Raw genomic sequence first — 115,343 nt, 5'->3', positions numbered from 1 at the left:
GGCCTGCTGATCTGGATGCCGATCGACCCGTCGCCCGTCGTGCGGATGCTCTGGAACCTCGCCTCCCGCAACGTGCCGTCGTAGAGGTTGAAGCCCCGGGCGCCCCTCCCCGTCGTGACGATCGGCGCGCGCACGTCGAGGGTGTCGATATCGCCGAAGTTCACGACCCCGATACCGCTCGGCCCGTGCGACGCAACCTCTCCCGTGGCGATCCAGGTGCCCACCGATCCCCAGTTGTCGAGCACCATGTCGTTCGGGCCGTACGTCGTGACGGCCCCCGCGGTGCGCACCGCGTCGACCGTCGCCCCGCTGAGCACGAACACCCCGGCCGAGATCAGGTCCGGCGTCCCCGCCGGGATCGCCCCGTCCGTGTGCACCTCTCCGGTGCGCAATCGGGTGACGTGCACGGTTCCGCCCGCACCGCGCCCGTCCCGACCTCCGTGTCCCCCGACGAAGATCCCGCTTCCGTACACCGGCTCGGCCTCCGTCCCCGCAGAGATCTCGAGCAGTTCGGCTGTCAGCTCCACCTCGGGATCCGCCTGCCGGTTCCACAGCGTGAAGCCTCCTTGCAAGACGTCCACGCCGAACCCGTGCGGACGGTGGAACCGTCCACGCAGGTCGGCGGTGATCACCCGCACGTTCTCGGCCTGCACGTGCCCGGCACGCACACGGTCCTCCGCCAGGATGACGATCTGCCCCCGCGTGGTGACGTTGCGCAGCGTGAGGGTGCCGAGATCGGTCACCCCCGTGTCGTTGAGGATCGCCGCCTCCTCATCGGCCGTCAGGATCGAGATGTCCTCGAGCGTGTTGTCCGAGGTGAGGCGCACACCCCTGGCCCCGAACTGCAGGGTCCCTCCGCGAAGACTCACACCGGGCGCGAGGGTGAACCCCGGCGCCCCGACGATCACCCCGCGCACCTCGATGTCCTCGACACCTGCGCTGACGGCGGCCAGCAGCTCCCGAGCCGTCGAGACGGTCACCGCGTGTTCGCTCATCGTTCTACTCGGCCGTCAGCAGCGCGACGTTCTCCTGAGCCCACGTGCGGAAGTCCTTGAGCCCGGGAACGAGTTTCCGCAGTGACGTCAGGTCACGCGCCCCGGTGAACTCGGCGTCGAAATCGCCGTAGTACTGGAACATGTTGCCGAACTCGTCACTGCCGGGAGCGCCCGAGCTGCGCGCATCGTCGTACGCGATCGACCGGAATCGCACGGGTTCCCCGAGCACGTCGCTCAAGACGGACGCGTACTCGGCTCCCGTCAGGTGGTCCCCCGCCAACCCGACCGTCCGGCCGATGTACTCGTCGCCCGCGGCCAGGATCGCGAACGCGGTCCGTCCGATGTCCGAGACGTCGACCGCCGACATGCGCTTCCCGTCCTCGAGCGGAAGCGTCAGCGTCAGCACACCGTCGTCCTCTCGACGCGCGCCCATCGCGGAGGCCGCGAGGTTCTGGAAGAAGAATGCCGTGTTCAGGTAGGTGGTCGGCACTCCTGCCGCGGCGAAGAAGGCGTTGCCCTCGCCCTTCGCGTCGAAGTGCGGCACGTTGTAGTGATCCTGCAGCACAGGCATTCGCGGGTCTTCCAGGGGGAGCAGATCGCGCGTGTCCTCCAGCGTCGACCACACCACGTGGCCGACGCCGCTCGCGGCGGCGGCGCGGGCGAGCGTCGCGATCTCCGCGAGCTCCCTGGCAGCGGATCCGTGCGCCCAGAAGTTCGTCACCAGGAACGCGCCATCGACGCCGGTGAGTGCGGCGACCACGCTCGGCTCGTCGGCGAAGTCGGCCTGCACCACCTCCACTCCGCGTGCGGCGAGCGCGCGTGCGGCCGGGGACGCCGGGTCGCGCGTGAGCGCGCGGACGGCGAATCGCTGCTCGGGGTCGGCGAGGATGGCGTCCACGACGCCACCGCCCTGGGAACCGGTCGCACCGGCGACCGCGATCTTCTTCTGTTCGTTCATCGGCTTTCCTTCTGTTGCTCTTCGTGCGGTTGCAGTTCGTGCGGTTGCGGGTTCGGGAAGATCCATCACAGGGCGGCGCGGGCCTCCTCCGCGGTGACGGTCCGGCCGAGCCCACCGATCTCGTGCAGTTCGCCGTACACCTCGATGCGCACGGACTGGTCGAGTCCGCCGACGTTCACGGGTGCGAAACCGGCGGAGCGGATCAGCGAGGCGACGGCCTCCCCTGCCGCACCGTCGTCGGTCGCATAGAGGAGTGCGATCGCAGGATCCTGCCGAGCGCTCACCTTCATCGACTCCGCGCCCAGCGTTCCGAAGGCCTTCACGAGGGATGCTCCGGCGGGGAGCTTCTGGGCCAGGATCTGCCCCGAGGACTCCTCGGGCGCGAGGATCTTCACGTATCCGCCGTTCCCGTCCGGGCCGAGCGGATTGGAGGGATCGACGACGATCTTGCCGTCGAGAGCGTCGCGGTTCTCGTCGATCAGCTTCTTCGACACGTCGAACCAGACGGCGAGGATGACGATGTCGGCAGCGGCGATCGCGGCGGGCACCTCGGCCGCACGCGCACTTCCGCCGACCGCGGCGGCGAGCGACGCCGCCTTCTCCAGGTCGCTGCCGGCGATGATCAGGTCCTCTCCTCCGTCCGCGAGGTCCTGGGCGATGATGCTGCCGATCTTTCCGGTTCCGATGATGGCGGTGGTCATGGTGATCTCCTGTAGGTCTTGTGCGGTCGGTGCTATGCGGACTTGTTGAACATGTAGCGGCTGATCTTCCATCGGCCGTCTTCGACGGCGAAGGTGAACAGCTCGCGATTCGACTCCGGCGTGGTGGTCGACGTGGCGCGGACGGTCTGGGTTCCGTTGCTGCGGGTCAGCGCGGCGGCTGCGGTGTCGCTGAACACGGTCACCTCGTCGATCGTGAACACCACCGCGAGGTGGATCGCCGCGAACACGGCGTCGTAGGCCTGTGTGAGCTCCGGGCCCACGGCCGTGGGCAGCATCGTCGGCATGAACACGCCGTCTTGCGTGTAACATGACACCGCAAGCGCGGTGTCATCGGTATTGAGTGCCCGCTCGTAGGTGGCGAGCAGCTCGCGGATATCTTCTTCGGCTGACATGGTGTCCCTCTCGGTTCCTGCGATGCCTAGATTACTTTCCGTGGAAAGTATATGGTCGGAGTACGGTAACCGATCCCACGCAGGAGGTATTCCCATGACCACGAAACCGACGATCATCCTCGTTCACGGATTCTGGGGCGGCGCCGCCCACTGGGCGAAAGTCATCGTCGAACTGCGGCGGCGCGGGTACGAATCGATCCAGGCGGTCGAGAACCCGCTCACCTCGCTCGCCGACGACGCGGAGCGCACGCGCACGATGATCCGGCAGGTCGACGGCCCTGTCCTCCTGGTCGGGCACTCCTACGGCGGGGCGGTCATCACCGAGGCAGGAGACCTGCCCAACGTCGTCGGACTCGTCTATGTCGCGGCCTTCGCTCCGGATGCGGGCGAGAACCCCGGGCAGATCAGCGCGGAGCACCCGCCCGCAGCGTTCGAGAACATCGCGCCGGACAGCGACGGCTACCTCTGGGTCACCCAGGACAAGTTCCAGGAGAGCTTCTGCCAGGATCTGACGGACGATGAGGCGCTCGTGATGGCCGTCACCCAGAAGGCGCCGCTCGCCTCCACGTTCGGCGACGACGTCACCGCACCAGCCTGGAAGGTCAAGCCCACCTGGTACCAGGTGTCGACCCAGGACCGCATGATCCACCCCGACAACGAGCGGCGCATGGCGGCGCGGATGTCACCGCGCAAGATCGTGGAACTGGATGCCAGCCATGCCTCGCTGGCCTCGCACCCCGCCGCGATCTGCGATCTGATCGACGACGCGACAACCGCCATCGCCGGCGCCTGACCCCCGATCGACCGTCGGATGCCACGGGCCCACGCCGCGGCGTCCGACGGTCACTTCTCGTCGGGGCCGCTGATGTGGTCGAGCAGCTCGTCGAGCGTCTCGAAATCGATGCTCTCGGAACCGTCGAGCTCTCGCACCTCGACCCCGTCGACGTCGAGCTGGTCGTCGAGCTGCACGAGGATGCGCGACTCGGGGAACTGCTTCGGCGCGACGAAGGCGAGCAGCACGGCGTCGGCGAACACCACGACCGAGGTCGCCTCGAGGTCGTCTCGCAGATCGATCTGCTCGACCACGGACTCGTCATCCACCGCATCATCGATGTCGGTCGCCACCTCGTCGATCACCGCGCGCCAACGGGATTCCCCGACGGAGAGGATGCGCGAAACGGCCGCGATCAGCACATCGAGATCGACGTCGTCGCCGTGTTCGTCATCGTCGTCGAGCTCCGGGTCGATGTTGACGTTGACCACGGTTCCCGCCGCGTCGATGCTCGCCCGTCCGTAGACGAGGCCGTTCTCGGCGATGGGATCTTCGAGCAGCCCGCTCTCGACGATGCGGGCCAGGAGGGAATCGAGCGCAGGCGAGGTCATGCCTCCAGTCTTTCGCATCGCCCGGGTTCCCGGGCGGTCATCGCGCGCGAAGGAGGGGAGCGAGGAGCACACCGACGGCCGCCAGACCGGCAGCCGCGACGAGCACCCCGGGCGCTCCGGCCTGCGCGTAGGCGAAGCCGGCAGCCACGGGACCGACGAACGCCCCCAGGTTCAGCGCTGCCGTGGCATAGGCGCCGCCGAGGACCGGGGCACCCGACGCCTGCCCGACGATGCGGGCGATCAGGGCCGAGCCCACGGCGAACGACAGCATGCCCCCGGCCGCGGCGCCGAAGAACACCCCCGGCACGGAATCGACGGACAGGGCGAACACGCTCCAGGCCATGGCCGTCACCGCGGCACCCACCACGATCCAGCCCCGCTCGAAGCGGGCCGCCCATCGGCCGGTCGCGGAGACACCCACGAAGGCTCCCACCCCGAAGGCGGCGAGCAGCAGGGGGATCCCGGTCTCCTCCACCCCGGCATCGGCACCGATCACAGCGAGGAATGTGAAGACGCCGAAGGTCGCGGCGTTCACGATCACCGCGAGCACCACGGCGACGACCACCGGGCGACGCCTCAGTTCCCCGAGCTCTGCACGCACGGCGATCCTCGGCGAACGCGGCACCGCGACGAGAGTGCGGTCCCGCAGCAGGGCGACCACAGCGGGCAGGCACAGCAGCGCGACGGCCCAGAAGGTCGAGCGCCAGCCGTACGCATTCGCGAGCGCCGCACCGGCGGGGACGCCGACGATCGTGGCCAGGGTCGTGCCCGAGAGGAGGACGGCGACGGCGCGCGTCACCGTCGCCGGATCGACGACGGCCCGGACCGTCGCCAGAGCGATCGCGAGGAATCCCGCGTTCGCCAGGGCAGCGAGCACGCGCGTCGCGAGCAGCAGCCAGAAGGAGGACGCGAGCGCGCCGACGAGGTGCGCGGCGATGAAGACCACCAGCAGCAGCACGAGAGCGCGCCGCGGAGCCCAACGGCTGGCGAAGACCGCCATGGTCGGGGCGCCGATCACCATGCCGACCGCGAAGGCCGAGGTCAGCAGGGCCGCCGTCGACGGATCGACATCGAGATCGACGGAGAGGGGGAGGAGGAGGCCGGCGAGCATGAACTCGCTGGTGCCCTGGGCGAAGATCGCCAGAGCCAGGACGGGGACGAGCAGGGGCATGGAGCATCCAGACACGAAGACGCCGCTCGAATCGCACAGCGCGATGAACAGCGGGTGAGAAGGGTCGACAGCGGATGCGGGGAGCGCGCGGAAGGCGCTCGACCCGCGATCTACGGTCTGTCGGACTCAGGGCTCACGGTCCCAACCTAGCCGATGCCGAAGGGGCCGCCCATCGGGACGACCCCTTCGGTGTTGCGGTCACGCGCTCAGCGCGCGCTGCCGTAGTAGGTGATTCCGGGGAATGCGAACCCGTCCCCGTTGCCGCTCCAGACGCCGGTGAACGTCAGCACGACCTTCTGCCCCGAGGCCAGCGGCCCCTTCCAGTCGATGCTGCTGCCGTTAACGGTGACGGCGCCGCTGGTCGCGGTGAGGCTGGCCTGGTTCCACGACGAGTCGTCCAGAATCCCGGCGATGTCGAACGCGAGCTCCGCGTTCGCCGAGTCGACGTTGCCGTTGTTCCCGTACTCCATCCGATACGTCACGGCCTGGCCGGGAATCGGGTCGGTCGGGGTCGAGTTGAACGTGTACTGGAAGAACTCGCGCTTGACCATGTCGGTGTCGTCGTCGCATGCCTTCGCCGCGTTCGCGCCGGCCACGCAAGCCGTGTTCGTCAGAGCACCGGGTGCTGCCGACTGGTTGACCTTCGCCTTGACCGTGAGGACGATCGACTGCCCAGGGGCCACTGACCCGAGGCTGGCCGTGACGGTGCGCCCTGTCGCGGTCACGGTGGTTCCGGCCGGGCCGCTGCCCGAGACGAAATCGAGGCCGGCGGGGAGCTGGTCGCTCACGACGACGCCCTGAGCCTGTCCATCACCCGTGTTCTTCACGACGATGTCATAGGTCAGTGCCTGTCCCAGTGAGACGTCGCCCTGGTGATCGTCCTTGACGATCGTCAGAACGGGCGTCGTGGGCTTGTCGATCCTCGTGTCATCCCAATCGCATGCCTGGTTCGAGGAGGTGGCGACGGCGCAGGCGTTGTTGCGCAGCGTTCCGATCGGTGCCGTCGTGGCGATCGTGGCCTTGACGGTGAGCGTCGACGAGGCGCCGGGGGCGAGTGACGGGATGGTTCCTTGGACGTTCTGCCCGGCGATCGTCGCCTGCCCCGTGGTGCCGGCCGTGTAGGTCGCCGAGACCGGGGCGAGGCCCGCGGGCAGCGCATCGCTGATGGCCACGTTGTTGGCGGCCGCGTTGCCGGTGTTCTTCACGACGATGTCGTAGGAGAGCTGGTCTCCGATCACAGCGACGTCGCGGTGGTCGTTCTTGTCGAGGGTCAGGACCGGCTTGAGAGGAGCGTCCACATCGACGTCGATGCTGTGGAGGTCACTGGGGACCTTGGTCCACAGGGGGACAAGGCCGACGAACGCGCCCTTCGAACGCATCTTGATCTGGAAGTCGACCTTCGACACGACCCCGTTGATCTGCACGGTGCCCGACTTGGCACCGAGGTCGTTCGACGTGATGGTGGTGGCGGTCACATCGAGGTTTCCGGCGACACGGGAGAGGCTCACCCCCGGTGTCTGCAGGGTGTACTTGGCGGAACTGGTGACGACACCACCCAGCGCATAAATATCACCGCCCAGGTTGGCGAGCGAGATCTTGGGGTTCGTCACGCGCTGACCGAAATCGACGGTGACGACACCGCGGACGCACTCCGCGCCGTTCGCGCACGGGAAGAGCTCCGGCGCACCAATGATGTTCAGACCGAACTCGCCGCCATTCCGCACGGTGGCGAGGTCGACGACGTCGCCGGACCCCTTCACCTGGACCTTGTCGCTGGTGCTGATGGTGACGGTGGCGCCGGCCGCGGATGCGGTACGGGTGTCGCCGGATCCGGCCCACCCGTTCACATCAGCAGCGCTGGCCGCCGGAGCGGCGGCGAGGGCACCGACCGCGAGGGCCGCGAGCAGCCCTCCGGCCAGCGCGCCCCGGAGGAGTGATGTTCTTTTCACGATGTTGTCCTTTGATTGCTCGAGTGGGAGTGCTCTGGTGAGAAGGGTCGAAGGTCAGCTGTCCGCTGAGGCACGACGACGCAGGACGATGGCACCCGCGGCTCCGGCCGCGAGCACACCGGCACCGACGAGACCGATGGTCGGATCGATCAACGGCACGGCGGGGCGCTCGGCGAACGTGTGGGCGTAGGAGTAGGTGAATCGCGGATCGTCGGTGAACACGCCACCGGAGTACAGGACCTGAGCACTGTTCGTGATCGTCGGCCCCCAGTAGCCCCCGTCCACCTGGAAGGTCGCCACGGGCTTCACGATCCGTGTGGAACCGTCGTGAGCGACGTTGAACGTCCACACCACGTTGCCGTCGACGAGCACGCCGCCCTCGGTCGCCGAGACGAAGCTCGTGTGCGCGGGAACCGGGAGGACGACTCTGTACACGCCGTCGATCTGTTCGTCGTTGACGAGCTGCACGACGGCCCCCTCGCTGATCATCGATTCCGGGGTCACCCCCTGGGCGGCCGTCTGGGTGGCCTGTCCGAGATAACCGCGAACCTGCGGTGGTGCGACCGGATCCGTGTTGGTCGTGGTGGCGGTGGTCGCGGACGTGGCGTCCGGCGGGACCGGCTGCTCGGCGGCGAAAGCCGCCTGGCCGCCGAATACAGCCCCTCCTGCGATCAGCAGGCCGAGACCGGTTGAGCATGCGGACGTGAGGATCTTGTTCATCCTGTGCCCCTTTCATCATCTGGTGGAGGCGAGCAGGACTGCTGCGCCTCCCACTAGACGGAAGGAGTGCTGTTCGGTTACGCCCGCCGGCCCCGCGATCTACGGCGGTTCGGATCCCGACGGAACAGGTGGAGGTCGGCGATCACCACGACGAAGACCAGATAGGCGGCGCTGAAGCCGATGATGCTGAGCACCGAACCGATCAGTCGGTGCGTCAGCTCGTAGCCCACCTCGAACCCCAGCGCCTGCGATCCGAGGGCGATCACCCCGAGACGGAGCTGGTTCGTGACGAAGATGAGCACGACGGAGAGGAGCAGAGACTTCACGACCTGCCTCCAGCGCACTCGCGTCGTGGCGAGAATCACGCCGCTGAGCGCCAAGAGGGGCGCGGTGAGGAAGGCGACGGTGCACTCGATCGTCACCATGAATGCGACGGTCCGGCCCGGCTCGACTTCGAGGATGTAGTAGTTCAGGTAGTGGCGCACACCGCCGGGGACGAACGGTGTGAGCCACGAACCGGCCACACCCGCCTCGAAGATGCGAAACCGTTCTTCGAGGAGCACGAGGAGCACGGCGGCGACGATCAGCAACACTCCGACGGTGTATCGAGCCGCGATGTCGGCCGGGGCACGGCGTGATTCCTCGCGATCGCTGCGGCTGCTGCCTCGTGCGTCCGGATTCAGAGCGAGCGTGTGCATCATGTGTCCTTCGCGATCGGTCCGGCGACATCGGTCTCTCCGTTGCGCCGAGTCTTCGCCCATCCGTTTCGACCGCGGAGGATCCGGTAGATGGCGCGAGCACCCGTCAGGTAGACGTAGTAGTCGTAGAGCCACATCCCGAATCCCCAGAGCACTCCGGTCCAGAATCCGGCCTGCGGTTCGCTGTAGCGACGGTAGAGCGGCCCCCAGATGAAGAAGGGGCCGATGCCGAACAGGAGGTAGAAGATCGCGAGGAGGAGCACGGAGCTCGGGGGCAGGGTCACCGCACCGGACAGGAGGCCGACGGCTGCTCCGATCACCAGCAGGACGGCCGCGGCGCTGGCGACGACCTGGAACAACGGCAGCATCAGGTAGTAGCAGACCTCCAGGACACCGGCGTTGGAGAGTTTCGTCGAACGCGCGATCTCGGGGATGTAGCGGATGCACTGCATGTTGCCCTGCGCCCAACGGGTGCGCTGGACGGTGAAGCGCCGGAAGTCGTGCAGAGCCTCCTGAGCGACGAAGGTGTCGTGGAGGTGCCTGTTCTTATGTCCCGCGAGGAGCACGTGGATCCCCAGCTCGTAGTCTTCGAGGAGCGACCCGTGCCAGGGCCGATCGGACCGCTCGGCGATGTCGTCCAGCACGGAGAGCCGAGTGAACTGCCCGTTTCCGCCGAGGCCGACGGTCTGGGTCCAGCCGCGAAGCGACTGGACCGCCGCGATCGGGCCTCGGAATTCGAGGTCCTGCATCCTGATCAGGAATCGTCCGAAGGTGTTGCGGGCCCACCCCGCTCCCTCGACCGGATGCCGGTCATCCCGATTCTTCATGAAGACCGTGACCTGGGCGGCGCCCACCTCTGGATCACCGAAAGCATACGGAGAGGCGGCCTGGCGGAGGATGTTCTCCGCCACTTCACCATCGGCGTCCACGACGCAGACGACGACGCGGGTTCGATCCGTGTCGCCGGGAAGGAACGCGTTGAGCTCGAAATAGGCGGCATTGAGAGCATCGCCCTTTCCGGTGCGGGCCTCGGGACGCCGCCGCTGGACGAGGTGCACGTAGGGATCCGCATCGGCGGCGGCCTGCACGAGCGCCGCCGTCCGATCATCGCTGTCGTCGTCGATCACCCAGACGTGCGCTTCGGGAACCGTGGTGCGAAGCATCTCGATGGTGCGTCCGATCACGACCTCCTCGTCCCGACAGGGGACGAACATGTGCCAGTCGAACAGATCCACCCTCCCTTCCGGGTCGGGTGTGCGACGCAGGAAGGGCACGACGATCATGAAGACATAGACGAGGAATGTCAGGGTGACGAGGAAGGAGATGGCGTTAGCGGCAGCGATCATGTGGCTCTCGCGACTCAGGAGCGACGACACGCAGGAGATGCCGACGCCAGACCAGAAACGCCCCGGCTCCCACAGCGACTGCGCCGAGGACCGCCCAGACGATCACGGAGTCGGGCCCGGTCATCGCGAGCACCCCGACCACGGCCACGGGCGCGGAGACTTCGCTGCTGTACATCACGCCTCCTCGGTGAACAGATCGGCCACGACCGAGTGGATGTGCGCGGCGATGCGTTCGGTCGCCCTGCCGTCGCCGAACGGCGAGGGCAGGGAACCCAGCGCGAGAAGAGTGTTCTTGACATCGGCGAGCAGGGTCGCGGTCTCCGCCGCGAGCGTCTGGGGCGTCACCAGCTTCGTGAAGGTACCGAGCGCCTCCGGGCGCTCGGTCGAGTCCCGGACGACGAGCACTGGACGCGCGAGGACGGTGGCCTCCTCCTGGATACCGCCGGAATCGGAGACCAGCACCGCGGCATGCGCGGCCAGAGCGAGGAACCGCTCGTACGGGAAGGGCTCCTCGGCGATCAGCGCGTCGAGAAGGTGCTCCGCGTCGAGGTCAGCAAGCATCGCGCGTGTCCGCGGATGCACCGGGAAGACGACCGGCCACCCCGATGACGCGATGTCGTTGAACGCGTGCAACGTCGCGAGCAGGTTCTCGGGCGAGTCGACGTTCTCCTGCCGATGCAGGGTCGCCAGCACGTATCGGTCGGGATAGACCCCGAGGTGGACGAGTTCCTCCACATCGGATTCGACCGAAGCCCTCTGCCGGAGCACGGCTTCGACCACGGGGTTGCCCGTGACCAGGATGCGCTCGTCGGGGATTCCCTCGTCGAGCAGATTCGATCTGTTCGCCTCGGTCGCGGCGAAGAGATCGTCGGAGATGTGATCGACCATCACCCGGTTGTGTTCCTCCGGCATGCGGCGATCGTTGGCGCGCAATCCCGCCTCGACGTGCCCCAGACGCACTCCGGCGGCGTTCGCAGCCAGGGCGGCGGCGAATGTCGCGTTGGTGTCGCCCTGGACCACGACGTACTTCGGTCCGATCTGGCTGATCGCCTCGGCGATCTGCTCGGCACCGCGCCCGATCTGCGCCGCACGCGGCAGCCCGCCGACGTGGAGCTGACGGTGGACGCGGGCGATCCCGCACGACTGGAGGAAGACCGCCGACATCCCCCGGTCGTAGTGCTGACCGGTGTGGACGACGTACGCGGCATCACCGAGCCGACGGATGAGCGGCGCGAGTTTGACGATCTCGGGGCGAGTGCCGAACACGATCATGACCGAGGACGTCGGCAGTTCAGACGTTGGGGACGGGAAGGAGAGCTTCATTTTGGGTACCTCGAACAGCCCCCGGGGGAAGAATCCCCCGGGGCCGACACGGTGAGTGGTTAGTGGTTGGACTTGCGGCGAACGCCGGCGACGGTGAGGAATGCCCCAGCCGCGAGGAGGACGACCGCGGGGATCGCCAGAGCGAACGTCGCCCCGGTCTGGGCCAGCCCCGCCGGTGCGGGGGTGATGGCGGTCTCTGCGCACGACCAGGATTCGTCTCCGCCGCACGCGTGCGCCGCGGTGTGCGGAGGGAGCGCGGGCAGATCGGCCAGGTCGTCGGGGTAGGGCACCCCGGCCTGCTTCGCCGCGGTGCGCAGGGCATCACTCATGCTCTGGTCATAGGAGATGGTCGCGCGATTGACGACCTTGGCGGTCGTGCCCAGTGGCACCTGCGCCCGCATCGTCATGGTCGCCGTCTGACCAGGGAGGATCTGCTCCACCATCCAGCCGACCCGGTCCCTGACAGCGATGCCCCCCGTCGATGCGGAGATGAACCGTGCCCCATCGGGCAGGTCGTCGACGACCGGGATCTGCACGGCGGTACCGGGACCGGTGTTGGTCACGGTGATCGTGTAGTCGAGGATGGCCCCGGCCTGTGCAGTGGGCTGCTTCACGGTCTTGCTGATCTCCAGCGACGCACTCGCGGGGACGACCGTCAGCGCGCATGCCTGCTGGACGTCATCGGGACACGGGGTGATCACCGTCGGTGCCGGCGTGCCCGCGGGGGCATCGGCCGGATTCTGGACCGCGGCGCGATTCACGATGTTCGCCTCGTCGAGCCCACCCGGAGTCGTTCCGGTCACGTGCAGCTCCACCACGCCGCCGGCGGGCACCTCGGGGACGGTCCAACGGACCACGCCTTCGGCGACCACACCCCCTCGATCCGCGGATACCTGGGTGAGTGCGGCAGGAAGCAGGTCCCTGACCGGCACCCCGACAGCAGCGGTGGTGCCGGAGTTGGCGACGGTCAGGGTGTAGGTGAGCACCTCACCGTGTCCCGCGACCTGCTTGTCGACGGTCTTGGACACCGACAGCGCAGGCAGCGCGGCGATGACGGTGGAGGCGCACGCAGCGGCCGAGTCGTCGGCGCACGGCGTCGTGTACGCGGGAGCGGGGGTCTCGGCGGGTGCGTCGGCGGAGTTCTTCACGACGGCCCGGTTCACGAGGGTCGTGCCCGCGCCGGAGCGGTCCACGGTGCCACGCACATGCAACTGGCTCTGACCGCCGGCGGGGATCTCGTCGACGGTCCAGGACACGCTCGCGTCGCCGATGTCTCCCCCCTGCCCTGCGGTGACACCGGTCAGCCCGCGTGGGAGGGCGTCGGTGACGGGAACCCGGCGCGCAGCGGCGTCGCCCGTGTTCTTGACCGTGATGGTGTAGTCCAGCTCATCTCCGGGCACCGCAGCCGCCTTGTCCACGGTCTTCGAGACGGAGAGGCCGGGAAGGGTCGGAACGGGGGTCGCCGTCGCGGTCACCCCGAACGCGTAGCCGTCGAGGCCGGCCGCCTGGTCTGCGCTCAGCGCGAAGCGCGCCACGTCGAACACGATCCGGGTGATCTTGGTCCCCGGCACGGTGAAGCTTCCGCAACCCCCGGGCCGAGTCGGTGCGGAGCAGTTGATCTTCACGTCACCGCGATGAAAGCCGTCGCCACCGTCGGTGAATGTCGCGCCGGCCGACACGACGGCGGCCGTCGCACCGCCGTCAGCCGAGGAGAAGCGGATTCCGTCGGCGGCGGACCACCCGGTCGCGGCGCCCCCGTTGCCGGCACCGAACTCCGCGATGTGGATCGCAGGGTTGTCGACCGGACGATCGAATTCGACGGTGATCTGCCCGTCGGCGCATCGTGCGGCGCTCCCGCAGTCGCGACTGGAATGGATGTTGAGGACCGGAAGGTCCTTCGCCGATACGCCGTCGGCATACATGGCGTCGACTCCGCTCCATGCGCCGAGCGACTGCCCCTGGCCTCCGAAGACACGGGCGCCGTCGCCGGAGATCGTCGCGGTCGCGACGGTGCCGTCGGCGAGGGTGAAGACCCCGGTCTTGGGGTTCACGATGGTCGCGGCTCCTATCGCGGCAGACGCAGGAGCCGCGGACGCGACAGCTCCCATCGCGAGCAGGGTTCCGAGCAGGAGTGCGCTCGATCTCTTCCACATGGTGAGGTTGGTTCCAATCTCATGTTCCTGGCGGTTCGGGGAGGCGCCACAGGGGTGCCGCATGCGTACTGGACGCGGATTCCCGCGATCGATTACGCGAGGATCGAGATCAATCCACGACGACCACCTCCGCCCATGCGCTGCCCGAGACTCCGGCGATGTTGGACTGAGCGAAAGCGAAACCGATCGCTGTCCCCGACGGCACCGGGTAGGAGCTGACATCGATGCTCGCCTGCCACGTCTCGTCGGTGGTGCATGTTCCGGCGGCGACGGTGACCCCGTAGGCGGAGACGGAGACCTCGGCGCCGACCTCGCAACGCACCGAGGCGCTGATCCACTGGGTCCGCGTGACCTGGGAAGGGATCGAGAGGATCACCGGCGGGCCGGGGACCTGCGCAGGAGCGGGAGGAGGTGGGGGCGCAGCGGGGGGTGAGGAGGCCTGCGGGAGCGGGGTGGTCTCTGTAAGCGGCACGGCAGAGGGCTCGGCCGTCGGTGCCGCACTGGGGACGAGGGTGGGGAGATCGGTCGGGAGGGAACCGAAGCCGGGCCCCGCATCCGAGGAGTCGGTGTGCGCGAACGCCGTGGCAGCGACCGCACTGTCGTTGTTGTTCACGACGCTGCCGGTGACCCCGACGGCGAGCGCCGCAACCGTCACGATGGCCATTCCGACGAGGCCCGCTTTCGCCGCGGCGAGACCGGCGAAGGGCACCGTGACCGTGACGGGCATCGGGGCGGCTGTGGCGGAGGCTCCCTCGAGGGACAGCGATTGCCACACCTGAGCGCCCCCGCCGAGTGCGAGGCCTGCGGGGAACAGGATGGACAGCATCCGCGAGCTCGCCCGTCGGGCTTCCTCGGCCCCCGCGCGGCAGTCATCGCAGTGCTCGAGATGTGCACGGACCCGCTGATCGTCCCGGACGGTGAGGCGGCGGCGAGCGTGGGCCCCGATCTTGCCCAACGTCCACCGGCACTCCTTCGAGGTCGGGGGTCGCTCCTTCAGATGCGCGGCGATCCACGCCTGTCGGAGCCCTTCCCTGGCCCGGAACGCGAGCACGGCCGCGGCGCGTTCAGTGATCTCGAGGCGCTTTCCGATCTCCTGCATGGAGAGGTTCTCGACCTCACCGAACCAGAGGACCTCCTGCCAGCGCTCCGGGAGGGCGAGGATCGCCTTCGAGACCAGAGAAGCGTCGAAGTCGGCGTCTGCGGCGGCTTCGGTGGAGGCCGGGTCTTCGACCGTCTCGATGTGTTCGATGGGGACCTCGCGGCGGGCTCGACCCCAGCTGATCGCCAGGTTCCTCATCGTCGCGAAGAGATAGGGCTTGAACGCACTCTGGGGCCCTTTGCCGGCCTGCATCGCCTGATAGATACGGGTGAAGGACTCGGCGACGAGGTCGTCGGGGTCGGCCGACCACCAGTAGGTGCGGGCGACGGCTCTGGCCACGTGCTCATAGCGTCGCCAGAGTTCGGCATACGCACGCTGATCGCCCGTGCGTGCGCAGGCGAGGAGTTCGGCGTCCGCCTCCCGGCTCAGCTCCGCGTAGCGATGGTCTGTATAGCGATGGCTCATGTCGTCCCTTTCCCCCAAGGGCCTTGCCGGGATGCGCGGAAAGCAGCGATCCCGTGTGTTTCGCACCCCGAGGGTCCGCCAGCCGCATCGACTCGCGGACCCTGCCGGGGCCGTCGAACTAGTCGTGCGATCGGCGCAGTCGCCTCCTCACGACGAGGCTTGCGCCTCCCCCGAGCAGCAATGCTGCGAGCAGCAGGCTCGACACCGCCCCCTCGGTTCCGGTGGATGCCAGCGTCGAACCGGAAACGCCCGGATCCTTCGGCGTCACCGGCGGAGGCACGACCACGTCGACCGGGTTCTTCACGGCGACGGTGACGTTCTGATCGCCGACCGTGAAGCGCTCGGGACTGATCTGCGGCGCACCCCAGCTGATCCCCTCGATGGGCTTCGGAGCGCGCTCGCGGATCGTGACGTCGGCGCCGACGGGAAGCGCCGGCGCGGAGACGGATTCTCCCGCCGTCAGGGTGAGCTCTCCGGAACCTGCGGCGAAGCCGGGCCCTGCCGGGTACGAGTACTCGATGACGTAGACCGTGTCCGCTGGCACCCGGGTCGTCGCAGCAGAGGGACCCGAGACGGTCTTCACCGCGGAGAAGGGCTGACGCCGCAGCGTCGCGGTGTTGTTCAACGAGACGTCCACGGCGTTCCCGGCCTCGATCGCGAACGTCTTCGAGGAGAAGTCGGGCGCGGCCCAATCGAGATTCCCCGGGAGGCCGGCCAACGACTCGGAGAGCTCCACGATGCTGCCCACGGGGAACGCCGGGCTGGTCCAGGTCTCTCCCGCCTGGACGGCGAAGTCGCCGGTGACGGGAGTGCTACCGGGAATCGCGACCGAGTAGGCACCGCGGAAAGTGAGGTCGTCGAGGTTCGCGTCGTCTCCGCGAAGGTGCTTGGCGATCGTGAACGTGCCGACCTGGGTGCCCCCACCGGTTCCCGAGCCGCCGTGCCGCGTGACCTCCGACGTCGTCGTGGCCGTCGTCTGGGTTCCGACCTTGATGTCTGCGGCGTTCCGGTAGGTTCCGGCTGCTCCCCCATCGGTGACCTCGGAGAGGTAGTGGACGTTGTAGAAGTAGCCCTCCTCCGCCGTGAAGCTGACGGTGGCACCGTCCGCCGAGACGACGTAGTCGCTGAGGGGACGCTCGACGAAGGGTCCAGGGACGACGAGGCCGCCGGGGAGCGTCATGAGGGTGTTGGTCGCCCAGAGGCTCGGGAACCGCTCTCCGCTCGCCGAAACCGGGAGGAGGGCCTGGTTCGGTCCGAGGATGTCGTGGACCACCACTTCCTGGCCGCCCGTCATGCCCGTTGCGCCCGCGCCGACGGCGACATCCCAGAAGATCGTGTCGGTGCCGTTCTGATACTCACCGCTCTTGAAGTTCGAGCGACCGACGAAGTCGCAGTCGTCTGTGCACGCGAGTGCGGCCGGAGTCACCTCCACCGTGGCCGACGCGTCGCCGAAGTCGTACTCGACCGTGGTCTGCTCGGTCACCTCGGTGGTCACGGTCGCCCAGAACGAGAAGCCTCCGGAGAGGCCGACCGGATGGCTCTTCACGTACTCGCTGTCGAGATCGCACACGAGCTGATCCGCCGTGGTCACACAACTTCCCATCAGCGCTCCCCCCGCATCGAGCAGGGGGAACGCATCCTGCAGCCCCCGAAGACCCCCGGGGAGGTCGACGACGAACCCCGCAGGGGTGGCGGGGTTATCGGGCAGCGACCAGGAACCGGTCAGTTCGGCTTTCGTGCCGCTCTGGACGACGCCCTCGGTGAATTGCACGGCGTCGATCGACGCCTCCGTGGCGTACGGCGGCGCAGCCGAAGCCGGCGACGGCGCGATCACGAGTCCGATGAGTCCCGCGAGCAGGGCGAGGAAGGCGACGCCTCGGCGGGCGAGCCGCTGCGGCTGGGATTTCCGTGTTCGGGCAGGTGGCGGATCGGTCAACATGGTTCCTCCGGTGGCGGTCTTCGCGCATGAGCTTGCGTGCGCTGTGTCAGACAGGACTCGGCAGCCGCGGGGTCACTACGGCACCCGCGAGCTTTTTCGGAATCCGACAACGCCCCTTGGAGCTGACCTCTAACGTCCTCTGCGGTGCGGCCGATCGCTCGGGGCTCCGGTGCGATCGTGAGCGGTGCGCTCGGCACCGGCTGCGATGACGGCTCGGACCCGCACCGACAGTACGCGTCGACGCCCTCCTCGACCGCCCCTGCGCACGTGCGTATATCGGCGTTCTGGCATACGTGGTCGATCGCGGTACTGGTCCGCGTCCGCGTCGACGAATGCGGGGAATGTGCGGCGGGCGAGGGGAGCCCGCCGCACGAGGGTGGCCGTCTGGGGAAGCAGGGGTGAGCGGGGACCCACCACCCGGGCGCCATGGACGGTGTCCGTGGCGCCCGACCGAACCCTCGCGAGCATGACGACGATCGACGCGGACCATTACGCGTGCGGCGGACGATTTTTGTCCGCCCCTCGGAACACAGCCGCGAAACCCGGCCGATAGGCTCGGTGCCGTGTCGAACGCCGAATCCTCCGTCTCCGCATCCGCCGCCTCCGACCTCCGCCGCATCGCCGCGGCCCTCGCGGATCCGGAGCCGCTGAACTGGGTCATCACGGGCGACTCGATCACCCACGGGCTGGTGCACACACAGGGCGGGCGCAGCTACCCGGAGCACCTGCACGAGCTGATCCGCGGCGAACTGGAGCGCGTGCGCGACGTCGTGCTTAACACCGCGATCAGCGGCAACCGCATCGTCGACCTCCTCGGTGACTGGGACCGTCGCGTCGCGTCGTGGCACCCCGACGTCGTCACGCTCATGATCGGAACGAACGACGCCTCCGACGGTGGACCGCGCGAGGTCATCACGGCGGACGACTACGCCGCGTCGCTGCGGGAGTTCGTCGAGCGAGTGCGCGGGCTCGGGGCGATCCCGGTGCTGCAGACCCCGCCCGCGATCGACACCCGCAACGCCCCGGAGCGGGCGCGCATCGGCGAGTTCGCCGATGCCGTGCGGCACGTCGCCGCGAGCGAGGACGTGATCCTGGTCGACCAGTACGCCCGCTTCGCCGATATCGGCGCCGGTGGCGTCCCGTGGGGGCTCATGAACGATCCGTTCCACCCGAACACCGAAGGGCATGCGGCCCTCGCGCTCGAACTCGCGCACGTGATCGGCATCCGCCCCGACGGGCCCCGCGCGCGCACCTTCGCTCTGCTCGAAGGAATGGTCGCGACCGCCCGGCTGAACGGCTAGACCGCTCGGACGCCCTCACCCTCGGTGGACGAAAGGCCTCTGGACGCCGCCGCAGGCCCCCGCTAGGTTGAGCGCATTCGCAGTCGTCGGAGAGGTGGGGGCATGTCTCACGTGGTGGCAACAGGGGCCGGGAAGGCCATGATGGAGCGTCGGAACGACCCGACGCACGATTACATCCTCGAGCTCACCGGCAAGGAGCGACCCCGCGTCCTCTTCGTCGGCACGGCCACGGGTGACGACAGCGCGTACATCGTGAGCTTCTACTCCACCTACGACTCCGACAGGTGCGCGCCACACCACCTGCCGCTCTTCCACCGCGCGGTCGACGACCTCGCCGGCTTCGTCAAGGGCTTCGACGTGATCCACGTCGGCGGCGGGAACACCGCGAACATGCTCGACGTGTGGAAGCGGCAGGGCCTCGACGAGATCATGCGCGAGATGTGGGAGGACCCCGACTCGAATGTGGTGTTCACCGGAGGCAGCGCCGGGGGCATCTGCTGGTTCGAAGGCGGCACCACCGACAGCTACGGTCCCACCCTGCAGGTCCTTCCCGAGGGACTCGGGTTCCTGCACGGCAGCTTCTGCCCGCACTACGACGCCGAGGACCAGCGCCGTCCGCTGTTCCACGCCTCTCTGCTGAGCGGCGAGCTCTCCACCGGGTACGCGGTCGGCAACCTCCAGTCCCTGCACTTCGCGAACTCCACCTTCGTGACCGCGGTCAGCCCCGTGGAGGACGCCCTCGCCCTGCGCGTCGAAGCCATCGACGGCAAGATCGTCGAGACCGAACTCCCCACGACGGTGCTCGCCGGGAACGCCCCGATCGTGAAGGGACCGTCGTCATGAACGACAACGTGTGGATCCTCGTCGCCGAGCTGATCGTCGTCATCGGCGCCATCTACATGGGCACCCGCACGAGCGGGATCGGGCTCGGCGTGTGGGGGCTGGTCGGCGTGGCCGTCCTCATCTTCTTCTTCGGCGAGGCGCCCGGCAATGCGCCGGTCGATGCGGTCTTCATCGTCATCACCGTCATCACCGCCGCATCGACCATGCAAGCCGCCGGCGGCATCGACTGGATGGTGTCGGTCGCGGCGAAGGTGATCAGACGCAGGCCGAGATCCGTGGTCTTCCTCGCCCCGGCGATGTCGTTCCTCTTCACGGTGGGCGCCGGAACGGGGAACATCTTCTACCCGTTGCTGCCCGTCATCTACGACGTCTCGTATCAGCAGAAGATCCGTCCGGAGCGGGCGCTCTCGGTCTCCGCCGTCGCCTCGCAGGTCGGCATCCTGTGCTCCCCCGTCTCCGCAGCCACCGCCTCGATGGTGGTGCTGCTCGCCCCTCAGGGAGTCGACCTCGGCGGGCTGCTGCTCATCATGTGGCCGGCCTCGATCGTCGGGCTCTTCGTCGCCGCACTCGTCATGATGCGTCACGGCAAGGACCTGGAGGACGACCCCGAGTTCCAGAGGCGCCTGGCCGACCACCAGATCAAGCCGCCGGAGACCGACGCCCACGAGAAGAAGCTGCCGTCGACCGCCGTCCTCTCCGCCTCGCTGTTCCTGGCCGGCGTCGGCGTGATCGTGCTCTTCGGCCTGTTCGAGAATCTGCGTCCGGTCATCGGCACCGACGACGCCGGCGACCCGGTTCGACTCAGCGTCACCGTGATCATCGAGGTCGTGATGGGCATCATCGCCGCCCTGATCTTCGTCTTCTGCAAGGTGAAGGCAGCCGACGTGCCCAAGCAGCCCACGTTCCCCGCCGGCATCGTCGGCGCCATCGCGCTCTTCGGCATCGCCTGGCTGGCGAACACGTTCGTCGCCGCGAACCAGACCCTCATCGTCGACGGACTCGGCTCGGTGGTCTCCGGGTCTTCGGCTTTCCTCGGCGCGCTGCTGTTCGCGCTGGCGCTGTTCGCGGTCGCGATGCTCACGACCAGCCAGTCGAGCGCCACGAACGCGATCGTGCCGATCGGCATCACGATCGGCCTGCCCGCCTCGCTCCTGGTGGGGCTCTGGCCGGCGGCGATGGGCATCTACACGCTGCCGGCCAACGGCAGCCAGGTCGCGACCGTGGCGTTCGACCAGACGGGAACCACCAAGATGGGCAAGTTCGTCTTCGACCACTCGTTCCAACTGCCGAACCTCATCTACGTGGCCGTGGCGATCATCGTGGGCGTGCCGCTCTCGTTCCTGTTCACGTGAGCTGAGCGGTCGTCCACGACATGACCGACGGCGTCGACCGGACCGCACTGCGACAGTTCCTGCTCGGGTTGGCGCAGGGCATGAACGCCTCGGCCGAATCGGTCGACCGCATCCGCGACACGATGACCGACGTCGCGAAGGCCTACGGCGGCGGTGACGCCGACTTCGTCGTCCTGCCGACGATCATCCTCGTCGAGACCGGGGAGTCGGAGGAAGCCCGCGTCGCGATCCGCTCCGCCACGAACGCCTCTTTCCGCTTCGATCAGATCGCCGCGCTGTACGAACTGATCGGCCAGGCGCGGACGGGGGCGATCCCGCCACTCGACGGCATCAGACGGCTGAACGAGATCGGAGCCATGCGCCCGCGGCTCGACTGGTTCACGCGCACCCTGGGTCACGCCATCCTCACCACCGGGCTCGCCCTGCTGCTCGCGCCGACCTGGCAGGGCGTGATCGTCGCGTTCGTGCTCGGCTTCGGTATCGGGCTGCTCAAGCTGGTGCGGTCGCCGACGCTCCAGCTGATCCTGCCCATCGCCGCCGCGTTCGTGTGTGCGGCGGCGGTCTTCCTCCTGGCCGAGGTGATCGAGATCGGCGATCCGATCCGTCTTCTCATCGCGCCGCTGGTGACGTTCCTCCCCGGCGGCGTGCTGACCACGGCGACGGTCGAGCTGGCGGCCGGACAGATGATCTCCGGCGCCTCCCGCCTGGTCTACGGCTTCGTGCAGCTGGCCCTCCTGGCTTTCGGCATCCTCGCCGCCGGCACCGTGGTGGGAGTGGAGTCGCGATCGTACGAACCGTTGGAGGCCACCTCCCCCCTGCCGTGGTGGGTGGCGATCATCGGCATCCTCGTCTTCGCGCTCGGCAACTATCTGCATTTCTCGGCGCCGCCCTCGACCTTCGGCTGGGTGCTGATCGCCCTGGTCGTCGCGTATTCGGGGCAGTGGGCAGGCAACGAGTTCGTCGGCCCCACGGTCGGAGGTTTCGTCGGCGCGCTCGTGATGACCCCCGTCGTCTTCTGGATCGCGGGGCTCCGGCACGGGGCGCCGTCGCAGCTCACGTTCCTGCCGGCGTTCTGGCTGCTCGTCCCCGGAGCGGCCGGTCTGGTCGGACTCACCGAGGCGGTCGCCACCGACGGCGGACTCACCGACTTCGTCGCGGCCCTCGTCTCGGTCATGTCGATCGCCCTCGGTGTGCTCATCGGCACCGCGCTGTACCGCGTCGTGCATCATGGTGCGGAAGAGATCGTGCAGTTCGCCGTGGCCCTGCCTGCGCCCGACGAGACCACGTCGACTCCGAGATTCTGGTCACGGCTCACGGCTCCGTGGCGTCGGTCGGCCGACCGCTGACGCGACCGGACGGCGCAGAGTCCGGCATCCCTCCCCCGGGTATCACCGGCACTCCCTCCCCCTGGCTTGCCCCTCTGGCTTGCCCCTCTGGCTTGCCCCTCTGAGATTTCGGAATATCGTAGGGGTGGGGACCTGGGGAGGTACGGTGTCGGCATTTGTCGCGCAGGGGGACGGACACATACCGCGAGTATCGGCGCACGCCATCAGTCGTCCACGACTGATCGCCGCGCTCGAGACCGAGACGCCGTTGACGCTGGTCCGGTCGGCATCGGGGTCGGGCAAGACCACCGCCCTCGTCGATTGGGCGGCCGCGACCACCTCACGTGTCGTGTGGATCACCGTGACGCCTTCCATCGCGACCGGCGATGCCCTCGCCCGCGCGCTGCTGCGGGTACTGCCAGGCACGGCTCCCGCGCACTCCGCCGCCGCGGAAGACGGCTGGGCCGCCGTGACCTCGCGTCTGTGCGACGTGGACGGTCCACTGGTCGTGGTGCTCGATGATGCGGCCGCCGTCGACCGCGAGGGCGTGTTCGCACTGTGTCGAGCCGTCGCCACCACCCCGCTGACCCGCTTGATCGTCGCCACGAACCGCCCCAGCCCCTTCGACAGCGAGGGCCTCGACCTCGTGATCGACACGACGCTCCTGGCCCCCGAAGAGCTCATGTTCGACGCCGAGGAGATCCGCCGGGCGCTCGACGTCGACGAAGACACGGCCATCGCCACGCGCGAAGCGACGGGAGGGTTCCCCGCTCTCATCCGTGCGCTGGCCCTCCGCGGCGCCGGAACGGACGCGGTGTCGTTGCGCGCCGCCACCACCGTGATCGAGGACTACCTGCAGGATCGGCTCGCCGAATGCGCCTTCGATCGGCAGACCCTGCAGGGCCTGTTGCGGATCAGCGTCACGGAGTCGGTCGACGTTCCGCTCGCGGTGGCGCTGACGGGTGACGCCGAGATCACCAGAGCCCTGGACCAGGCCGAGACGTTCGGCTTCGGTCGCTGGGCCGCCGACGGGCGCAGCGCCTTCGCCCTGACGCCGCTCACGCGAGGCATGCTGCGCCGCGAGCTCCGCCGGGTCGCTCCGCACGAGATCCCCCAGCTGCGGCGCGTCGCGGCAGAAGGTGCGGTGCGCCGCGACCTCCCGCTCGAGGGACTCCGCCTCGCCCTGGAGGACGACGACCTGCGCCTCGCGACGCACGTCACGATGTCGGGATGGAACCGGCTGCTCCACCGTGATCGGAATGCGGTGGTCGAGCTGCTCGGGGATGCGCCCGTGGCGCGGCTCAAGCGGGAGCCCCTCGTGGCCATGCTGCTCGGGATGTGCCTCAAACCCAACCGGCTCCGACGCCAGCGCGGGCTCCAGCTGCTGCGCATGGCGGTGGCGGCGGCGAACGCCCGCCGCACGACGCTCTCGGCCACGGAGCGGATCTTCATCTGGGCGGCCGAGAGCGCGTCGCTGCGAGCCATCGGTCGACCGGAGCGGGCGGCCCAGGTGGCGGCGCGCGCACTGGCGCTGTTCCACGAGACCCCCGAATCGCAGTGGCAGCAGTACGCCCGCGACATGCCGCTGCTGTGCACCCATCTGGGCATCTCGCTCTATTACGGCGGAGAGCAGGATGAGGCCATCCGGCTGTGGGAGGAGGCCACCGCCCTGGCCGCGGCGCACGGGAGCACCAACGCCTTCCACGGGATATGCCTCCTCGCCGGGGTCCACGCCCTGAACGGGGATCTGCCGGAGGCGCGTCATTATGTCGGTCTCATCCGCGACGGCGAATGGGACCCGGTGCTCCTCGACAGCTATCGGGGCACCTACTACCGGGTGGCCGAGGCGATGCTCGCGGTCGAGGACGGCGACATCGCCGCGGCGAAGCGGCACATCCGCTTCTTCGAGCCGTACCGGGCGACGAGCGAGCACTGGACGACGATGGCCTCCGTGGAGGCATGGATCGCTCTGCACGAGGGTGAGGCCGCTGCCGGACTGGAGCGCCTGGAGTCGTTCGTCCGTCTCCGGGGAAAAGAGGCGAGTGCACCTCACGTGCGCCACGCCCTGTCGCGCCCGAGGACGCTCCTGCACCTCGCCCTCGGTGATGTGAGCACCGCCAGGAACATCGTGCAGCGGGATACGCTTCCCGACCGTTTCGGCACGGTCCTCAAACGGGCGCGCCTGGCACTCGTCGACGGCAGGACCGCCGACGTGGTCCGGCTTCTGGGGCAGACCCGCCTGCGCCCCTCCACCGCCCGAGAGCGCGCCGAAGCAGCGGCCGTGCACAGCGCCGCGCTGCACCGGGTGTCCGCTGCGGCCGCGCAGCCGTCGAGCGAGGCCCTGAATGCCCAGCTCACCGACCGGGGACTCACCACCCCGCTCGTGCTCCTGGGCGCCGAGGACTTCGGCGCCGTGCGATCCGATCTCGACCCCACCGGTCGGGCGACCTTCCCGCTGCGATCGGCGCTGCCGTCGTTCGCGACCCGGCCACGACTGTCATCCCGCGAGCAGATCGTGCTGCGCGCCCTGACGTCGGGAGCGCCGCTGCCGGCGATCGCCGACGAGCTCCGCGTCTCGCAGAACACGCTCAAGACCCAGCTCCGCAGCATCTATCGCAAGCTCGGCGCCCACAACCGCGCCGAGGCGATGGAGCAGGCGGCGCGCCACGGCCTGCTCGCGGAGTGACCCGCGGTCCCGCGGGAACGCGGAAGGCCTCGCCCGTCGCATGCGACGGACGAGGCCTTTCCCGTGTCCGCTAGACCTGCGCCCGGCGACGACGCACGATCAGCAGCACGGCACCGCCGAGCAGCAGCGCGATCGCGAGAGCCAGCACCCACGGGGCCAGCAGGCCGCCGGTGAGAGCGAGCGGCGTGAGCACCGGGTTCTCGGTCACGCTCGTCGGCGGAGTGATCGTCTCGCCACCGGGAGGCGTGGCCGTCCCCACGGCCACGTTGCGCAGATTCGCTCCGGCGGCGTCGGCGTGCACGGTCACGGAGTACGTGATCGTGACGCTCTCGCCCTCGGCGAGGCTGCCGGACCAGCGCAACTGCGTGCCTTCCACCGTGGGAGCGGCCACCGTGCGTGCGGATGCCGTGCCGTCGCCCACGACGGCGGTCGCGCCGGCGCGGAGGTCGGCGTGCCGCAGCACTCCGGAGAGATCATCCGTGATGACGACCTCGTCGAGGCCCGTCTCGCCGGTGTTCGTGCCGACGAGCGTGTACGTGACGACGCTTCCCGTGGCGACGGCCGTACCGGCTCCGGGATCGGCGGTCTTGACGAACGCGAAGCCGGGGGTGCCGACAGGGTTCTCCGTCGTGACGGGCGGAGGCGTGATCACCGCACCACCCGGCGGGGTGGCGGTACCGGAGACCGTGTTCGCGATCGTCGCACCGCCCGCGTCGCCGTTCACGGTGACCGAGTACGTGATCGTGACGCGCTGGCCCACGGCGAGAGCGCCCGTCCAGGTGAGCTCGTCGCCGTCCACGACAGGAGCCGGGGCTGACCCGTCGACCACAGTCGCGGTGGCGTCGCCGTTGTAGGCGGCGTGGGCGAGCACGACCGACAGGTCGTCGCTGATGCTCACAGGCGCCAGTGCGGTCTCACCGGTGTTCACGCCGGTCACCGTGTAGGTGATGACGCTGCCGGGGTCGACCCGGGTTCCCGAGGAGGGGTCGGCCGACTTGCGCACCTCGAAGCCGGGCGCGTTCACCGGATGCTCCGTCGTCGCGGGAGGCGTCTCGATCGGCGGCACACCTCCCGGCGGCGTCGCCGAGCCCGAGACCGAGTTCGCGATGACCGTTCCCCCGGCGTCGGCCTGCACGGTCACGGAGTACGTGATCGTGACGGTCGCACCGACGGGGAGGACACCATCCCACGACAGCCGGTCACCGGTCACCACAGGGGCGATCGCCGCGGTGGTGCCGATCCTGGCGGTCGCGTCGCCGTTGTAGTCGGCGTGCGAGACCACTCCCGAGAGGTCGTCGACGATCGTGACCGGGTCGAGGATCGTCTCGCCGGTGTTCACGCCGGTCACCGTGTAGGTGATGACACTGCCGGGGTCGACCGCGGTGCCCGCCGCCGGATCGGCGCTCTTCGACACCGAGAATCCGGGCACGTTGACGACGTTCGTCGTGATGCCGGGCGGCGGGGTGATGACCGAGCCACCCGGCGGAGTGGCGGTCGCGCTCGCACTGTTCTCGAGCACGGATCCCACGCCGTCCGCCCCGACCGTGACGGAGTACGTGACGGTGACGGTCTGGCCGACCGCGAGCGCGCCCGACCAGCGGAGCTTCACTCCGGCGACGGACACCGCACCGGCGGGCTGTCCGCCGATCACGGCCACGGCATCGGAGTTGTACGACGCGTACGGCAGCACCTTCGACAGGTCATCCGTGATCTCGACCGGGTCGAGGGCGGTCTGACCGGTGTTGACGGCCGTCAGCGTATAGGTGAGCACGTCACCGGGGTCCACGGCGGTGCCCGGTGCCGGATCGGCCGTCTTGGCGAACGTGAAGCCGGGTGCGTTGACCGGGTGCTCCGTGGTCGAGGGCGGCGGGGTGATCGGCGTGCCCGGGGTCGTCGGGCTGTCGGGGTCGCTCGGGTCCGTCGGGATCAGCGGAGTCGCCGTGCCCGTCGCCGTGTTGGCGACCGTCTCGCCACCGGCGGTCGGATCGACCGTCACCGAGTAGACGATGACGACGTCCTGACCCGGGCGCAGCATTCCGCTCCAGGACAGGGCCCCGCGAGCCACGCTCACGTCCCCGCGGGTGGCGGTCACGTCGTCGTTGTACGACGCGTGGGCCAGCGCACCGCGCAGGTCGTCGGCGATCGAAGCCGGGTCGAGCACGGTGTCACCCGTGTTGGTGCCGGTGACCGTGTAGGTGATGACGCTGCCGGGATCGACGCGCGTCCCGGTGACGGGATCGGCCGACTTGGTCACCGTGAATCCGGGGGTGGCGACCGGGTGCTCCGTCGTCGACGGGGGCGTCGTCACCGGGGTTCCCGGTGTGGTCGGGCTGCCCGGGTCCGTCGGGTCGACCGGAATGAGGGGTGTGCCCTCACCCGTGACGGTGTTGCGCAGCAGCACACCGGTGGCATCCTCGTCGACCGTGACCGTATAGGTGATCTCGACCCGAGCGCCGGGAGCGAGCGTCCCCTTCCAGGTCAGGGTGGTGCCGTCGAGGGCGATCGCGCCGGTCGAAGCGGTCGCGTCGTCACCGTACCGGGCGTGCGCGAGCACGGCCGACAAGTCGTCGACGATCGTCGCCGGATCGAGCGTCGTGTTGCCCGTGTTGACCCCCGAGATCGTGTAGGTGATCGTGTCACCCGCGCGCACGGCGGTACCGGTGGCCGGGTCAGCGGACTTCACGACCTCGAAGCCGGTGTCCACGACCGGGTGGTTCGTCTCCACCGCCGGCGGGACGATCGGCGTTCCCGGGGTCGAGGGACCGGCAGGGTCGGTCGGGTCGACGGGGATCTGCGGCGTGGCGGTGCCGGTGGCGACGTTGTGCAGCAGCGCCTTCTGGACACCCGCGTCGACGGTCACCGAGTAGCGGATCGTGACGGAGGCTCCGCGGGGCACCTCACCCGACCAGGTCAGCGTGCTGCCGGTGACGGTGACGGAGCCGCGGTCGGCGGTGACGTCGTCGTTGTAGCCGGCGTCGTCGAGCACACCCGAGAGGTCGTCGACGATGCGGGCCGGGTCGAGGTCGGTGTCACCGGTGTTGGTGCCGGTGATCGTGTACGTGACCGTGTCGCCGGCCGAGACCGCCGTGCCCGACACGGGATCGGCGGACTTGCTGATCGTGAAGCCCGACCCGATGACCGGGTGCTCGGTGGTGACGGTCGGCGGGACGATCGGCTCGCCCGGCACCTCCGGCCCCTCGGGATCACCGGGCTTCGGCGTGGTCGGCGTCGCGGTGCCGGTGACGGAGTTCTTCAGGATCTCTCCCGAAGCGTCCGCATCCACGGTCACGGAGTACGTGATGGTCACAGCCTGCCCGGGGGCGAGCGCGCCGGTCCAGGCGAGGTCGTCACCGGTGATGGCGGCGGCGCCCGTGGTGAGGGGCGTGCCGGCGACCGAGGTCGCGATGTCGGAGTTGTAGGCGGCGTGCGCGAGCACACCGGACAGGTCGTCGGCGATCGACGCGGGGTTCAGCGTGGTCGCCCCCGTGTTGGTCCCGGTCACCGTGTACTCGATGACCTGCCCCGGCTCCACGACCGTTCCCGCTGCGGGGGTGGAGGTCTTGGCGACGGTGAAGCCCGCGACGGGGTGCTCGGTGGTCACGGGCGGGGTGACGGGCGGAGGGAGCGTGCCGGGCGGGGTGCCCGAGGCGGTGACGCTGTTGGCGATCCGCTCACCCTCGACGCCGGCGTCGACGATGACCGAGTAGGTCACGGTGAGCACCTGACCGGGCTCGAGCGCACCGGTCCAGGCGAGGTCGTCACCCGTGACGGTGGCGGCCCCAGACGCGACGGGCGTGCCGTCGATCTTGGTGACGACATCACCCTGGTACTCGGCGAACGCGAGCACGCCGGAGAGGTCGTCGTTCACCTGCACGGGGTCGAGGACCGTGTTCCCGGTGTTCTCGGCCTCGACCGTGTATGTGAGGCGCTGGCCGGCCTGCACGGCGAGGCCGTCGGCGGGGTCGGACGTCTTGCGCAGAGCGAGGCCGGGCACGAGTCGCACGTTCGTGAACGTGCACGTGACGTCGGTGCCGCGCGAGCCCGACGGCTGCGTCACCTCGCCCGAGGCAGTCACCGCCACCGGGGTCGTGGTCCCGTTGGGGTTCACCTGCACGCAGTCCAGCGACTCGGCGTACCGGGTGCGATCCGTCGTGCCGGATGCCGCCTCGGACAGGCGGAAGGTGTCGCCCTGGTTGGTGAAGATCGGGCCCGCGTAATCGGGCTGCAGGCCCGTGCGCTCTCCGCGCGTGGTGGCGTCGGTCTGCGCGACCTGGTAGCCGGCGGGCGACTGCACGCGCAGCGCGAACTGGTCGGTGGCCGAGTGGCGCCCCGCGGGGAGGTCCTTCTTCAGCGTGAGGGTGTTCGGGAAGGTGCAGCTGGACATGTCGGTGGGAGCGAAGGACCCGAGCGACGTGGTGTTGACGGTCTGCCCGCGGGGCAGGTCGACCTCGATGATGCGGTTTCCGCCACCGGACGCGGAGACGAAGATGTGCCCGAGGTTTCCGAACGCGATGCCGTTGCCCTGCACACCGGCACCCATGTCGTGCACCTGCTTGGCCTCGATGGTGGCCGTGCTCGGCGTGACCGTGGCGGGCAGGTCGGCGGAGTAGATGAAGTTGTCCGCGACCAGGACGAGCTGACCCGAGGCACTGAAGGCCATGTCGCCGTTGGCGCCGAACGCGCTGCTGCCGGCGGTCGGGCGGAGGGTTCCGACCTGCACGTAGGTCTGCGGCGTGAGGTTCTCCTCCCACGCGTAGATGTTGATCGCGCCGTTGATCGTGCCGCTGGCGAAGTAGTAGACGCCCGTGTCGGGGTGCACGGCGCCACGCAGCACCGACGAGTTGAGGGTGAACGACGTGCGCGTGGTGACGTCGGTCACACGGTCGTGCTTGGCCAGCACCTTGCTTCCGGCGGCGTTGGTGACCGTGTAGGCGTACTGGCCGCTGGACGAGATGCCCAGGGCGTTGTTGGAGTGGTCGACGCCGAGGGTCGTGGCACCGAGCGTTCCCCCTTCGCCGGGGGCACCGCCCTGCTCGTTCACGACGAACTCGCGCACCTCGGTCGCGCTCTGCACGTACACCGCTCCGGGGGTGCAGAGGAACGGATCAGCCGCAGCTGCCGGCGCTGCCGTCAGCGTCCCGCCGATGAAGACCATCGACGAGGCGACGAGCGCCGTGCTCACGGCGCCGCCGATCAGCTTTCTCGCGCGGCCCCGCCAACGGCTGCGCCGCTCGGACGGAAGGCCATCGGATGTGCGGTCCTTGCGGGCAACACGAAACGCCATGACTGTCTCCCCATTCATCGCTTCCCCGGCGCGCACTCGCGCACGGAAGCCCCCGCCCCCTCAGGCGACCGCCGAGCACCATTCGGGCATGGTGAACTCGGTCCGGGCCACCGCCAGCCTGCCCGTCGGCCGAGACGCGATCCTGCCGATCCCGGAGAATTCACCCCGTCTTTTCACCCCGTACGACGGCTTCCCCCGATCCCGCGAAGAGGGGCGCACCGACGACTCCGGCGCGCCCCTCCGCAGCGTGGCTACTGCCGGGACCCGATCTCTTCGATGGGACGGGTGCGCATGGTCGCCGTGGTCCCGACCCACATCGCCACGAGCGCCAGCGCGCCCATCGCCCCGACGATCAGGAACGACCCCAGCACGGGCAACGCGGGGATCGGCTGCCCCGAGATGCCCATGCTCACGCCGATGAGCGGAGGGATCGCGACGACCACGCCGAACACCATCGCGATCGCCGCCACGAGCACGGCCTCGATCCGCATCATCGAGCGCACCTGCCCGCGGGACGATCCGATCAGCTGCAGCAGAGCCAGCTCCCGTGAGCGCTCACCCGTCGCCATGACGAGCGTGTTCACCACGGCGATCGCGATGTAGCCGAGGATCACCAGCAGGGCGACGAGGTTCACCCACCCGTTCTGGGCGTGCGCTCCGGCCCCCGCGGCCCCCTGCCCCGATCCGTCGGTCACGAGCAGACCGCGCGCCTCCAGCGCGGCCCGGACCTCGCCGGTCGCCGCCTCGTCGACCGCCACGAGCGCGAAGGCATCGAGACCCGTCGTGGTGTGGGCTCTGACCTCTTCGGCGGCCATGGTGAGGTCGCCGAAGCCCAGACCCCGCTCGTACACCGCGACGACCGTGGCCTTCAGCGGCGAACCGTCTCCGAGTTGTCCGACGACCGTGCCGCCGATACCCAGCCCGAGCGTCTGCGCGGCATCCGTGCTCACCGCGACCGTCGCGATGCCGTCGAGGTCGGCGAGCGATCCTTCGCGCACGCGGAGATCGAGACTGTGCGCGATGTTCTCCGGGTCGACGCCCTGCAGCACATGCTCGGCACGCTCCAGCTTGCCCTCGAAATCGAACGAGTCCACCACCGCCGCGCTGAGTGCGACCCCCGACGCCTCGGTCACCCCCGGCATCTCGCGGATCACGTCGACCGCCTCCGGCGAGAGTCCCGACGGCGCGGCCACCCGCAGGTCGGCGATCACCCCGGCGCTGGCCTGGGTCGCCGCCTCCGCGGCGATGATCGACGGCGCCCCGATCTGCACGAGGCCCAGCCCGATGCCGAGAGCGACCGGCAGGATGGCCGACGCCAGCCGCCTGCTGTGCGCCGCGGCGTTCGCCGACGCGAGGAAGCCCGCACACGACGAGCGACGCAGCACGGTGCCGACCAGCCGGACGCTCAACGACACCAGCCACGGGCCGAGCACCGCGAGCGCGACGATCAGCAGCATGGCCGCACCGGCAGCCGCGCCGGCGGCGACCTGCCCGCGCACGACGAGTGGCACCGTCGAGACCGAGATCCCCGCGGCGGCGAGCACGATTCCGGTGATGATGCGCGGCAGACCGATGGCCGGAGCGCCCGTCGCCGATTCCCGCAGCGCTTCGACCGGATCGAGCTTCGCGACCCGGGCCGCCGCGATGCGCGCCGCACCCCAGGCCGAGGCCAGCACGAGCAGCACCGCGCCGACGGCGGGGAGAGGACCTGTGGCCAGGGCGAAGTCGCCGGGGATCACGCCACCGGATACGAAAGCCGCCTGCAGCACGGTCGACAGCAGGTATCCCGGCGCGATGCCGAGCAGCACCGCGACGGCCGAGACCCACAGCACCTCGCGGGCGACGAGCGCGTGCACCTGGGACGGACTCGCCCCGACGGCCCGCAGCAGCGCGTAATCACGGCGGCGCGACTGCACCGACAGCGACAGGGTGCCCGCCACGATGAACATCGCCACGAGGATGCAAGTGCCGACGAACGCGCTGCCGATGGCCACGAGCGTCGAACGCGCGGCGCCCGAGTCGAGGAACTCGACGTCGCCGCGGGCGTCTCCCGTGCGGGCGATCAGGTCGGGGAAGGCCTCGCGGATCGCACCGGCCGTCTGCTCGGGGTCGACGCCCGAGACGAACACGCCGAGTGCCTGCGCGGCCCCCTCGTGCGGGTCGAGCTGGTCGATGCGACGCTCGCTGAGGAACACGTGCGCTCCTCGCTCCGGCATCACCGGTGCCGCGACCTCGCCGACCACGCGGTACTCCGACGGGACGCCGCCGTGCGCGAGGACGACCGCGTCGCCCACGGCAAGACCGCTGCCCGCGGTGACGACGACCTCGTCGGCTGCCGCGGGCTCCCCACCCTCGCGCAGCTCGAAGCCGGTCAGCGCGGTGGAGGGCCACGGGTGCGCCTCGACCAGGACGGAACCGCCGGCATCGGCATCCGCACCGGCATCCGCACCGGCATCCTGCAGTGAGAGCGGAATCGTGACGTCGGCCACGACGCGGTCGACTCCGGGAAGAGCGGCGATGTCGCGCGCTGCGTCGGCGGGCAGCGGCACGCGTTCCCGCAGGGGAACCGGCAGGTCTTCCGGCACATCGACCTGCTGCGGCGCACCGACCACCACGTCGACCGCGGAATAGCGTTCCGGCGCCAGGCCTCCGCGCATGCCGGATTCGACGAGGACTCCGAGGCCCGTCACCAGTGCACTCGCCACGAACACCGCGACCGCCACTCCCACGAAGCTCCCGCGGTGATGGCGAAGATCGGCACCGACGAGTCGGCTCAAGCCCAGCGTGCCCGACATCACCACTCCCCCAATGCGCTCATGCGGGCGTTGATCTGCGCGGGGTCGGCACCGTCGAGGTATCCCGCGAAGGCTCCATCGGCGAGGAAGATGGTGCGATCCGCGTGCGCGGCCACCACCGGGTCGTGCGTGACGACCACGACCGTCTGATCGAGCTCGCGCGCCGTGTGCGCGAGCAGGTCGAGAACCTGCTCGCCGGAGCGGGAATCGAGCGCGCCGGTCGGCTCGTCGCCGAACACCACATGCGGCCGGGTGATGAGCGCGCGGGCGATCGCCACCCGCTGCTGCTGGCCCCCGGAGAGCTCGGAGGGGCGACGATGACGGTACTCGGTGAGCCCCACGGCGTCGAGCAGGAAGTCGAGCCACCGCGCCTCGAGTCGACGGCCGCCGAGTCGCAGCGGCAGAGTGATGTTGTCTTCGACGTTCAGTGCGGGGAGCAGGTTGTACGCCTGGAACACGAAGCCCACGTGATCGCGGCGGAAGGCGGTGAGCTGGCGTGCCTTCAGCCCCGAGATCTCGGTTCCGCCGAGGTGCACGGTGCCACTGCTCGGCCGGTCGAGTCCTGCGGCGCTGTGCAGCAGGGTGCTCTTGCCCGAGCCCGAAGGGCCCATGATCGCGGTGAACGTGCCCTTCGCGATGGCGAGGTCCACGCCACGGAGGGCCGTGACGCGGCTGGCACCTGTGCCGTAGGTCTTGACGACGGACTGCAGCCGCAGTGCTTCGGAGGGCCGCGCGTCGACGGCCCGGGAGAGGGGGGTGAAGGTCATGATCCGACGCTAGGGACGGGGCGGACGGCATCCCATCCCGCCCGCTGCCGCTTCGATGGTGGTGCTGGCTATACCGTGCCGCTCCGACCGCTCGGGCAGACTGTGAGAGTGAAGGACGGACGGATGCGGCGATGGCTGCGCGCGTGGGGATACCTGGCCGTCGAGGCCGGAGTCTCGATCGCCTCCGTGGTGTTCCTCTGCCTGGGCATCGTCCTGCTTCCCTTCATGATCCTCACCGGCGGCGTGCTGCTGATGCCCGAGACCGTGCAGAGCCTGCACCGCTGGACGGACCTGAACCGCCGTCGTGTCGGCGCCTACCGGGGCGAGGAGCTGACGCCGATCGGCCACGTGCTCCCGCGGGCCTCGACCATCGACGATCGTCTGCGCTTCGCTTTCTCGCGCGCCACCGGCCGCGACGTGCTGTGGCTCGCCGTGCAGGGGCTCCCCGTGCTGTTCGTCTCACTGCTGACGATCTCGCTGCCGGTCGCGGCGGTCAACACCCTCGCGATCACCTACTACTGGCAGTTCGCTCCCGCCGACGACCCCGTGGGTTCGGTGTACCCCGTCACGTCCTGGGAGCTCGCGGCCACGATGCCGCTGCTCGCGGCGGCGTACGCGATCCTGTCGATCCTCCTGATCCCCGCGGTCGCACGGCTGGTGTCGTACGTGTCGGCGACGCTGCTCGCGACGCCGGAGAAGTCGCGCCTCGCCGCACGGGTCGACGCCCTGACCCTCAGCCGCGCCGCCGCGCTCGATGCCCACGCGGCCGAACTGCGGCGCATCGAGCGCGACCTGCACGACGGTGCGCAGAACCGCCTGGTCAACGTGGTGATGATGCTCGGGATCGCCGAGCGCGCGCAGGAGACCGGCGGCGACGTGCTCGAACCGCTGCGGCGAGCGCAGGATGCGGCGACCGACGCGCTCGCCGGACTCCGCCGCACGGTGCACGACATCTACCCGCCGATCCTCGACGAGCTCGGGCTGGAGGGGGCGCTGGCGTCGCTGGCCGGGCGCAGCGTCGTGCCCTGCACGATCGAGACGTCGCAGGTCGGACGCGTCCCGGCCGCCGTCGAGTCGGCCAGCTACTTCGTGGTGGCCGAGGCTCTGACCAACGTCAGCAAGTACAGCGATGCCACGCGGGCCGCGGTGCGGGTCGAACGGGAGGGGGAGGTGCTGCTGATCACGGTCGAGGACGACGGCGTGGGCGGAGCAGCCGAACGCCCGGGCGGCGGCGTGGCCGGCATCCGTCGTCGCCTCGAGGCCTTCGAGGGTGGGCTGGAGCTGTCGAGCCCGGTCGGCGGCCCCACCATCCTGAGAGCGGAGTTGCCATGCGGATCGTGATCGCCGAAGACGACACCCTGCTCCGCGAGGGGCTGGCGCTGCTGCTGCGCAGCGAGGGGTTCGAGGTCGTGGCGGCCGTCGACAACGCCGAGGCATTCCTCACCCGGCTCGACGAGGCCGATGCCGCCGTGGTCGATGTGCGGATGCCGCCCACCTTCACCAGCGAGGGGCTGAAGGCCGCGGCCGAAGCCCGCGCTCGCCGCCCCGGTTTCCCCGTGCTGGTGCTGTCGGCCTACGTCGAGGATCGGTACGCCGGTGAGCTGCTGGCTGCCGGAGCCGACGGCCTCGGCTATCTGCTCAAGGAGCGTGTCGGCAAGGTCGCGGCCTTCATCGATGCCCTGCACCGCGTGGCCGCCGGCGGCACGGTGATGGATCCCGAGGTCATCTCGCAGCTGATGAGCCGCCGTCGCGCCGACGATCCGGTGCAGACCCTCACGCCCCGCGAGCGCGAGGTGCTGGGCCTCATGGCCGAGGGGCTCGACAACGGCACCATCGCCGAACGGCTCTTCGTGACCGAGACCGCGGTGAGCAAGCACATCGGCAACATCTTCGCCAAGCTCGGCCTCGCCTCCAGTGACAGCGGCCACCGGCGTGTGCTCGCCGTGCTCGCATACCTGCGCAGCTGACCCGGCACCCGCTCTACCGCCGCGGTGCCGAGCGATGCCATGCTGTCGGGGATGAAGCGCAACACCAGGATCACCACTGCCGTCGTCGTCGTGGCCGTCGCCGGGCTGGTCGCCGTTGCCGCTCCCGCCGTGATCAGCGCCGCACCCGCCGTCGTCGATGCGGCTTCGTGGGCGTCGGAACGCTTCGCCGCCGAACCCTCCACGGCCCCGACGAGTGCCGCCGACGCCTCTGATCCGGTCGGATACGTCGATCTGGGCGATGGCATCAGCGTTCCCGCCCGCGGACCGGGTGATTGCACCACCAACGCGTTCATCAACATCGGGAGCGACGACGGCTCCCCGGCCCACGGGAAGCTCCTGGGCGAGCTCGTCGACCTGGGCGCGTCGGAGCTGGCACGCGGGCCGGTCACCCTCGATGCCGACGGCCAGATCTTCTCTTACGAGGTGCAGGCCGGCGACAGCCTCATCGCGATCGGCGAGCGCTTCTGCGTCGACTACGTCACCGTCGGCAGCTTCAACCACGTGCGCGGCAATGAGCCGATCGCTCCCGGGGACGTGCTATACCTGCGACCGGACCCGACGCTTCCGTTCGTCGACATCTACTCGCCGTACAACGCCGAACCCGGGTCTTCGACCATCCCCTACTACGACGGAGTGGCAGCGTTCTCCACCGCTGTCGCCACCGCAGACCTGGGTGCCGCGCGGTGGCTGTGGCAGCGGCTGGAGAAGGACATGCCCCCGGAGACGGCGGCCGTGATCTCACAGGCCCTGAGCACCGACGACCTGGCGCTGCTGCGCCGCATGTTCCCGTAGCAGCGCTTCCCCCTCTCCGCGCTTCCCCTCTCCACGCCTTCCTCTCCACTCCTCGCGTCTCCACCCTCGCCGTCGACGGTCGTTCTCGCGCGCCCGGAACCGCTTCGGGATCTCGTCCGAAAAAGTTTGGTATTCGGTGTTGCTAAGTACCGGTACTCAGTGTTACTTTGTACCGGTACCCAGCAACACTGAGTACCAACCGAAACGAAAGGAGGACCTGATGGGCAAGCAGATGACCGAGATGCTCAAGGGCACTCTGGAGGGCATCGTTCTGGCCCTCCTCGCCGAGCAGCCGGCATACGGGTACGAGATCACCACACGCATCCGCGACCACGGATTCACCGACATCGCCGAGGGCACGATCTACGCACTCCTCGTGCGCATCGAGCAGAAGAACCTCGTCGACGTCGAGAAGGTCCCGAGCGAGAAGGGTCCGCCGCGCAAGGTGTACACCCTGAACGCACAGGGCCGCCAGGAGCTCGAGGAGTTCTGGAAGACCTGGGACTTCCTCGCGCAGCACATCGCACAGCTGAACAAGACCGACACCGACAATACGAGCACCACCCCGAACAAGGAGAACTGATCATGGCCGCAAAGTGGATCGAAGCGCTCACCGGATCGCTCGAGCAGAAGAAGCAGTACAAGCAGGCCAAGGCCCGCATCGACGCCCTCCCCTCGCCGTACCGCGAGGTGGCGAACGCCCAGTACCGGTACTACCTGTACTACGGCGGCATCACCGACGGCGACACGATCGTCACGATGTTCCTCGACCTCGCCGACCTGTGGGAGCGCGCCGCAGTCGACGGCACGCCGGTCAGCGCCATCGTGGGCGATGACCCCGTGGAGTACGCCGAGGACTACGCCCGTGCCTACGGCGGCACGCAGTGGATCGACAAGGAGCGCGCACGCCTCATCAAGGCGTTCGACGACGCGAAGAAGAAGGAGAACGAGTCATGACGAACCCCGCCATCTCGGTGCGCGGCATCGAGAAGTCGTACAAGGATCTGCACGTGCTGCGCGGCGTCGACTTCGAGGTCGAGAAGGGCAGCATCTTCGCCCTCCTCGGCTCGAACGGCGCCGGCAAGACCACCATGGTGCGCATCCTCTCCACCCTGCTGAAGGCAGACGCCGGCACGGCGACCGTGCAGGGCGTGGATGTCGCCTCCGACCCGGTCGGCGTCCGTGAGCGCATCAGCCTCACCGGGCAGTTCGCCGCCGTCGACGAGATCCTCACCGGACGCGAGAACCTCGTGCTGGTCGCGAAGCTGCGGCACCTGCCCGACGCCGGGAAGGTCGCCGACGACCTGCTGGCGACGTTCCGTCTGACCGATGCCGGCGGCCGCAAGGTCGGCACCTACTCCGGCGGCATGCGTCGCCGGCTCGACATCGCGATGAGCCTGGTCGGCGACCCCGAGGTCATCTACCTCGACGAACCGACCACGGGCCTCGACCCCGAAGCCCGCATCGAGGTGTGGGACGTGGTCAAACAGCTCGCGAACAGCGGCACCACCGTGCTGCTCACCACACAGTACCTCGACGAGGCGGAGCAGCTGGCCGACCGCATCGCGATCCTGCACGAGGGTCGCATCATCGCCGACGACACCCTCGCCGGCCTCAAGCGGCTGCTCCCCGCCGCCAAGGTCGAGTACGTCGAGAAGCAGCCCACCCTCGAGGAGATCTTCCTCACCCTCATCGGCCCCAAGGCCTCCGGAAAGGAGAACGCAGCATGAGCACGCACTTCGCCGCCGATACGGCGACACTCACCGGCCGCTCCATGCGGCACATCTTCCGCAGTCCCGACACGATCATCACCACGGCGGTCACCCCGATCGCGCTGATGCTCCTGTTCGTCTACGTCTTCGGCGGTGCACTCCAGCAGAGCACCGGCACCGACAACTACGTGAACTACCTGCTGCCCGGCATCCTGCTCATCGCGATCGCATCCGGCATCGCCTACACGGCGTTCCGACTGTTCACCGACATGCAGAGCGGCATCTTCGAGCGGTTCCACTCCATGCCGATCGCGCGATCGAGCGTGCTGTGGGCGCACGTGCTCACGTCTCTGACGGCGAACGCCATCACCCTGGCGATCATCTTCGGCGTCGGATTCCTGATGGGCTTCCGCACCGGGGCGAGCTTCTGGGCCTGGCTCGGAGTCATCGGCATCCTGATGCTGTTCACCCTGGCCCTCACGTGGCTGGCGATCATCGCGGGTCTGAACGCCAAGACGGTCGACGGCGCGAGCGCGTTCTCGTACCCGCTGATCTTCCTGCCGTTCATCAGCTCGGCGTTCGTGCCGACCGACACCATGCCGGCTCCGGTGCAGTGGTTCGCCGACAACCAGCCGGTCACCTCGATCGTCAACACCATCCAGGCACTCTTCGCCGAGAAGCCCGTCGGCAACGACATCTGGGTCGCCCTCGCCTGGTGCGTCGGCATCCTCGTGGTCGCCTACGTGTTCGCGATCATCTCGTACCGGAAGAAGGTCAGCTGATCTTCGCCCAGCGAGACGGGACGCTCCGACCGGGTCACTCGACCCGGCCGGGGCGTTTCGCCGCGCTCGGCGAGGTGTCGGACCTCGGCGTAGCTTCGGACCTCGGCGTAGCTTCGGACCTCGGCGTAGGGAGGAGTTCCCCCTCTCGGGAGGATCCTTCCGCCCGGATGCTCCTCCCGACGCGGAGAACTCCGCCCGGGAGGAGGCGCGGGATCACGCCTGGCGCAGAGCCGCGACCACGTCGATCTCGACGAGGATGTTCGCCAGTTGCGAGCCCACGGTTGTGCGCACGGGGTACGGCGCGGTGAAGAACTCCTCGTAGGCCTCGTTGAACTCGGCGAAATCGGCGAGGTCCTGCAGATGCACAGTCGACTTCACGACGTCGTCCGTGGTCAGCCCGTGCACCGCGAGCACCTTCTGGATGTTCCGGAGCACCTGGCGGGTCTGGTCGCCCACGCTCGCGGGAACCGCGTGGTCGTTCGCCGCATCCTGCGGTCCGAACCCCGCAGTGTAGAGGAATCCGTTCGCGACCACTCCGTGGCTGTAGGGGCCGGCGGGCGTGGGTGCCCCGTCTGCGTAGAATCCGGTCTTCGGCATCTTTCTTTTCCTTTCGTTGACGATTCAGGTCTGAGGTGAACGGCGGAGCCCGCGGCCCGGCTGGGCACCGGTCAGGCACCCGTCAGCGAGAACACGGATACCGGCGACGAACACGTCGTCGATACCCGCACCGCGACCCCGAGGGTTCTCGTAGGTGGCGGTATCGGTGACCGTCTCCGGGTCGACAACCACGAGGTCGGCGATCGCCCCGGCCACGACGGCGCCCCGACGCCCGAGACCGAAGCGTCGCGCAGGCAGCGCCGACAGGTGGTGCACCGCATCCGACCACGTCCAGCTCGCCCGCTCCCGCACGTATTCGCGCAGGAAAAGCGAGAACGAGCCGGCCGCTCGCGGATGGGGATGGGCGCCGATGAAGATCCCGTCGGAGCCGCCCATCTGCCCGGGATGCCGGAAGATGCGAGCGAGTTCCGCTCCCGAGCGAGGGCTGCGTACTGCCATCACCGCGCTGCACTCCAGACGGCAGGCGGCAAGCGCATCGAGGGCGAGGTCGACCGGTGCGACGCCGGCACGGGCGGCCGCCTCGCGCAGCGTGAGCCCGTGCGCCCACGCCCACTCGGGCGCGGCGAGGTGAGCGAGTGTGATCATGTCCGCCCATTCCGGGCCGAGGCTGGCGCTGCGTTCCGCCCGCAGCGTGCACAGCTCGCGCAGCTCGGCACGGCGAGAAGGATCCGCGATCACCGCAACCGCCGCCGCCACCGGCAGTGCCGACACCGCAGGTGGGAGCAGCGGCATGCCCAGCAGCGTGCAGCCGCGGGTGTAGGGGTAGGCGTCGAAAGTCGCGTCCACACCGGCGGCACCCAGCGCATCGAGCTGATCCAGCACGATGTCGGCGTCGGCGTGGAAGTGCGAGATGTGCACGGACAAAGGAGATCCCGCATGCGCAGCGGCCATCCGGGCGATCTCCGCGATCTCATCCATACCGGCAGCCGTGTTCGCCTCATATCCTCCGCGCATGTGCGTCACGTACACTCCGCCGGCACGCGCGACCGGTTCACAGAGGGCGGCTATCTCCGCCGCGTCCTGGAAGAGACCGGGCGTGTAGTCCAGACCGGTCGAGAGCCCGAGGGCGCCGTCGGACATGCCTTGCGCGACCAGAGCACGCATGCGTCGGCGCTCGTCCTCGCTCGCTGAACCAGCCTTGCGCCCACACACCTCGAAGCGCACGGTGCCCGCCGGTACGAGATAGCCGGCATTCACTGCTGAGATCCCGTCGACGGAGGCGAGGTAGGCATCTACGCCCCCGCCCCGAAAGGTGGGGTGCGTCCCGTTGATGGCGGCGAAGTACTCCGACGCGTACTCACCGCTGCCCGGCGCGTACGACACTCCGTCCTGGCCGGCGATCACGGTCGTGATCCCCTGTCGCAGCAGAGCGAGAGTGACGTCCGGATCGTTCAACAGGCCATCGGCATGCGAGTGCACGTCGATGAATCCGGGAATCACCAGGCGATCAGAGACGTCGATCATTTCGTCGCCGTCATGCGCATCGACCCGACCGACCTTCGTGACGAGCCCGTTCTCGATCGCGACATCAGCGCGCATCGGGCCTGTCGCGTCGACGACTGAACCGCCGCGGAGAACTGATCGAATCATCATCGCTCCCCTCAGAAGTAGGTGCGGACGAGGCCGGTCACGACGTCGGATCCGGCGGACTCGACGACCGGCAGCACGCGCCACTTGTCGAAGGCGGTGCAGGGGTGCGACAGCCCGAGACGAACGACCGAGCCGATCGCGAGAGACTGCTCCGAGCGGACGTACGAGTGCTGATCGTTCATCGCCGAGACCTCGCCGTGCAGCGGCTGCCAGGGCCCGGCGACACCTCTGGACCAGGAGCGCGGGATCGGCAGACCTTCGTCGTAGGGCAGGTCTCGCTTCCCGGCGTCGACGAGAGCCAGTCCCGGTTCCGGCGCCGACACGACGCGCGCGATCGCGTGCATCGCGTTCAGGAATCGAGGAGAGTCTTCCGCCTGCACTGCCCCCTCATCGAACGGCGAGATGCCTCGATAGAAACCATCGTCATGCACGATGTAGGCGCCGGAGCGAAGGGTGAAATGCGTACGGTCATCGCGCGCGGTCGTCCCCCAGACGTCAGCGACGACATCGAAGTAGGCACTGCCGCCGGCGGTCACGAAGAGCTCGCCGGCGTCGTAGAGAGGCGTGATCGCGGAGTGCAGTTCGAGCTGGGACTGCAGGTACGCGCGGACGGCCGCGAGAGCCGCGGGGGAGCGATCGTGCGCGAGGCTCCCCTCGTATCCGGCCACTCCGGCGAGGCGCAGCACGGAGGATGCGGCGATGCGCTCAGCCACACGCACGGCCTCCGCGATCGACCGCGCACCCGTCCGACCCCCTTCGCCGCCGAGCTCGACGCAGACGTCGACCGGGCGCGGTGTCGCGGTGGAGAGCAGAGCCGCCTCCATCGTCTCGACCGTCGCAACCGAATCGGCCCAGCTCACGAACCGGAAACCCGGATCCGCCAGCTCCTGCGCCAGCCACGCCAGCGCCGGCCGATCGACGGCGGCGTTCGCGAGCATCACCGAATCGACGCCCAGATCGCGGGCGGTACGAACCTGCCCCATGGTCGCGAAGGTGATGCCGAGCGCGCCCGCATCCCTCTGCCGCTTCCACAGCGCAGGCGCCATGGTGGTCTTGCCGTGGGGCATGAGGGCGAGGCCGCGCTCCGCGCACCACTGCGCCATCGTGGCGACGTTCGCCGTCATCGCTGCGTCGTCGAGCACGATCAGCGGAGTCCAGAACTCCTCGAGTCGTGGGGCTGTCGCGAGGAATTCCGTCACCGTCAGTCCGGCCGCACGCCCAGGTAGGCCCTTGTCGCGCGCGGAGAGCACTCCTGCGTCATCCATCGTCATCGCGTCTTCACCGGCGTGCTCGTCTTCAGCTCGTGCAGGCGCCCCGCACCCTCGACATCGGGCTGGACCGAGGCGACCAGTGTGGCGATCACACCGACCACCGCGATCACCGCCGCGTACACGACGACCGGCCAGAAGGCGCCTCCGGCAGCCGCCACCAGTGCCGTGCAGATCAGCGGGGCGAGGCCGCCGCCGAGGGTGTTGGAGATCTGGTAGCCGATGTTCACGCCTGTCGTCCGAGCCTCCGGATCGAACATCTCCACGAGCATCGTCGAGAGGGTCGCCTGCATCGCAACGCCGAAGATGACGAACCCGAGGATCTGTCCGAGCCAGATCAGCCACATGTTCCCCGTGCTGAACATCATGAAGGCCGGATAGACCATGGCCGCGAAGCCGAGACAGCCGATGATGTAGACCGTCCGCCTGCCGATGCGATCGGAGATCGCACCCCACAGCGGAGCGACGACGATCTGCAGCAGACCCACGAGCATGGTGCCGGCGAACCCCATCCAGGCCGGCAGCTGCTGGTTCGACACGATGAACGCCAGACCGTACGTGAGGATGACGTAGCCGGCGATCGACTGCGGCAACCCGATGAGGATGCCCATGATCGCGTTCTTCGGGTGACGGAAGACCTCGATGAGCGGGTTGGGCTTCTTGCCCGTGGTGGCGAGGAGAAGCGTCTGCGTGTCGGTGAACGCCTCAGACTCCTCGAGCTGGCGACGAAGCAGCACTGCCGCGATCGCGAGCACGATCGAGAAGACGAACGGGATGCGCCACCCCCACTGCAGGAACCACGATTCCGGCGTGAGCCCGAGACCTGCCATCAGACCGCCCGAGACCACGTTGGCGACACCCGCACCGCTGATGAGGAAGGCTCCGTAGAGCCCCCGCTTGCCGGTCGGCGCGGCTTCGACGACCATCGTGGCCGCACCGCCCATCTCGCCGCCGACGAAGAAGCCCTGGCAGAGCCGGAAGAACAACAGCAGCAGCGGTGCAGCGATGCCGATCATCTGGTCGGAAGGGATCAGGCCGATGCCCGTGGTCGCTACCCCCATGCCGATGACCGTGCTCATGAGAACGACCTTGCGGCCCCGGCGGTCGCCGACGATACCCCAGATGATGCCGCCGACCGGACGGAGGAAGAATCCGACGGCGAAGGTCGCGAACGACGACAGCTGGGCGATGACGGGGTCGTTCGAGGAGAAGAACACCGCGGGGAACACTGCCGCAGCCGCGAGGCCGTAGAGGTAGTAGTCGTAGTACTCGATCAGCGTTCCGATCGCCCCACCGGCGATCGTCTTGCGCTGCTTCGGGGTCAGGCCAGATGAGGCGACAGTGGCCATCCGGGGCTCCTTCTTCGGGGAATGCAGGGCCGCATACGTTGCGGTCCGGCCTCGACGGATCGTCTGGGCGTGGATAAACTAACAGCGGAATAGACAATCTGTCTATCACTCGTATTTTTTGTACGCCTGTATCGTTGCTCCGGATTGGAGTCACAGAATGTCGACATCGACGACAGCAGAGAACGCGGTTGCAGCCCTGGCCGATGATCTCGCACGGGAGACGTACGAGAGTGCAGAAGAGGTCCTCCGCCTCTATCGACCCGTGCTCCGTGCCCTCGCCACTGCGGCCGGACCGACCGTCGAAGTCGTGCTCCACAATCTCGACGGCACCGACGTCGACCTGGGTCACACGATCATGGCCATCGAGAACGGGCACGTCACCGGGCGCGCTGTCGGGGGCCCCTCGACCTCTCTCGGTCTGGACGTGCTCAAGGACCGCCGGGGGAACCACGACGCCTTCGGCTACACCGGCTACACCAGCGACGGGCGGGAGCTGCGCTGTTCCTCGGTCTACTTCCACAATGGCGCCGGCGACATCATCGCGTCGCTGTGCGTGAATGTCGACCTCAGCCCGCTGCTCCTCGCCCGCAAGACGCTCGACGCGCTCCTCCCGGCGCCCGTACCCGCGAACGCTCCGAAGGAGCACTTCGGCGCCGACCTCGTGTCGGTGATGGATTCGATGATCACCGAAGCCATCCGCGAGATCGGGCGACCCCTCGAGAGCATGTCGCGCGATGACAAGATCACCGTGCTGGAGCGGCTGGATCAGCGTGGTGCCACACAGATGCGCAAGTCGGTGGAGGCCATCGCCAAGCGCCTGGGCATCTCCCGGGTGACCGCATACTCCTACCTCGAAGAGGCCAGAACGCGATGACGGGACCGACAGGGAACATGATGGACAACTCCGGCTTTGATGCGATCTTCGGTGGCACGCGCCTGATGGCGATCCTGCGTGGCATGGGGGCGGAGCGCAGCCTCGCCCTGTCGACCACCGCGTGGAACCTCGGGATCGACGTCGTAGAACTCCCCATCCAGACCCCCGACGACGTCGAGGCGCTGCGCGTGGTCGCCGCCGCCGGACGCACGCGTGGCAAGGCCGTCGGCGCCGGCACTGTGGTCTCGGCCGAGCATGTCGCGCAGGCGCTCTCCGCCGGCGCCACGTTCACCGTCAGCCCCGGGCTCGATCTCGACGTCGTGCGCGCCTCGCACGAGGCCGGAATGCTCAGCCTTCCCGGTGTCGCCACGGCCAGCGAGGTGCAATCCGCCACTTCCGCGGGACTCACCTGGCTCAAGGCCTTCCCCGCGTCGGTACTCGGTCCGCAGTGGCTCACGGCGATGAACGGCCCCTTCCCCCAGGCACGATTCGTGACCACGGGTGGCATGAACGCGGTCAACGCCGCCGAGTACCTCGACGCCGGCGCCCATGTCGTCGCCGTCGGCTCGGCGCTGGAAGACCCCGCGCAGCTGCCGCAGCTCGCCGCGCTGCTCGGTGCGGGCGCGCGGCGATGAGCTCTCTCGACGCGAGGCTCGCCTACGTCGACGCGCGTCTCGCGTACGAGATCGATGTGGTCGCCGCCCGCGAAGCCGTGGCCGCCGGAGAGGCGGTGCTGGTCGATACGCGGCGCCTCGAGTCGTGGGATCACGGCCACATCGCCGGGGCGGTGCATCTGCCCACGAGCGACGTCGACGCACGGCTCACAACGCTTCCCCGCGATCGCACGCTCATCGTCTACGGCTGGGGCCCCGGGTGCAACGGCGCCACCTCGACCGCCCGAGTACTGCTCGCCACCGGGTTCGATGTCCGCGAGCTGCTCGGCGGCTACGAGTACTGGGTGCGCAACGGCTTCGAGGTCGAGTCGTCCGGGGTCGTCTCCCGGCGTCGTCCCGACCCTCTGGTCACGGCCGAGCCCTGACGGCGTCCCGGCCCGTCCGCCCTCCGTTCCGGTCGCACTTACTGTCGCCAAAAGGCCGCCGGCGCGACAGAAAGTGCGACCGGAACGAGGGTGCGGGAGCGCCGGAGGGGACGGAGCTGGAGGGAAGGGACCGAGGACTGGGGGAGGCGTCACCGGAGCCCGAAGGGCGCGAGCACCACACGGCGGCCCGTGCGCACCCAGACCGCACCGTCGGCCTTCTTTTCGGCGCGGGTGGCGAAGCGGTAGCGGTACGACACCGCACGCACCCACCGCGGTCTTTCGCCCTCGAACGGGTCGATGCGCAGCAGCGCGAGGGTCGGAGCATCCGCTTCCAGCAACCGCACCAGGAACGCGGTGAACCAGTCGTCGAGCGAATGCCCGAGCGGAAGGAACCACATCAGCCAGTCGAGCCGCAGATGGTAGGGAGCGAACTGTCGCGGCATCCTGCGCACATCACCGGGCTTGCCCCGGAACTCGTACTCGCGCCACTCCATCCCCTCTTCGTCGGCTGAGCCCTCGACGATGATCTCGATGCGCTCCTTCGTGACCGTGCCGAATGCGCCGTAGGCGTTGGCGAGCTGCCAGCGGTTGAAGCTCGCGTTCATCAGCTGCCGCCGCGCGAAGAGGTTGCGCAGCGCCGGCACGCTCAGCACGACATACAGCAGCCCGACCGCCGAGGTGACCACGACCCAGGCCAGCGGCATCCCGTCGATGATCCAGGGAGGATCGGTCCGCGGCGCGGCCACAGGCATCCCGACTCCCGGCAGCCCGATCACGGAGAACGCGATGACCATCGTCGCCGCGTTCAACCACGCGAAGTTTCCGGTGACGACGAGCCACAGCTGCGTCAGGATCACGATGGATGCCGCCACCGCACCGACGACCTGCGGCACCGGGCCGCGCACCCACAGCGACAGGACCGGCGCGAACAGGAAGATCGGCACGACCAGCTGCGCGAAGTGGTTGCCCAGCACCTCGCCGCGATGGAACCAGCGCGGCAGCAGATGCGCCTGCCTGCTGAGCGGACCCGGCATGGGCTGCGTCTCATGGTGGTACATGAGTGCCGTCAGGTCGCGCCATTCGCGTCCGCCGCGGATCTTGATCATCCCGGCACCGAACTCGAGCCGGAAGACCAGCCACCAGAACAGGACGATCACGACGGTGGGCGGCGGCTGATCGCCCGAGCCGAGGAACGCCGCGAGGAACCCCGCCTCCAGCAGCAGCATCTCCCACCCGAACGAGTAGAACGTCTGCCCGATACTGACGATCGACATGTACCCGAGCCACAGCGCGAGGAAGCACAGCATCGGAACCCACGGCGGCCCCCACTGCGGGATGCCGACCACGAGAAGTGCCGCGACCACGATGCCGGCCGCGCACAGCAGCACGAGGCGGCGGTCGGTATAGCGGATGCGCGAGAACAGGGTCGGATGCAGCATCCGTCGTCTCGCCTTGTCGCGGCCGACCCATTCGAGCAGCGCCGGCGCGGGAAGCAGTCCGTGTTCGCCCAGCAGCGGCCGGAACTGGTTCAGGCTGGAGACGAACGCGACGAGGTACATCGCCGCGATGCCGCGCTGCAGCACCTCACGCGCGAATCCGAAGTCGACCGCCGCGAACCCGTCCACGGCCACAGGCTACGCCCGGGCTCGTGAACGGGTCAGGGGGTTGCACCGCGTCGGGAGGAGGTCTCCGCGTCGGGAGGAGGTCTCCGCGTCGGGAGGAGCCTCGAGGTCGAGATCTCCGCCCGAACGCGAGATCTCCTCCCACCGCGCGCTCACACCGTGCGCAGCGCCGACGTGGGCGAGAGGCGGGCGGCGCTGATCGCCGGATACAGCCCCGCGATCACACCGACCACCAGCGCCACGGCCGGGCCCCCGACGAGCACCACGAGGGGTATCGTCGCCGCCTGCCCCTGGATGCCGGCGTAGACGAACACCCCCGCGGCCCCCAGCAGCAGACCGGCGACGCCCCCCAGGCCGCCGAGCACGATCGCCTCCGCCACGAACTGACCCGCGATCTGACCCGAACGCGCGCCGAGCGCCCGCCGGAGTCCGATCTCGCCACGCCGCTCCAGCACCGCCACCACCATGGTGTTCGCGATGCCGATCCCTCCGACCAGCAGCGCGATCGCCGCGAGACCGACCGCGAGGCCGGACAGCGAGTCATCCGCGGTGTCCCGCGCCCCGGCGAGGTCGCCGAGTCCGGTCACCTGCACATACGGGGACGACGGATTCGCGGCGCGGGCGATCGCGTCTCGGACCTTCTCGCCCGTGCCGCCGTCGGCCATGCGCACGTAGATCGAGGCGATCGTGTCATCGCCCTTCGCCGACACGTGCTCGGCCGCCCAATGATCGCCGAGGAAGGCACTCGCGTCGATGTCCTCCGCGAGCCCAGCCGAGTCGAGGATCCCGATCACGGTGTACCACTGCTCGCCGATCCACACCCGCACGCCCGGCTCCGTGATGCCCATGCGCGCAGCTGCCGCTGACCCGAGCACGGTCACCGGCAGGGAGCGGTCGGTCTCGTCGAACCACGACCCCTTCGCGACCGATCCCTCCACGGACGAGAGGAAGTCGGGACTCGCCGCATACGCGGTCAGCCCGTTGCCCTGGCTCTTCGGCATGAGGTCGTTGCGATACACGCCGGTACCGTCCGGCACCTTCTCGAGCACCCCGACCTGCTCCACCCCCGTCACCCGCTCGATCATCCCGCCGGCCGTCTCGGGCAGTGCGACCGGTTTGTTGTCCGGCCCGTACCCCGGCTGCACCACGATCATGTTGGCGCCGAGCGCGTCGAGCTTGGCCAACAGCTCCGCCTGGTTCGATGCGGCGATGCCCGTGATGGCGGTGAGTGCCGCGATGCCCACGGCGACGCCGAGCGCCGACAGGGCCGTGCGCATCTTGCGGCTGCGCGGTCCGATGAGCGCCGTGCGGATGCTGTCCGCGACGCTCAGCCGCGGCATCCGCTCCCCTCGGCGCCTCATGCCGCGACCTCTTCCCGATCCGGTGAGCCCGTATCGCTCACGATGCGTCCGTCGTGGATGCCGACCTGCCGCTGCGTGCGCTCCGCGATGTGCGGGTCATGAGTGATGATCACGACCGCAGTGCCGGAGTCGGCGATCGAGGTGAGGAGTTCGAGGATGCGTTCGCCCGTGGTGGAGTCGAGCGCCCCCGTGGGCTCGTCGGCGAAGAGCACCGACGGATTCCCGACGATCGCGCGGGCGATGGCCACCCGCTGCTGCTCCCCGCCGGAGAGCTGCCCGGGCCGGTGCTTCATGCGGGCGCCGAGACCGACCCGTTCCAGGGCGGCCGCGGCACGCACCGAGCGCTCCGCCGCGGGCACTCCCGAGTAGAGGAGCCCGAGCGCCACGTTGTCGACCGCGCTGAGCGCCGGCAACAGGAAGAACTGCTGGAACACGAACCCGATGCGGCGAGCGCGCAGCACCGCCCGCTCGCGCTCGGCGAGGGCTGCGGCATCCGTCCCGTCGATCAGCACGGTGCCGCTGGTGGGATCGTCGAGCGTACCCATGATCGAGAGCATCGTGCTCTTGCCGGATCCGGATGCCCCGACCACTGCGACCAGTTCTCCGCTCTCGATCGCGAGACTCATGCCGTGCAGCACGCGCAGCGGCGGACTTCCCGGATACTCCTTGATCACGTCGACGAGCTCGACCACGGTGTCCGGTGTCATTGCGCCACCACCACGGCGTCGCCGGCAGCGAGGTCTCCGCCCGTGACCTGCACCTTGGTGTCGGCGATCAGTCCGACCTCCACGGCGACCCGTTCGACCTTGCCGCCCTTGCGCAGCACGTCGACCGCATAGCCTCCGTCGGTCGTCGCCACCAGGGCGGTGACCGGCACGACCAGCGCGTCCTTCACCTCCGAGGTCGCGAACACGACCTTGACCGCACGCAGTCCGATGCCCTCGGCGACGGCCGGATCGTCGAACTCCACGTTCGCCGTGGCGGGCGTGGTCTCGCCCTCCTTCTCGGTCGGCTGACCACCGGGGTCGACGGCGGTCACCGTCGCGGGCACCTCCGTCCCGTCCGGCAGCACCACGGTCACCCGGGTCCCCGGCAGGATCTCGCGGGCCTGCGCGTCGGTGAGCTTGGCGACCACACGCAGGGTGGTGCTGGTGTAGGTCAGCGGACTCGTCCCGGCGGGGTCTCCCAGCTTTCCTTTCACCGACTCGATGCGCACCGATGCGGCGGTGATCGCGACCACGTCTCCCAGCTTCACGATGCCGTCCTGCGGCACCCCGAGCGACTTCTGCCAGGCCTTGACGTTGGTCTCCGTGACCGCGGTGAACTCGTCGTCCACCGTCATGTTCCTGCCGAAGCCGAGGTCGGCGAGCGCCTGCTCCAGCTGGCGCACATCCGGGCCCTTCTCGACGCCGACGCCGAGGTCGCGCCAGAACGGACGGTCGCCGCGCATCGCGATCACCGGCTTCCCGTCGACCTCGTAGATCGCCTGGCCGACGCCGATCACCTCACCCGCGGTGGGCAGGCGTGTGATGGTCCCCCCGCGCCCCGGCAGCGCGATGGACGCTCCGTAGCTGAGGGTGCCGTTCAGCCGCAGGTCGGAGGTCAGCGTGGTGAGCTCGGCCGTGGCGGTGACCGGCTTCTCGGCGTCGTCCGGAGACTCGGCCACCGAGCTCCACGGCTGCAGCACTGCGAGTGCCACCGCCGCGGCCACGAGCAGCACCCCGACCGGCAGCAGCACCTTCGTCACCCGGCGGCTCATTCCTCGCCTCCGGAGGGCATGACGGTCGCCGCAGTGAAGGCGCCTTCGAAGTATTCGCTCATCAGGGCGAACCAGTCGAAGTCGACGGCTTCGATGCTCTCCTGCGTGAACATGGGCGGCATGTCGCCCGCCTTCTCCGCACACGCCTCGAGGAGGGTGCGCGCCTCGTCTTCGGTGATGCCCGTCGGCAGCGTCAGCATGCCGTCGGAGTCGGGGTCGGCGAAGTCCGTGAAGCCGTTGTCCCGTGCGCACGACGCGAAGGCGAGCCCGGCCTCCGTGAGCTCCTCGGGGGAGATCATCTGCGTCTCGGCGCCCGCCTTCATCGAGATGTCCGGCTCCGGCTGCGTGAACTCGGGGACCTTCTCCTCGCACGCCTCCCACGCCGCGCGCTGGCCGCCGTCCTCGGGGTAGCCGGATGCAGCTGTCGAAGCCATCCACGTGCCGTCGTCGTCCGTGAAGATCATCGTCATCGCCATCTCCTCTCCGGCGCCGGCAGAGGCGGTACTGTCGCTCAGCGTGCCCATCGCCCCGTCTCCGGGAGCATCCGGCATCAGCAGCCCGACCTGACCGCCTTCGACGATCTTCGCCGTCTGGCCCTCGTCGGTCAGGCAGCTCACGAACCGCGCAGCGGCCGCATCGTTCGCTCCGTCCTTCGCCTTGTCGTCCCCGGACGGGGCGGTGCACGCAGAGAGCGCGAAGAGCGCCACGACAGCGGGCATCACCACCATGGACCGGCGTGCTTTCGAGTCGAACATGACTTTCCCTTTCTCGCGGTCGCAGCTCGTCCGCGACGTGCAGTCAGTTCTACGGATGCGCTGGTTTGCTGGGGGTATGACGGCGCCTAACCGGAAACTAACCGCGCACCGCGCACCCTCGGAGACGGGAGGTGCCATGCGACTGCTGCTGGTGGAAGACGAGGCCGACCTGGCCGACACCCTCGCCGACGGCCTGCGCCGGGAGGGATACCTCGTCGACGTGGCGCGCGATGGGGCGAGCGCCCTGACCGCCGCCGCATCGAACGATGTGGACGTGATCGTGCTCGACCGTGACCTGCCCGTGCTGAGCGGCGATGCCGTGTGCCGCACCCTCGTGGCGCAGGAGTACCCGGCGCGCATCCTGATGCTCACCGCCGCCGGTACCCTCAACGACCGCGTCGAGGGCCTCGACCTCGGTGCCGACGACTACCTCGCCAAGCCGTTCGCGTACGTCGAGCTGCTCGCGCGCCTGCGTGCTCTCGGCCGCCGCGGACACTCCGCGCGCGCGAGTGCGGTGCTCGAATTCGCCGGGGTGCGCCTCGACGTCGTGCGGCGCATCGTGGAGCGCGACGGCACGCCGATCCGCCTCACGCTCAAGGAGTTCGGGGTGCTCGAGACGCTTCTCGCGGCGGAGGGCGGCTACGTCAGCGCCGACGATCTGCTCGACGAGGTGTGGGACGAGCCGCAGGAACGCACCCGAGGCGTGGTGAAGATCGTGGTGCACACGCTGCGCCGCAAGCTCGGGGCTCCCGAGGTCGTCCAGTCCGCGGCGGGGCACGGGTATCGAGTGGGGACGGCATGAGACGCATGAGCTTCCGCACCCGGCTGGTCGTCACCATCGCGGCCGTGTTCATCGCCGCGGGTGCCGCACTGCTCTCGGTGCAGTACCTGGTGGTGCAGTCGCTGTTCGCCTCGGCCATCGACACGACGGCCGCGACCTGCGTGCCCGCACTCTCGGTCACACAGGTCGCACCGGGGACGCCGGCCGCGGACAGCACCGACATGAGCGGCGTCTCCCCGCTCACCGAGAGCGGCGATCTCCTCTACGGCACGACCGGCACCGGATGCGCCTACTTCGCCGATGTCACCGGCTTCGCGGTGGCCACGCCGATGCAGACCGTCGCACTCGACGCCGTGGAAGGGGCGGTGCTGCAGCAGTCGACGTTCCTCGCGGACGAGGTCGGCAGCGGGCTCCTCCTGTGGTCGATCGTGGTGCTCGTCGCCTTCACCGGTGTCGCCGCCGCGATCGCGTTCTGGCTCGCACGGCGCTCACTTGACCGCATCGGCGAAGTCACCGCCGCAGCCCGCGACATCTCGGAGCGCGACCTCGGGCGCCGCCTCGATCTGCCGGGCCCCGACGACGAGATCAAGGAGCTGGGCGACACGATCGACGGGATGCTCGACCGGCTGCAGTCGGCGTTCACCGCGCAGGATCGCTTCGTGGCCAACGCCTCGCACGAGCTGCGCACCCCGCTGACCACGACCAGGACCGCCCTGGAGATCCCGCTCGAACAGGGGGCGGTGCCGGCGGACCTGCAGGCCAACATGCAGCGCGCGCTGCGGGCCACCGAGCAGAGCGAGCGTCTCATCACGGCCCTGCTCGCCCTCGCCCGCGCCCGCACCGGGCTGGACGAGGTCGAACCGGTGCAGCTGCGCACGCTCATCGAGGACCAGGTCGACGACCTCGACGCCCAGGAGATCGAGGTGCACGCGAACCTGCGCGACCTCACGGTCGAGGGCGATGCGGTGCTGCTGGCCAGGGCCGTGCGCAACCTGCTCGAGAACGGCATCCGCCACAACGTGCCCGGCGGTGAGCTGTGGGTGCGATGCCGGCGGGAACGCGGACGAGCCGTCATCGAGGTCGAGAACACCGGGACGCCGATCACCCCTGCCACCGTGCAGCTGCTCACCGAGCCGTTCTACCGTGGCGATGCGAGTCGCACCTCGGCCGGCCCGGACGGCACCGGCCTGGGACTCGCGATCGTGCAGAGCATCGCCAAGACCCATGGCGGCGAGGTGCGTCTGCGCGCCCGCAAGGGCGGCGGCCTGATCGCCGCGATCGTCCTCCCGCTCTGACCCGACCTACCTCCGGTCGCCCCGACCGACGACCTCCATGCGTTGCGTGAAGGTCATCCGGTCCTGCACGACCCGCTCCGGGTCCCACCCCGGGCCGGGCGTCGAGGCGATGAGGAGCTGCGAGTACGGGTGTTGCGGGCTTCGCAGCACCTGGCCGGTCTCTCCCTGTTCGACCACCGTGCCGCGGAACAGCACGAGCACGCGGGAGCAGAGCTCGCGGATGACGGCGAGGTCGTGACTGACGAACAGATAGCTCACCCCCGACTCGCGCTGGATCTCGGCGAGGAGTTCGAGCACCTGCGCCTGCACGGAGACATCGAGTGCGGACACGGCCTCGTCGAGCACGACGAGGCGCGGAGACACCGCCAGTGCGCGCGCGATCGCGACGCGCTGCCGCTGACCGCCGGACAGCTCATGCGGCTTCGCGTCGGCGTGCCGCTCGGTCAGCCGCACGCGATCCAGCAGCTCTCCGATCGTGCGGTCGATGTGCGCGCCCGCCCCCTGTTCCCGCAGACGCAGGGTGCGCCGCAACGCCTCGCGCACGGTCAGCCGTCGATCGAGCGAACCGTTCGGGTCCTGGAACACCATCTGCACCGCACGAGCCCTCGCACGGCGCTCGGCTCCGCCGCGCGGCCTGCTCAGGCGGTCGACACCGTCGATCACCGCCGACCCCGCGTCGGCGCGTTCCAGACCGACGAGGATCCGAGCGATCGTCGACTTGCCCGAACCCGATTCACCGACGAGGCCGAGCGCCTCACCCGATTCGATGGCGAAGCTCACGTTGTTCACCGCGACGACGCGCTCGGCTCCCGGACCCATCCGAAAGGCCCGATACAGCTCGGAGACCTCCACCAGACTCATGACGCCTCCTTCGTGTCGAGCACCGGGGCCGCGGCGATCAGCGAGAGCGTGTACGGATGGACGGCGTCCGCGAACAGGCCCGGTGTCGTCAGCGTCTCGACGATCTCGCCCTGCCGGAGCACATGGATCCGATCGCAGATCGCTCCGGCGAGCGCCAGGTCGTGGGTGATGAAGAGCATGCCGAGACCACGGTCGCGGATCTGCCGTTGGAAGATCGCGATGATCTCGGCCTGCGTCGTCACGTCGAGCGCACTCGTCGCCTCATCGGCGAGCAGGAGCGCGGGATCGGTGCTCAGTGCGCAAGCGATGACCACGCGCTGGAGCATGCCGCCCGAGAGCTCATGCGGGTACTGTCGCATTCTCCGCTCCGGGTGGGTGAGTCCCACCGCGGCGAGGAGCTGGACGATATGCGCCTCGGCGCGACCTCGTCGCCAGCCGTGCACGCGGACGAGTCGTTCGGTGAGCGAGTCCCCGATGCGCCGCACCGGATTGAGCGCGGCGCGCGGATCCTGCTGCACCAGCGAGACGGAATCGGAGCGCACTCGGCGCCGGGTGCTCCCATCGGCGGCGACCATCTGGGTGCCGTCGACGCGGATGCTCCCCTCGATCGACGCCTCATCGCCGTAGAGCGCGAGGACGGCGCGAGCCGTCGTGGACTTGCCCGAGCCCGACTCTCCCACGAGTCCGACGAGCTCACCGCGGTCCACCGTGAGGCTGACACCGGCGAGGATCCGAACCGCGTCGTCTCCTTCGCCGAAGGCCAGGTCAAGGTCCTGGATGTCGAGGAGCATCTTTCATCCCTTCGCAAGCAGTCGGTCGGCCACGCGCACCCCGGCGACGTTCACCGCGATGACGACGATGGCGATGGCGGCACCGGGGACGAGCGTGGGAAGGAACTCCCCCTGGATGATTCCGGGTTGCCCCTCCTGGACCATCAGGCCCCACTCCGAGCTCGGAGGCTGCGCCCCGAACCCGAGAAAGCTGAGCGTCGCGAGACTCATGAGGGCTTCGCCGAAGAGGACGACGAGATACCCGACGAGCGGAGGGAGCAGGTTCGGGATGACTCCGCGCACGCAGATCGTCAGGCCGCCGAGCCCCTGAACCCGGTACGCGTCGATGTAGGGCCGCGTCATCTCGCTCAGGGCCAGGCTGCGCGTGTACTTCGCGATGACCGGCGCGTATGCGAGCGCGAGCGCCACGATCGCCGTGGCCGGCCCCTTGCCGAACACGGCGATGACCAGCACGACGAAGAGCAGCCCGGGGAACGCGAACATCACGTCGGTCGCGCGGGCCAGGACCGTATCGATCCATCCGCCCCGCCACGCCGCCAGGACACCGATCGCCACTCCGAGCACGGTGGCGAGCGCGAGCAGCACCACCGGCCCGACGAGCGTTTCACCCGCTCCGATGAGGAGCCGGGAGAAGAGGTCGCGTCCGAGCTGGTCCGTGCCGAGCAGGTGCTGTGCGCTCGGCCCTTCCCAGATAGCGGCGAAGTCGACGCTGTCGGCCTGGTAGGGGGCGAGGAGCGGGGCGAACGCGGCCGCCGCCGCGATGAGTGCGAGGAGGCCGCAGGAGATCCAGAAACCGAGGTCGGATCCGGACCGCCGACGGCGGCGCACCCGCGGGAGGATCACGGAGGTCATGCGGACACCGTCCTTCGTCGGATACGGGGGTCGAGCACGGGAAGGAGCAGATCGACGATCGTCGTGACGATCATGTAGGCCACGACCATGAACAGGAGCACCGCCTGCACCACCGGGAAGTCGTGCGTGTTGATCGCGTCGACGAGGAGCGAGCCGACGCCGGAGATCCCGAACACCGTCTCGACCGCGACCGTTCCGGCGATCATGCTCGCGATGACGAGTGCGACCATGGTGATGATGGGTCCCCAGGCCCCGCGCAGGACGTGATCGCGCACGATGTACCGCTCGCGGAGACCCGAGGCACGGGCGGCCTCGACGTGCTCCGAGGAGAACTGCTCGATCATGGACTGTCGTGTCACTCGGCTCACGATGGCGAGCGCGGTGATGGCGAGGGTGAGTGCCGGGAGCGTGAGCGCATACAGACGATCGAGTCCAGCGGAACCCGCACCTGCCACGGGGAACCATCGCAGTTCCACGGCGAAGAACGCGACGAAGGCGATTCCCAGCACGAAGGAGGGGATGCTCGCGGCGAGAGTCGTGAATCCGATGATGGCGGTATCGGCCGCCTTTCCTCGGCGCACGGCCGCGACGATGCCGAGGCCGATGCCGACGACGGTGAGCACGACGGCCGCGTAGGCGACGAGCGACAGGGTGATGGGCACCCTCGCCGCCAGGAGCGCGCTCACGGGCTGGTGGTACTGGAACGACTGTCCGAAGTCGCCGGTGAGGACTCCGGAGGCCCAGTGCCAGTACTGGACGAGCATCGGCTCGTCCAGGTGGTACTGGGCCCGGACGCTCGCGATCCGCTCCGGGGTCAGGTTCTCGGGGTTGCCGATGAGGAACGTGACCGGGTCACCCGGCGCTGCGTACATCGCAGCGAAGATGATGAAGGAGGCGATCACCAGCGTGAAGACCATGCCGGCGAGCTTGCGGAGCGCGAATGGCATCGTGCCTACCCCTTCGCGCTGCCGAGATCGACGGCCCACGGGTAGTAGATGAACGCCGCAGAGGCGGGGACACCCGTCACCGTCTTCGACATGATGAGCGTCGACGGCGTCGCGACGACCGGGATCCACACCGCGTGCTCCACCCAGCGCTTCTGCAGCTCTGTCGTGATCTCGGCGCGCTCGACGTCATCGGTCGCGGCGTAGCCCTCGTCCACCAGCGCATCGTATTCCGGGTCGGAGAAGACGCCGAAGTTCACGCTCGCATCGGACGCGCCGTTCTTGTAGAAGCCGAGGGGGTCGTTCTTCGAGATGTAGTACTCGTCGGGCCACAGATCGGCCTGGCCTCGGAGGTCGGGGTCGGAGTAGAAGTCGCCGTACTGCACCTGCGGGATCACGGTGATCTCCGCCTCGAGCCCGATCGATTGCGCCGCGGCGACCAGCGCATTCGCGATCACGTTGTGTGTCGAGGAGCCGTTCGAGGCGACGACGATCGGGGCGGAAGGGGCGCCGGCCTCGGCGATCAGGTCCTTGGCCGCCGCGAGATCGGCCTCGCTCGGCTTCGCGGGCGCGCCCTCGAGGGCGTCGTAGGCCTGCTCGAAGGTGTCGACCTCGTATCCCCATGCTCCCGAGCCGACGGGTGTCTTCCATGGCTGGGCGAGACCGCCGAAGGCAGCCGTGGCGACGCCGGTCCGGTCGAGGGCGAGCGAGAGGGCCTGCCGGATGCGCTCATCCGTCAGTGCGCCGCGATCGGTCGTCTCGAGCACCCATGCGTTCGTCGACGGGCCTTGATACACGGACACATCGGCGCTCCCGATGAAACTCCGGGCGGCGCCGGCGTTCTCGAGGAACGACCCCTGGGCCTCGCCCGTCGTGACCGAGTTGGCTATCGCGGTCTCGTCGGCCCATCGGAAGACGACCTCGTCCGTGAGGGCATCGACGTCGGAGTTCCAGTACTCGGGGAACCTGGTGATGGTGAGCTGCGACCCCGCGTCCCACGACGTCACCTGGTACGGCCCGCTGCACGCGGAGGCGGAGCCGGGGCTGCCGAAGTCCTCCCCTTCGGCTTCGATGACGCGCGGGTTCCAGACGATACCGCCGTCGCCCGCCATCGCCTGGAGCAGGATCGCATCCGGCTGGGCTGTCGTGACGGTGATCTGGTCGGCGCCGGTCTGCTCGATCGAGACCACGTTCCGGTACTCGTCGGATTCGGCGGCACCGTCCTCGGAGTGGCGCTGCATGCTCCACACGACGTCCGCCGTGCTCACGGGGCTGCCGTCGTGGAACAGCGCCCCCTGCCTGATGGTGAAGACGAGATGGGTGTCGTCGGTCCACTCGGCGTCCGATGCCAGCCCGGGGCCGAGGGTCAGGTCGGGCTGCACCTGCATGAGCCGGTCGCAGACGTTCGCGAGAACCGTGTCGTCGGCGGTGGTCGCATCGATGTCGGCATCGAGTGTCGTCGGCTCTCCGCCGAGCATCCACGTCACGCTCTCGAGCGGGCCGGAGGCGGCGGGTGTCGTCGCGCCGAAAGGCACGTCGAGCGCGGCGTCGCCGTCTTCGCCCTTCGAGCCCGAACTGCAGCCGGCGAGCACGAATGCCGAGGCGGCGAGCACGCCGATCGTCACGGTGATGGGGTGATGCTGCTTCTTCATTGAACGCTATCTCCTCGGGTTCTCAATCTGTCGGTCAGGGGGAGGGGAGTTCGACGTGCGGGCCGTCGTAGAGGTTCCAGGGCAGCACCTCGTACTCGGTCTCGCAGGGGAATCCGTTCGCGACGCGGTACTCGCCGGTGGTGAGGTCGACACAGCTCGAGAGGAGCGTCGACCACTGCTTCACCGAGGGGGAGTCGGGATGCGGATGCGTGCAGACACCCTCGGGGAAGCCGAGGTGATCCGACATCGCCTCACGCACGAGCGCGTAGCTCTGTTCGGGGTTCTCCGCACGCGCGACCGCCGCCAGCCCGGCCTGGACACGCGGCAGACGAAGCAGCGAATCCGCTGCCACCGGAAGGTAGGACCCGGCGAGCTGCGGCGGCACGGACGCCTGGAAGTGGTTGGTGTGCGCGATCACGCCGCGTTCGGGATAGATCCAGTCCACGCCGCTCGGCGTGGTCTCGAGGTCGATGCCGAATCCGCTGCGGTCGGCGAGGAGCGCATTGCTCGCGATATGGGGACGGGTCTTGACCAGCATCCTGAGCGCGCTCGCGATATCGCCCTGATCGAGCACGAGTCGGCGTATCAGGGTCTGCGGCACGCCGACCGCCGCTCCGAAGCTCCCCCCGAGCCCGTTGGCGTTCAACGAGATGCCGGCGGAGTTGGCACCGTGGCGTCCCACCTGCCCGGCTTCCACCTGCATGATCACCGTGGGAAGCGGATCCTGCACGACGCGGACGATGAGGGTCGTTCCCGCGGTGCGCGTGCGCCAGTCCCAGTTCTGCCCGACGAGCGTGTGCCCGGTGCCGCTGCCCTCACCCGTCAGGAAGAACGACGTGCATCCGTCGACGGCGTCGTCGCGCTCGTCGTCGGCGGCACGGGCCGTGGTGCTCGTGACTCGCGACGGTCCCTGGTGGTCGTAGACGAACTCGCCGCGCACGTTCAGCGTGACGATCTCGGCGAAGGCGACACCCGCCCCCTCCGCGATCCCCCGCATCTCCTCGACGAGGTGCGGCGCGATCTGCTCGCTGATCGGAACCCATCGCGAGACGGAATCCGTGATCGCGGCCCAGCTCATGCCGGTCTGCTGGGTCAGCGCTTCCGTGTAGTACTCGATCGAGCCGGCGATGAGGTCGGCGGCGGCCTCGCCGTATCGGCGCCCGCGCTCGCGGGGCGCCCCACTGATCTCGATCGTGCGGATCGGTGTCATGGCCGCCATGTGACCTCCCTGTCAGGTGCGCCTGTTGCGCAATGTGGTTGCACCCGAGATGATTGAATCATCCGTTACGGATGATGCGCCTCTCGAACAGAATGATACAGCAATGGAACCGTTTGTAACAAGCGATACAGAGAACCCCGCGCTCTCCGGCCTCCGCGCGCGCATCGCCAGGACGTGGAACGATCTCTCGAAATCCGAACGTGCCGTCTGCCGCGTGCTCTCATCGACGTCAGCCGAGCACATCCTCTATGCGAGCGCCGCCGAACTGGGCACCCAGAGCGGCACCTCGAACGCCTCCGTCGTGCGCACCCTGCAGAAGCTCGGATACTCGGGCCTCTCACATCTGAAGCAGGAGGTGGCCGCTCCGTTCTCGAGCAGCGTCTCGCCCGAGGTGCGCCTCAAGACCCGCATCGAGCACATCGGCCAGGATCTCGCCCGCATCCAGCAGGAGACCTGGGATGAGGCGGCGTCGCTCATCGAACTCGCCCGCAGCTCGAACGACGACGACGCGTATTCCGCCGCCATCACGCTGCTCATGCGCGCCGAGAGCATCTATTGCTACGGCCTCGGCGCCTCCGGGATCGCCGCCGAGAACCTCGCACTGCGCCTACGACGCACGGGACTCTCCACTCGACGGCTCAGCACCGACGGATTCCGTCTCGCAGACGAGGTCCTGAACCTCGGGGCGAAGGACGTCCTCGTCATCTTCGCGCCTGGACGGGTCACCCGCGACATCGATGTGCTCCTGGACCACGCGCAGTTGATGGGCGCCGGCGTCATCCTCGTGACCGACGAGCTCCACGAGAGGCTCTCCTCCCGTGTCGACGCGATCCTGACCGCACCGCACACCCCCACAGGGCTGACCTCCGAGAGCCTCTCGGCGATCCTGATCTCGGACGTGCTGGTCCAGGGCATCTCCGCCGTCGCCCCCGATGCGGCACTGCGTTCTTCGCAGCTGCTCAACGACGTTCGGGCACGACTGGGCTACTGAGCCCCCACGCAGAAGCTCCGGTCGCCCTTCCTGTCGCCCGGCGGACCGGGAAGCGGCAGGAAGTGCGACCGGAGCACACCTCTGAGACGGGTTCGCGTCAGCTGGTGACGGCCCAGTCGAACTGGTCGCCGTACTCCTTCAGCCACGCGTCGACCGCGTCGGCTTCCTTGCCCTCGCCGTACTCGTTCACCACGAGGTCTTCGAGTGCGCCGTACTGCGCGTCGTCGAGCTTGATCTTCTCGATCAGCTCAGCGGCATCGGGGAACTCCTCCGCGAAGCCCTTGGTGCCCAGGAAGTGCAGGCCCTCGGCCTTGCCCATGGCGCCCTTCGGGTCTTCGAGGTCCTTCACGGGGAAGGCATCGTTGGCCCAGAACGGACGCCACAGCGTCACGACGATGTCCTCCTGCTTGTCGGTCGCGGTCTTCAGCTCGGTGAGCATGGCCGCGGTCGACGAGGTCACGAGTTCGTACTCGCTGTCGAGTCCGTACTCGGGCATCATCTTCTGGGTCTGGGCGGTGAGACCCGCGCCCGGCTCGATGCCGTAGATCTTGCCGTCGAACTCGGCACCCTTGCCCATGAGGTCCTCGATCGAGGTGAGCTCGGAGTACTCGGGCACGGCGAGCGTGAGCTTGGCATTCTCGTAGTACTTGCCCAGATCCTCGATGTCGTCGCCGTACTTCTCCATGTACGAGGCGTGGGTGAGTTCGGGCCACGCCGACGGGTACATGTCGACGTCACCCTGCGCGAGTCCGGTGTAGAGCGGTCCCGCCTCGGTGAGCGTCTTCATCTCGACCGTGTAGCCGATCTTCTCGAGCTGGTCCTGCAGCAGGTATGCGGTGCTGAGGCCGTCGGTCCACGAGGGCAGGAAGCCCAGCGTGATCGTGCCCTTGTCATCGGCCGAGCCGTCGCCGCCGCCCGTACCGCCGGCGCCGTCGCCGCTGCATCCGGCGAGGGTGAGCGCCGCTGCGGCACCGAGCGCTGTGATTGCGAGGATCTTCTTCTTCATGTGATTTCTCTCTCTTGCGTTCCGTATGGGTGTTGTTTCGTAGGGGTGTGAGTCAGTGCACTCCGCCACCGACGGCGTTGCGTCGCGGAGCGACTTCGGCACGTTCCGCCGCAGCCGCGGCATCCTGCTGCTCGATGACCTCGGGAGCGGGAGCGGATGCTGTTCCGCCACCGTTCGGAGTGCGTCGACGCTCGATCATGCCGAGCAGCGACGACCGGTTCTCGCCCGGCGCGCCCAGCGCCGCGGTGACGCGGTCGAGGAAGACCGCGATCAGCACGACGCCGAGGCCGGCCTCCACGCCCTTCGGGATGTTGATCGTCGAGATCGCCTCGACGACCATCTTCCCGAGACCGTCCGCGCCGGCCATACCGGCGATGACCGCCATCGACAGGGCGAGCATGATGACCTGGTTGACGCCGGCCATGATGGTCGGCATCGCGAGCGGCAGCTGGATACCGCGCAGGATCTGGCCGGGCTTCGCACCGAAGGCCTGTCCCGCCTCGACGGTCTCGGAGTCGACGCCACGGATGCCGAGCTCGGTCAGGCGCACGCCCGGAGGCAGCGCGAAGATCACGGTGGCCACCAGGCCCGGCACCACGCCGATGCCGAAGAACACGATCGCGGGGATCAGGTACACGAACGCCGGCATGGTCTGCATGAAGTCGAGCACGGGCTTGAGCACCGCGCGCACCGTGGCGTTGCGCGCCGACCAGATGCCGAGCGGCACGGCGATCAGTACCGCGATCACGGCGGCGACGAGCACCAAGGCGAGAGTCTGCATGGCGGGGACCCAGAGGTCCATCCCCACGATCAGCGCGAACGACACGATCGTGCCGATCGCGAGCTGCCACGAGCGCACGACCCAGGCGATGAGTGCGGCGATCACGATGATGACCACGAAGTTCGGGGCGAGGAGCGCTCGGGTGAGGCCGTCGACGAGGAAGCTCATCACGAACGAGATCACATCGAGCAGGCCGTCGAGGTTGTCCTTGATCCAGTCGACAGCGGACTCGATCCAGGTTCCGATGGGAATGCGGAAGCCATCCATCAGCGCACCTCCTCCGTGGTCGGGGCGTCGACCGGGTCGGCGGTCCACCCGTCATCGAGCACGGCATCGATCTCGGCCTGGGGCATCGGCATCATCGGCAGGGTGATCTCCTCGGTCGCGCCGGGCCCGGGGCCGAGGGCGGCGAGCAGGGTGACGCGCGGGATCACACCCACGAGACGGCCGTCGGCGTCGATCACGGCGAGCGGCAGCGGAGACTCGACGGCGGGGACGAAGAGGTTCATCAGCACGTCGTCCTCGCGCACGCTCTGCAGCACGGGCTTGATGATCGAATCGAGGGTGGTCGCGCCGTTGCGCACGAGCTTGACCGCATCCCGGTCGGTCACGACGCCCACGAGCTGCCGGTCGCGGCCGACGACGTAGGTGGCCGACATGTACGCGTCGCGCATCTGCCGCAGCGCCGTGCGGGGGCCGGCGGTGTGCGGCACGACGGGGCGCGGGCGCTCCATCACGTTCGCGGCGGTGAGCACGCGAGCGCGGTCGACGTCCTGCACGAACTGCTCGACGTAGTCGTTGGCCGGGTCCATCAGGATGTCCTCCGGCGTGCCGATCTGCACGATACGGCCGTCGCGCATGACCGCGATGCGGTCGCCCAGGAACATGGCCTCGTTCAGGTCGTGGGTGATGAAGACGATCGTCTTCTGCAGCTTCTGCTGCAGTTCGAGCAGCTGCTCCTGCATCTCGCGGCGGATCAGCGGGTCGAGGGCACTGAACGCCTCGTCCATCAACAGGATGTCGCTGTCGGCGGCGAGCGCACGGGCGATGCCCACGCGCTGCTGCATTCCGCCGGAGAGTTCGGAGGGGAGCTTCTCGCCCTGGCCCTCGAGGCCGACCAGGGAGAGGATCTCCTCCGCCTTGGCCAGACGCTCGGCCTTGGGAGTGCCCTTGAGCTCGAGCGGGTAGGCGACGTTCGCGGCGACCGAGCGGTGCGGCAGCAGTGCGAAGTGCTGGAACACCATCGAGATGCGGTCACGACGGATCTCGCGGAGCCTCGATGACGGGATGCCGGTGATCGGGTCGCCGTTGACGGTGACGGTGCCGTCGGTGACGTCGTGCAGACCGTTGAGCATGCGGATGATGGTGGACTTGCCCGATCCGGACAGCCCCATGATGACGAAGATCTCACCGCGGTTGACGGTGAAGCTGGCGTCGATGACCGCCGCGGTACCGGCATCCGCGACGGCGGCACGGCTCTCACCGGCTTTCAGTCGACGGACGGCGGTGTTCGGATTCTTACCGAAAACCTTGTACAGATGGCGCGCTTCGAGAGCGATTTCGGACACGTTTCCCCCGCGGCTCGCCTTCGGGTGGCTGAGCCTGCTTCGGTTACGCCCGGGTGAGGCTCTCGGGGCCGTTCGACGTGTTCGCTGTGGCGGCACAGACGGCGGATTTCGGATCCGCCGCGATAGAGCATCGACCGTACGTCCACGCCTCTTCGCAGCACAGCTCATCGAAAGAAGGACGTGGTCGCGGACTGGTCTTCGGGCCGTCAGGCCCACGTTCCAACGTAACGAAATGGCCGATCAGGGGCAAATCCTGGGTCCGCGGCGCGCTCGGGTTTCCGTCGCTGACCGGGGAATTGCACGGGTATTCAACAATCCCTCCGCGTGGCTGGCGGCAGGCCGGAATCGCCCTCTCAGGAGCTGCGGATGCTGCGTGTCACGGTGAACTTCGGTGTACGTTCCACCTGCACCGTCGCACCGACCAGCCGGGTGAGTTCGGGGCGGTACGCGAGCGAAGAGTTGTAGACGGTGAAGAGTTCGCCGCCCGGTCGGAGCAGGCGTGCCGCGGCCTCGAACAGGCGGGTCGCCGCCCCCGTGTGGATGCTCGCGCCGAGGTGGAACGGCGGGTTCAGCAGGATCACGTCGAAGGAGGCGTCCGGCAGCTCGGAGGCCGCGTCGTCATGGGTGACCGTGACCCGGTCGGCGACGCCGTTCGCGGCGACCGTCGCCTGCGCGGATGCCACAGCGGCGGCGGATCGGTCGGTCGCCGTCACACGCGCATCGGGGTGAGCGAGCGCGTACGACACGGCGAGCGCTCCCGTGCCGCAGCCGAGATCGAGCACGCGTGGCGCGGCGGCCGGCGGCTGAGCACGGAGTGCGTCGAGCAGCACACGCGTGCCGATGTCGAGGCGCGCGCCCGCGAAGGCTCCGCCATGGGCGACCAAGATCAGCCCGTCATGCTGCGCGGTCACGGGGTACGGCGGATCGACGGGGACCGGCAGGGCTTCCGACGCCACGATCAGACGCGACTTCCGCTCGGCGCGTTGGGGCTGAACCCGCGCGAAGCTGCGTCCCAGCACCTCGTTCTGCGTGAGGGTCATGTGCTTCACCCGCCCTCCGGCGACGAGCACCACGTCGGGAGCCGCCCAGCGGGCGACCGCATCCGCGATCTCCTCGAGCTCCGCGAGCGCCTTCGGCAGCTGCAGCAGCACCAGTTTCGCGCCGGTGAGCAGTTCGGCATCGAGCTCGCGGGGGCGGAACGGTTCGTCGAAACCCAGACCATCCGACTTACCCTCGGCGTGTTGCGGGGCGACGCGCCGCACCGGGGCGCCCTCGTCTCCGTTTCGGCCGTCCGCGACGGCGAGTCCGAGCTCCTCGGCGTTGCGCAGCAGAGCCCGCCGACCGGTCGCGAGGTCCTGATGCACGCGGATGCCGTGTCTCCCGGCGGCGACGAGAGCGAGGGTGATCGCACCGTACTCGTCGCCGATGACCACGGTCTCGGAGCCGGCGACATCGAGCGCGAGCGCCCGTTCGACGAGCAGCAGATCGGTCGCGTCATGAGCCTGGAGGTTGTCCGCCTCGACGTCGGGCCAGCGGCGCAGGCGGCTGTAGGGGAACTCCGGCACCAGCCCACTGTACGCGGCGGCCGTAAGGATTTCGCATGCGTTGTTTTCGCCCGATTCACAAGTTTGTGAATCGGGCGTACGCTCCCGCGCATGACCACCGTCATCACCACCCGGAACCTCACCAAGCACTACGGCCACGTGCACGCTCTCGACGGCCTCGACCTCACGGTCGAACACGGCCAGGTGCACGGCTTCCTCGGCCCGAACGGTGCGGGCAAGTCGACCACCATCCGCGTCCTCCTCGGCCTCGCGCGGCGCACCGGGGGCGAGACGACCGTGTTCGGTGAGGACCCCTGGAATCGCGCGGTCGAGCTGCATCGACGCATCGCGTACGTTCCCGGTGACGTCAGCGTCTGGCCCAACCTGTCGGGAGGTGAGGCCGTCGATCTGCTCGCCCGGCTGCGGGGAGCGCACACCAAGGACCCCGCCTACCAGCACGAGAAGAAGCGGCTGATGGACGCGTTCCAGTTCGATCCGCGCAAGAAGGGCCGCGCCTACTCGAAGGGAAACCGGCAGAAGGTCGCCCTCATCGCGGCGTTCGCGGTGCCCGCCGACCTCTACATCCTCGACGAGCCCACCAGTGGCCTCGATCCCCTGATGGCGGTCATCTTCCAGCGCGAGGTCGCCCGTGCGCATGCGAACGGTGCGACCGTGCTGCTGTCGAGCCACATCATGAGTGAGGTCGAGCAGTTGTGCGACCGGGTGTCGATCATCCGCGCCGGCCGCATCGTCGAGACCGGCACGCTCACGGAGCTGCGGCACCTCACGCGCAGTGACGTGTCGTTCACCCCCTCCGGAGCCACCCTCGAGCAGGTCGCCCGCATCCCGGATGTGCACAGCCCGGAGCAGCAGGGCGACCGCATCCGCCTCGCCGTCGACAGCGACCGCACGGCCACCGTGCTTCCCGCGCTCGCGGCCCTCGGCATCAGCGACCTGCGCGTCGCGCCGCCTTCGCTCGAGGAGCTGTTCCTGCGCCACTACGGCGATGACCTCGCGACGCTCGAGGCCGCGGAGGACGGTCGGACGGACGACGCGAGCCCCTCCACCCGCCGCGAGCGGCGTGCGCAGAAGGAGCGTGCGTGATGAGCGCCTTCGGAGTGCTGCTCCGACAGCGGCTGCGGCGTGACCGGCTGCAGCTGACCCTGTGGATCGTCGGCACGGCGCTGATGGCGTTCGCGGGGTACGCCGGTGTCAGCCAGTCGTACGCCACCCTCGCCGACCGGCAGAACATCCTGGCCGCGGCGCTCGCGAACCCGGTGATCCTGATGTTCCGCGGCCTCCCCTCCGGCACATCCGAGGGCGCCTTCCTCGCCTTCGAGGTGCTGCCGTGGCTGGCGCTGCTCGCCGCGCTCATGAGCACGTTCCTCGCCGTGCGGCACACCCGCGGCGATGAGGAGGCCGGGCGCGCCGAGCTCGTGTGGGCGACTCCGGCCGGACGCCGCCTGCCGACGATCGCCACCATCGTGCACGGCATCCTGGCGAACGTCGTGCTGGCCGCGCTCACAGCGCTCGCGCTGGTCGCCACCGGACTCCCGGCGGGAGGATCGCTCCTCACCGGAGCTGCGGCCGCGTCGTGCGGCATCGCATTCCTCGGCATCGGCCTGCTGGCCGCACAGTTCATGCGCACCTCGCGCGGGGCGAACTCCCTGACGGTCTGGGTGCTCGTGGCGACGTTCCTGATCCGCGGCATCGGCAACGCGGCAGGAACCCCGAGCGATGACCTCACGAGCATGACGAGCGCCTGGCCCGCCTGGCTCTCCCCCTTCGGCTGGGTCGAGCAGACCCGCCCGTACGACACCGATATCGTCTGGCCGATGCTGCTCGGGCTCGGTTTCGGGTTCGTGCTCGCCGGTGCCGCCGTCGCCCTGCAGTCGCTGCGCGACATCGATGCCGGTTTCGTCGCGGAGCGCCTCGGCCGGGTCTCGGCACGACCGACCCTCGCCTCGCCCCATGCCCTGGCGTGGCGGCTCACCTCCGGCTCGATCGTGGGCTGGGCGATCGGAGGCGCCATCACGGGTATCCTCGCCACCACGCTGAGCGGGCTGGTCGACCAGATCTCGGGCGAGAATCCGGCCGTCGCCGACATCCTGAAGAAGATCGGAGGCGCGACGGGCGGACTCGACGAGGTCGTCGTCACGGTGTTCTTCACCCTGCTCGGGATCCTGGCCGCGTGCTGTGCCGTACAGACGGTGGTGCGCGCGCGACAGGAGGAGGCCCATGGCACCGCCGAGGCCGTGCTCGCCACCCCGGTCGGTCGCGTGCGCTGGCTCGCCGACTTCGTGATCGTCGGGATCGTCGCGGTGCTGATCGTGGTCGCCGCCGCGGTGCTCGCCGGCTGGGCGGGTGTCTGGTCGAACGGCGGCGACGCGTCGCTCTACCGCATCGTCGCGGTGGCCGGGCTCGGCCAGGCGGTCGCGGCCTCGATCTTCGCGGTGCTCACTGCGCTGGTGTTCGTGCTCCTCCCCCGGGCGACGACAGCGGTGGCGTGGAGCCTCGTGCTGCTCGCGGCCCTGCTCGGCATGTTCGGCCCCCTGTTCGGTCTGCCGGAATGGAGTGCGAACCTCTCCCCGTTCGCCGTGACCCCCGTGGTGGACGGCAGCGGCGTGGACGTGCGCGGCCTCTGGTGGCTGATGCTCGCGCTGGCCGCTGGAGCTGCAGGATCCCTGGCCCTGATGAGGCGGCGCGAACTCGCCCCCGGAGCATAGGAGGACTCCGATGGCCGACGACAGCACCGACGACCTCGACCCCGAGGCGTCGATTCGCCACAGCGACTCCCACCGCGGGATGGAACCCGCCGAGCAGGCCGCGGCCATGATGACCGCGGCCGGGATGCCACGCATGCCCGCCCGCGTGATGATGGCGCTGATCGCCGCCCCCGAGGGCGGATACACTGCCGCCCAGCTCGGCGAGCGCCTCGGGGTCTCGGCAGCCGCCGTCTCCGGTGCGGTGCGCTACCTGCAGCAGCTGCACTTCATCCAGCGCCGCTCACGGCCCGGCGACCGGCGGGACCGCTACGAGTTCGTGCACGATCCGTTCTACAGCTCGATCGTCGGGAACATGCCGGTGTACTCGCGCCTGTCGGAGTACATCGACGACATCGCCGCCGCGCACGACGACGACCGGGGCGCGCATGACCGGGCCGTCGAACTGGCCGAATTCTTCCGCTTCCTCTCCGTGCGCATGCTGCAGATCGTCGAGGACTGGCGCGAGCACCGCCGCGACGCCGACTGACCGCAGCGCCCACCCGTCGGCCGAAACGGAGACCATCCGCGTGCGCTCCGGCGTGCCGCGCGTCGACGCGCCGGCCCCGGGACGAACGCTCTGGGTTTTCGCACGCGAGACGACGAGGGGTTGACACCCGCGCGGGTTGCATGGTTACTTAGTTGAGTAAGTAACCCACTCACCCAGCGGAGGACTCGTGATCGAAGAAGGCAAGCCGCTCTTCCTGCAGATCGCCGAGCAGATCGAGGACTCGATCGTCGACGGCTCGCTCGCCGAGGAGGCGCAGGCCCCTTCCACGAATGAGCTGGCCGCGTTCTATCGCATCAACCCCGCCACCGCAGCCAAGGGAGTCGCCATGCTCACCGACAAGGGAGTGCTCTACAAGCGCCGAGGCATCGGCATGTTCGTCGCCGATGGCGCCAGGGATCTGCTCCTCGGCGAGCGCCGTGCCGCCTTCGCCGACCGCTACATCGACCCGCTCCTCGCCGAGGCCCGCACGCTCGGGCTCGGCGCCGAAGACCTCGCGGCCCTGCTCCGGCATCGCGCCGCACTGACCACCGACGCAGAAGGGAAGACCCCCGCATGACCACCGTCATCGAGGTGCAGAACCTCAGCAAGCGCTACAAGGAGAAGCGAGCCCTCGACAACGTGTCGCTCGCCATCGAGGGTGGCGCCATCTACGGCCTCCTCGGTCGCAACGGGGCAGGGAAGACGACACTCATGTCGATCCTCACGGCCCAGAACTTCGAATCGTCCGGCACCGTGAAGGTGTTCGGCGAGCACCCGTATGAGAATGCGCACGTGCTCAGCCGGATCTGCTTCGTCCGCGAGAGCCAGAAGTACCCCGACGACGCGTACCCCAAGCACGCCTTCAAGGCTGCGAGCCTGTTCTTCCCGAACTGGGACCAGTCGCTCGCCGACGAGCTCATCGCCGAGTTCCAGCTGCCGATGAAGCAGACCATCAAGAAGCTCTCCCGCGGACAGCTCTCCGCGGTCGGCGTCATCATCGGACTCGCCTCGCGCGCCGAGATCACGTTCTTCGACGAGCCCTACCTCGGCCTCGACGCCGTCGCCCGGCAGATCTTCTACGACCGTCTGGTCGAGGACTACGCCGAGCACCCGCGCACCGTCATCCTCTCGTCGCACCTGATCGACGAGGTCTCCAACCTCATCGAGAAGGTCATCGTGATCGACAACGGCCGGGTCCTCCTGAACGAGGACACGGATGCGGTGCGTGACCGCGCCGTGACCGTGGTGGGTGACGCCGCGAAGGTCGACGCCTGGGTGGGAGCCCGCGAGGTGCTGCACCGTGAGGCGCTCGGCCGCGTGGCCTCCGTCACCGTCCTCGGTGCCGTGTCCCCGGCGGAGCGTGCGGAGATCACGGCCTCCGGGCTCGACCTCGCGCCGGTCTCGCTGCAGCAGCTGATCGTGCGCCTCACCCAGAAGGCCGAGGCCGACTCCACGAGATCGGCCATCACGAAAGAGGAGGTGCGCTGATGCGACGCACGCTCAACGTCATCCGCCTGCAGATGATCAATCGACAGACGTTCATCTGGGTCCCGCTGATCGTCCTCGCCGGAGCAACACTGATCTCGGTGCTGATCTACGCGATGATCCCGGGGGACTCCCCTAAATACGGCGGCGGCGGCCAGGCGCCCCTCTGGTACTTCTTCGCCATCGGGCTGTCGGCGATGACGCTCACGTTCCCGTTCTCCCAGGCGATGAGCATCACACGTCGCGAGTTCTTCTTCGGCACGATGCTGACCGCGGTGCTCGCCAGCACGTTCATGGGCGCACTCTTCCTGGTCGGTGGGGGCATCGAGGTCGCCACGAACGGCTACGGCGTGAACGGCTGGGTGTTCTATCTTCCGTGGCTGTGGGAGGCGGGACCGCTCGGGGCCTTCATCGTCTACTTCACGCTCGCGCTGTTCTTCTTCGTGGTCGGCTTCACGGGCGCCACGATCTACAAGAGCTGGGGGCTGACGGTCCTGACGATCACGTGGATCGCGCTGGCACTGATCCTCGTCGGAATCGTGTACCTCGTGACCAGGCTCGAGCTGTGGGGACAGGTCTGGACCGGGATCGGCGATCTGGGGGCCCTCGGCCTCGCGCTGTGGGGCCTCGTGGTCACCGCGGCCCTCATGGGCGTCTCGTTCCTCGCATTCCGCAGAGCCATCCCCTAGATCCGACCGCCTCGTCGACGCCGGTCGCCCTCCCGGGCGGCCGGCGTCGCGTGTGCGCGCTACCCGTACGTCCCCGAGGACGCAACCCGCTCGCCCCCGACGCACAGGACGCATAGGCTCGCGGGACCACCCGCCCCTACCGCACACGCCCCGACCGCGCCCATCCCGACCGCGCCGACCCCGACCGAGAGGACGCCGTGCCCCAGACCCGCACCCGGCTCCGGGTACGACGAGCAGGAGTCCAACGCGCACTCCACGACGCCGTCCGCCCCGCCCGCCTCCTGCTCGTGGCCAAGACGACCCTCGCGGTCGGACTGGCCTGGATGATCGCCCCGCACATGCCCGGGGTCACCGACGAGTACCCCTACTACGCTCCGCTCGGGGCGCTGTTGAGCATGTACCCGACGCTGATGGGTTCGGCGAAGTCGAGTCTGCAGACGCTGCTCGGCCTCGCCACGGGCATCGGGCTCGCCACGATCGTGGTGCTGACGATCGGCCCGACCTGGTGGAGCATCCCGCTGGTGGTCGGGGTCGGAGTGCTGCTCTCCGGTACGGGCTGGTTCGGTGTCGGTCGCGAGTACGTGCCGATGGCCGCGCTGTTCGTGCTGATCATCGGCGGGCAGGACGCCGATGACTACTCGCTCGGCTACCTGACCCAGACGGCCGTCGGGGTGATCGTCGGGTTGCTGGTGAACCTCATCATCGCGCCGGCACCCCTGACCGTCGCGGCAGCCGGGCGGGTGGCGGCCTTCCGGGAGCAACTGGCCGCGCACCTGCACGACATCGGCTCCGCGGTCTCGGAGTCGTGGCCTCCGGAGCACGAGCAATGGGCCGACGATGCGGCCTCGCTCGCCGACACGTCCTCCGCGCTGCGCTCGGCTCTGACGGAGGCGGACGAGAGCAGACGCGGCAACCCTCGCGCCAAGGGCCATCGCACCCGGATCCAGCAGAGCCACGATGAACTCGCCGCCCTCGACCGCATCGCGCACCTCATCCGCGACATCTCCGACGAGATCGCCGACACCATCTGGGATCGGCCGGCCGGCCTGGCGCTCGACCCCGCCCTGCCGGATCCCCTGTCCGCGGCCTGTCACGCGGTCGCCGACGTGATCGCTCGCGGTGACGCCTCGTCCAGTGACGATCACCGCGCTCGCGGCGAGGCGGCCCGTGCGATCCGACTGCTTCTCGAGACCGTCGACGACCGCACCATCGATGTCCGGCGGTCGATGGGACCCGGCGTGCTCACCGCCATGCATCTGCGGCGGATCCTGATCCTGAGCGGGACGCCCGCCCCGGCGGAGGAGTAGCAGCCTGAGCCGCGTCAGATGGTGTCGTCGGCGGCGATCAGATCCAGTTGCCAGTACCGACCCTCGGAGTCGGAACTGTCGTGGGCATCATCGGCAGCGCTCAAGACGTCGTTGATCTTCACCATCACATCGTCGAACTCCGACTCGGTGAGCCGGATGGTCCGCTGGGTGAAGGCGGCGTGCACCTCGGCCGTGCGCCCGGCCACGTACTCCGGGGTCCAGGCCATCACCCGGCGGATCAGATCCTGATGGTCCTCGACGAGGGCGGCGATCACCGCAGAGCCGAGAGCCTCGTCGGCGACGGGGCTCTCGGGCCCTCCGACGTTGAGCGCACCCTTGTGTCCGGTCCAGACACGATCGCGCCGATCGCGGGCCTTGTCGGGCGCCTCTTCGATGAGCCCGGCGTCGGCGAGCGCGCGCAGATGGAAGCTCGCACTGTTCGCCGGCACACCGAGCTCGGCGGCGATGTCGGCGGCGCGGAGGAACTCCCGCCGCGAGAACAGCCGGATCATCTGGCGCCGCAGTGGGTGCGAGTAGGCCTTGAGCATGGCCGAGGTCATCCAGACGGGATCGTCGCTGGTGCTCTTCGCGGTGTCCTCCGTCATGTGCCGATCCTACCCGCACCCAGAATTGCGCAATAAGAGTTGCGCAATAGTTCTTGCGCATCTATTCTCAAGACATGACCACCGTCACCGCGCCCCACCGCCTGTGGCGCAACACCCGATACCTCACCTGGCTGGTGAGCGACACGAGCAAGGGCCTCGCGGCCTCGCTGTTCGGCTTCGCCATCCCCCTGCTCGCACTGATCGTGACGAACGATCCCGCCCAGGCCGGCATCATCGGCGGTGCCGGCATGGTCGCCCGACTCCTCATGACCCTGGCCGGCGGCGTGCTGGCCGACCGCCACCGCCGCATCGCGTTGATGCTCCTCGGCTCCCTCATCGGCATCGTGCTCGCGGGCGGCTTCACCCTTCTCGCCCTCGGCGATGCGATGACGTTCGGGTCGCTGCTGGTGATCGACGTGCTGCTCGCCGCGCGCAGTGGACTCTTCGACGTCGCGGGCGAGAGTGCGATCAAGGAGATCGTGCCCGACGACGCGATGGGCCGTGCCCAAGCCGCGAACCAGGGACGCGATGCCGCTCTCCAGCTCGCAGGCGGTCCGCTCGGCGGCCTGCTGCTGGGCGTGGGCGGATGGCTCGTCGGCGTGGTCATGACGCTGTGTCACGCGATCGCGGCCCTGACCGCGTGGATGCTGGGGCGTCAGGTGCGCCGTGCTGGGATGATCGACACGGGTGCGGATGACGTCGCCGAGCCGAGTACCGTCGTCGAGCCCGGTGTGGCCGTGAAGCCGAACGCCTGGGCGGAACTGCGCGAGGGATTCGGCTGGCTGCTCTCCCGCCCCGACCTCGGCGGAGTGCTGCTCATCACGACCGTCATCAACCTCGGCTTCAACGCCACGATCACGACCATCATCTACGCCCTCCAGCAGGACGGCTACTCCGCGCTGCTGATCGGCACCCTGAGCGCGTCGATCGGAGCCGTGATGCTCGTGGGCGCGGTCTGTGCACCGCTGCTCGTGCCGAGGATCAAGGCCGGCGTCCTGACCATCGCCGGACTCACGGTCGTCTCGATCGGCGCGATCGCCCTCTCGATGGTGACCGATCCCTGGGCCATCGCGGTGGTACTCGGCGCCTCGGTTCTCCTGATCCCCGCGCTCAACGCCGGGATGATGGGCTACTTCATGGTCGCCACCCCGAGCCATCTGCTCGGTCGTGCCAACAGCGCCGCCGGAGTCCTCGGCATGGGTGCGATGCCGCTCGCACCGCTCATCGCGGGCTTCGGGCTCGCGTGGATCGGGAGGGAGTGGACCATCCTGATCTGCGCCGCACTGTGCCTGATCTCGGTCGTGCTCGCCGTGAGCAACCGTGCGCTGCGGGCGCTCCCGGTCGAGTCAGGCTGGGCCACGCACGCGAAACAGTACGAGAGGGTTTGACGCCGCGCGGCGGCGAGGCCCGACTCTTCCGGCCTAGAGAACGCCGGTCAGCGCCGCGATACCGGCGAGCAGGGAGACCAGGGCGAGCACGAGCGCGATCCCGATGAGCACCGCGTGCACCTTGAGGAACGCGGTGGCCCTGCCGTTCTCATCCCGCGCCCGCGGATCCTTGGCGACGCGCTTGTAGAACTGCGGCCAGACGAGAGCGTTGAAGACGGCATTGAGGAAGAGCACGACGGCGAGGGGGATCACCCCTCCACGCTATCGGCGTCACCTACGCGCGCGACCCACCGGGGAGCCGCGGGATTCTTGGATGCAGACATGTATCAGAAAGCCCTTGCCGCGCTCCTGGTAGGTGTGATCACAATGGGCTTCATGATCGACGGTGCACCCGGCACCGCTCACGATCCTGCCTCGGACGACGGGCGCGCACGCTGGGAGCGCGCCGCGGATCTGTTCGGTGCATGGCGCGAGAGCGACGGCCGCGCGATGGACGAGCTCGTACGGCTGATGACGCCCGTGCTCTGGCACGTCGTGCGCGCGTACGGGCTCGAACGCACGCTCGCCGAAGACGTCGTGCAGACCACGTGGCTGCAGCTCGTCCGCGGTCACGGGTCGATCAGCGATCCTCGCGCCGTGTCTGCCTGGCTCACGACCACCGCGCGCCGCGAGGCCTGGAAGGTCGCGAAGGCGCATGGCAAGGTCGACACGGCCGAAGCAGACGACCTCGACACGCTTCTTCCCGAGCAGGCCTCGGCTGAGGAGCACGCGGCGCTCGGCGACGAGAACCGTCGCCTGTGGTCGGCCGTGCGCCGCCTCAACGAACGCTGCCAGAAGCTGCTGCGTGTGATCGCTTTCGAGGATCGCCCCGACTATGCACGCATCGCCAGCGACCTCGCCATGCCCATCGGAAGCATCGGCCCCACACGCAATCGGTGCCTCGCCAAGCTGCGCGCCCTGCTGGACGCGCCGCCGACAGCGCAGACAGGGGGACTCGCATGACCGAGCATGAGGATGCCCAGATGTTCGCCCGGCTCCGCTCCCTGTGGAGCGAGGTCGATCCGATGCCCGCCGGCCTGATCGATCGCATGGTCGCCGCGGTCGCCGCCGACGGCCTGAACCGCGAGTACGCGCTTCTGACCCTCGTGGAGGGACAGTTCGGCGCGGTGCGGGGCGAAGCGGATGCGCTCACCCTGCAGTTCAGCGACGGCTCCACGAGCATCCTGCTGCACGTGACGACCACCGCGTCCGGTCACCGCCGCGTCGACGGCTGGGTCGACACCGCTGCCGCGGAGATCGTGCTGACGCAGGGCGAGAAGACACGGTCGGTCTCGCCGGAGGAGACAGGACGCTTCGTGTTCGACGATGTGCCTCCCGGCCTCACACGCGTGAGCCTGACGACCGTGATCGGGGACGAGACGCGCACCCTCGCGACCCCGCAGTTCGAGCTGTGATCGCGGGCACCGCCCGTCGATGAGGACGCGGGGCGACCCGCACGGAGAGGATGACGCATGGATCAGCCCAAGGGATGGACCTGGCAGGACCGCGCGGAGGGATCGATCCGCCGGGGCACGGCACTCGACCCGAGCACGGAACCGGTGGACGGCATCCGCGCGTTTCCGACGGCGTACCTGCCGGAGCGGCTGCTGATCACCCGCGCCCTCGGCGACGAAGAGGCCTACGACCGCGAGGTGCGCACCCTGCGTGATGCAGCCGACACCTTCGGATGGCAGCTCGAGATCGAGGACGGCACCCGCTCGGCACTCGACGGCGAGCTGGTTCCGGGAGTCCCCGGCTTCCTGCGCGCACGGCTGCGCACCCCCGACGAACCGGTCCGCGGCGAATCGCCCGTCGCACCCGACGCCTGGCGCGTGCTCCAGCGCGCCCGCCGCATGTCCCGCTCCACGATGCCGCGCACGAGCCTCGACCACGTGCTGTCCATCGACCCGGTCGGGCTCAATCCGTTCACCCGGACGAACCCGTTCACCCGCACCAACCCGTTCACGCGCACCAACCCGGTGCGCGGCGCCGGAGGGGGCGCGGGCGGCAGCGACGACTACCTCGAGCCCGGACGCGGCGCGCGACAGCCCGTCACCTGGTTGGGCCCCGCTCCGGTGCGCGGGCCCGCACCGAAGCGCGGACGGCGGCCCGTCGTCGCGGTGCTCGACACCGGCTGCGGCGAACACGCCTGGCTGCCCGCCGACATCGTCACCCGCACGGTCGACCTCGACGGCGTGCCGGTGGGGCTGACCGACGACGCCGACCCGGAGCGCTACCCCGACCTGTACGGGCAGCTCGACGGCGAGATCGACGCGGTCGCCGGGCACGGCACATTCATCGCCGGGCTCGTCCGACAGGCGGCCCCGGATGCCGATATCCTCTCCATCCGGGTGGCCGGAGCCCTCGGAGTGGTCGACGAGAGCACCCTGCTCGAGACCGTCGCCCAGGTCGTGACGCTGCTCGCCCGCCACCGGGAGGATCCGAACACGGGCTTCCCGATCGATGTGCTGAACCTGTCGCTCAGCTACTACCACGAGACACCGACCGACGGACTCTTCAGCCTCACGCTGTACCAGCTGCTCGCCAAGGCGCGCGAGCTCGGATGCGTGGTGGTGTGTTCGGCCGGGAACGACGCGATCGACCGCCCTTCCTTCCCCGCGTCGCTCTGGCCCTGGCCTGGTGCCGACAATGGCATCCGCCCCGACAAGGACGCGCCGCTCGTCTCGGTCGGAGCTCTCAACCCGTCGGCGCAGTCGGTCGCCCTCTTCTCGAACATCGGCCCCTGGGTCCGGGTCTATGCACCGGGCGCGGCCGTGGTGAGCACGTCACCCGCGTTCGTGGGCGGCACCCAGGCGGTGACGAGGGCCGACGTCGACGGTCTCCGCCGCGAGACGATCGACCCCGACGACTATCGCGGCGGATTCGCGATCTGGAGCGGCACCTCCTTCTCCGCCCCGTACGTGGCCGCGCGCGTCGCCGCGCAGCTCGGCACCGTGCCGGTCGGCGGTGTCAGCCCCGGAGCCGCGGCGAAAGCCGTCGCCGCGGTGCTGAAGTCGCTTCCGGATCCCGTGGACTCCGCCTGATCGATCGCGCCTGATGCACCCGGCCTGATGTACCCCCGGGACGAGCCGTCCGTACCGATGCGGGCGGCCCGTCCTGGTGCGCGGGGTGTTCCGCGGAATCCGGGCTCTTCCCTTGCAGACCCGACGCACGGCATTCTGGAGGGATGCCCCTGTCCGCGATCGAGCTGCACCGGCGCGGCGTCGAAGCGGCGAACGCCCGACGATTCACGCAGGCACGACGCGCGCTCGACACGGCAGCCACCCGCACCGACGACCCCGACCTCCGCGCGCGCATCGACGGCACGGTCGCCTACGTGCTCGCGCAGACCGGAGAGCCCGCGGCCGCCGAGCAGCTGTGCCGCGAGGCCCTCGGCCGAACGGGCCTCCGTGCGGAGACGATCACGGTGCTCAGCGGCCAGCTCGGCACACTTCTCATGCACGGCGGGCGGCTGGACGAGGCGGAAGTCGAACTGACCCGCGCCATCGACACGCTCACGGCGATCGGAGACGAGACCACCGAGCTCGCGAACTGTCTGATGAACCGTTCGGTGGTGCGGATGCAGCAGCGCGAGCTCGAGACCTGCGTCGAGGATCTGCGGCGCGCGGTGGCCGTGTACGAGGCGAACGACGATGACGAGCCCCTGGCCGAGGCGCGGCACAATCTCGGCTATGCGGCGCTGCTCGGGGGCGACCTCGTCACCGCGCTCACCCTGATGACCCGTTCCCGTCCGAAGCTCGCCGCGATCAGCGACCTCGCCGCGGCGATCAGCGACCTCGATCGGGCGGAGGTGCTGCGCGACGCGGGCCTCACGACCGAGGCCGAAGCGCTGCTCGAACAGGTCGCCGCCCAGTTCGGCGCGCAGCGGATGCGGCAAGCCAGGGGCGAGGCGGAATTCCACCTCGCCCGCTCGCTGCTGCGACATGATCCCGCCGCCGCAGAGCGGGCGGCCCGCACCGCCGCCCGACGTTTCACCGCACTCGGGAATCACGGGTGGGCGGCGCGTGCCGAAGCGGTGCGCCTCGAGGCGCAGCAGCGGGCGAAGCCGCACCGCCCCGTCGACGGCGACGATTTCGCGCGCACCGCGAAGGCGCTCGACCAGGGCGGCTTCCGCACCGAGGCGACAGGGCTCCGCCTGAGCGCTCGGCGTGACGGTTCCGGCCGGCTGCCGCGGCTGGACGATGCGGCCCCGACACCCCTGCGCCTGCGTGCACACGAGGTGCGCGCCGCTCGCGCCGCAGCCGCCGGTCGCGACCGCGATGCCCTCCGGGCAGCCGCCGATGGCCTCGATCTGCTCACCGCCTGGCAGCAGTCGTTCGGCGCTCTCGACCTGCAGGCGTCGGTCGCGATGCACGGCAGCGACCTGATGTTCGCTGGACTCGCCGCGGCCGCTCGACGGCGCGAACCCGCCCTCCTGTTCGAGTGGTCGGAGCGTGCGCGGCACCTCAGCCAGCAGGTCGCCCCCGTGCGCCCCCCGCACGACGAATCCCTCGCGGTCGATCTGGCGGAACTGCGCATGCTCCGTGCCGAGCTGGCCGGCGCCGACTGGACGACGGATGCGAGGGTGCGCGCCCTCCGTGATCGGGTGCGCGAACGACAGTGGGCGGCGACCGGCTCAGGCGGCACGCGCGAACGGCTCGGACTCACGGAGGCGATGGCGCTGCTCGATCCCGACCTTGCCGTCCTGTCATACGTGTTCACCGGCACCGATCTGCATGCGGTCGTGGTGACCGCCACCGGAGCGACCGTCGTCGATCTGTCCTGGTCGCGGGTGCAGTCGGCGCTCGACGGCCTCCGCGCCGACCTCGACATGGCCGCCCTGACCCGTGGCGGCCTGATGGGCGAGGTCACCGAAAGGGCGCTCGCCTCGCGCCTGGCGATCCTCGACGCCGAGCTCCTCGCGCCGCTGCTGCTCGCCGCGCCGTCCGCAGCACGACTGGCCATCACGGTACCCGGAGCGCTCGGTGGAGTTCCGTGGGCGATACTCTCCGGCATGTCGGGCACCCCGTTCACGCTCGCGACATCCGTCTCGCGCCTGCTGGCCGGCCCCTCCCGCACGATCACGCGGCCGGCCTCGGTCGGATTCGCCGCCGGTCCGCGTGTCGCTCGCGCCGGTGACGAGGTCGAACGGGCAGCGGCGGCCTGGCGACGCGCCGGGGTGGCACCGCAGACCCTGCTGACCGGGGAGGCGACGGTCGCCGCGGTCACCGAACTCGCCGCAGCCACCGATGTGCTGCACATCGCCGCGCACGGCAGGCACGCGGTGGACAACCCGCTGTTCTCCGGATTCGAGCTCGCCGACGGCATCCTCTTCGGCTACGACGTCGATCTCATTCCGCGGGTCCCGGCGACGGTGATCCTCTCGGCCTGTGAGCTCGGACGCTCGTCGGTGCGCTGGGGCGAGGAGGCATTGGGCATGACGCGGGTGTGGCTGCACGCCGGTGCCGACTGCGTGATCGCCGCCCCCGTCGCGGTCCCCGATGATGTGGCCGGCGATCTGCTCAGCGCTGTGCACACCGGTCTCTCCGCGGGTGCCGCACCGGCCGTCGCGCTCGCGAAGGCCGCGATCGACACCGGCGTGAACGCGCCGTTCCAGTGTCACGGAAACGGATTCTGACTTTTCCTCCATTCGGTGTATCAGAACCGATGCCGCACGCTCCTGTTCTTCGGAAGGTGCCATGCGAAGGGCCTCGAAGGGTGAGGCGCGAGGGAGGCGCAGTCGGATCTGGGGATCAGGCGCACTGGGGAGCGCGAGTACGACACGGACACCATCTGCTCGGGGGCGTCGCGGCATGCAGCCGCGACACCCTCAGAGGGCCTCGACGATCTGGGGACGTCGGGGCCCTTGGGGTGTCCGACAGCGTCCGGGCTCAGGCGACCAGCACCGCGTATCCGGCCGCGCGGAGGGCGGCGAGCACCTCGGGATCCGCTCCGGCGTCCGTGATGACGGTCGGGAAGAGGTCGACGCCGCCGACCGTCGAGAACGCCTCCACGCCGAGCTTGCTGCCGTCGGTCACCACGACCGCACGCCGGGCCCGCTCGGCCATCATCCGGTTCACCGCGGCTTCGCGCTCGTCCTGCGTGGTCGCACCGGCGACGGCGTCCATCCCGTTCACGCCGATGAAGGCGATGTCGAGCCGCACCCCGCGCAGCAGCTGCTCCACGAACGGACCGACCAGTTCGTAACTGCGCGAGTGGATGACGCCGCCGGTGACGACGACCTTGATGTCGGGGCGGGTGGCGAGCTGGGCGGCGATGTTCACGGCGTTGGTGACGACCGTGATGCCGCCGTTGCCCGAGAGGTCGTCGCGCGCGGCGAGCGCTGCGGCGATGGCGGTCGTGGTGGTTCCGCCCGAGAGTCCGACGACCATGCCGGGGGCGACCAGGCCGGCGGCGGTCTGCGCGATGCTTGCCTTCTCGTGCGTGCGCAGGTGGCTCTTGTAGCGGATGGGCAGCTCATAGGCGACGGTCTGCGCCACCGCACCGCCATGGGTGCGGGTGAGCAGGCGCTGCTCGGCGAGGGTGTCGAGGTCTCGGCGTGTGGTCGCCGACGAGGCCTCGAACCGTTCGACCAGCTCTTCGACCGTCACCTCGCCCTTCGCGGCCAGGAGGTCGAGGATCGCGTTCAGCCGAGCCGCCCGCTTCATCAGGCGACCGATTCCGCCGGCTGCAGCGCGAACAGCCGCAGCATCCGCGCCGCTTCACCGGCGAGGGCGTCGCGGGCGGGGGCGAGGTATTTGCGGGAGTCGACGAGACGCTCATCGGCGTCGAGCTTCTCGCGCACCGCCCGCGTGAAGAACCCGTTCAGGTGCGTCGAGACGTTGATCTTCGTCATGCCCGCCCGCACGGCGTCGGCGATCACGGCATCCGCGACGCCGGAGGACCCGTGCAGCACCAGCGGCACCGGCAGGGCCTCGTGCAGTCGTGCGATCAGGTCGAGGTCGAGGGACGCCGTGCGGTCGGTCATCGCGTGCGAGGAACCCACCGCGACCGCGAGCGCATCGACGCCGGTGGCCGCGACGAACGCACGCGCCTCGTCGGGGTCGGTGCGCACACCCGGAGCGTGCGCCCCGTCCTTGCCCCCCACCTCGCCGAGCTCGCCCTCGACGTAGACCCCCGCCTCGCGGGCACGGGCGGCGACCTCCGCCGTGAGAGCCACGTTGTCGTCGTAGGGCAGGGCGCCGCCGTCGAACATGACCGAGCCGAAGCCCAGTGCGATGGCCTCGTCGACCAGTTCGGGCCGCTCAGCGTGATCGAGGTGCACAGCCACGGGCGTCTGCGCGCGCCTGGCCACCGCGAGCGTGGCGAGCGCAATGGGCTCGAGCCCGCCGTGATAGTCGGCGCAGTTCTGCGAGATCTGCAGGATGACGGGCAGCTGCGCGAGGGCGGCGGCCCGCACCAGCCCCTCGGCGGTCTCGAGGTGGATCACGTTGAAGGCGCCGATGCCGGTGCCTTCGGCGGCAGCGGCGGAGACGAGGTCGCGAGCGGAGACGAGGGTCACGAAGGGTCCTTCCGGAACGATTCAGGATGGGGATGCGAGATGCGGAGCTGTTGTTCGAGCTCCGTCCAGCGCGACGAGATGTCGCCGGCCAGCGGGGTCAGCACCGCGGCGGCGGACCAGGCGGTGGCCCGGCGAAGGATCTGCTCGGGATCGCGCACCCCCTCGGCGTACAGCACGGCGCAGGCGGCGACCCCGGCATCACCGGCGCCCGTCGGGTTGCCCGCGAGGGGTTCGTCGAGGCGAGCGTGCACGAGTGCGGACGCCGTGACCGCGAGCATGCCCTCGGCCCCCAGCGAGAGCAGCACGAGTTCGGTGCCCCGGGCGATCAGCGATCGGGCCCCTTCGACAGGGTCGGCGATGCCTGTGGCCTCGACCAGCTCGGCCGCGTTGGGCTTGAGCACTGCGGCTCCGGCCTCCGCCGCGCGCAGCAGAGCGGGTCCGGAGGTGTCGACGATCACCGGCACTCCGGCGTCCTTCCCCACCGCGATGAGCATGGGGAGCAACGACTCCGGCGCGCCAGGCGGCACACTGCCGGACACGACCAGCACTCGCGCACCCGACAACCGTTCGACGACCTCGGCGAGCAGCGCCGCCCATTCGGCATCGGTCGGATTCGCACCCCGCTCATTGATGATCGTGGTGTCGCCGAGCGCCTCATCGACCACCGCGATGCTGCGGCGGGTCTCCGCGGCGACCGCCACCAGCGCGTTCGGCACACCGCTCGTGCGCAGCTCCGCGGCGAACTCCTCGCCGACCCGACCGCCCACGGTGGTGACCGCGAGCACGTCCGCACCCTCGGCGTGCGCCACCCGCGCGACGTTGAGTCCTTTGCCGCCGGCACGAGCGGCCCCGGCATCCGCCCGGTGCGTTCCGCCCTCGACGAGCCGATTGACGCGCCAGGTGAGGTCGAGGGCGGGGTTCGGAGTGACGGTGAGGATCATGTGAGCTCCCGTGCGCGGAGAGCGGCGCCCAGCAGCCCTGCGTTGCCGGAGAGCTCGGCGGGGACCAGCGCCGGGATGCGATGGAAGCTGAGCCGGGCGGCCAGGCGCGTGCGCAGCTCATCGAACAGGGCGCCGCCGGCGCGGGAGAGTCCGCCGCCGATGACCACTGCTTCCGGCGCCACGACGGCGGTGAGCTGAGCCAGAGACATCGTGAGCGCGTCGAGCGCGGAATTCCAGATGTCCCCGGCCACCTCGTCGCCGGCCGCCGCGCGGGCGATCACGTCCTTCGCTCCGTCCGGAGCGATCCCGGTCGCCTCGCGATACCGCCGGGCGATGGCACCGGCCGAGGCGACGGCTTCGAGGCAACCGCGTGCGCCGCACGCGCAGATCGGCCCGTCCGCGATCGGGGAGTGCCCGATCTCACCCGCGTAACCGCCGGCGGTGTACGGGACGCCCCCGACCAGCAGCGCACCGGCGATCCCCGTGCCGATCACGAGCACCACCGAATCGGCGTAGTCGCGCGCGCCACCGAGTCGGCGTTCCGCCCAGCTGGCGGCACGGACATCGTGGTCGAAGGCCACGGGCAGCCCGAGGCGTTCAGCGGCGAGGTCGCGCAAGGGCGAGTCGTGCCAGCCGAGGTTGCTCGCGAAGACGCCCAAGCCGGCATCCGCATCGACGATCCCGGGCACGACGAGTCCCACCGCCTGCGGCACGACAGAGGGGTGCGCGGCGCGGAGCTCCTCGGCCAGCACCTCGAGACGCTCGAGCAGCACCTGCGTGCGGTCGCCCTCGGCGATCGGCGTGGGCGTGCGGCGCAGTCCGAGGGCGGTGCCGTCGGCGTCGAACAGGGCCGACTTGATGTCGGTGCCGCCCACGTCGAACGCCAGCACGGGGGCACCGACGCCGAGCGTGCGCACGGCGGCGAGCTTCTCACCGGTCGCGTCTCGCTCGACGTCGGGAACGGCATCCGTCCCGTCAGCTCGGGTCATGGTCAGCTCCGGCGGCGGGTTGCGTCATGCATCCAGGATGACGGATCGCGTGAGGTTGCGGGGCTGGTCGGGGTCGAGGCCGCGGGCGACGGCGCGGTCGAGCGCGGTGCGGTGCAGGCGCACGAGGTCGGCGAGCGGGTCGATCGACCGCTGCTCGAAGCGGGCGCCGGTGGCCTCGACCTGCGCAGCGAGTCCCTCGGGAGCCTCGCCGAACTGCCAGGTGACGCGGCCAGGGGCCGCGATCGCGATCGGACCGTGCCGGTAGTCCATCGAGGGGTACGCCTCGGTCCACGACTGCGAGGACTCGCGCAGCTTCAGCGCGGCCTCGTGGGCGAGGCCGATCGTCCATCCGCGACCGAGGAACGTGTACTGCTCCGCGTCGCGCAGCTCGTCGTCGCCGCCCTCGGCGAGCACGGCCTCGGCATCGGTGATGGCGCCGGAGAGGTCTTCGCCGAGCGACGCCCGGAAGAGCGCCAGCGCGGTGGTCGCGAATCGCGTCTGCACGACCGACTGCTCATCGGCGAACGGGAGCAGCACCGCCTCGTCGGCGAGCGAGACGAGCGGCGAATCCGGATCGCCGATCACTCCGATGGTCGGGATGCGCCCCTTGATGCGGTCGACGAGCTCGAGCACCTCGCTCGTGGTCCCGGAACGGGTGAGGGCGACGACGGCGTCGTATCCGCGATCGAGGAAGGCCTCGGACGCCGCGTAGGCGTCGGTCTCACCCTGACCGGCGGACTCGCGCAACGCGGCGTACGACTGCGCCATGAACCACGACGTACCGCATCCGACGACGGCGATGCGGGCTCCCGATGCGGGGAGCAGTGCCTGCTCGGCCTTCAGATCGGCCGCCCGCGCCCACATCTCCGGCTGGGAATTGAGTTCTTCGCGCATGTGTGCGCCGGGCAGCGATTCGGACATCGAGGTGCCTTTCTGGCGATAAGTTGCAGACTTGTGATCGTTTGAAGACTAATTCGATCATAGTATGGCGTCGAATCACAACACCAACAGCTTTACCTTGATTTGTTTGTTCTCCTGACAAATAATCAGACGAGTTCCACCCTCGACGTCGACCCCGGCCGAAGTCGAGAGCCCCGAGCCCCGGCTTGAACGATCGCGGCTGCCTCATGGCGAAACGATCACCCACGCACTGTCGCGTGATGTGCTTGCGACTGTGCACCACACCCCCTCCCGAAGCGGCCCTGCCGCCGAGGGTTCGGACATCACAGTGAGGAATGCAATACACATGAAGAAGTCACTGCGGTTCGGCGCCGCCGCCATTGCGGCCGTCGCCACGCTCTCGCTCGCTTCGTGCGGGTTCGGCGGTTCGTCCGGCGACAGCGGAGGCGGGGACGGCTCGACCACCCTCGACCTCCTCGTCCCCAGCTACTCCGACGGCACCAAGGCCAACTGGGAGACGGTGATCGACGGGTTCGAGAAGGCCAACCCCGACATCAAGGTCAAGCTCGAGGTGCAGTCGTGGGACAACCTCGAGAAGGTCGTCTCCACCAAGATCCAGGCCGGCGAGGCACCGGACATCTACAACGGCGGACCCTTCGCGGGCTTCGTCGGCGATGAGCTGCTCTACCCGACGAAGGACGTCGTCTCCGACGACACCTACTCCGACTTCCAGGAGTCGTTCCTCAAGAACGCCGAGGTCGACGGGACCGCCTACGCGCTGCCGATGATCGCCTCGGCGCGCGCCCTGTTCGTCAACAACGCGCTGCTCGACCAGGCCGGCGTCGAGGCGCCGACCAACTGGGATGAGCTGCTGGATGCCGCCACCAAGGTGTCGGCACTCGGCGGCGGTGTCGCCGGCTACGGCATGCCGCTCGGATCGGAAGAGGCACAGGCGGAAGCGGCCGTGTGGCTGTGGGGCGGCGGCGGATCGTTCGGCGATGCCTCCGAGATCACGATCGACACCCCGGAGAACCTCCCCGGTGCCGAGCAGATCAAGAAGATGATCGACGCCGGTGCGACGCAGGCCGACCCGGGTTCCACGCAGCGCTCCCCCCTGATGGACATCTTCATCCAGGGCAAGATCGGCATGCAGGTCGGCCTCCCGCCGACGGTCGGCCAGATCAAGGAGAACAACCCGGACCTGGACTACTCCATCGTTCCGATCCCGACGAAGGACGGCTCGCCCTTCACCCTCGGCGTCATGGACCAGCTGATGGCGTTCCAGAACGATGGTGACAAGCAGGAGGCGATCACCAAGTTCTTCGACTACTACTACTCCGCCGACGTCTACGTGCCGTGGGTGCAGGCCGAGGGCTTCCTGCCGGTCACCAAGTCCGGCGCCGAGCAGCTCTCCGGCGAAGAGGCCCTCAAGCCGTTCCTCGACGTGCTGCCCGACGCGCAGTTCTACCCGTCGACGAACCCGAAGTGGTCCGCTGCCGACGGTGCGTTCAAGTCGCTGTTCGGTCAGATCCAGTCGAAGCCGGCACAGGACGTGCTGACCGAGATCCAGGCACAGGTCGACGCGGGCTGAGCCCGCTGATCGGAGAGGTTCGGGTACCCGAATGAGCCAGAAGACAGAGTCCTCGAACCTCGCGGGGGCGGCGAAGAGCCGCCCCCGCACTCCGAAGACCCCGGATGCCACGCGTGGCAGGCCGGGCGGAAAGGATCTTCTCCAAGCGCTGCCGTGGATCGCACCGGCGCTGCTGCTCATCATCGGCGTCGTGCTGTTCCCCGCCGGGGTGATGTTCTTCAACTCGACGCGTGACATCTCCCTGTCGGGCCTCGACAAGGGGTCCGTGGGCTTCGACAACTTCGTCACGGTCTTCACGTTCACCGAGTTCTGGCCGATCTTCTTCCGCACGATCGTGTGGGTGGTCGCGGTCGTGACCCTCACGGTCGTGATCTCGCTCGGTCTGGCGCAGATCCTGAACAAGGCCTTCCCCGGGCGCCAGCTCGTGCGCATGGCCGTGATCGTGCCGTGGGCCGCATCCGTCGTGATGACGACCATGGTGTTCTACTACAGCCTCGAGCCGTACTTCGGCATCTTCAACAAGTTCCTCTACGACATCGGGCTCTCCGATGACGCGGTGGGCTACGGCTGGACGAAGAACCCCGCGACGGCCTTCACCTGGTCGATCGTGATCGCGATCTTCGTGTCGCTCCCCTTCACGACCTACACGATCCTCGCCGGACTCCAGTCGGTCCCGGCCGACGCGATCGAGGCGGCGAAGATGGACGGCGCCGGCCCTGCCCGCACCTACTGGTCGATCGTGCTGCCGCAGCTGCGCAGCGCTCTGGCCGTGGCCATCCTCATCAACATCATCAACGTCTTCAACTCGCTGCCGATCCTGAAGGTGATGACCGGGTCGATCCCCGGCTACGGCGCCGACACGATCATGACCCTGATCTTCAAATACATCGAGCTGCAGAAGAAGGTCGATGTCGCGAGTGCCCTGTCGGTGGTCGCGTTCCTCATCGTCATCGTGATCGTCGCGGCGTACGTGAAGATCGTCAAGCCCATGAAGGAGGTCTGATCATGACCATGACCGAGACCGAGCTCGTGACCACCGCCGGAGGCCGCGGTCGTCGCACGCCGCCGACACCCGGCCGCAAGCGCCGCTACACCGAAGACCAGGTCACGCTGCCCCGGGTGATCCTGCGCACCGTCGCCGGTCTCCTGGTGCTCGCCATCTTCGTGCTGCCCTACCTGATCATGTTCTTCGGCTCGGTGAAGACCAAGTCGCAGATCCGGTCGGTCGATCCGACCTACCTCCCGATCGAGTGGCACTGGGAGAACTACATCTCGATGTGGTCCACCCCCGAGACGCCCCTGCCGTACAACCTGATCTCGACCATCGTCATCGCCGTGTTCGCGACGCTGCTGGTCCTGCTGGTCTCGCTTCCGGCGGCGTACTACACGGCGCGCTTCAAGTTCCCCGGCCGCATGGTGTTCCTGTTCCTGGTCATCGTCACGCAGATGCTGCAGCCGGCCGTGCTCACCTCGGGTCTGTTCCGCCAGTTCACCGTGCTCGGACTCGGCGACACCTGGATCGCGATGATCTTCATCAACGCGGCCTTCAACCTGTCGTTCGCGGTGTGGATCATGCACTCGTTCTTCGCCGGCATCCCCAAGGAGGTCGACGAGGCCGCGCAGATCGACGGCGCCGGGCGCTTCACCGTGCTGTTCAAGATCAACCTGCCGCTCGTGTGGCCGGGCATCGTCACGGCGATCGTGTTCACCTTCGTCGCCTGCTGGAACGAGTTCGCGGCATCGCTCGTGATCCTGTCGACCGACAAGAACCAGCCGTTGTCGGTCGCTCTGACCAAGTTCGTCGGTCAGTACGAGACGAGCTGGCAGTACGTGTTCGGCGTCTCGATCGTCGCGATCCTGCCCGTGGTCATCCTGTTCATGCTCATCGAGAAGCGTCTCGTCGGCGGCTTGACGGCGGGCAGCGTCAAGTAGCCCTCCGCATCCGCGCGTCGACATCCGCTTGACGACATCCGCCCGATGGGAGCACCCGTCGGGCGGATGTGCGTCTGCCGGTCAGGAGCGCGACGTCGATGCCGCGCGCAGCTGCTCGGGATTCCAGCGCACGCCGAGCGCCGACGTCAGTGCGGCCTGGGCGGCTCCGGCGGCGAGCGACACACGAGGATCGGCGTAGCGCACCGGAACCTGCGCCGTGCCGCGGGCGGGGTACTCGGTCTCACGGCGCACGCGATCGAGGAAGCGCGGTCCGAGCTCGGTTGCCGGGCCGCCGATGACGACCTCGATCGGGTCGAGCAGCGCGCCGATGAGCTTGACGGCTCTGGCCAGCGCGCGAGCCCCCTCATCGAGTTGCTCCTCGTCGGCCTGAGCCGCGAGCGCGCGGATCTCCGGGGCATCCATGGCGTCGGAGAAGTCGTCGCCGAGCATCGCCCCGAGAGCGGCGGCCGATTCCAGGCAGCCGCGCTGCCCGCATCGGCAGGCGCGCGCGGCGTCGCCGAACACGACCTGCACATGTCCGATCTCACCCGCGCGGTCTCGGGGGCCGGGAGCCAGCTCGCCGTCGAGCGTGACGGCCGCGCCGACACCGCCGCCGAGATGGATGAAGAGGCGGTAGCCGGACGGCGACTCCTCCATACCCGCCTCGGCGATGGCTTCGGCGTCGACGTCGTTGATCAGCAGCACGGGCGCTCCCAGCACACGCTCGAACCGGTCGGCGAGGGGGACGTTCTGCCACTTGAGCTGCACGCTCTCGAGCACCGATCGCCCATCGGTCGTGCCCGGCAGCTGCACGCCGGCGGCCAGGAGCCGTCCGCCGAACTCCTCCGCCACGGCCGACACCGCCTCGTCGAGGGTGCGGTCGCGGTTCTCGGCGGTGTAGCTCACGCGACGGAGGTCGACCTCGGTGCCGTCGAGCGCCACGAGAGCGATGTCGGCGTGCAGGGGCTGGATCACCAGCACCAGGATCAGGTGATGGTCCGCATCGACGCTCAGAGTGGTCGCCCGTTTGCCACCGGTGCTCGCCGCCTGCTCCCCTTCGACGATCAGCCGGTTCTCGATGAGTTCGGCGACCAGCGATGACGCGGTAGCGGCGGTCAGCCCGGTCGACCTCGCGATGCCCGCGCGCGTCTGCGTGCCCGGATTCCGGAAGACCAGCTGCAGAGCCCGGCGCAGGTTCGCACGCCGAACAGACGCCTGGGTGTCGAGGCCGTCATCCGTGCTGAGCATGTGTTCCCGTTCCGACGCTCGCCCGTCGCGAGCTGTTGACAGATCGTGGCGCGATCCGTAGTCTCTCCCTAAGTTTATTCATTGAACTTAGTTGGTCAATGAATCTCACAAAGCTCCGGACGGGCGAGTGCTGCACACACCGTCGCCCGTCCGGCTCCTCCTCCTCAGCGGCTCTCGGCCGCTTCGGTGTGGTGACGGATGACCTCTGCCACCACGAAGTTGAACCACTTCTCCGCGAACTCCGGGTCGAGGTGCGCTTCCTCGGCGAGAGCACGCAGCCGGGCGACCTGCTGTTCCTCCCGATTCGGGTCCGATGCCGGCATCTCATGCTCCGCTTTCAGATGCCCGACCTGCTGAGTCGCGCGGAAGCGCTCGGCCAGCATGAAGATCAGTGCGGCGTCGATGTTGTCGATGGTGGCGCGAAGCCGGAGCAGTTCGGCCTTCGGGTCCTCGGCGGCGGTCATGCCCCTACTCTAGAGCCGCGTGACATCCTGGTTTCGATCCATGGCACCGCTATCGTGAGCACATGAGCAACGAAGAGCCGCCGGAATCCGCGCCCCACGACGACGACGCATCCGCCGCGACTCCCGCCGCGCCGGCGACCGGCCGTCGCAAGGCCGCACCCGCATCCGTGCCGGCCGTCGCAGACGCTCCGATCCCGGTCGTGATCGAGCCGACGACGCCGAGCCGTTCGTTCTGGACGCGCATCGACCGCCCGTTCGTGTTCGGCTTCCTCGTGACGCTGGGTGGACTCGGGGCGATCGTGATCGGCCTCGCGCTGTCGAACCTGTCGACCGTGCTCATCTACATCGCCCTCGCCCTGTTCGGTGCGCTCGGACTCGACCCCGCCGTACGGTTCCTGGAACGCCGTGGCCTCTCGCGTGTGATCTCGGTGGTCATCACGATCCTCGCACTCATCGTGGTGTTCGCCCTCGTGCTCTGGATGATCGTTCCCGTCGTGATCGATCAGATCGTGAGCTTCGTGCAGTCCGTGCCCGGCATGATCAAGGACTTCACACACAGCGACATCTACGCGACCCTCGAAGCCCAGTTCGGCGACCAGTTCCAAGAACTGGTCGCCCAGGTGCAGTCCTTCCTCACCGACTTCGGCAACCTCGCGACGATCGGCGGCGGCGCCCTGGCCGTGGGCGCTTCGATCGCCACCAGCATCTCCGGAGCCATCGTCGTGCTCGTGCTGACGTTGTACTTCCTCGCGTCGCTGCCGTCGATGAAGCAGGGTCTGCTGCGTCTCGCCCCCGCCCGCGACCGCGCTCGTGCCGGCGACATCACCGACCAGATCACCGACTCGGTCGGCGGCTACGTGATGGGCATGGTCGTGCTCGCGTTCTGCAACGCGACGCTCGCGTTCCTGCTCTACCTCTTCCTCGGGTTGCCGTTCCCCCCGCTGATGGCGGCCATCGCCTTCTGCATCACGTTGATCCCGCTGGTCGGCTCGGTGCTGTTCTGGATCCTCGGCACCTGCCTGGCGCTGTTCACCAACCCGATCGCCGCCCTGATCTTCGCGGCGATCTACCTCGTCTACATGCAGATCGAGGCCTACGTGATCACCCCTCGCGTCATGAACAAGGCGGTCTCGGTGCCGGGTTCTCTCGTCGTGATCGGTGCTCTCGCCGGCGGCACGCTGCTCGGTCTGCTCGGGGCGCTGGTCGCCGTGCCGGTGACCGCGTCGATCCTCATCATCATCAAACAGGTTCTCGTCCCGAAGCAGGACGCCCGGATCTGACCCGCCCGCAACGCAGAAGCGCCCGGACCCTCAAGGGCCCGGGCGCTTCTGCGTGGTGACGACTCAGCTGAGGTCGTTGTCTGCCAGCCACTTCTTGGCGATGTCCTCTGCCGACTTCTGGTCGACCGTGCTCTGCACGTTCAGCCCCACCAGCTCCTCGGCGGTGAGCTTCTTGCTGACCGCGTTGATCACGTCGGAGATCTCGTCGGCGACGTCGCTCGATGCGATCGGCACGACGTTCGAGGCCAGGATGATGTTCTCCGGGTCTTCGAGCGCGACGATGTCTTCGGTCTGGAAGGCCGGGTCTGCCGAGTAGATGTCGGCGACCTGGATCTCACCGGCCAGCAGGGACTCGAGCGTGGTCGGGCCGGTGGCCGAGAAGCCGAGATCGACGCCGTAGACCTCCTTGGCCGCAGCCGGACCGTACGGACGCTGCTCGAACTCCGGAGCGGCACCGATCGTCACCGGGGTCGTGACCTTCGAGAGGTCGCCGATCGTGGTGAGACCGTTTTCCTCGGCGAAGCTCTTCAGCACGGTGTAGGTGTCCTGGTCAGACGCCTCGGCGTAGTCGAGAGCGGTCAGGCCCTTGGGCAGCGCCTCCTTCAGCGCGGCGTAGACGTCTTCCGGGCTGGTGGCGGTCGCGTCCTTGTCGAGGTACTCGAGCAGGTTGCCGGTGTACTCCGGGAACAGGTCGATCGCGCCGGACTCGACATCGGGCATGTAGGCGTCGCGCTGTCCGATGTTGAACTGGCGGTCGACCTTGATGTCGGCACCCTCGAGAGCCTGCGCGTAGATCTCGGCGATGATCTCGTTCGAGTAATACGCCTGCGAGCCGATGACGATCGTGTCGCCGCCGGAGCTCGAGCCTTCGCTCGGGGCGTCGAGCGGGTTGCTGTTCGCGCAGCCGCCGAGGACGAGCACCGCGGCGAGCGCGGCACCACCGGCAAGGGCGAGTCGTGACTTACGTGCTGTGAACATGAGGACTTCCTCTTCTCTGGGACAACGGGGTTGGTGCTGTGGGACGGTGTGAGGGCTGTGGGATGAGTCGGATGATAGGCGTCAGGCGGTGGCCGGTGCCGGCGAGGCAGCGGCCGCGCGCGAGCGACGTGTGGTGGTCGGTGCGCGCACCCCCGCGGGGACGGCGGCGTGCTGGAGCAGGGCGAAGATCAGGTCGACGACCAGGGCGAGCACCGCGACGAGGATCGCCCCTCCGAGCACCTGGTCGAACTTGCGCAGCGGAATGCCCTGGATGATCGGCCAGCCGAGTCCGCCGAGGTTCACGTATGCGGCGATCGTGACCGTGGCGATCACCTGCAAGAGCGCCGCGCGGATGCCGCCGACGAGCAGCGGGAGACCGAGCGGGACCTCGACCTTCCAGAACACCTGCCACTCGGTCATGCCCATCGAACGCGCGGAGTCGAGCACGCGACGGTCGATGGCTTCGAGGCCGGTGTAGGCGCCGGCGAGGAGCGAGGGGATCGCGAGGAGCACGAACGTGATGATCGCGGCCTCGGGAACGCGGAGCACGCCCAGGATCAGCACGAGCAGCACCATGAGACCGAAAGACGGGATGGCACGTGCCGCGCCGGAGACCGCGACCGCGATCTCACGGCCTTTGCCGGTGTGACCGATGAGCCACCCCAGGGGAATCGCGATGATGCCGGCGATGAGCACCGAGATCAGCGTGTAGTACATGTGCTGGCCGAACAGGATGGGCAGGGAGTACGGCCCCTCCCAGCGGTCAGGGGAGAAGAGCCAGGCGAAGGCGTCGGTGAACACGTTCATGCGGCGGTCCTCAGGGTGGCGGCCTGTCGTGCGGCCGACGGTGTCTTCGCCGCGCGCGTCCACGGCATCAGTGCGCGACCCAGGAGAAGGAGCAGCAGGTCGATCACGAGCGCGATCACGACCACCGCGATGACGCCGGCGAACACCTCGGCGAGGATGCGACGCTGCAGGCCGTTGGTGAACAGGTAACCGAGGTTGTTCACCCCGACCAGGATGCCGACCGTGGCGAGGGAGATGGTGCTGACGGCTGCCACGCGGAGACCGGCGAGCACGACGGGACCGGCGAGCGGGAAGTCGACGGTCCAGAACCGGCGGAAGCCGCCGTAACCCATCGCGGTCGCGGATTGCCGGATGGCGGGGTCGACCGAGTCGAGGCCGTCGGATACCGCGCGCACCAGGATCGCGACCGCGTAGATCGTGAGGCCGATGATGAGGTTCACGGGGCTGCGGGCGGGATATCCGGCGACGGATGGGAGAAGGATCAGCAGCGCGAGCGAGGGGATCGTGTAGAGGAGTCCGGTGAGAACGATGACCGGCCCCTTCACCAGCTGATAACGCCATGCGACCCACCCCAGCGGCAGCGACAGCACGAAGCCGAGCACGATGGCGATCGCGCTCTGCTGCAGGTGGATCCCGGTCAGCTCGAGGATGAGGCCGAGATTGTCGCCGATCCAGTTCACGGAGCGCCCTTCGTCGCGCTCTCCTCGCTCAGAAGCGCGTCGGTCACGGCATCAGGAACATCGATGATCGCCCCCTGGGTGCGACCCTCGCCGTCGACCACCACGGTGCCGTGCGGCGTCTGCTTGAGGTGCAGAGCACGGCGTCCGCGTTCGGCGCCGATGAACGCCGAGACGAAGTCGTCTGCCGGGTTCTCGATGATCTCGCTGGGGCTGCCCACCTGAACGATGCGCGCGCCCTTGTCGAGGATGACGACCTGGTCGCCGAGCAGGAACGCCTCGTCGATGTCGTGCGTGACGAACACGACCGTCTTGTCGAGCTCGCGCTGCAGCCGCAGGGTCTCCTGCTGCAGGTCGGCCCGCACGATGGGGTCGACCGCACCGAAGGGCTCGTCCATGAGCAGGATGTTCGGGTCGGCGGCAAGACCGCGGGCCACACCGACGCGCTGCTGCTGGCCGCCGGACAACTGGCTCGGGTACCGCTCGGCGAGTGCCTGGTCGAGGCCGACCGTGTCGAGCAGTTCCCGTGCGCGCTTATGGGCGGCAGCCTTCTTCACGCCGGTCAGGCGCAGCACCGTGGCCACGTTGTCGATGACCGTGAAGTGCGGCATGAGGCCGGAGTTCTGCATCACGTAGCCGATGCGTCGACGCAGGGCCACCGGGTCACCCTGGAGCACGCTCTCGCCGTCGATCTCGACCTCGCCGGAAGTCGGCTCGACCATGCGGTTGATCATGCGGAGCAGAGTGGTCTTACCGCAGCCGGACGAGCCGACGAACACCGTGGTCTTTCGCGAGGGCAGCACGAGGCTGAAGTCATTGACGGCGAGGGCGCCGCCGGGGAAGCGCTTGGTGACGTTGCGGAACTCGATCATGGGCTGGTCTCCAGTCGGTCGATCGATGTGCGAGCGGACGAGTATTGCTCTTCAGATGGCTACGGGGCTCTTCTGATGGCTACGGGCCGACCTCGACGCGCGGATCGAAGGCGACGAACCCGGAGAAGTCCTTGCCCACCCGATCGAAGGCGGAGGGGTAGGGGTTCGGATACGACCACGCGTAGTCGGTGTGGAGCTCGCCGTCGATCTGCACCGAGTAGTACTGAGCCTCACCCTTCCACGGACAGGTGTAGGGCGTGGGGCTCTCGACGAGAACTCCGGGCGTGATGGACGCCGGCGGGAAGTACCAGTTCCCCTCGATGCGGGCGAGATCGCTCTCGTCAGCTTCGGCGATGACGGTTCCTGCGAGTACAGCCTTCATGGTCCTGCCTCCTCGGATGTGGGTATGAGCGTATAAGACGGTGCGGACATCGGGGGTGAGGGTTGCGCCGCGGCCGTCAATATGAGAAACAATCCGGATCCTGTTCGATGCGATCGGAAGAACGGATTGCCCTGGATTCGGGTCAGGCCCGATGTCGGGATCGATTCCCTCCGCGGGTCAGGCGGAGTCGCGACCGTACCCCTCCAGCAGTCGCAGCCAGATCTCGCTGATCGTGGGATACGACGGCACCGCATGCCAGAGGCGGGCGATCGGCACCTCTCCGACGACCGCCACGGTCGCCGCGTGCACCAGTTCCGCCACCTCGGGCCCGACGAACGTCGCACCGATCACGATGTCGCGGTCGGTGTCGACCACGAGTCGCGCCTGGCCTTCGAAGCCGTCTTCGTAGAGGCTCGCGCCGGCGACCCAGCCCAGGTCGTAGTCGACGGCCTTCACCGCGATGCCGGCCTTCGTCGCCTGGGCCTCGGTGAGCCCGACGGACCCGACTTCGGGAATCGAGAACGTGACCTGCGGAACGGCGGCCTGGTCGGCGGTCGCGACGTGACGACCCCACGGGGCGTCGTCCACATCTTCGCCCTGGGCACGGGCGACGATCACATCGCCGGCGGCGCGCGCCTGGTACTTGCCCTGATGGGTGAGGAGCACGCGACCGTTGACGTCGCCGACCGCATAGAGCCAGTCGGATCCGGGGACGCGGAGCGTGTCGTCGACGTCGATCCAGCGACCGGGTTCCAGGCCCACGACGTCGAGGCCGATGTCACCGCTTCGGGGCGAGCGACCCGTCGCGGCCAGCACCTCGGTCGCGGTGATCTCCTCGCCGCCGTCGAGGGTGATGGTCACGCCGTCCGCGCCGCGGCGCACGGATGTGGTGCCCGTGCCGGTGCGCACGTCGACGCCGAGTTCCTTGAGGCCTGCGGCGACGCGCTCGCCCGCGAAGGGCTCCATCCCGCCGAGCAGGCCGCTGCGGGCGATCACGGTGACCTTCGAGCCGAGTGCGGCATAGGCAGTCGCCATCTCGACGGCCACGACGCCTCCGCCGATGACGGCCAGGCTCTCGGGCAGCTCTTCTGCGCTCGTCGCCTCGCGGCTGGTCCACGGGGTGGCCCCGCGGAGTCCGTCGATGGGCGGGATGACGGCATCCGATCCGGTGCTGATCGCGACAGCGTGCCGGGCCGTGAGCACGCGCTCGGCGCCGTCGGCATCGGTCACGGTCACCTCGCGTTCGCCCGTGATGCGGCCGTGGCCGCGGGCCAGGTCGATGCCGGCCGACTCGAGCCACTTGACCTGACCGTCGTCCGACCAGTTGCTGGTGAACGAGTCGCGGCGGTCGAACACGGCGCGCACATCGAGCTTTCCGGTCACCGCCTGCGAAGACCCACCCACGTGCTGAGCTGCCCTGAGCGCCTGCGCCGAACGCAGCAGCGCCTTCGACGGCATGCACGCCCAGTAGGAGCACTCGCCTCCGACGAGCTCGCTCTCCACGATGATCGCGGTGAGTCCGCCCTGCACGGCTCGGTCGGCGACGTTCTCGCCCACCGGACCACCGCCCAACACGATCAGGTCATACTCGTCGGTCTTCTCCGCAGCGTTCATGCGTCGCACCTCTCCGTGAGCCGGTTACGTGGCCCAGTCTCGCTCATGAGCAACGCCGAGTCACGGGTGAGTTGTTCCCGGCGGCGTGGCGGGGAACGCCTGGGGCAGGTCATAGAGTGTGGTTCGTTGTTTGGATCGGCGGCGGAGGCCCCGCCCGCGCCACGATGTGGTCCAGCATTCTGGGCGAGGCCTTCCTCATCGCCGCCGCCTTGATGGCCTTCATCATCATCCGTGGAATCACACACGGCGTGATCCACCGTGCACAGCAGCAGTAGCCCGCAGGCGCCACCAACCCGATGCCTCACTCACTCCAATCTGAGCGTTGCAGGCTACCCCGGTCGAACGTCACCGGTTCCGCTGAGGTGACGTCGACGGATCTGCTGGGGGATCGCTCCGGGATCTACGCCGAGCTACGTTCACGGCAACGGTCGCCCGTACGAACCGAGCAGTTCCCGATAGTGGGGGTTCCTGAGTAGTTCGGGGTGGACGCTCTCAATTCGCTGGCGAACCTTAGTGAACATCCCCTCCGCCGCCCGCAGGAACTCGCTGACGGATCCCGCCGCCACGGTCTTCACATACTCAGCCATCGATGACGCGAAAGAAATCCATCAAAGAAAGTTTTGAACAATACCCGTCATCGCAAAAGCTAGCATGACGAGACCCACGAGTATGATTCCGGCGCCGACGACCCCCATCATAAACGGCGTCTGGCGGCCCGCCGAGGCCTGAGCGGCACGCTGACCGAACATCGCTTTTTGGTTCTTGTAGACCGCGTCGTTGAGCCGCCGACGATAGCGAATGGTAAGCATCCCTAAAACGACGGCCATCAACCCAAAGATCAAATTCGGGAGAATCGTGCCAGCATGAACGAAGTTCAAGTTCACCATCCCCATCCGACGTCTGCGCTGCATCCGAGAGCTGCGCCCACCGAGACGCCGCCACCCCCATATCCTAGTGGCCCGTTCTCTTGGATTCCGCCTGAGATGTAGCCACCCACCGGTCCCATGACCGCAGTGCAGCTTCCTCCCAAATAGAGCCCCCCTTCAGACTCAGTCGATGCTCCCGCTGAGACCGATACTCCCGCCTTCAGGCCGAAACCAAGTCCGACTCGGCCCGTACCGTCGTGACCAATTGAGAGGTTGAGACAGGCACCGGCGCAGGCTGAGACAGTGAGGTCTGCAGTTCCACCGTTTTCGGGCATCCATTGCCAGAGAGGTTGCTGCTTGGGCCCGGTGCGGGTTGGCTGTGACGGTGCGGCGGGCAGCGCGGCGAGCTGCGAGATGAGCGTGGGCGTGCCACTTGCCTTGGGGCGTGACTTACTAAACGGCAATCCGCCTCCTCCTAGCCACGTTAGAGGCTTGGTCCCTGACCGTTTCGCGGCTGTCGAGCCACCGTCGACTAGTGGAGCGATGGACCATTTCTTGCCGGTGAGGTCGTGTCCGTTGATGGGATCCGTAGGCCAGGAGTAGTCGTTCGCTCCACCGCCTTCGATGGGGTCGACTTGCAGGAACCTCCCGAGGGCGGGGACATACAACCGCACGCCCATCTCCACCACCAGAGCCGACCCTGCCGATTCCGCGGGCTTCAACGCCCCCTGATGCCACAGCGTGTTCCCCGCCACCTGCCCGGAGTCATCCGACGCAGTGGTGCCGATCGCGAACGTCACCGGGTCCACCGGCTGACCAAACGGATCCCACAACAACAACGCACTCGTCGTCACCCCGGTGCGGGTCACGAGACCGTGTCCACCCAACCCGGGGAACGACCACGTCACCACCCCGGCCTGGTTCGTCCACGACACCCCGCCCGGCAACCCGACACTCCGGGTCAACTCCGCACCGGACTTCTGACCCCACGCCGCATCACCACCCGCCGCAAACAAGTAGCTCGTCGTCACCGCGGGGGCATCACCAGTCGGGTCAATGGTGCGTGTGGCGATGCGTCCGGACGCGTCGCGCATAATCCGCACCGTCGTGCCATCGTCATACGTCGTCCCGATGTGCCGGTTGGCCGCGTCGTAGGAGAACTGCATATCGCCCAGACGAACCGTGTTCCCCCGCACGTCGTACACAATCTCCGACGCCGCCAGACCATCCATCACCGTCGTCGCACCCGGGACCGCCCCCGTCACCGACGACGACAACAACCGATCCGCCCAGTCGTAACAGGACGTCGTCGTCGTGGTCACGGCCGCCTGGCCCGGCGCCGTCCACACATCCGTCAGACCCGTCCGGTTCCCCGACATCCCCGCCGCCGCATTCGGACCACACCCACCCGACGACCCGAACCCATACGTGAACTCATGCCCCGGAATGGTCGCCGACACCAAACGCCCAGCCGTGTCATACCCGTACGTCGACGAATACGACGTCGACCCCATCGACGACTGCTGCTTCACCACACGCCCCGACTGCGACCGCACCACAGCATCCGACACGACCTGCCCGCCGACCAGCCACTCCTGACCGATCACGCGCTCCGCCACATCCCGACCCACACTGTTCAGCGCCGAACCGTCCGGATACGTGATCTGCTGCAGCCGCTGCAACGCGTCATACGTCACCGACGCGAGCTGCTGCCCGTCGACGGTAACCGTCTTCACCTTGCCGTCGGCGTCATACGTGTACGCCGTCACCGACGCTGCACCACCGGCCGGAGTCGTCGAGATCTGCATCACACGCCCGGAAGCCGGGTCGTATGTGGGCGTAGTCACCGTGCCCCACACATCCGTGTAACTCACGGTGCGTCCGAGCAGGTCGGTGACCGTCGTGATGGTCGAGTCATTCGGCGAACCCGCGACCGACACCCCGCTCGTGACGGTGGCGTATCCACCGTTCGTCACTCGAGCTTGCGCGGATTCCTAGACCGCAGAAACCGTCCGCACCCGCCGGCCGTCGGTGAACGCACGCGGGTAGGCCCGCCGGAGCGCGACCGCAACCAGCGTCGCGGCCACCACCTTGATCAGGTCTCCCGGCAGGAAGGCGAGACTCGACAGCGCGGTGGGTCCGAGCGGCACGCCGGTCACGAGCGCCTGCACAGGGATGCCGAATGCGTAGACGACGAGCACCCCGCCGACGAACGCGGCAGTCGCGGAACGCCACCACGTGAAGCGTCCCGTGCGCATGAGGAGCCCGATCACCACGACTCCGGCGATCCAGCCGACGAGGTACCCGGCACTCGGTCCGACGAACACGCCGAGGCCGCCACGACCACCCGCGAGAACCGGAAGTCCGACCGCGGCGAGCGCGAGCACCAGGACCACGGCGAGTGGCGCGAGACGCGGCCCCAGCACGAGTCCGGCGAGCATGACCCCCAGGGTCTGCGCCGTGATCGGCACACCGCTCGGAAGGGGCACGATCACCGTGCCGAGCACGACGATCAGTGCGGCGAAGACCGCGATGCGGCCGAGCGAGGCGCTCGTGTCGGTGGCGCGGGACGTGGTCATGAATCCTCCTGAACACCGTTCACCTGAACGGTGTTCATTAGAATAGGGACACCACCCTTTCCGCGCAAACCCACCCCAGGAGTCGTCACGTCTCTCACCCCGACGCTGCACCGTATCGCGGCCGACGACCCCGACCGCTGGGCGATCGTCGGCCGCGATGCCCACCTGACGTACGGCGAACTCCACGCCGAGTCCCGTCGAATCTCAGCGACTCTCGAGAGCCAGCTCATGATGGCCGCGACCACGGATCATCCGCATCTCCCCTCGGCCCTGCCACCGATCGTCGCCATCTGCTTGTCCACCGCCGTCGACATCGCACGCATCTCCGTCGCGGTAGAGGCCGGCCCGCGCATTCTCACCGTCATCGATGAACGATGGCCGACCGCTCTACAGATGCGACTGATCGCCGCCACCGGAGCGACGGCCCTCATCACGGATGCTCCTGCGCTCAAAACGGCACTTCGAGCGAGCGGATGGCGCGGACCGGTCCTCCGACTCGCCGACCTCGCCCCCACCACCCCGAATGCCGCGGAGCCGGAGGTTCCCGCCGACGACACCCCGTTCCTGCTGCTGACGTCATCCGGTACGACGGGCGCGCCGAAGGCGTTCCTCAAGACGCGAGCGCAGTACGCGGCGAACATCGAGGTGTCCCGCGAGCACTTGGGCGCGCACGATGGCGTCGCGACTTTCGCGCCCGGCCCGATGTCGTACAGCCTGACCCTGTACACACTGTTCGAGGTACTCGCCACGGGTGGTCAGCTGCACGTCGCCGACGGCCTGGACGAGCTGTGGCTCACCTCCCGCGTGCACGACGAGCGCATCACGCGCCTCGTCACGATCCCCGCGGCGGTGACGACACTCGTCGACGCAGCCCTCCGCCATCCGGGACGGTACGACGGCATCGAGCTCATCGTCACGGGAGGGGCGGCGCTCTCCGCATCGACGCGAGCCGACGTCGCCGAGGCGCTCCCCCATGCCCGGAGCATCGGCTACTTCGGCACCGGCGAACTCGGCTTCATCGGCGACGATCGCGCCGGCGACGAAGCCATCCGGCTCTACCCGCAGGTCGAGGCCCGCGTCCGTGGCGATGACGGCGACGACCTGGCTCCCGGCGAGCTCGGCAGTCTCTGGGTGCGCTCGCCCTCCTGCTCGACCGACTACCTGCCGAAGACGAGCACGACATCGTTGACGGACGCTGACGGCTGGGCGAGCGTGCACGATCAAGGGCGACTGCTCGGCCGGGACTTCACGTTCGTCGGCCGAAGAGGCGACGTCGTCACCACGGGCGGACACACCGTCGCGCTCGACGAGGTCGACCGCGCGTTCGAAGGGATGCCGGGCCTCAGCACCTGTTGCGCGATCACCGAGAGCGACGAGCGTCTCGGCACGCGTATCGCGCTGGTCACCGAAGGCGTCGCCCCACCCGCCGCGGAGCTGCGTCGGTGGGCGAAACAGCATCTCGCCCCGGCATCCGTTCCGCGCCGCTGGTACGCACTGCCGGAGTTTCCGCGGACCGTCGGTGGGAAGATCCGTCGCGCCGCCGTCGCGGATCTCGTGGCGCTCGGGAAGGAGCGAACATGAACGGCAGGCGATCCGTGGTCATCACCGGTGTCGGCGCGGTCACACCGAGCGGACTGACGGTATCGGCGTCATGGGCGTCTGTGCGCGCGGGACGAAGCGGCATCACCCGCCTCCCTCCGGAGATCTCCGGCTCAGGCCCTGTGCAGGTCGGCGGAGTGGTGCACGGCTTCACCACCCCGGTCGATCTGGCGGCATCGCTCGCCCGGCACCTCACCCCGATGCAGCTGTGGGCGATCACCGCCGCCGATGAAGCACTCGCCGACGCGGGCGTCCAGGGGCAGCCGTGGCAGACGGATGTCGCGCAGGTGATCGTCGCCACAGGATCCGGGCCCGTGGCGGCGACAGTCCACGCGGCGAATGCACTGCGCGAGCACGGACCTCGCCGGGTGCCGCCAGGGCTCACCGCCTACGGAACGGCGGATGCGATCGCCGGCGTGCTCAGCAGACGGTACGCATTCCTCGGTCAGACCCACGCGGTCGCCGCGGCCTGCGCGAGTGGAGCGGTCGCGATCGGGGAAGCCCTTCGACGGATCCGCCACGGCTACGCCGACACCGTGCTGGTCGTCGGGATGGAGGATTGCCTCAACCCGCTGCACCTCGCCGCGCACGCGAACCTCCGCTCGGTCGCGACGGGCTTCGGCGACGACCCCTCGTCGGCCTCACGCCCCTTCGACCGCGCCCGCACGGGCTTCGTCATGGCTCAGGGCGCGGCCGCCGTACTGGTGGAATCCGCCGATGCCGCACGGGAGCGCGGCATTCGGCCCCTCGCGACGATCGCCGGATTCGGCGCGACCAGCGACGCACATCACGCCACCGCGCCCGACCCTGCCGCCGCGGGGGCGACGAGGGCGATCAACGCCTGCCTCGCGGACGCCGATGTCGACGCCGCCGAGATCGACCACGTGAACACGCACGGCACGGGCACCGTCCTGGGCGATGAGGCCGAGCTGGTCGCGCTCACGCAGGCGCTCGGCCGGAGAGCATCGTCCGTTCCCCTCACCGCGACCAAGTCGACGACCGGACATCTGCTCGGTGCGGCCGGCGTCGTCGAGGCCGTCATCATCGCGATGACGCTCCGCGATCAGGTGCTGCCCCCGACGATGAATCTGTCGCATCCGTGTGCCGACGACTGGGACTTCGTACGCGACAGGGAACGACCGCATCCGGTCCGCACCGTGCTGTCGACCTCGTTCGGCTTCGGCGGCCACAACGCGGCGCTGCTGCTCACCGCGAGCGAATGAATCACGCCGAGGTCAGCGCACCGGCAGGAAGTGCGTCGGGGTCGGAACCTGCGCCTCGTGACGGATACCGAGGGGCGCGCCCGTGCGCTCGTCGAGGTCGATCAGCGTGATCGTGTCGGAGCGCTGCCCCGCGACGAGCATCTTGCCCTCGTGGACCAGATGATGCCGCGGCCAGTCGACACCGGAATCGGCGAGCGCCACGGATTCCAGAGACTCGCCGCCACCCCGCACCCGCAGCGCGGCGATGGTGTTGCTGCCGCGCAGAGCCGTGTAGAGGAACTGTCCGTCGCGCGTACGTGCGAGTTCTGCCGGGAAGTCCGTCCCCACCTCGGCGATCGGGCTCGTCAGGGTCACCGACACGACACTCCAGGTGCCGTCTGCCGCGCGCGCGAGGGTGAAGACCTCACAGGAGTACTCGGTGACCACATGGAGGTGTCCGCTGGGGTGCAGGACCATGTGCCGCGGTCCGGTGCCGAGCGGGAGCACGACCTCGTGGTCGAGCACGAGCCCACTGCCGCTCTGCCGCCAGAACCGCACGAGGTCGAAGCCGAGGTCGGTCGTGGCGACGCGTCCGTCGGGCAGGAAGACGGCAGCGTGCGCGTGGGAGACGCGGTCGCCGCCCACCCCGTACGGGTCGATCGCGGCGACGCCGTCGCCGGGCGGAGTCGCAGCGGCAGCATCCGGGTCGGCGTCACCGAACAGTGCTGCGCGGAGCGCCGCCGCGGCATCCGGCTTCGGAGGCACGATACGGCCTTCCGCATCCAGGTCGAACCGCACCACGCGACCGTCGCCGTAGCAGCTGGCGATCAGGGCCGAACCGTTCGGCGCCACCGCGACGTGGCAGACGTACTGGCCGACCGGCGCGGGCGCACCCAGCGGCGCAAGGGCGGCCTCCCCTGCGCGTGAGAAGGACTGCACCGCGGAGTCGCCCTCGAGTGCCGCGTAGACGACATCGAGGGTCGGATGCTGCGCCAGCCACGACGGCGACGGCGTCTCGACCACGGCACCGCGGTAGGCGAGAGTCGAGGCCTCGCGGCCCTCATCCCCCGCGAGCAGGCCGATGCCGTCGGCCGAGCCGTCCATCGCGGCACCGTAGCCGCCCAGCCAGAAGCGCGTCACGGGCGCGGGTCAGTCGAGCAGACCGTGGCGGACGATGACCTGGTCGCGCTCCGGGCCGACGCCGATCACCGAGATGCGCGTGTTGCTCATCTTCTCGAGCGCCAGCACATAGTCCTGCGCGTTCTGCGGCAGGTCCTCGAAGGTGCGCGCGACCGAGATGTCCTCGTTCCAGCCGGGGAAGTACTCCAGGATCGGCTTCGCGTGGTGGAAGTCGGTCTGGTTGACCGGCACCTCGTCGAAGCGTTCGCCATCGACGTCGTAGGCGACGCACACCGGGATCTGCTCGAGACCCGTGAGGATGTCGAGCTTGGTGAGCACCAGGTCGGTGATGCCGTTGATGCGCGTCGCGTAGCGCGTGATGGGAGCGTCGTACCAGCCCACCCGGCGCGGACGGCCGGTGGTGGTGCCGAACTCGAAGCCCTGCTTGCGCAGCCACTCGCCCTGCTCGTCGAAGAGCTCGGTCGGGAACGGACCCGAGCCGACGCGAGTCGTGTAGGCCTTGACGATACCGACGATGCGGTCGAGCGCACCAGGCCCGACGCCCGCACCCGTCGCCGCGCCTCCGGCCGTCGCCGAAGACGAGGTCACGAACGGGTAGGTGCCGTGGTCGATGTCGAGCATCGTCGCCTGGCCGCCCTCGAACACGACGACCTCGCCGCGGTCCAGGGCCTGGGCGATCAGGTAGCCGGTGTCGGCCACCATGGGCCGCAGTCGCTCGGCGTACGACAGCAGGTCTTCGACGACCTCGTCTGCGGTGATCGCACGGCGGTTGAAGATCTTCACCAGAAGATGGTTCTTCTGGTCGAGGGCGCCCTCGACCTTCTGGCGCAGGATGTTCTCGTCGAACAGGTCCTGCACACGGATGCCCACGCGATTGATCTTGTCGGCGTACGCCGGGCCGATGCCGCGCCCGGTCGTGCCGATCATGCGCTTGCCGAGGAAGCGCTCGGTGACCTTGTCGAGCGTGCGGTGGTACTGCGTGATGATGTGCGCGTTGGCGCTGACCTTGAGGCGCGAGACATCGATGCCGCGGGCGGCGAGCGCCTCGAGCTCGAAGAACAGCACCTCGAGGTCGACCACGACGCCGTTGCCGATCACGGGCGTCACGCCCGGAGACAGGATGCCGGAGGGCAGCAGGTGCAGCGCGTACTTCTCATCGCCGACGACGACGGTGTGCCCGGCGTTGTTGCCGCCGTTGAACTTCACCACCCAGTCGGTGCGCTCACCGAGAAGATCGGTGGCCTTGCCCTTTCCTTCGTCGCCCCACTGCACGCCGACGATAACGATTCCTGGCATGGGTAACCCCCTGGCTTTCGCCGGGTTTGCACCGGCCGATGAGCTGGCCCTCTTCGGGCGGTCCCATCCTATCGGGAGGGCTTCGGTGCGCCTTTCGGGGGAGCGTCGGGGGCGGTCAGAACACGTACAGCTGGCCGAGGATCAGGATGACCACGAAGAACGCGACGGCGATCGCGCCGATGATCGTGAGGGTTCGCGCCGAGAGTTTCGCGACACCCCACCCCACGAGGAAGGGAAGGGCGAGGAGCATGATCGCGACGATCCACCAGAACGCCGTATAGCCGCCGACGGTCGCCTCCGACAGTCGGCCTCCGAACAGCTGCTGGGACATCGGATGGGTCGCGAAGCGCACCGCCGCGCTGATCGGGACACCGACGAAGACGAACACGATGAGTCCGATCAGCGCACCCCACAGCGCCGGGCTGCCACCGCCGCTCAGCACCCCTCCGTGAAGTTCGGGCTGATGCTGCCGCTGGTTCTTGTGCTCCGTCATGGCACAGGAGCATATCCGTCTGGATGCACGCAGGGTGGTCGATTCCCCACTCTTCGCCGGCGCGGGCACAGAAGTCACCCGGGTGGAAGCACCAGGGATTGCATGTTTCGCCCCATCATCGACGGCCCACACGCAAGGCGATGTGGGTTCGCGCCTCGGCGGCAGTGCGGACGAATCGGTCGATGCCCTCCGGGTGCGCATCGCTGACGTTCAGCAGCACGTGGAACGGGATGGGCGGACGCGCATAGATCTCGGGGCTGTCCACGGCTGCAGACCAGGATTCTCCGGCCGAATGGAGCGTGCGCAAGAACGCTTCGACATCAAGGGGATCGTCGACGAGAACCTCTTCCGCGCGCTCGACGACGAGCACGTAGGCCTTGGCCGGCAGCCACTCGTCCAGAGATCGGAGGCAGTCGCTCAGCGCCGACCAGTTCTCCCCGAATCCGTCGAAGAACTGGAGCGCAGCTCCGAACTCGTTCATCAGTCCTTCGTAAGAACGCATCTTCCACCCGCGGAGCGTCCGCACACACGCGTCATCCAGCTCGGCCGTTATGTAGAACGACGATGGAATCCACTTCTCGCGCCCCTGCTCGCCGTGTCCGACGTACACCCACGGACCTTCCGTCGCCCAGAGGAAGCCCCTCGCGGTCGACGTCGGGCCGACCTCTCCCCCTTCGAGCGTCATCGCCGCCCCTCGGCGGCTCGGTTCCGTGCGTTGGCCTCGATCTCTCGCCCCCGCGCGTAGTGCGCCTCGATGCGCAGGGCTTGCGGTGATTCGGGGGCGGGATACCTCAGAGACGCCGGCATGACCGCGGCCGCCTCGGCGCACCGCCCGTCGCCTGCGGGATCGAGCACCCCTCGGAAGCCGGCGGGGATCCACGGATCGCCGCTCAACCGAAGGAGCTCCTCCGCCTCGGCCGGGTGCTCCGTCCAGCGGTGCAGAGTCCCCTGGCCGTTGGCCTTCGTGCGGATGGGATCGAGATGCGGAGCGACCATCTCGGCGTATTCCGGCTCGAACCAGGTCATCCATTGCGGCGCAGTCGGCAATCCGCTCCACGGGTCTTCGAGCTTGACGTCCATGAGCGGGTGGGCGGTTCCGTACCGATTCGTATTGACCTCGGCGAACGCGAAGAAGGCCCCGGTCCGTTCGGCGAGTGCGACGAAGAACGGCTCGATGGCGTCAAGAGCTTTGAGCTTCTCGAGCCGATCGAGCTCGAACTTCAGTCGGATCGATTGAGTTCGGCGCTCCAGGTCGTTCGTCCAGCCGTCGATGGTCCCGTGCTCGATCGGCTTGCCCGCGAGGATGAGATCGCCGAGGTAGCAGTTTGCGCGGTACATCGCGTCAAACGTCGCATCGTCGTCGCGGGGAAACCTCCCCTGAAACGGTTCGTGCGTGCCGAATCGCGACGGCACCCCTGGTCTGAAGAACTCGCGCGCCGTGCGGAGGTAAATCGCGGCGAGATCCTTATCGTGTGTGTCATCGAGCAGTCGGTACCAGCGCAGATGCAGGAAGCGGGGGCGCTGCGGCTGCGGTTCCGGCTGCGGTTCCGGCTGCGGCTCGTAGGTCTGCGGGTCGATCACCGTGCCGTCGACGCGCTCCGCCAACCGTGCGGCGAAGGCCGACGCCGTCGCCAGCTTCGTCCCGTCGAGGCTGAACGAGAACCCCGCTCCCGACGTGACGTCGTACGACACGTGGATGCTGTAGAGCACCGTCGCATCCGCGACCTCGGTCCACTCCGCCGGGATATCCTCCGGCTCCACACGATCGGGGCCGTCGAGCTCGAACGCCATCTCGCGGGTGCGCTTATCGACGATCGACGAGATCGTCTGCGATCGCCGATCGACCTTAGCCTTCAGCCCGCGCAGTGACGAAACCACTTTTGCCAGGTCCCTCGCCGTCAACGAGACCTTCCCGTACACCTCGAGGTCGTATGACACCTATCCCGCCTTTCGACTCGTCTGTCTCGTCCTGCCGGAAGCGCTCCACACGCTCCGATCGCAGGCCCTGTCACTCCCCCCGCGGAGAGCGACAGGGCCTACGAAGAGAGCAGAGGCACGCCGTCCGAGGAGCCTCCTACGGTGCGGTCACCCAAGGCTCGCCGAAGACCCATGCGGTGTCAGGGATGTAGTTGGCGGCGTCGTCGCCGTTCGGCACTCCCGCACTGAACGTCGCACCACCATAGACGAGACCGTTCTGGTGCATGCGAAGCTTGCGCCACGGATCACGGGCGGCCGGGAAAGAGAGTCCCACGCCGAATTCCGCGTCCTCTGCGCACCAGGTCGCGTTACGGCTGCTGGTCGCAGAAGGCGTGGCCAAGACGATGTAGCCATCCGTCGTCGTGGAGATGTTCAAGTACTTCCCGGGAGATGCGACCGACTCGAAGCTGTAGCACTGTGGATCCACCAGCCCCTGCACTACCCGGAACGTCGCTGCTTGACGCTGAGCGAGCGGTGAGGAGGCAGTGACGTTGCCGACGGATGCTTGCGCCGCGGCAGGCACGGCCGTCAAGGACTTCCCACCGACGACGGTGCGCAGCGAAACGTAACTGCCGATCGTCGCGACGTCGGAACGCATCTTGGTGACGTTCTTGTACGTCCATCGTTCGACGCTCGCGCCCGTGGCGGCCCTCAAGGTGAGAGTCGTCGAGGTCGGCGCTGTGAGCACCTTGCCGGAGGCGACGTTGACGATGCTCACTCCGCCCGAGGGCTGGTCGGCGAATGTCCACTGCTGACGGGTGTCAGTCGTAGCACACGCAGCCTGCACGACCCCGCTGCCCGCAGCATCCGAACTCGCGGCGCACATGGGGTGATGCGCGTAATTGCGCAGGCCGAAGACGGTCGGTGAGACCTCGATCAGTTCCCAACGACGCATCTGGGGGTTCAGGGTGCAGCCCACGGGAGCCAGGACAGCCCCGGCGTTCGGACTCGACGCCGCGCTCTTCGTCGAGAAGCATGTGCCTGGTTGGCCGATGCTCTCGATCTCGAAGACCTGACCTCCTGCGAACGTGGGCGCGGCCCAGGGCTCGCCGATGACCCACGCGGTATCGGGAACGTAGCCGGCCTGATCATCGCCGTTGGGCACGCCCGCATTGAAGCTGGCGCCGCCGTAGACGAGACCGTTCTTGTGTGAACGCAGCATCCGCCAGGAATCGCGAGCCGCGGGGAACGAGAAGCCGACTCCGTGCGCCGCATCCTGCGCACACCAGGTCGCGTTGCGCGTACTGGTGGGAGAAGGCGCGACCAGCACAATGTTTCCGTCTGCCGTCGTGGAGATGTTCAGGAACTTGCCCGGCGAGGCGATCGACTCGAAGCTGACGCACTGCGGATCGATCAGACCCTTCACGACCCGGAATGTCGATTCCTGGCGCAACGCGAGAGGTGACGTCGCGACGACATCCTTGACGTTCGCCTGGGCGGTGGTGGTCGCGGTGAGGGACTTGCCTCCGACGGCCGTGCGCAACGATACGTAGCTTCCCACGGTGGCAGCGTCGTAACGCATCTTCGCGACGTTCGTGTACTTCCATCGATCGACGTTCGCGCCGGAATCCGTCTTCAGCGTGATGGCCGTCGTCGCGGGCGCTGCGAGAACCTTGCCGGACGCGATGTTCACGACACTCACCGTGCCGGCGGCCTGCTCGCGGAACGTCCACTGCTGCTTCGGATCGGCGGGCGCGCAGGCGGCCTGCACGAGGGCGCTGCCTGCGGCATCCGAACTCGCGGCACACATCGCGCGGTCGACGTAGTTGCGCAGGGCGAAGACGGTCGGAGTGACCTCTACGAGCTCCCACCGACGCATCTGGCCGATGAGCGTGCAGCTCGACGGAATCACCACAGGTCCCGCTGAAGAGTTCGACGCTGCGTTCTTGGTCGACATGCACGCGCCCGCCTGAGCGATGCTCTCGATCTCCAGCACCTGACCGGCGCTGATTCCGGCGAGCTTCCGGCCGTTCTCGATCGTCGCGGTGACCCAGGGTGCGATGACATCGCCGCGGGTCGCCGTGACCGCCCCGGTTCCGGCGGGGATGCCGGAGCCGTAGCAGCCAGCCTGTGATGCCTGCGACGCGACAGCGACGAGTGTCTTCGTGCCGTTGATGTCGCGGACGCCGGGGGCGCCGCCGTCACCGAGACAGAGCGAAGCACCGGAGGCTGCGGTGGTCACTGTGGCCGTGTTGAGGGACGTGACCGGGTAGGTGTTCGTCCGAGAGGTGAGCGGGACCCAGACGTTGTTCGTGCGGCCGAAGCCCGTGAACGCGATGTCCTGGCCTGCGACCGGAGCGGCCGTCGCGACCGGCATCGGGGTGATGTCATCGACAGGTGCCTCCAGCTTCGCCAGCACCACGTCCTGACCGTTGCCCGCCGGCTCCACGTGCGTGACCTTCACACCCAGATCTCCGGTGCCGCTCGCGATCTTGTCGTTCGCGACATCCGGGCCGAACAACGCCCGCGCCGGAGCGGCCGGAACACCCGCGACAAGCGTCGCCGGATCGGCCGCGAAACAGCTCGCCGCCGTCAGCACCCACGACCGGTCCACCAACGTGCCCGTGCACGAGCCCAGACCCGTGCGGATCTTCGTGACAGCCGTCCGCGGATGCGTGGCCGTCGTCGCCGGCACATCCGTCGACACCGCATCAACCTCGATCGCCACGACCGTCGACTGCCCCGTCTGATTCTGGTCGACCGTGCGACGCCCACCCGCCGGAACCGGGATCGCCGTCTCCGGACCACCCGCGACCGAATACGTGACATCCATCGGCTGCTTACCGGCCTTCACACCGAACGACGCCGCGATCTCCAGATTCAACACCGCCGGACGGAACACCGTCTCGAAACACACCTTCGCCTTCTTGCCCGCGTTCTCGAACTCCACCTCGATCAGCCCGGCCGCGACCGGAACCGGGACCGGACACGTCACCACCCGCAACCCGCCGTTGCCGTCCTTCAGAACGATCCCATTCGCCGCCCCCACCGACGCCCCATCCGGATACGCCCCCGACTCCACCAGGAACCCCGGAGCATCATCCGCCACCGCCGACGACACAGGAACCGACACGAGCAACGCCGACACCAACGCGGACGCGATACCGACCGCGCCGATGCGCGCACGGCGGCGAGACTTCGAGGGGAGCATTGAGGGCCTTTCTAGAGGTGATGAGGTCGGTGGCTCGGCGGGGGCTCGACGAGGTGTTCCCGTTAAGGCACTGTCGCCCAGGGCGCGCCGATCGTCCATGCGACATCGGGGATGTAGTTCTGCGTGTCATCCGCGTTCGGAATGCCCGCCCACCACGAGGCTCCGCCGTAGACGAGGCCGTTCTTGTAGCTGCGCATCACGCGCCAGGAGTCGCCCGAGATGCTGAAGGTGAGTCCCTTCCCGAACGCGGCGTCCTCGGCGCACCACGTCGCCCGGTACGGAACGGTGGGAGCACTCAGGATGACATTGCCCCCGATGTTCATGTACAGGTACTGCCCCGGCGCCGAGAGCGACTCGAAGCTGTAGCACTGCGGGTTCGCGAGGCCTTGGACCACCCGGAACGTCGCGTCCTTCCGTGCATTCGACGTCGATGCCTCGGTGACCATCGGGATCGTGGCCTGCGCGCCGCCCACGGTCGCGGAGAGGGACTTCCCGGTCTCGGCGGTGCGGAGCGAGATGAGGCTGCCCACCGGGGCGATGTCGTACTGCATCTTGGTCGCATTGCGATAGCGCCACTGCTGCTGCGGCGACGCGGCCACGGGCGCAGCGAGCGCCACCGTGCTCGCTGTCGGCGCGGCGAGTGCCTTGCCGGACCCGGCGTTCACGATCGAGACCGCCCCGGAGGGAAGCGTGGTGAACGACCACCGCTGCTTGGCATCGGTCAGATCGCACGAAGCCTGCACGACAGCGCTGCCGGCCGCGTCAGCGCTGCCGAGACACAATGATCGCGTGACGGTGTTGCGCAGCGCGAAGGCTCCAGCACCCGACTCGATCAGCTCCCACTGACGCACCTGCCAGACCTCGGAGCAGCCGACGGCACCGATGACGGCACCAGCGACAGCGCTGCGCTCCTTCGCCGTCAAGCACTTGCCGCCCTGTGCGACGCTCTCGAGCTCCAGCACCTGCGCAGCGGCTAGCGTCGGCGGAGCCCAGGCCTCGCCGATCGTCCATGCGGTGTCGGGGACGAAGTTCTGCGAGTCGTCGGCGATCGGGATCCCGGCGTACCAGGACGCTCCGCCGTAGACGAGGCCGTTCGAGTGGCTGCGCATCACGCGCCACGAGTCCGTCGCCGTCGAGAATGTGATGCCCTGACCGAACGCGGCATCCTCCGCGCACCACGTCGCGCGGTACGGAACCGCAGGCGGCGTCAAGGTGACGAGGCCGCCCATGTTCATGTAGATGTACTGACCAGGGACCGTGATCGACTCGAAGCTGTAGCACTGGGCATCTGCCAGCCCCGCGACGACCCGGAAAGTCGATGCCGCGCGGGTGGCCAGCGGGGAGGTCGCGACGACATCGTTCACCGTCGCCTGCGCCGAAGCAGCGCCAGCGACCAGGGACTTCCCGCCGACAGCGGTCCGCAGCGAGACGTAGCTTCCGATGGTCGCGACGTCGTAGCGCATCTTGGTGACGTTGCGGTACTTCCACCGATCGGCGTTCGCCCCGGTGTCCGCCCGCAGCGAGAGCGTCGTCGCCGACGGTGCGGAGAGGACATTTCCCGACGCGGCGTTGACGATGCTCACGGCGCCGGCGCGCTGCTCCCGGAAGGTCCACTGCTGCTTCTTGTCGGTCGTGGCGCACACGGCCTGCACGACGCCGGTACCCGCTGCATCGGCCGCGATGCACTTGTCGCGGTTCACATAGTTGCGAAGGGCGAAGACGGTCGGGGTGACCTCCACCAGCTCCCAACGGCGCTGCTGCCAGACCTCGGTGCAGCCCACGCCGACGACGACGTTGCCCACACCGGTGTTCCGGTCCTTGGTCGTCACGCAGGCACCGGCCTGAGCGATGCTCTCGATCTCCAGCACCTGACCGGCGCTGATTCCGGCGAGCTTCCGGCCGTTCTCGATCGTCGCGGTGACCCAGGGTGCGATGACATCGCCGCGGGTCGCCGTGACCGCCCCGGTTCCGGCGGGGATGCCGGAGCCGTAGCAGCCAGCCTGTGATGCCTGCGACGCGACAGCGACGAGTGTCTTCGTGCCGTTGATGTCGCGGACGCCGGGGGCGCCGCCGTCACCGAGACAGAGCGAAGCACCGGAGGCTGCGGTGGTCACTGTGGCCGTGTTGAGGGACGTGACCGGGTAGGTGTTCGTCCGAGAGGTGAGCGGGACCCAGACGTTGTTCGTGCGGCCGAAGCCCGTGAACGCGATGTCCTGGCCTGCGACCGGAGCGGCCGTCGCGACCGGCATCGGGGTGATGTCATCGACAGGTGCCTCCAGCTTCGCCAGCACCACGTCCTGACCGTTGCCCGCCGGCTCCACGTGCGTGACCTTCACACCCAGATCTCCGGTGCCGCTCGCGATCTTGTCGTTCGCGACATCCGGGCCGAACAACGCCCGCGCCGGAGCGGCCGGAACACCCGCGACAAGCGTCGCCGGATCGGCCGCGAAACAGCTCGCCGCCGTCAGCACCCACGACCGGTCCACCAACGTGCCCGTGCACGAGCCCAGACCCGTGCGGATCTTCGTGACAGCCGTCCGCGGATGCGTGGCCGTCGTCGCCGGCACATCCGTCGACACCGCATCAACCTCGATCGCCACGACCGTCGACTGCCCCGTCTGATTCTGGTCGACCGTGCGACGCCCACCCGCCGGAACCGGGATCGCCGTCTCCGGACCACCCGCGACCGAGTACGTGACATCCATCGGCTGCGCGCCGGCCTTGACCCCGAACGATGCCGCGATCTCCAGATTCAGCACCGCCGGACGGAACACGGCCTCGAAGCACACCTTCGCCTTCTTGCCGGCCTTCTGATACTCCACCTCGACCTGCCCGGTCCCCGCCGCGCACGTGACGACACGCAGACCACCGTTGCCGTCCTTCAGAACGATGCCCGCGGCCGCACCCACCGACGCCCCATCCGGATACGCCCCGGACTCCACGAGATACCCGGCAGCGTCGTCCGCCACCGCAGAACTCACGGGGACCGACACGAGCAACGCCGACACCAACGCCGCCGCCACCCCCACAGCCGTGATGCGGCCCCGACGGGGAGAATTCAACGAAAACATGCAATGCCTTTCAAGGAATGTGAGTGCGCGAGACGGGGCTCAGCTGAACAGCCGGAGCGAGGTCCACCCGTTGCCGACACGGGTTGAGGCGCCGAACCCGGAGATGCCGAGCCCGGGATACAGATACAGACCGCCGTCACCAACCCGGCCGAAGAGGTCGGCCTTGCCATCCGCGCCGTAGTCGACGCCGCCGGTGATGGCCGTGATGTTGTTCCAGCCATTGCCGACCTGCGGACCACCGGTGAGCGTCACGTTGTTGCCAGGGTAGATGCGAAGGTCCCCGGTCGTCGTCGTGGCGAGGATGTCGCCCTTGCCGTCACCGGTCCAGTCGCCGGCGAGGACCCGAGAGATCCCACCCCAGTCATGGCCGATCTTCATCTTGGCGCCGAAGGTTCCGTTCCCGTTGCCGGGGTAGGCGTAGAGGTGGCCGTCGGACTCACGGGCGACGAGGTCGGCCTTCTTGTCTCCATTGAAGTCGATGCCACCCGTGATCAGGCCCTTCGCATCCCATCCGCGGGCAGCCAGCGCCTTCGTCGGGAAGCCCAGCGCACCATCACCCTGGTAGTACCAGAGCGTGCCGTCGGTGTTGACGACCATCATGTCGCCCTTGCCGTCCCCGTTGTAGTCGCCGTGGATGAGGGTCTTGGCCGAAGCCCACCCTGCGCTGACGGAAGTCTGGGTCGTCCATCCACCGCTGCCGTTGCCGTGGTAGATGTAGAGCACATTAGAAGAGGTGATGCCGATCACGTCGGCCTTGCCATCGCTGTTCAGATCGAACGAGGGCTTGGCCTGTGTGAGCGGCACGCCGTGGTACTCGAAGTGGTTGTGCGTGCAGTCCTCTTCGGTCTGCGCCCAGCCGTTCGGAACCGTGAGCGCCGGGCGGCACGCGACCTGACCGATGCCCGCCGGCGCCGGCAGCGCGGTGAACATGGCGGTCGCCAGAGCCTGGTCTTGCGCAGTGTTGCCGGTCGCCGCGACGCCGTTCACGACGCTGATGTCGACGGCGTGACCGCCATTGTTCTTCGCGTGGTAGCTCGTGGCCGACGGAGTCGCCGTGGTGCAGTACTCGTTGAGGGACGAGATCGTGATCGTGAAGTTCTGATCCACGACGACCTTCTTCAGTGCGGAGAGGATGACGGGGTCGATCGTGCAGTCGCGAATCTGTCCGCCGATCAAGTGGCCGCGCTTGAAGCCGTCGGCATACGCCTGGATCTGGGCAAGCGCCTCGGTTCCGCTCACGCGGCCAGTGGCCACGATCTGCTGTGCGAGCGTCTGATCCGCAGCGGCGACCGGGGTCGTGTCGAGCCCCTTCTGAACCGTGGCGGCCACCCATCCGGCGATGATGTCGCCGCGTGTCGCGATGGTCGAAGCGGTGCCTGCGGGGAGGCCGGAGCCGTAGCAACCGGTCTGCGTCGACTGCGATGCGACAGCGACGAGCGTGTCGGTTCCATCGACGCTGCGGACGCCGGGGGCGCCGCCATCGCCGAGGCAGAGCGAAGCGCCGGACGCTGCGGCCGTCAGCGTGGCCGAGTTGACCGCCGTGACCG

Annotated in this window: 101 protein-coding genes (2 of these 101 cut by a window edge); 38 read left to right on the top strand and 63 right to left on the bottom strand. The window is 68.7% G+C overall.

Translation table 11 applies throughout. The annotated features are described in order from the left end of the window. The 4 genes from ABDC25_RS01060 to ABDC25_RS01045 all read right to left on the bottom strand — a co-directional run. Positions 1-995, bottom strand: partial view of a hypothetical protein gene (locus ABDC25_RS01060; RefSeq protein WP_347124371.1) — the 5' portion only. 355 nt of this gene lie to the left of the window's left edge; the window shows 995 of its 1,350 coding nt (coding positions 1-995); its start codon is at positions 993-995; its stop codon lies off the left edge, out of view. Between the two features lie 4 nt (positions 996-999). Continuing rightward, positions 1,000-1,953 carry an NmrA/HSCARG family protein gene (locus tag ABDC25_RS01055; protein ID WP_029258860.1) on the bottom strand — a complete coding sequence of 318 codons (954 nt, stop codon included), beginning with the start codon at positions 1,951-1,953 and terminating at the stop codon, positions 1,000-1,002. Between the two features lie 65 nt (positions 1,954-2,018). Then, positions 2,019-2,654, bottom strand: a complete 636-nt coding sequence (locus ABDC25_RS01050) for an NAD(P)-binding domain-containing protein (protein ID WP_021200205.1) — start codon at positions 2,652-2,654, stop codon at positions 2,019-2,021. Positions 2,655-2,686: 32 nt separating this feature from the next. Then, positions 2,687-3,067 carry a nuclear transport factor 2 family protein gene (locus tag ABDC25_RS01045; RefSeq protein WP_167256360.1) on the bottom strand — a complete coding sequence of 127 codons (381 nt, stop codon included), beginning with the start codon at positions 3,065-3,067 and terminating at the stop codon, positions 2,687-2,689. 94 nt (positions 3,068-3,161) lie between these two features. On the opposite strand from ABDC25_RS01045, the gene ABDC25_RS01040 reads away from it, so the two are divergent. Then, entirely contained in the window at positions 3,162-3,860 is a 699-nt protein-coding gene (locus tag ABDC25_RS01040) for an alpha/beta hydrolase (protein ID WP_347124369.1), read from the top strand. A 50-nt stretch (positions 3,861-3,910) separates the two neighbouring features. Here ABDC25_RS01040 and ABDC25_RS01035 read toward each other — a convergent pair whose 3' ends face one another. The 11 genes from ABDC25_RS01035 to ABDC25_RS00985 form a co-directional block, all read right to left on the bottom strand. Further along, on the bottom strand, positions 3,911-4,450 hold the full coding sequence (locus ABDC25_RS01035) for a hypothetical protein (RefSeq protein WP_029265613.1): 540 nt from the start codon (positions 4,448-4,450) through the stop codon (positions 3,911-3,913). 37 nt (positions 4,451-4,487) lie between these two features. Further along, positions 4,488-5,621, bottom strand: a complete 1,134-nt coding sequence (locus ABDC25_RS01030; protein ID WP_347124367.1) for an MFS transporter — start codon at positions 5,619-5,621, stop codon at positions 4,488-4,490. A 206-nt stretch (positions 5,622-5,827) separates the two neighbouring features. Next, the gene (locus ABDC25_RS01025; protein WP_347124365.1) at positions 5,828-7,570 is read right to left on the bottom strand and encodes a DUF11 domain-containing protein; all 1,743 of its coding nucleotides are present in this window, start codon (positions 7,568-7,570) and stop codon (positions 5,828-5,830) included. 54 nt (positions 7,571-7,624) lie between these two features. Continuing rightward, positions 7,625-8,290 carry a hypothetical protein gene (locus tag ABDC25_RS01020; RefSeq protein WP_347124363.1) on the bottom strand — a complete coding sequence of 222 codons (666 nt, stop codon included), beginning with the start codon at positions 8,288-8,290 and terminating at the stop codon, positions 7,625-7,627. 77 nt (positions 8,291-8,367) lie between these two features. Next, entirely contained in the window at positions 8,368-8,991 is a 624-nt protein-coding gene (locus ABDC25_RS01015) for an exosortase/archaeosortase family protein (protein ID WP_021200198.1), read from the bottom strand. Further along, positions 8,988-10,334, bottom strand: a complete 1,347-nt coding sequence (locus ABDC25_RS01010; RefSeq protein WP_021200197.1) for a glycosyltransferase family 2 protein — start codon at positions 10,332-10,334, stop codon at positions 8,988-8,990. Before ABDC25_RS01010 ends, ABDC25_RS01015 begins: the two co-directional genes overlap by 4 nt. Next, entirely contained in the window at positions 10,318-10,509 is a 192-nt protein-coding gene (locus tag ABDC25_RS01005) for an LPXTG cell wall anchor domain-containing protein (RefSeq protein ID WP_021200196.1), read from the bottom strand. The genes ABDC25_RS01010 and ABDC25_RS01005 overlap by 17 nt, the downstream gene beginning before the upstream one ends. Then, positions 10,509-11,657, bottom strand: coding sequence for a UDP-N-acetylglucosamine 2-epimerase (non-hydrolyzing) (gene wecB / locus ABDC25_RS01000; protein ID WP_347124360.1), 1,149 nt, complete (start codon positions 11,655-11,657; stop codon positions 10,509-10,511). Before wecB ends, ABDC25_RS01005 begins: the two co-directional genes overlap by 1 nt. Before the next feature lie 59 nt (positions 11,658-11,716). Further along, positions 11,717-13,810, bottom strand: a complete 2,094-nt coding sequence (locus ABDC25_RS00995) for a DUF11 domain-containing protein (RefSeq protein WP_347124358.1) — start codon at positions 13,808-13,810, stop codon at positions 11,717-11,719. 109 nt (positions 13,811-13,919) lie between these two features. Beyond that, positions 13,920-15,374 (bottom strand): sigma-70 family RNA polymerase sigma factor, encoded by a 1,455-nt coding sequence (locus ABDC25_RS00990; RefSeq protein WP_347124356.1) that lies wholly within the window; start codon positions 15,372-15,374, stop codon positions 13,920-13,922. Positions 15,375-15,492: 118 nt separating this feature from the next. Further along, positions 15,493-17,313 carry a DUF5979 domain-containing protein gene (locus ABDC25_RS00985; protein ID WP_021200193.1) on the bottom strand — a complete coding sequence of 607 codons (1,821 nt, stop codon included), beginning with the start codon at positions 17,311-17,313 and terminating at the stop codon, positions 15,493-15,495. 563 nt (positions 17,314-17,876) lie between these two features. Between ABDC25_RS00985 and ABDC25_RS00980 the strand changes: the two genes are divergently transcribed. The 5 genes from ABDC25_RS00980 to ABDC25_RS00960 all read left to right on the top strand — a co-directional run bounded on the left by ABDC25_RS00980 (position 17,877) and on the right by ABDC25_RS00960 (position 24,820). Further along, positions 17,877-18,614 carry an SGNH/GDSL hydrolase family protein gene (locus ABDC25_RS00980; RefSeq protein ID WP_021200191.1) on the top strand — a complete coding sequence of 246 codons (738 nt, stop codon included), beginning with the start codon at positions 17,877-17,879 and terminating at the stop codon, positions 18,612-18,614. Positions 18,615-18,716: 102 nt separating this feature from the next. Next, a complete protein-coding gene (locus tag ABDC25_RS00975) occupies positions 18,717-19,457 on the top strand; it encodes a peptidase E (RefSeq protein WP_167256378.1) in 741 nt (246 codons plus the stop codon). Continuing rightward, entirely contained in the window at positions 19,454-20,809 is a 1,356-nt protein-coding gene (locus ABDC25_RS00970) for an anaerobic C4-dicarboxylate transporter family protein (RefSeq protein WP_021200189.1), read from the top strand. The genes ABDC25_RS00975 and ABDC25_RS00970 overlap by 4 nt, the downstream gene beginning before the upstream one ends. Before the next feature lie 20 nt (positions 20,810-20,829). Continuing rightward, positions 20,830-22,155 (top strand): threonine/serine exporter family protein, encoded by a 1,326-nt coding sequence (locus ABDC25_RS00965; RefSeq protein WP_021200188.1) that lies wholly within the window; start codon positions 20,830-20,832, stop codon positions 22,153-22,155. A 145-nt stretch (positions 22,156-22,300) separates the two neighbouring features. Beyond that, positions 22,301-24,820 carry a LuxR C-terminal-related transcriptional regulator gene (locus tag ABDC25_RS00960; RefSeq protein ID WP_347124352.1) on the top strand — a complete coding sequence of 840 codons (2,520 nt, stop codon included), beginning with the start codon at positions 22,301-22,303 and terminating at the stop codon, positions 24,818-24,820. A 70-nt stretch (positions 24,821-24,890) separates the two neighbouring features. On the opposite strand, the gene ABDC25_RS00955 is transcribed toward ABDC25_RS00960, so the two are convergent. From ABDC25_RS00955 to ABDC25_RS00945, 3 genes are all read right to left on the bottom strand, one after another. After that, positions 24,891-30,104 carry an isopeptide-forming domain-containing fimbrial protein gene (locus tag ABDC25_RS00955; RefSeq protein WP_347124350.1) on the bottom strand — a complete coding sequence of 1,738 codons (5,214 nt, stop codon included), beginning with the start codon at positions 30,102-30,104 and terminating at the stop codon, positions 24,891-24,893. Positions 30,105-30,355: 251 nt separating this feature from the next. Then, positions 30,356-32,899 (bottom strand): ABC transporter permease, encoded by a 2,544-nt coding sequence (locus ABDC25_RS00950; protein ID WP_347124348.1) that lies wholly within the window; start codon positions 32,897-32,899, stop codon positions 30,356-30,358. Further along, on the bottom strand, positions 32,899-33,666 hold the full coding sequence (locus ABDC25_RS00945) for an ABC transporter ATP-binding protein (RefSeq protein WP_347124346.1): 768 nt from the start codon (positions 33,664-33,666) through the stop codon (positions 32,899-32,901). Before ABDC25_RS00945 ends, ABDC25_RS00950 begins: the two co-directional genes overlap by 1 nt. A gap of 108 nt (positions 33,667-33,774) precedes the next feature. Here ABDC25_RS00945 and ABDC25_RS00940 point away from each other — a divergent pair, with 108 nt between their 5' ends. From ABDC25_RS00940 to ABDC25_RS00910, 7 genes are all read left to right on the top strand, one after another. Then, on the top strand, positions 33,775-35,007 hold the full coding sequence (locus ABDC25_RS00940) for a sensor domain-containing protein (protein ID WP_347124344.1): 1,233 nt from the start codon (positions 33,775-33,777) through the stop codon (positions 35,005-35,007). Then, entirely contained in the window at positions 34,995-35,633 is a 639-nt protein-coding gene (locus ABDC25_RS00935) for a response regulator transcription factor (protein WP_347124342.1), read from the top strand. Before ABDC25_RS00940 ends, ABDC25_RS00935 begins: the two co-directional genes overlap by 13 nt. Positions 35,634-35,684: 51 nt before the next feature. Next, positions 35,685-36,446 (top strand): LysM domain-containing protein, encoded by a 762-nt coding sequence (locus tag ABDC25_RS00930; RefSeq protein WP_347124340.1) that lies wholly within the window; start codon positions 35,685-35,687, stop codon positions 36,444-36,446. 220 nt (positions 36,447-36,666) lie between these two features. Further along, positions 36,667-37,029: a PadR family transcriptional regulator gene (locus ABDC25_RS00925; RefSeq protein ID WP_021200180.1), complete on the top strand. Its 363-nt coding sequence runs from the start codon at positions 36,667-36,669 to the stop codon at positions 37,027-37,029. 2 nt (positions 37,030-37,031) lie between these two features. Further along, the gene (locus tag ABDC25_RS00920) at positions 37,032-37,403 is read left to right on the top strand and encodes a DUF1048 domain-containing protein (RefSeq protein ID WP_021200179.1); all 372 of its coding nucleotides are present in this window, start codon (positions 37,032-37,034) and stop codon (positions 37,401-37,403) included. Next, positions 37,400-38,176, top strand: coding sequence for an ATP-binding cassette domain-containing protein (locus ABDC25_RS00915; protein WP_029265621.1), 777 nt, complete (start codon positions 37,400-37,402; stop codon positions 38,174-38,176). Before ABDC25_RS00920 ends, ABDC25_RS00915 begins: the two co-directional genes overlap by 4 nt. Further along, positions 38,173-38,940 carry an ABC transporter permease gene (locus tag ABDC25_RS00910; RefSeq protein ID WP_021200177.1) on the top strand — a complete coding sequence of 256 codons (768 nt, stop codon included), beginning with the start codon at positions 38,173-38,175 and terminating at the stop codon, positions 38,938-38,940. Before ABDC25_RS00915 ends, ABDC25_RS00910 begins: the two co-directional genes overlap by 4 nt. A gap of 213 nt (positions 38,941-39,153) precedes the next feature. Here the strand turns inward: ABDC25_RS00910 and ABDC25_RS00905 are convergent, their stop codons facing one another. From ABDC25_RS00905 to ABDC25_RS00890, 4 genes are all read right to left on the bottom strand, one after another. Then, on the bottom strand, positions 39,154-39,537 hold the full coding sequence (locus tag ABDC25_RS00905; protein ID WP_021200176.1) for a Rid family hydrolase: 384 nt from the start codon (positions 39,535-39,537) through the stop codon (positions 39,154-39,156). 24 nt (positions 39,538-39,561) lie between these two features. Further along, positions 39,562-41,097, bottom strand: coding sequence for an amidohydrolase family protein (locus tag ABDC25_RS00900; RefSeq protein ID WP_347124336.1), 1,536 nt, complete (start codon positions 41,095-41,097; stop codon positions 39,562-39,564). A gap of 62 nt (positions 41,098-41,159) precedes the next feature. Beyond that, entirely contained in the window at positions 41,160-42,419 is a 1,260-nt protein-coding gene (locus tag ABDC25_RS00895; RefSeq protein ID WP_347124334.1) for an amino acid aldolase, read from the bottom strand. Further along, the gene (locus ABDC25_RS00890; protein WP_021200173.1) at positions 42,416-43,765 is read right to left on the bottom strand and encodes an MFS transporter; all 1,350 of its coding nucleotides are present in this window, start codon (positions 43,763-43,765) and stop codon (positions 42,416-42,418) included. The genes ABDC25_RS00895 and ABDC25_RS00890 overlap by 4 nt, the downstream gene beginning before the upstream one ends. A gap of 157 nt (positions 43,766-43,922) precedes the next feature. On the opposite strand from ABDC25_RS00890, the gene ABDC25_RS00885 reads away from it, so the two are divergent. Genes ABDC25_RS00885 through ABDC25_RS00875 form a run of 3 tightly spaced genes read left to right on the top strand, consistent with a single transcriptional unit; the run spans position 43,923 to position 45,678 of the window. After that, entirely contained in the window at positions 43,923-44,639 is a 717-nt protein-coding gene (locus ABDC25_RS00885; RefSeq protein WP_021200172.1) for a PAS domain-containing protein, read from the top strand. Beyond that, positions 44,636-45,274, top strand: a complete 639-nt coding sequence (locus tag ABDC25_RS00880; RefSeq protein ID WP_235045230.1) for a bifunctional 4-hydroxy-2-oxoglutarate aldolase/2-dehydro-3-deoxy-phosphogluconate aldolase — start codon at positions 44,636-44,638, stop codon at positions 45,272-45,274. The genes ABDC25_RS00885 and ABDC25_RS00880 overlap by 4 nt, the downstream gene beginning before the upstream one ends. Next, positions 45,271-45,678, top strand: a complete 408-nt coding sequence (locus ABDC25_RS00875) for a rhodanese-like domain-containing protein (RefSeq protein ID WP_021200170.1) — start codon at positions 45,271-45,273, stop codon at positions 45,676-45,678. Before ABDC25_RS00880 ends, ABDC25_RS00875 begins: the two co-directional genes overlap by 4 nt. Positions 45,679-45,827: 149 nt before the next feature. On the opposite strand, the gene ABDC25_RS00870 is transcribed toward ABDC25_RS00875, so the two are convergent. The 5 genes from ABDC25_RS00870 to ABDC25_RS00850 all read right to left on the bottom strand — a co-directional run bounded on the left by ABDC25_RS00870 (position 45,828) and on the right by ABDC25_RS00850 (position 51,175). Continuing rightward, positions 45,828-47,303, bottom strand: a complete 1,476-nt coding sequence (locus ABDC25_RS00870; protein WP_040569748.1) for a lipase maturation factor family protein — start codon at positions 47,301-47,303, stop codon at positions 45,828-45,830. 149 nt (positions 47,304-47,452) lie between these two features. After that, positions 47,453-48,661, bottom strand: coding sequence for an ABC transporter permease (locus ABDC25_RS00865; protein WP_029258842.1), 1,209 nt, complete (start codon positions 48,659-48,661; stop codon positions 47,453-47,455). Continuing rightward, positions 48,658-49,368: an ABC transporter ATP-binding protein gene (locus ABDC25_RS00860; protein WP_029265630.1), complete on the bottom strand. Its 711-nt coding sequence runs from the start codon at positions 49,366-49,368 to the stop codon at positions 48,658-48,660. Before ABDC25_RS00860 ends, ABDC25_RS00865 begins: the two co-directional genes overlap by 4 nt. Further along, positions 49,365-50,408 (bottom strand): peptidoglycan-binding protein, encoded by a 1,044-nt coding sequence (locus tag ABDC25_RS00855; protein ID WP_347124330.1) that lies wholly within the window; start codon positions 50,406-50,408, stop codon positions 49,365-49,367. The genes ABDC25_RS00860 and ABDC25_RS00855 overlap by 4 nt, the downstream gene beginning before the upstream one ends. An 8-nt stretch (positions 50,409-50,416) precedes the next feature. After that, positions 50,417-51,175 carry a hypothetical protein gene (locus ABDC25_RS00850; protein WP_029258840.1) on the bottom strand — a complete coding sequence of 253 codons (759 nt, stop codon included), beginning with the start codon at positions 51,173-51,175 and terminating at the stop codon, positions 50,417-50,419. Positions 51,176-51,311: 136 nt separating this feature from the next. On the opposite strand from ABDC25_RS00850, the gene ABDC25_RS00845 reads away from it, so the two are divergent. Both ABDC25_RS00845 and ABDC25_RS00840 read left to right on the top strand, forming a co-directional pair. Continuing rightward, the gene (locus tag ABDC25_RS00845) at positions 51,312-51,977 is read left to right on the top strand and encodes a response regulator transcription factor (protein ID WP_347124328.1); all 666 of its coding nucleotides are present in this window, start codon (positions 51,312-51,314) and stop codon (positions 51,975-51,977) included. 5 nt (positions 51,978-51,982) lie between these two features. Further along, a complete protein-coding gene (locus tag ABDC25_RS00840) occupies positions 51,983-53,251 on the top strand; it encodes an ATP-binding protein (protein WP_347124326.1) in 1,269 nt (422 codons plus the stop codon). Positions 53,252-53,257: 6 nt separating this feature from the next. Here ABDC25_RS00840 and ABDC25_RS00835 read toward each other — a convergent pair whose 3' ends face one another. The 6 genes from ABDC25_RS00835 to ABDC25_RS00810 are packed head-to-tail and all read right to left on the bottom strand — an operon-like array spanning position 53,258 to position 59,570. Further along, on the bottom strand, positions 53,258-54,112 hold the full coding sequence (locus tag ABDC25_RS00835; RefSeq protein WP_021200162.1) for an ATP-binding cassette domain-containing protein: 855 nt from the start codon (positions 54,110-54,112) through the stop codon (positions 53,258-53,260). Then, on the bottom strand, positions 54,109-54,903 hold the full coding sequence (locus ABDC25_RS00830) for an ABC transporter ATP-binding protein (RefSeq protein ID WP_021200161.1): 795 nt from the start codon (positions 54,901-54,903) through the stop codon (positions 54,109-54,111). Before ABDC25_RS00830 ends, ABDC25_RS00835 begins: the two co-directional genes overlap by 4 nt. A 3-nt stretch (positions 54,904-54,906) precedes the next feature. Further along, a complete protein-coding gene (locus ABDC25_RS00825) occupies positions 54,907-55,755 on the bottom strand; it encodes an ABC transporter permease (RefSeq protein WP_021200160.1) in 849 nt (282 codons plus the stop codon). Then, positions 55,752-56,702: an ABC transporter permease gene (locus tag ABDC25_RS00820; RefSeq protein ID WP_029258835.1), complete on the bottom strand. Its 951-nt coding sequence runs from the start codon at positions 56,700-56,702 to the stop codon at positions 55,752-55,754. Before ABDC25_RS00820 ends, ABDC25_RS00825 begins: the two co-directional genes overlap by 4 nt. Before the next feature lie 5 nt (positions 56,703-56,707). Further along, a complete protein-coding gene (locus ABDC25_RS00815; RefSeq protein ID WP_347124323.1) occupies positions 56,708-58,351 on the bottom strand; it encodes an ABC transporter substrate-binding protein in 1,644 nt (547 codons plus the stop codon). Between the two features lie 34 nt (positions 58,352-58,385). Further along, entirely contained in the window at positions 58,386-59,570 is a 1,185-nt protein-coding gene (locus ABDC25_RS00810) for a C45 family peptidase (RefSeq protein ID WP_021200157.1), read from the bottom strand. Positions 59,571-59,673: 103 nt separating this feature from the next. Between ABDC25_RS00810 and ABDC25_RS00805 the strand changes: the two genes are divergently transcribed. Beyond that, on the top strand, positions 59,674-60,561 hold the full coding sequence (locus ABDC25_RS00805; protein ID WP_021200156.1) for a MurR/RpiR family transcriptional regulator: 888 nt from the start codon (positions 59,674-59,676) through the stop codon (positions 60,559-60,561). Positions 60,562-60,658: 97 nt separating this feature from the next. On the opposite strand, the gene ABDC25_RS00800 is transcribed toward ABDC25_RS00805, so the two are convergent. The 4 genes from ABDC25_RS00800 to ABDC25_RS00785 form a co-directional block, all read right to left on the bottom strand. Beyond that, positions 60,659-61,567, bottom strand: coding sequence for a glycine betaine ABC transporter substrate-binding protein (locus ABDC25_RS00800; protein ID WP_347124320.1), 909 nt, complete (start codon positions 61,565-61,567; stop codon positions 60,659-60,661). A gap of 52 nt (positions 61,568-61,619) precedes the next feature. Then, positions 61,620-62,615, bottom strand: coding sequence for a proline/glycine betaine ABC transporter permease (locus ABDC25_RS00795; protein WP_021200154.1), 996 nt, complete (start codon positions 62,613-62,615; stop codon positions 61,620-61,622). Then, positions 62,615-63,916 carry a betaine/proline/choline family ABC transporter ATP-binding protein gene (locus tag ABDC25_RS00790; RefSeq protein ID WP_021200153.1) on the bottom strand — a complete coding sequence of 434 codons (1,302 nt, stop codon included), beginning with the start codon at positions 63,914-63,916 and terminating at the stop codon, positions 62,615-62,617. Before ABDC25_RS00790 ends, ABDC25_RS00795 begins: the two co-directional genes overlap by 1 nt. A 353-nt stretch (positions 63,917-64,269) precedes the next feature. After that, positions 64,270-65,481, bottom strand: coding sequence for a methyltransferase (locus tag ABDC25_RS00785; protein WP_347124318.1), 1,212 nt, complete (start codon positions 65,479-65,481; stop codon positions 64,270-64,272). 90 nt (positions 65,482-65,571) lie between these two features. On the opposite strand from ABDC25_RS00785, the gene ABDC25_RS00780 reads away from it, so the two are divergent. From ABDC25_RS00780 to ABDC25_RS00750, 7 genes are all read left to right on the top strand, one after another. Beyond that, a complete protein-coding gene (locus ABDC25_RS00780; protein ID WP_021200151.1) occupies positions 65,572-66,564 on the top strand; it encodes an ABC transporter ATP-binding protein in 993 nt (330 codons plus the stop codon). Continuing rightward, on the top strand, positions 66,564-68,186 hold the full coding sequence (locus ABDC25_RS00775) for a polyketide antibiotic transporter (protein ID WP_347124315.1): 1,623 nt from the start codon (positions 66,564-66,566) through the stop codon (positions 68,184-68,186). Before ABDC25_RS00780 ends, ABDC25_RS00775 begins: the two co-directional genes overlap by 1 nt. Positions 68,187-68,196: 10 nt before the next feature. Continuing rightward, positions 68,197-68,712, top strand: coding sequence for a helix-turn-helix domain-containing protein (locus ABDC25_RS00770; protein ID WP_347124313.1), 516 nt, complete (start codon positions 68,197-68,199; stop codon positions 68,710-68,712). Between the two features lie 187 nt (positions 68,713-68,899). Then, positions 68,900-69,289, top strand: a complete 390-nt coding sequence (locus ABDC25_RS00765; protein WP_347124311.1) for a GntR family transcriptional regulator — start codon at positions 68,900-68,902, stop codon at positions 69,287-69,289. Beyond that, complete coding sequence (locus ABDC25_RS00760) at positions 69,286-70,200, top strand: ABC transporter ATP-binding protein (RefSeq protein ID WP_347124309.1); 915 nt, start codon at positions 69,286-69,288, stop codon at positions 70,198-70,200. Before ABDC25_RS00765 ends, ABDC25_RS00760 begins: the two co-directional genes overlap by 4 nt. Next, positions 70,200-70,886, top strand: a complete 687-nt coding sequence (locus tag ABDC25_RS00755) for a hypothetical protein (RefSeq protein ID WP_021200146.1) — start codon at positions 70,200-70,202, stop codon at positions 70,884-70,886. The genes ABDC25_RS00760 and ABDC25_RS00755 overlap by 1 nt, the downstream gene beginning before the upstream one ends. Before the next feature lie 197 nt (positions 70,887-71,083). Further along, positions 71,084-72,193, top strand: coding sequence for an aromatic acid exporter family protein (locus ABDC25_RS00750; RefSeq protein ID WP_031207473.1), 1,110 nt, complete (start codon positions 71,084-71,086; stop codon positions 72,191-72,193). A 14-nt stretch (positions 72,194-72,207) separates the two neighbouring features. Here ABDC25_RS00750 and ABDC25_RS00745 read toward each other — a convergent pair whose 3' ends face one another. Beyond that, positions 72,208-72,798 carry a helix-turn-helix domain-containing protein gene (locus tag ABDC25_RS00745; RefSeq protein WP_021200144.1) on the bottom strand — a complete coding sequence of 197 codons (591 nt, stop codon included), beginning with the start codon at positions 72,796-72,798 and terminating at the stop codon, positions 72,208-72,210. Between the two features lie 74 nt (positions 72,799-72,872). On the opposite strand from ABDC25_RS00745, the gene ABDC25_RS00740 reads away from it, so the two are divergent. Further along, complete coding sequence (locus ABDC25_RS00740) at positions 72,873-74,186, top strand: MFS transporter (RefSeq protein WP_347124306.1); 1,314 nt, start codon at positions 72,873-72,875, stop codon at positions 74,184-74,186. A 33-nt stretch (positions 74,187-74,219) separates the two neighbouring features. Here the strand turns inward: ABDC25_RS00740 and ABDC25_RS00735 are convergent, their stop codons facing one another. After that, a complete protein-coding gene (locus ABDC25_RS00735; RefSeq protein WP_029258825.1) occupies positions 74,220-74,438 on the bottom strand; it encodes an MASE2 domain-containing protein in 219 nt (72 codons plus the stop codon). 123 nt (positions 74,439-74,561) lie between these two features. Between ABDC25_RS00735 and ABDC25_RS00730 the strand changes: the two genes are divergently transcribed. From ABDC25_RS00730 to ABDC25_RS00715, 4 genes are all read left to right on the top strand, one after another. Next, positions 74,562-75,188, top strand: coding sequence for a sigma-70 family RNA polymerase sigma factor (locus ABDC25_RS00730; protein ID WP_231494428.1), 627 nt, complete (start codon positions 74,562-74,564; stop codon positions 75,186-75,188). Then, positions 75,185-75,640 carry a hypothetical protein gene (locus tag ABDC25_RS00725; protein ID WP_021200140.1) on the top strand — a complete coding sequence of 152 codons (456 nt, stop codon included), beginning with the start codon at positions 75,185-75,187 and terminating at the stop codon, positions 75,638-75,640. Before ABDC25_RS00730 ends, ABDC25_RS00725 begins: the two co-directional genes overlap by 4 nt. 57 nt (positions 75,641-75,697) lie before the next feature. Then, a complete protein-coding gene (locus tag ABDC25_RS00720) occupies positions 75,698-77,269 on the top strand; it encodes a S8/S53 family peptidase (RefSeq protein ID WP_021200139.1) in 1,572 nt (523 codons plus the stop codon). Positions 77,270-77,412: 143 nt separating this feature from the next. After that, the gene (locus tag ABDC25_RS00715; protein ID WP_347124303.1) at positions 77,413-79,863 is read left to right on the top strand and encodes a CHAT domain-containing protein; all 2,451 of its coding nucleotides are present in this window, start codon (positions 77,413-77,415) and stop codon (positions 79,861-79,863) included. Positions 79,864-80,116: 253 nt separating this feature from the next. On the opposite strand, the gene ABDC25_RS00710 is transcribed toward ABDC25_RS00715, so the two are convergent. Genes ABDC25_RS00710 through ABDC25_RS00690 form a run of 5 tightly spaced genes read right to left on the bottom strand, consistent with a single transcriptional unit; the run spans position 80,117 to position 84,598 of the window. Beyond that, positions 80,117-80,893, bottom strand: coding sequence for a DeoR/GlpR family DNA-binding transcription regulator (locus ABDC25_RS00710; protein ID WP_021200137.1), 777 nt, complete (start codon positions 80,891-80,893; stop codon positions 80,117-80,119). Continuing rightward, positions 80,893-81,747, bottom strand: coding sequence for a class II fructose-bisphosphate aldolase (locus ABDC25_RS00705; RefSeq protein WP_347124301.1), 855 nt, complete (start codon positions 81,745-81,747; stop codon positions 80,893-80,895). The genes ABDC25_RS00710 and ABDC25_RS00705 overlap by 1 nt, the downstream gene beginning before the upstream one ends. Continuing rightward, positions 81,744-82,688 carry a 1-phosphofructokinase family hexose kinase gene (locus tag ABDC25_RS00700; protein WP_347124299.1) on the bottom strand — a complete coding sequence of 315 codons (945 nt, stop codon included), beginning with the start codon at positions 82,686-82,688 and terminating at the stop codon, positions 81,744-81,746. Before ABDC25_RS00700 ends, ABDC25_RS00705 begins: the two co-directional genes overlap by 4 nt. Continuing rightward, positions 82,685-83,677: an ROK family protein gene (locus ABDC25_RS00695; RefSeq protein WP_081859622.1), complete on the bottom strand. Its 993-nt coding sequence runs from the start codon at positions 83,675-83,677 to the stop codon at positions 82,685-82,687. The genes ABDC25_RS00700 and ABDC25_RS00695 overlap by 4 nt, the downstream gene beginning before the upstream one ends. A gap of 24 nt (positions 83,678-83,701) precedes the next feature. After that, positions 83,702-84,598: an SIS domain-containing protein gene (locus ABDC25_RS00690; RefSeq protein WP_347124297.1), complete on the bottom strand. Its 897-nt coding sequence runs from the start codon at positions 84,596-84,598 to the stop codon at positions 83,702-83,704. 325 nt (positions 84,599-84,923) lie between these two features. Here ABDC25_RS00690 and ABDC25_RS00685 point away from each other — a divergent pair, with 325 nt between their 5' ends. The 3 genes from ABDC25_RS00685 to ABDC25_RS00675 are packed head-to-tail and all read left to right on the top strand — an operon-like array spanning position 84,924 to position 88,100. After that, positions 84,924-86,168 carry an extracellular solute-binding protein gene (locus ABDC25_RS00685; protein ID WP_021200132.1) on the top strand — a complete coding sequence of 415 codons (1,245 nt, stop codon included), beginning with the start codon at positions 84,924-84,926 and terminating at the stop codon, positions 86,166-86,168. Between the two features lie 31 nt (positions 86,169-86,199). Further along, complete coding sequence (locus tag ABDC25_RS00680) at positions 86,200-87,171, top strand: sugar ABC transporter permease (RefSeq protein ID WP_029264718.1); 972 nt, start codon at positions 86,200-86,202, stop codon at positions 87,169-87,171. A 2-nt stretch (positions 87,172-87,173) separates the two neighbouring features. Next, a complete protein-coding gene (locus ABDC25_RS00675; RefSeq protein WP_021200130.1) occupies positions 87,174-88,100 on the top strand; it encodes a carbohydrate ABC transporter permease in 927 nt (308 codons plus the stop codon). A gap of 81 nt (positions 88,101-88,181) precedes the next feature. Here the strand turns inward: ABDC25_RS00675 and ABDC25_RS00670 are convergent, their stop codons facing one another. Beyond that, complete coding sequence (locus ABDC25_RS00670) at positions 88,182-89,348, bottom strand: ROK family protein (RefSeq protein WP_021200129.1); 1,167 nt, start codon at positions 89,346-89,348, stop codon at positions 88,182-88,184. A gap of 164 nt (positions 89,349-89,512) precedes the next feature. After that, entirely contained in the window at positions 89,513-89,812 is a 300-nt protein-coding gene (locus ABDC25_RS00665) for a chorismate mutase (protein WP_021200128.1), read from the bottom strand. 62 nt (positions 89,813-89,874) lie between these two features. Between ABDC25_RS00665 and ABDC25_RS00660 the strand changes: the two genes are divergently transcribed. Then, on the top strand, positions 89,875-91,092 hold the full coding sequence (locus ABDC25_RS00660; RefSeq protein WP_029258816.1) for an AI-2E family transporter: 1,218 nt from the start codon (positions 89,875-89,877) through the stop codon (positions 91,090-91,092). 63 nt (positions 91,093-91,155) lie between these two features. On the opposite strand, the gene ABDC25_RS00655 is transcribed toward ABDC25_RS00660, so the two are convergent. The 6 genes from ABDC25_RS00655 to ABDC25_RS00630 form a co-directional block, all read right to left on the bottom strand. After that, positions 91,156-92,070 carry an ABC transporter substrate-binding protein gene (locus ABDC25_RS00655; protein ID WP_029258815.1) on the bottom strand — a complete coding sequence of 305 codons (915 nt, stop codon included), beginning with the start codon at positions 92,068-92,070 and terminating at the stop codon, positions 91,156-91,158. Between the two features lie 81 nt (positions 92,071-92,151). Next, a complete protein-coding gene (locus ABDC25_RS00650) occupies positions 92,152-92,877 on the bottom strand; it encodes an ABC transporter permease (RefSeq protein ID WP_029258814.1) in 726 nt (241 codons plus the stop codon). Further along, a complete protein-coding gene (locus tag ABDC25_RS00645; protein WP_021200124.1) occupies positions 92,874-93,557 on the bottom strand; it encodes an ABC transporter permease subunit in 684 nt (227 codons plus the stop codon). The genes ABDC25_RS00650 and ABDC25_RS00645 overlap by 4 nt, the downstream gene beginning before the upstream one ends. Then, positions 93,554-94,426 carry an ATP-binding cassette domain-containing protein gene (locus tag ABDC25_RS00640; protein ID WP_021200123.1) on the bottom strand — a complete coding sequence of 291 codons (873 nt, stop codon included), beginning with the start codon at positions 94,424-94,426 and terminating at the stop codon, positions 93,554-93,556. Before ABDC25_RS00640 ends, ABDC25_RS00645 begins: the two co-directional genes overlap by 4 nt. A gap of 79 nt (positions 94,427-94,505) precedes the next feature. After that, positions 94,506-94,808, bottom strand: a complete 303-nt coding sequence (locus ABDC25_RS00635) for a DUF427 domain-containing protein (RefSeq protein ID WP_347124292.1) — start codon at positions 94,806-94,808, stop codon at positions 94,506-94,508. 177 nt (positions 94,809-94,985) lie between these two features. Continuing rightward, positions 94,986-96,422: an NAD(P)/FAD-dependent oxidoreductase gene (locus ABDC25_RS00630; RefSeq protein ID WP_347124290.1), complete on the bottom strand. Its 1,437-nt coding sequence runs from the start codon at positions 96,420-96,422 to the stop codon at positions 94,986-94,988. A gap of 116 nt (positions 96,423-96,538) precedes the next feature. Here ABDC25_RS00630 and ABDC25_RS00625 point away from each other — a divergent pair, with 116 nt between their 5' ends. Continuing rightward, positions 96,539-96,697: a hypothetical protein gene (locus tag ABDC25_RS00625; protein WP_167256419.1), complete on the top strand. Its 159-nt coding sequence runs from the start codon at positions 96,539-96,541 to the stop codon at positions 96,695-96,697. A 333-nt stretch (positions 96,698-97,030) separates the two neighbouring features. Here ABDC25_RS00625 and ABDC25_RS00620 read toward each other — a convergent pair whose 3' ends face one another. From ABDC25_RS00620 to ABDC25_RS00610, 3 genes are all read right to left on the bottom strand, one after another. Continuing rightward, positions 97,031-97,309: a hypothetical protein gene (locus ABDC25_RS00620; RefSeq protein WP_152525899.1), complete on the bottom strand. Its 279-nt coding sequence runs from the start codon at positions 97,307-97,309 to the stop codon at positions 97,031-97,033. Further along, positions 97,303-99,096 (bottom strand): RHS repeat-associated core domain-containing protein, encoded by a 1,794-nt coding sequence (locus ABDC25_RS00615; RefSeq protein WP_347124287.1) that lies wholly within the window; start codon positions 99,094-99,096, stop codon positions 97,303-97,305. The genes ABDC25_RS00620 and ABDC25_RS00615 overlap by 7 nt, the downstream gene beginning before the upstream one ends. Before the next feature lie 186 nt (positions 99,097-99,282). Further along, a complete protein-coding gene (locus ABDC25_RS00610; protein WP_347124285.1) occupies positions 99,283-99,867 on the bottom strand; it encodes a biotin transporter BioY in 585 nt (194 codons plus the stop codon). 30 nt (positions 99,868-99,897) lie between these two features. Here ABDC25_RS00610 and ABDC25_RS00605 point away from each other — a divergent pair, with 30 nt between their 5' ends. Both ABDC25_RS00605 and ABDC25_RS00600 read left to right on the top strand, forming a co-directional pair. Further along, on the top strand, positions 99,898-101,448 hold the full coding sequence (locus tag ABDC25_RS00605) for a long-chain fatty acid--CoA ligase (protein ID WP_347124283.1): 1,551 nt from the start codon (positions 99,898-99,900) through the stop codon (positions 101,446-101,448). After that, the gene (locus ABDC25_RS00600) at positions 101,445-102,689 is read left to right on the top strand and encodes a beta-ketoacyl-[acyl-carrier-protein] synthase family protein (RefSeq protein WP_347124281.1); all 1,245 of its coding nucleotides are present in this window, start codon (positions 101,445-101,447) and stop codon (positions 102,687-102,689) included. Before ABDC25_RS00605 ends, ABDC25_RS00600 begins: the two co-directional genes overlap by 4 nt. A 12-nt stretch (positions 102,690-102,701) precedes the next feature. On the opposite strand, the gene ABDC25_RS00595 is transcribed toward ABDC25_RS00600, so the two are convergent. The 8 genes from ABDC25_RS00595 to ABDC25_RS00560 form a co-directional block, all read right to left on the bottom strand. Next, positions 102,702-103,808: a beta-propeller fold lactonase family protein gene (locus ABDC25_RS00595; RefSeq protein ID WP_347124279.1), complete on the bottom strand. Its 1,107-nt coding sequence runs from the start codon at positions 103,806-103,808 to the stop codon at positions 102,702-102,704. 9 nt (positions 103,809-103,817) lie between these two features. Next, on the bottom strand, positions 103,818-105,104 hold the full coding sequence (locus ABDC25_RS00590) for an adenylosuccinate synthase (protein ID WP_029260850.1): 1,287 nt from the start codon (positions 105,102-105,104) through the stop codon (positions 103,818-103,820). A 115-nt stretch (positions 105,105-105,219) separates the two neighbouring features. Next, positions 105,220-105,597, bottom strand: a complete 378-nt coding sequence (locus ABDC25_RS00585; protein WP_021200112.1) for a hypothetical protein — start codon at positions 105,595-105,597, stop codon at positions 105,220-105,222. Between the two features lie 115 nt (positions 105,598-105,712). Further along, positions 105,713-106,282 carry a barstar family protein gene (locus ABDC25_RS00580; protein ID WP_347124276.1) on the bottom strand — a complete coding sequence of 190 codons (570 nt, stop codon included), beginning with the start codon at positions 106,280-106,282 and terminating at the stop codon, positions 105,713-105,715. Continuing rightward, positions 106,279-107,475 carry a hypothetical protein gene (locus tag ABDC25_RS00575; protein WP_347124274.1) on the bottom strand — a complete coding sequence of 399 codons (1,197 nt, stop codon included), beginning with the start codon at positions 107,473-107,475 and terminating at the stop codon, positions 106,279-106,281. The genes ABDC25_RS00580 and ABDC25_RS00575 overlap by 4 nt, the downstream gene beginning before the upstream one ends. Before the next feature lie 196 nt (positions 107,476-107,671). Further along, complete coding sequence (locus ABDC25_RS00570; protein ID WP_347124272.1) at positions 107,672-110,725, bottom strand: AbfB domain-containing protein; 3,054 nt, start codon at positions 110,723-110,725, stop codon at positions 107,672-107,674. Between the two features lie 62 nt (positions 110,726-110,787). Next, positions 110,788-113,796: an AbfB domain-containing protein gene (locus tag ABDC25_RS00565; protein ID WP_347124270.1), complete on the bottom strand. Its 3,009-nt coding sequence runs from the start codon at positions 113,794-113,796 to the stop codon at positions 110,788-110,790. A gap of 39 nt (positions 113,797-113,835) precedes the next feature. After that, positions 113,836-115,343: the 3' portion of an FG-GAP-like repeat-containing protein gene (locus ABDC25_RS00560; protein ID WP_347124268.1), read on the bottom strand. Its footprint extends 943 nt past the window's final position; only the last 1,508 of its 2,451 coding nucleotides appear in the window; the start codon falls outside the window, past its right edge; it ends in the stop codon at positions 113,836-113,838.

It is taken from the genome of Microbacterium sp. SY138, assembly GCF_039729145.1.
GTDB lineage: Bacteria > Actinomycetota > Actinomycetes > Actinomycetales > Microbacteriaceae > Microbacterium > Microbacterium maritypicum_A.
Note: the sequence above shows the minus strand (reverse complement) of the source record. Positions and strands in the feature narration are given on the sequence as shown.

Coding starts and splice junctions, on each gene's coding strand:
- ABDC25_RS01055 (WP_029258860.1), bottom strand. CDS start 1,953: ATGAACGAACAGAAGAAGATCGCGGTCGCCGGTGCGACCGGTTCCCAG.
- ABDC25_RS01050 (WP_021200205.1), bottom strand. CDS start 2,654: ATGACCACCGCCATCATCGGAACCGGAAAGATCGGCAGCATCATCGCC.
- ABDC25_RS01045 (WP_167256360.1), bottom strand. CDS start 3,067: ATGTCAGCCGAAGAAGATATCCGCGAGCTGCTCGCCACCTACGAGCGG.
- ABDC25_RS01040 (WP_347124369.1), top strand. CDS start 3,162: ATGACCACGAAACCGACGATCATCCTCGTTCACGGATTCTGGGGCGGC.
- ABDC25_RS01035 (WP_029265613.1), bottom strand. CDS start 4,450: ATGACCTCGCCTGCGCTCGATTCCCTCCTGGCCCGCATCGTCGAGAGC.
- ABDC25_RS01030 (WP_347124367.1), bottom strand. CDS start 5,621: ATGCCCCTGCTCGTCCCCGTCCTGGCTCTGGCGATCTTCGCCCAGGGC.
- ABDC25_RS01020 (WP_347124363.1), bottom strand. CDS start 8,290: ATGAACAAGATCCTCACGTCCGCATGCTCAACCGGTCTCGGCCTGCTG.
- ABDC25_RS01015 (WP_021200198.1), bottom strand. CDS start 8,991: ATGATGCACACGCTCGCTCTGAATCCGGACGCACGAGGCAGCAGCCGC.
- ABDC25_RS01010 (WP_021200197.1), bottom strand. CDS start 10,334: ATGATCGCTGCCGCTAACGCCATCTCCTTCCTCGTCACCCTGACATTC.
- ABDC25_RS01005 (WP_021200196.1), bottom strand. CDS start 10,509: ATGTACAGCAGCGAAGTCTCCGCGCCCGTGGCCGTGGTCGGGGTGCTC.
- wecB (WP_347124360.1), bottom strand. CDS start 11,657: ATGAAGCTCTCCTTCCCGTCCCCAACGTCTGAACTGCCGACGTCCTCG.
- ABDC25_RS00995 (WP_347124358.1), bottom strand. CDS start 13,810: ATGTGGAAGAGATCGAGCGCACTCCTGCTCGGAACCCTGCTCGCGATG.
- ABDC25_RS00990 (WP_347124356.1), bottom strand. CDS start 15,374: ATGAGCCATCGCTATACAGACCATCGCTACGCGGAGCTGAGCCGGGAG.
- ABDC25_RS00985 (WP_021200193.1), bottom strand. CDS start 17,313: ATGTTGACCGATCCGCCACCTGCCCGAACACGGAAATCCCAGCCGCAG.
- ABDC25_RS00975 (WP_167256378.1), top strand. CDS start 18,717: ATGTCTCACGTGGTGGCAACAGGGGCCGGGAAGGCCATGATGGAGCGT.
- ABDC25_RS00970 (WP_021200189.1), top strand. CDS start 19,454: ATGAACGACAACGTGTGGATCCTCGTCGCCGAGCTGATCGTCGTCATC.
- ABDC25_RS00965 (WP_021200188.1), top strand. CDS start 20,830: ATGACCGACGGCGTCGACCGGACCGCACTGCGACAGTTCCTGCTCGGG.
- ABDC25_RS00955 (WP_347124350.1), bottom strand. CDS start 30,104: ATGGCGTTTCGTGTTGCCCGCAAGGACCGCACATCCGATGGCCTTCCG.
- ABDC25_RS00950 (WP_347124348.1), bottom strand. CDS start 32,899: ATGTCGGGCACGCTGGGCTTGAGCCGACTCGTCGGTGCCGATCTTCGC.
- ABDC25_RS00945 (WP_347124346.1), bottom strand. CDS start 33,666: ATGACCTTCACCCCCCTCTCCCGGGCCGTCGACGCGCGGCCCTCCGAA.
- ABDC25_RS00935 (WP_347124342.1), top strand. CDS start 34,995: ATGCGGATCGTGATCGCCGAAGACGACACCCTGCTCCGCGAGGGGCTG.
- ABDC25_RS00930 (WP_347124340.1), top strand. CDS start 35,685: ATGAAGCGCAACACCAGGATCACCACTGCCGTCGTCGTCGTGGCCGTC.
- ABDC25_RS00925 (WP_021200180.1), top strand. CDS start 36,667: ATGGGCAAGCAGATGACCGAGATGCTCAAGGGCACTCTGGAGGGCATC.
- ABDC25_RS00920 (WP_021200179.1), top strand. CDS start 37,032: ATGGCCGCAAAGTGGATCGAAGCGCTCACCGGATCGCTCGAGCAGAAG.
- ABDC25_RS00915 (WP_029265621.1), top strand. CDS start 37,400: ATGACGAACCCCGCCATCTCGGTGCGCGGCATCGAGAAGTCGTACAAG.
- ABDC25_RS00910 (WP_021200177.1), top strand. CDS start 38,173: ATGAGCACGCACTTCGCCGCCGATACGGCGACACTCACCGGCCGCTCC.
- ABDC25_RS00905 (WP_021200176.1), bottom strand. CDS start 39,537: ATGCCGAAGACCGGATTCTACGCAGACGGGGCACCCACGCCCGCCGGC.
- ABDC25_RS00900 (WP_347124336.1), bottom strand. CDS start 41,097: ATGCGCGCTGATGTCGCGATCGAGAACGGGCTCGTCACGAAGGTCGGT.
- ABDC25_RS00895 (WP_347124334.1), bottom strand. CDS start 42,419: ATGACGATGGATGACGCAGGAGTGCTCTCCGCGCGCGACAAGGGCCTA.
- ABDC25_RS00890 (WP_021200173.1), bottom strand. CDS start 43,765: ATGGCCACTGTCGCCTCATCTGGCCTGACCCCGAAGCAGCGCAAGACG.
- ABDC25_RS00885 (WP_021200172.1), top strand. CDS start 43,923: ATGTCGACATCGACGACAGCAGAGAACGCGGTTGCAGCCCTGGCCGAT.
- ABDC25_RS00880 (WP_235045230.1), top strand. CDS start 44,636: ATGACGGGACCGACAGGGAACATGATGGACAACTCCGGCTTTGATGCG.
- ABDC25_RS00875 (WP_021200170.1), top strand. CDS start 45,271: ATGAGCTCTCTCGACGCGAGGCTCGCCTACGTCGACGCGCGTCTCGCG.
- ABDC25_RS00865 (WP_029258842.1), bottom strand. CDS start 48,661: ATGAGGCGCCGAGGGGAGCGGATGCCGCGGCTGAGCGTCGCGGACAGC.
- ABDC25_RS00860 (WP_029265630.1), bottom strand. CDS start 49,368: ATGACACCGGACACCGTGGTCGAGCTCGTCGACGTGATCAAGGAGTAT.
- ABDC25_RS00850 (WP_029258840.1), bottom strand. CDS start 51,175: ATGTTCGACTCGAAAGCACGCCGGTCCATGGTGGTGATGCCCGCTGTC.
- ABDC25_RS00845 (WP_347124328.1), top strand. CDS start 51,312: ATGCGACTGCTGCTGGTGGAAGACGAGGCCGACCTGGCCGACACCCTC.
- ABDC25_RS00840 (WP_347124326.1), top strand. CDS start 51,983: ATGAGCTTCCGCACCCGGCTGGTCGTCACCATCGCGGCCGTGTTCATC.
- ABDC25_RS00835 (WP_021200162.1), bottom strand. CDS start 54,112: ATGAGTCTGGTGGAGGTCTCCGAGCTGTATCGGGCCTTTCGGATGGGT.
- ABDC25_RS00830 (WP_021200161.1), bottom strand. CDS start 54,903: ATGCTCCTCGACATCCAGGACCTTGACCTGGCCTTCGGCGAAGGAGAC.
- ABDC25_RS00825 (WP_021200160.1), bottom strand. CDS start 55,755: ATGACCTCCGTGATCCTCCCGCGGGTGCGCCGCCGTCGGCGGTCCGGA.
- ABDC25_RS00820 (WP_029258835.1), bottom strand. CDS start 56,702: ATGCCATTCGCGCTCCGCAAGCTCGCCGGCATGGTCTTCACGCTGGTG.
- ABDC25_RS00815 (WP_347124323.1), bottom strand. CDS start 58,351: ATGAAGAAGCAGCATCACCCCATCACCGTGACGATCGGCGTGCTCGCC.
- ABDC25_RS00810 (WP_021200157.1), bottom strand. CDS start 59,570: ATGGCGGCCATGACACCGATCCGCACGATCGAGATCAGTGGGGCGCCC.
- ABDC25_RS00805 (WP_021200156.1), top strand. CDS start 59,674: ATGGAACCGTTTGTAACAAGCGATACAGAGAACCCCGCGCTCTCCGGC.
- ABDC25_RS00800 (WP_347124320.1), bottom strand. CDS start 61,567: ATGAAGAAGAAGATCCTCGCAATCACAGCGCTCGGTGCCGCAGCGGCG.
- ABDC25_RS00795 (WP_021200154.1), bottom strand. CDS start 62,615: ATGGATGGCTTCCGCATTCCCATCGGAACCTGGATCGAGTCCGCTGTC.
- ABDC25_RS00780 (WP_021200151.1), top strand. CDS start 65,572: ATGACCACCGTCATCACCACCCGGAACCTCACCAAGCACTACGGCCAC.
- ABDC25_RS00775 (WP_347124315.1), top strand. CDS start 66,564: ATGAGCGCCTTCGGAGTGCTGCTCCGACAGCGGCTGCGGCGTGACCGG.
- ABDC25_RS00770 (WP_347124313.1), top strand. CDS start 68,197: ATGGCCGACGACAGCACCGACGACCTCGACCCCGAGGCGTCGATTCGC.
- ABDC25_RS00760 (WP_347124309.1), top strand. CDS start 69,286: ATGACCACCGTCATCGAGGTGCAGAACCTCAGCAAGCGCTACAAGGAG.
- ABDC25_RS00755 (WP_021200146.1), top strand. CDS start 70,200: ATGCGACGCACGCTCAACGTCATCCGCCTGCAGATGATCAATCGACAG.
- ABDC25_RS00745 (WP_021200144.1), bottom strand. CDS start 72,798: ATGACGGAGGACACCGCGAAGAGCACCAGCGACGATCCCGTCTGGATG.
- ABDC25_RS00740 (WP_347124306.1), top strand. CDS start 72,873: ATGACCACCGTCACCGCGCCCCACCGCCTGTGGCGCAACACCCGATAC.
- ABDC25_RS00730 (WP_231494428.1), top strand. CDS start 74,562: ATGATCGACGGTGCACCCGGCACCGCTCACGATCCTGCCTCGGACGAC.
- ABDC25_RS00725 (WP_021200140.1), top strand. CDS start 75,185: ATGACCGAGCATGAGGATGCCCAGATGTTCGCCCGGCTCCGCTCCCTG.
- ABDC25_RS00720 (WP_021200139.1), top strand. CDS start 75,698: ATGGATCAGCCCAAGGGATGGACCTGGCAGGACCGCGCGGAGGGATCG.
- ABDC25_RS00715 (WP_347124303.1), top strand. CDS start 77,413: ATGCCCCTGTCCGCGATCGAGCTGCACCGGCGCGGCGTCGAAGCGGCG.
- ABDC25_RS00710 (WP_021200137.1), bottom strand. CDS start 80,893: ATGAAGCGGGCGGCTCGGCTGAACGCGATCCTCGACCTCCTGGCCGCG.
- ABDC25_RS00700 (WP_347124299.1), bottom strand. CDS start 82,688: ATGATCCTCACCGTCACTCCGAACCCCGCCCTCGACCTCACCTGGCGC.
- ABDC25_RS00695 (WP_081859622.1), bottom strand. CDS start 83,677: ATGACCCGAGCTGACGGGACGGATGCCGTTCCCGACGTCGAGCGAGAC.
- ABDC25_RS00690 (WP_347124297.1), bottom strand. CDS start 84,598: ATGTCCGAATCGCTGCCCGGCGCACACATGCGCGAAGAACTCAATTCC.
- ABDC25_RS00685 (WP_021200132.1), top strand. CDS start 84,924: ATGAAGAAGTCACTGCGGTTCGGCGCCGCCGCCATTGCGGCCGTCGCC.
- ABDC25_RS00680 (WP_029264718.1), top strand. CDS start 86,200: ATGAGCCAGAAGACAGAGTCCTCGAACCTCGCGGGGGCGGCGAAGAGC.
- ABDC25_RS00675 (WP_021200130.1), top strand. CDS start 87,174: ATGACCATGACCGAGACCGAGCTCGTGACCACCGCCGGAGGCCGCGGT.
- ABDC25_RS00670 (WP_021200129.1), bottom strand. CDS start 89,348: ATGCTCAGCACGGATGACGGCCTCGACACCCAGGCGTCTGTTCGGCGT.
- ABDC25_RS00665 (WP_021200128.1), bottom strand. CDS start 89,812: ATGACCGCCGCCGAGGACCCGAAGGCCGAACTGCTCCGGCTTCGCGCC.
- ABDC25_RS00660 (WP_029258816.1), top strand. CDS start 89,875: ATGAGCAACGAAGAGCCGCCGGAATCCGCGCCCCACGACGACGACGCA.
- ABDC25_RS00655 (WP_029258815.1), bottom strand. CDS start 92,070: ATGTTCACAGCACGTAAGTCACGACTCGCCCTTGCCGGTGGTGCCGCG.
- ABDC25_RS00650 (WP_029258814.1), bottom strand. CDS start 92,877: ATGAACGTGTTCACCGACGCCTTCGCCTGGCTCTTCTCCCCTGACCGC.
- ABDC25_RS00640 (WP_021200123.1), bottom strand. CDS start 94,426: ATGATCGAGTTCCGCAACGTCACCAAGCGCTTCCCCGGCGGCGCCCTC.
- ABDC25_RS00635 (WP_347124292.1), bottom strand. CDS start 94,808: ATGAAGGCTGTACTCGCAGGAACCGTCATCGCCGAAGCTGACGAGAGC.
- ABDC25_RS00630 (WP_347124290.1), bottom strand. CDS start 96,422: ATGAACGCTGCGGAGAAGACCGACGAGTATGACCTGATCGTGTTGGGC.
- ABDC25_RS00620 (WP_152525899.1), bottom strand. CDS start 97,309: ATGGTGAACTTGAACTTCGTTCATGCTGGCACGATTCTCCCGAATTTG.
- ABDC25_RS00615 (WP_347124287.1), bottom strand. CDS start 99,096: ATGCAGATCTCGACGACTCCGGCCGGTGGTGCAGCGTCGGTGACGGCG.
- ABDC25_RS00610 (WP_347124285.1), bottom strand. CDS start 99,867: ATGACCACGTCCCGCGCCACCGACACGAGCGCCTCGCTCGGCCGCATC.
- ABDC25_RS00600 (WP_347124281.1), top strand. CDS start 101,445: ATGAACGGCAGGCGATCCGTGGTCATCACCGGTGTCGGCGCGGTCACA.
- ABDC25_RS00590 (WP_029260850.1), bottom strand. CDS start 105,104: ATGCCAGGAATCGTTATCGTCGGCGTGCAGTGGGGCGACGAAGGAAAG.
- ABDC25_RS00585 (WP_021200112.1), bottom strand. CDS start 105,597: ATGACGGAGCACAAGAACCAGCGGCAGCATCAGCCCGAACTTCACGGA.
- ABDC25_RS00580 (WP_347124276.1), bottom strand. CDS start 106,282: ATGACGCTCGAAGGGGGAGAGGTCGGCCCGACGTCGACCGCGAGGGGC.
- ABDC25_RS00570 (WP_347124272.1), bottom strand. CDS start 110,725: ATGCTCCCCTCGAAGTCTCGCCGCCGTGCGCGCATCGGCGCGGTCGGT.
- ABDC25_RS00565 (WP_347124270.1), bottom strand. CDS start 113,796: ATGTTTTCGTTGAATTCTCCCCGTCGGGGCCGCATCACGGCTGTGGGG.